The sequence below is a fragment of the Pseudomonas sp. GD04091 genome (genome assembly GCF_029836165.1).
Lineage (GTDB): Bacteria > Pseudomonadota > Gammaproteobacteria > Pseudomonadales > Pseudomonadaceae > Aquipseudomonas.
The window spans coordinates 1-115343 of the sequence record NZ_JAOEBG010000009.1 but is presented as its reverse complement, the minus strand read 5'-3'; the positions used below and the strand labels follow the sequence as shown (position 1 = coordinate 115343).

The 115343-nt window shown below is 64.4% G+C and carries 93 protein-coding genes, 1 tRNA gene and 3 pseudogenes (1 of these 97 running past the window's edge); 66 read left to right on the top strand and 31 right to left on the bottom strand.

Annotated elements, in window-relative coordinates:
* Nucleotides 1–248, top strand: the 3' portion of a protein-coding gene (locus tag N7422_RS13595; protein ID WP_279807020.1) for a hypothetical protein. It extends 1714 nt beyond the left edge of the window; 248 of the gene's 1962 nt are visible here — the last part of the coding sequence; the start codon falls outside the window, past its left edge; its stop codon occupies nucleotides 246–248.
* A 90-nt stretch (nucleotides 249–338) separates the two neighbouring features.
* Complete coding sequence (locus N7422_RS13590; protein WP_279807019.1) at nucleotides 339–686, top strand: hypothetical protein; 348 nt, start codon at nucleotides 339–341, stop codon at nucleotides 684–686.
* Between the two features lie 291 nt (nucleotides 687–977).
* Here N7422_RS13590 and norR read toward each other — a convergent pair whose 3' ends face one another.
* The gene (gene norR / locus N7422_RS13585; protein WP_279807018.1) at nucleotides 978–2528 is read right to left on the bottom strand and encodes a nitric oxide reductase transcriptional regulator NorR; all 1551 of its coding nucleotides are present in this window, start codon (nucleotides 2526–2528) and stop codon (nucleotides 978–980) included.
* Nucleotides 2529–2772: 244 nt separating this feature from the next.
* Here norR and N7422_RS13580 point away from each other — a divergent pair, with 244 nt between their 5' ends.
* Both N7422_RS13580 and hmpA read left to right on the top strand, forming a co-directional pair.
* Nucleotides 2773–4587, top strand: a complete 1815-nt coding sequence (locus tag N7422_RS13580; protein ID WP_279807017.1) for a hypothetical protein — start codon at nucleotides 2773–2775, stop codon at nucleotides 4585–4587.
* Between the two features lie 234 nt (nucleotides 4588–4821).
* A complete protein-coding gene (hmpA, locus tag N7422_RS13575) occupies nucleotides 4822–6000 on the top strand; it encodes an NO-inducible flavohemoprotein (protein ID WP_279807016.1) in 1179 nt (392 codons plus the stop codon).
* Between the two features lie 172 nt (nucleotides 6001–6172).
* Here the strand turns inward: hmpA and N7422_RS13570 are convergent, their stop codons facing one another.
* Nucleotides 6173–6325 carry a hypothetical protein gene (locus tag N7422_RS13570; RefSeq protein WP_279807015.1) on the bottom strand — a complete coding sequence of 51 codons (153 nt, stop codon included), beginning with the start codon at nucleotides 6323–6325 and terminating at the stop codon, nucleotides 6173–6175.
* 469 nt (nucleotides 6326–6794) lie between these two features.
* Between N7422_RS13570 and N7422_RS13565 the strand changes: the two genes are divergently transcribed.
* From N7422_RS13565 to N7422_RS13490, 16 genes and pseudogenes are all read left to right on the top strand, one after another.
* Nucleotides 6795–7301: a disulfide bond formation protein B gene (locus N7422_RS13565; protein ID WP_279807014.1), complete on the top strand. Its 507-nt coding sequence runs from the start codon at nucleotides 6795–6797 to the stop codon at nucleotides 7299–7301.
* Between the two features lie 560 nt (nucleotides 7302–7861).
* Entirely contained in the window at nucleotides 7862–8806 is a 945-nt protein-coding gene (cyoA, locus tag N7422_RS13560) for a ubiquinol oxidase subunit II (protein WP_279807013.1), read from the top strand.
* Nucleotides 8807–8809: 3 nt separating this feature from the next.
* The gene (gene cyoB / locus N7422_RS13555; protein ID WP_279807012.1) at nucleotides 8810–10828 is read left to right on the top strand and encodes a cytochrome o ubiquinol oxidase subunit I; all 2019 of its coding nucleotides are present in this window, start codon (nucleotides 8810–8812) and stop codon (nucleotides 10826–10828) included.
* 3 nt (nucleotides 10829–10831) lie between these two features.
* The gene (cyoC, locus tag N7422_RS13550; RefSeq protein ID WP_279807011.1) at nucleotides 10832–11455 is read left to right on the top strand and encodes a cytochrome o ubiquinol oxidase subunit III; all 624 of its coding nucleotides are present in this window, start codon (nucleotides 10832–10834) and stop codon (nucleotides 11453–11455) included.
* Entirely contained in the window at nucleotides 11455–11787 is a 333-nt protein-coding gene (gene cyoD, locus N7422_RS13545) for a cytochrome o ubiquinol oxidase subunit IV (RefSeq protein WP_279807010.1), read from the top strand. Before cyoC ends, cyoD begins: the two co-directional genes overlap by 1 nt.
* 11 nt (nucleotides 11788–11798) lie before the next feature.
* Complete coding sequence (gene cyoE / locus N7422_RS13540; RefSeq protein WP_279807009.1) at nucleotides 11799–12686, top strand: heme o synthase; 888 nt, start codon at nucleotides 11799–11801, stop codon at nucleotides 12684–12686.
* A gap of 175 nt (nucleotides 12687–12861) precedes the next feature.
* Nucleotides 12862–13854 carry an isocyanide synthase family protein gene (locus N7422_RS13535; protein ID WP_279807008.1) on the top strand — a complete coding sequence of 331 codons (993 nt, stop codon included), beginning with the start codon at nucleotides 12862–12864 and terminating at the stop codon, nucleotides 13852–13854.
* A complete protein-coding gene (locus N7422_RS13530) occupies nucleotides 13854–14567 on the top strand; it encodes an HAD-IA family hydrolase (protein ID WP_279807007.1) in 714 nt (237 codons plus the stop codon). Before N7422_RS13535 ends, N7422_RS13530 begins: the two co-directional genes overlap by 1 nt.
* A 23-nt stretch (nucleotides 14568–14590) precedes the next feature.
* Nucleotides 14591–16351 carry an L-tyrosine/L-tryptophan isonitrile synthase family protein gene (locus tag N7422_RS13525; RefSeq protein ID WP_279807006.1) on the top strand — a complete coding sequence of 587 codons (1761 nt, stop codon included), beginning with the start codon at nucleotides 14591–14593 and terminating at the stop codon, nucleotides 16349–16351.
* A 306-nt stretch (nucleotides 16352–16657) separates the two neighbouring features.
* Nucleotides 16658–17862 (top strand): annotated as a pseudogene (gene alaC / locus N7422_RS13520) (alanine transaminase).
* A 188-nt stretch (nucleotides 17863–18050) separates the two neighbouring features.
* On the top strand, nucleotides 18051–18434 hold the full coding sequence (locus N7422_RS13515) for a YkgJ family cysteine cluster protein (protein ID WP_110736798.1): 384 nt from the start codon (nucleotides 18051–18053) through the stop codon (nucleotides 18432–18434).
* A 403-nt stretch (nucleotides 18435–18837) separates the two neighbouring features.
* Nucleotides 18838–34122, top strand: coding sequence for an autotransporter-associated beta strand repeat-containing protein (locus N7422_RS13510; RefSeq protein WP_279807005.1), 15285 nt, complete (start codon nucleotides 18838–18840; stop codon nucleotides 34120–34122).
* A gap of 417 nt (nucleotides 34123–34539) precedes the next feature.
* Entirely contained in the window at nucleotides 34540–34785 is a 246-nt protein-coding gene (locus tag N7422_RS13505; RefSeq protein ID WP_279807004.1) for a hypothetical protein, read from the top strand.
* Nucleotides 34782–35034: pseudogene (locus tag N7422_RS13500) on the top strand (DUF3077 domain-containing protein). Before N7422_RS13505 ends, N7422_RS13500 begins: the two are co-directional and overlap by 4 nt.
* A 171-nt stretch (nucleotides 35035–35205) precedes the next feature.
* Nucleotides 35206–35769: a GNAT family N-acetyltransferase gene (locus tag N7422_RS13495; protein WP_279807003.1), complete on the top strand. Its 564-nt coding sequence runs from the start codon at nucleotides 35206–35208 to the stop codon at nucleotides 35767–35769.
* A gap of 52 nt (nucleotides 35770–35821) precedes the next feature.
* Complete coding sequence (locus tag N7422_RS13490) at nucleotides 35822–36361, top strand: hypothetical protein (protein WP_279807085.1); 540 nt, start codon at nucleotides 35822–35824, stop codon at nucleotides 36359–36361.
* A gap of 105 nt (nucleotides 36362–36466) precedes the next feature.
* Here the strand turns inward: N7422_RS13490 and N7422_RS13485 are convergent, their stop codons facing one another.
* Nucleotides 36467–36937: a DMT family transporter gene (locus N7422_RS13485; protein ID WP_279807002.1), complete on the bottom strand. Its 471-nt coding sequence runs from the start codon at nucleotides 36935–36937 to the stop codon at nucleotides 36467–36469.
* A 91-nt stretch (nucleotides 36938–37028) separates the two neighbouring features.
* Here N7422_RS13485 and N7422_RS13480 point away from each other — a divergent pair, with 91 nt between their 5' ends.
* Both N7422_RS13480 and N7422_RS13475 read left to right on the top strand, forming a co-directional pair.
* Nucleotides 37029–37931, top strand: a complete 903-nt coding sequence (locus N7422_RS13480) for a LysR family transcriptional regulator (RefSeq protein WP_279807001.1) — start codon at nucleotides 37029–37031, stop codon at nucleotides 37929–37931.
* 34 nt (nucleotides 37932–37965) lie between these two features.
* Nucleotides 37966–38352, top strand: a complete 387-nt coding sequence (locus N7422_RS13475; protein WP_279807000.1) for a lysozyme inhibitor LprI family protein — start codon at nucleotides 37966–37968, stop codon at nucleotides 38350–38352.
* A gap of 187 nt (nucleotides 38353–38539) precedes the next feature.
* Here the strand turns inward: N7422_RS13475 and mnmH are convergent, their stop codons facing one another.
* Nucleotides 38540–39652, bottom strand: coding sequence for a tRNA 2-selenouridine(34) synthase MnmH (gene mnmH, locus N7422_RS13470; protein WP_279806999.1), 1113 nt, complete (start codon nucleotides 39650–39652; stop codon nucleotides 38540–38542).
* Nucleotides 39652–40686, bottom strand: a complete 1035-nt coding sequence (selD, locus tag N7422_RS13465) for a selenide, water dikinase SelD (RefSeq protein WP_279806998.1) — start codon at nucleotides 40684–40686, stop codon at nucleotides 39652–39654. Before selD ends, mnmH begins: the two co-directional genes overlap by 1 nt.
* 144 nt (nucleotides 40687–40830) lie before the next feature.
* Between selD and N7422_RS13460 the strand changes: the two are divergent.
* The 4 genes and pseudogenes from N7422_RS13460 to phnE all read left to right on the top strand — a co-directional run bounded on the left by N7422_RS13460 (nucleotide 40831) and on the right by phnE (nucleotide 44060).
* Nucleotides 40831–41684: pseudogene (locus tag N7422_RS13460) on the top strand (putative selenate ABC transporter substrate-binding protein).
* A complete protein-coding gene (locus N7422_RS13455; protein ID WP_279806997.1) occupies nucleotides 41681–42475 on the top strand; it encodes an ATP-binding cassette domain-containing protein in 795 nt (264 codons plus the stop codon). Before N7422_RS13460 ends, N7422_RS13455 begins: the two are co-directional and overlap by 4 nt.
* Nucleotides 42469–43296 carry an ABC transporter permease subunit gene (locus N7422_RS13450; RefSeq protein ID WP_279806996.1) on the top strand — a complete coding sequence of 276 codons (828 nt, stop codon included), beginning with the start codon at nucleotides 42469–42471 and terminating at the stop codon, nucleotides 43294–43296. Before N7422_RS13455 ends, N7422_RS13450 begins: the two co-directional genes overlap by 7 nt.
* Nucleotides 43293–44060, top strand: coding sequence for a phosphonate ABC transporter, permease protein PhnE (gene phnE, locus N7422_RS13445; protein WP_279806995.1), 768 nt, complete (start codon nucleotides 43293–43295; stop codon nucleotides 44058–44060). The genes N7422_RS13450 and phnE overlap by 4 nt, the downstream gene beginning before the upstream one ends.
* An 88-nt stretch (nucleotides 44061–44148) precedes the next feature.
* Here the strand turns inward: phnE and N7422_RS13440 are convergent, their stop codons facing one another.
* From N7422_RS13440 to N7422_RS13430, 3 genes are all read right to left on the bottom strand, one after another.
* Nucleotides 44149–45045 carry a bestrophin family ion channel gene (locus N7422_RS13440; RefSeq protein WP_279806994.1) on the bottom strand — a complete coding sequence of 299 codons (897 nt, stop codon included), beginning with the start codon at nucleotides 45043–45045 and terminating at the stop codon, nucleotides 44149–44151.
* 160 nt (nucleotides 45046–45205) lie between these two features.
* A complete protein-coding gene (locus N7422_RS13435; protein ID WP_279806993.1) occupies nucleotides 45206–45691 on the bottom strand; it encodes a GNAT family N-acetyltransferase in 486 nt (161 codons plus the stop codon).
* Between the two features lie 166 nt (nucleotides 45692–45857).
* A tRNA-Leu gene (locus N7422_RS13430) sits at nucleotides 45858–45942 on the bottom strand.
* 108 nt (nucleotides 45943–46050) lie between these two features.
* Between N7422_RS13430 and queA the strand changes: the two genes are divergently transcribed.
* From queA to N7422_RS13400, 6 genes are all read left to right on the top strand, one after another.
* Complete coding sequence (queA, locus tag N7422_RS13425; protein WP_279806992.1) at nucleotides 46051–47100, top strand: tRNA preQ1(34) S-adenosylmethionine ribosyltransferase-isomerase QueA; 1050 nt, start codon at nucleotides 46051–46053, stop codon at nucleotides 47098–47100.
* 14 nt (nucleotides 47101–47114) lie between these two features.
* Nucleotides 47115–48230, top strand: coding sequence for a tRNA guanosine(34) transglycosylase Tgt (tgt, locus tag N7422_RS13420; RefSeq protein WP_279807084.1), 1116 nt, complete (start codon nucleotides 47115–47117; stop codon nucleotides 48228–48230).
* Nucleotides 48231–48273: 43 nt separating this feature from the next.
* Nucleotides 48274–48609: a preprotein translocase subunit YajC gene (yajC, locus tag N7422_RS13415; RefSeq protein ID WP_050704350.1), complete on the top strand. Its 336-nt coding sequence runs from the start codon at nucleotides 48274–48276 to the stop codon at nucleotides 48607–48609.
* Nucleotides 48610–48672: 63 nt separating this feature from the next.
* Nucleotides 48673–50535, top strand: a complete 1863-nt coding sequence (gene secD / locus N7422_RS13410) for a protein translocase subunit SecD (protein ID WP_279806991.1) — start codon at nucleotides 48673–48675, stop codon at nucleotides 50533–50535.
* A 10-nt stretch (nucleotides 50536–50545) separates the two neighbouring features.
* Nucleotides 50546–51454 (top strand): protein translocase subunit SecF, encoded by a 909-nt coding sequence (secF, locus tag N7422_RS13405; protein ID WP_279806990.1) that lies wholly within the window; start codon nucleotides 50546–50548, stop codon nucleotides 51452–51454.
* Between the two features lie 134 nt (nucleotides 51455–51588).
* Nucleotides 51589–52125: a glycine zipper 2TM domain-containing protein gene (locus N7422_RS13400; RefSeq protein ID WP_279807083.1), complete on the top strand. Its 537-nt coding sequence runs from the start codon at nucleotides 51589–51591 to the stop codon at nucleotides 52123–52125.
* 74 nt (nucleotides 52126–52199) lie between these two features.
* Here the strand turns inward: N7422_RS13400 and suhB are convergent, their stop codons facing one another.
* Nucleotides 52200–53018 carry an inositol-phosphate phosphatase gene (gene suhB, locus N7422_RS13395; protein ID WP_279806989.1) on the bottom strand — a complete coding sequence of 273 codons (819 nt, stop codon included), beginning with the start codon at nucleotides 53016–53018 and terminating at the stop codon, nucleotides 52200–52202.
* A 151-nt stretch (nucleotides 53019–53169) separates the two neighbouring features.
* Between suhB and trmJ the strand changes: the two genes are divergently transcribed.
* From trmJ to N7422_RS13290, 21 genes are all read left to right on the top strand, one after another.
* Nucleotides 53170–53940 (top strand): tRNA (cytosine(32)/uridine(32)-2'-O)-methyltransferase TrmJ, encoded by a 771-nt coding sequence (trmJ, locus tag N7422_RS13390; protein WP_279806988.1) that lies wholly within the window; start codon nucleotides 53170–53172, stop codon nucleotides 53938–53940.
* Nucleotides 53941–53943: 3 nt separating this feature from the next.
* Nucleotides 53944–54720, top strand: a complete 777-nt coding sequence (gene cysE, locus N7422_RS13385; protein WP_279806987.1) for a serine O-acetyltransferase — start codon at nucleotides 53944–53946, stop codon at nucleotides 54718–54720.
* A gap of 168 nt (nucleotides 54721–54888) precedes the next feature.
* Nucleotides 54889–55380: a Fe-S cluster assembly transcriptional regulator IscR gene (gene iscR / locus N7422_RS13380; protein WP_008092572.1), complete on the top strand. Its 492-nt coding sequence runs from the start codon at nucleotides 54889–54891 to the stop codon at nucleotides 55378–55380.
* Nucleotides 55381–55424: 44 nt separating this feature from the next.
* Nucleotides 55425–56639 carry an IscS subfamily cysteine desulfurase gene (locus N7422_RS13375; RefSeq protein WP_279806986.1) on the top strand — a complete coding sequence of 405 codons (1215 nt, stop codon included), beginning with the start codon at nucleotides 55425–55427 and terminating at the stop codon, nucleotides 56637–56639.
* A 46-nt stretch (nucleotides 56640–56685) separates the two neighbouring features.
* Entirely contained in the window at nucleotides 56686–57072 is a 387-nt protein-coding gene (gene iscU, locus N7422_RS13370) for a Fe-S cluster assembly scaffold IscU (RefSeq protein ID WP_011532337.1), read from the top strand.
* 28 nt (nucleotides 57073–57100) lie between these two features.
* Entirely contained in the window at nucleotides 57101–57424 is a 324-nt protein-coding gene (gene iscA, locus N7422_RS13365) for an iron-sulfur cluster assembly protein IscA (protein WP_023630636.1), read from the top strand.
* Between the two features lie 8 nt (nucleotides 57425–57432).
* Nucleotides 57433–57954: a co-chaperone HscB gene (gene hscB / locus N7422_RS13360; protein WP_279806985.1), complete on the top strand. Its 522-nt coding sequence runs from the start codon at nucleotides 57433–57435 to the stop codon at nucleotides 57952–57954.
* Nucleotides 57955–57997: 43 nt separating this feature from the next.
* A complete protein-coding gene (hscA, locus tag N7422_RS13355; protein WP_279806984.1) occupies nucleotides 57998–59860 on the top strand; it encodes a Fe-S protein assembly chaperone HscA in 1863 nt (620 codons plus the stop codon).
* 3 nt (nucleotides 59861–59863) lie between these two features.
* Nucleotides 59864–60205, top strand: coding sequence for an ISC system 2Fe-2S type ferredoxin (gene fdx, locus N7422_RS13350; protein ID WP_279806983.1), 342 nt, complete (start codon nucleotides 59864–59866; stop codon nucleotides 60203–60205).
* A 10-nt stretch (nucleotides 60206–60215) separates the two neighbouring features.
* Nucleotides 60216–60416 (top strand): Fe-S cluster assembly protein IscX, encoded by a 201-nt coding sequence (gene iscX, locus N7422_RS13345; RefSeq protein WP_028689593.1) that lies wholly within the window; start codon nucleotides 60216–60218, stop codon nucleotides 60414–60416.
* A gap of 89 nt (nucleotides 60417–60505) precedes the next feature.
* Nucleotides 60506–60931 (top strand): nucleoside-diphosphate kinase, encoded by a 426-nt coding sequence (gene ndk, locus N7422_RS13340; RefSeq protein ID WP_011532343.1) that lies wholly within the window; start codon nucleotides 60506–60508, stop codon nucleotides 60929–60931.
* 28 nt (nucleotides 60932–60959) lie between these two features.
* Nucleotides 60960–62102: a 23S rRNA (adenine(2503)-C(2))-methyltransferase RlmN gene (rlmN, locus tag N7422_RS13335; protein ID WP_279806982.1), complete on the top strand. Its 1143-nt coding sequence runs from the start codon at nucleotides 60960–60962 to the stop codon at nucleotides 62100–62102.
* A gap of 14 nt (nucleotides 62103–62116) precedes the next feature.
* Nucleotides 62117–62878 (top strand): type IV pilus biogenesis/stability protein PilW, encoded by a 762-nt coding sequence (gene pilW, locus N7422_RS13330; RefSeq protein WP_279806981.1) that lies wholly within the window; start codon nucleotides 62117–62119, stop codon nucleotides 62876–62878.
* Nucleotides 62875–63900, top strand: coding sequence for a helix-turn-helix domain-containing protein (locus N7422_RS13325; RefSeq protein ID WP_279806980.1), 1026 nt, complete (start codon nucleotides 62875–62877; stop codon nucleotides 63898–63900). The genes pilW and N7422_RS13325 overlap by 4 nt, the downstream gene beginning before the upstream one ends.
* Before the next feature lie 3 nt (nucleotides 63901–63903).
* On the top strand, nucleotides 63904–65013 hold the full coding sequence (gene ispG / locus N7422_RS13320; protein ID WP_279806979.1) for a flavodoxin-dependent (E)-4-hydroxy-3-methylbut-2-enyl-diphosphate synthase: 1110 nt from the start codon (nucleotides 63904–63906) through the stop codon (nucleotides 65011–65013).
* A 24-nt stretch (nucleotides 65014–65037) separates the two neighbouring features.
* Complete coding sequence (gene hisS / locus N7422_RS13315) at nucleotides 65038–66327, top strand: histidine--tRNA ligase (protein WP_279806978.1); 1290 nt, start codon at nucleotides 65038–65040, stop codon at nucleotides 66325–66327.
* A 38-nt stretch (nucleotides 66328–66365) separates the two neighbouring features.
* Nucleotides 66366–67007 (top strand): tetratricopeptide repeat protein, encoded by a 642-nt coding sequence (locus N7422_RS13310; RefSeq protein ID WP_279806977.1) that lies wholly within the window; start codon nucleotides 66366–66368, stop codon nucleotides 67005–67007.
* A gap of 1 nt (nucleotide 67008) precedes the next feature.
* Nucleotides 67009–68151 carry an outer membrane protein assembly factor BamB gene (gene bamB, locus N7422_RS13305; protein WP_279806976.1) on the top strand — a complete coding sequence of 381 codons (1143 nt, stop codon included), beginning with the start codon at nucleotides 67009–67011 and terminating at the stop codon, nucleotides 68149–68151.
* A gap of 117 nt (nucleotides 68152–68268) precedes the next feature.
* The gene (der, locus tag N7422_RS13300; protein ID WP_110735767.1) at nucleotides 68269–69732 is read left to right on the top strand and encodes a ribosome biogenesis GTPase Der; all 1464 of its coding nucleotides are present in this window, start codon (nucleotides 68269–68271) and stop codon (nucleotides 69730–69732) included.
* A gap of 296 nt (nucleotides 69733–70028) precedes the next feature.
* On the top strand, nucleotides 70029–71177 hold the full coding sequence (locus tag N7422_RS13295) for a pyridoxal phosphate-dependent aminotransferase (RefSeq protein ID WP_279806975.1): 1149 nt from the start codon (nucleotides 70029–70031) through the stop codon (nucleotides 71175–71177).
* Entirely contained in the window at nucleotides 71165–71956 is a 792-nt protein-coding gene (locus N7422_RS13290) for an amidohydrolase (RefSeq protein WP_279806974.1), read from the top strand. The genes N7422_RS13295 and N7422_RS13290 overlap by 13 nt, the downstream gene beginning before the upstream one ends.
* A gap of 157 nt (nucleotides 71957–72113) precedes the next feature.
* Here the strand turns inward: N7422_RS13290 and N7422_RS13285 are convergent, their stop codons facing one another.
* Complete coding sequence (locus N7422_RS13285) at nucleotides 72114–74669, bottom strand: sulfite reductase flavoprotein subunit alpha (protein ID WP_279807082.1); 2556 nt, start codon at nucleotides 74667–74669, stop codon at nucleotides 72114–72116.
* 133 nt (nucleotides 74670–74802) lie between these two features.
* On the bottom strand, nucleotides 74803–77106 hold the full coding sequence (locus tag N7422_RS13280) for a TonB-dependent siderophore receptor (RefSeq protein ID WP_279806973.1): 2304 nt from the start codon (nucleotides 77104–77106) through the stop codon (nucleotides 74803–74805).
* 218 nt (nucleotides 77107–77324) lie between these two features.
* Here N7422_RS13280 and N7422_RS13275 point away from each other — a divergent pair, with 218 nt between their 5' ends.
* From N7422_RS13275 to N7422_RS13260, 4 genes are all read left to right on the top strand, one after another.
* Nucleotides 77325–78005, top strand: coding sequence for a Fe2+-dependent dioxygenase (locus tag N7422_RS13275; RefSeq protein WP_279806971.1), 681 nt, complete (start codon nucleotides 77325–77327; stop codon nucleotides 78003–78005).
* 3 nt (nucleotides 78006–78008) lie between these two features.
* Nucleotides 78009–78770: a tetratricopeptide repeat protein gene (locus N7422_RS13270; RefSeq protein ID WP_279806970.1), complete on the top strand. Its 762-nt coding sequence runs from the start codon at nucleotides 78009–78011 to the stop codon at nucleotides 78768–78770.
* A gap of 350 nt (nucleotides 78771–79120) precedes the next feature.
* Nucleotides 79121–79630, top strand: a complete 510-nt coding sequence (locus tag N7422_RS13265; RefSeq protein WP_279806969.1) for a hypothetical protein — start codon at nucleotides 79121–79123, stop codon at nucleotides 79628–79630.
* A gap of 108 nt (nucleotides 79631–79738) precedes the next feature.
* A complete protein-coding gene (locus tag N7422_RS13260; RefSeq protein WP_279806968.1) occupies nucleotides 79739–80284 on the top strand; it encodes a hypothetical protein in 546 nt (181 codons plus the stop codon).
* A gap of 39 nt (nucleotides 80285–80323) precedes the next feature.
* Here the strand turns inward: N7422_RS13260 and N7422_RS13255 are convergent, their stop codons facing one another.
* The gene (locus N7422_RS13255; RefSeq protein WP_015269027.1) at nucleotides 80324–81487 is read right to left on the bottom strand and encodes a type III PLP-dependent enzyme; all 1164 of its coding nucleotides are present in this window, start codon (nucleotides 81485–81487) and stop codon (nucleotides 80324–80326) included.
* A gap of 699 nt (nucleotides 81488–82186) precedes the next feature.
* Between N7422_RS13255 and N7422_RS13250 the strand changes: the two genes are divergently transcribed.
* The 4 genes from N7422_RS13250 (at nucleotide 82187) to N7422_RS13235 (ending at nucleotide 86844) form a co-directional block, all read left to right on the top strand.
* Nucleotides 82187–82717, top strand: a complete 531-nt coding sequence (locus N7422_RS13250) for a hypothetical protein (protein WP_279806967.1) — start codon at nucleotides 82187–82189, stop codon at nucleotides 82715–82717.
* Between the two features lie 132 nt (nucleotides 82718–82849).
* Nucleotides 82850–83338 carry a sigma-70 family RNA polymerase sigma factor gene (locus N7422_RS13245; protein ID WP_279806966.1) on the top strand — a complete coding sequence of 163 codons (489 nt, stop codon included), beginning with the start codon at nucleotides 82850–82852 and terminating at the stop codon, nucleotides 83336–83338.
* 17 nt (nucleotides 83339–83355) lie between these two features.
* Nucleotides 83356–84318 carry a FecR family protein gene (locus N7422_RS13240; protein ID WP_279806965.1) on the top strand — a complete coding sequence of 321 codons (963 nt, stop codon included), beginning with the start codon at nucleotides 83356–83358 and terminating at the stop codon, nucleotides 84316–84318.
* Nucleotides 84319–84426: 108 nt separating this feature from the next.
* Nucleotides 84427–86844 (top strand): TonB-dependent siderophore receptor, encoded by a 2418-nt coding sequence (locus N7422_RS13235; RefSeq protein WP_279806964.1) that lies wholly within the window; start codon nucleotides 84427–84429, stop codon nucleotides 86842–86844.
* A gap of 156 nt (nucleotides 86845–87000) precedes the next feature.
* On the opposite strand, the gene N7422_RS13230 is transcribed toward N7422_RS13235, so the two are convergent.
* Genes N7422_RS13230 through N7422_RS13215 form a run of 4 tightly spaced genes read right to left on the bottom strand, consistent with a single transcriptional unit; the run spans nucleotide 87001 to nucleotide 90419 of the window.
* Nucleotides 87001–88158, bottom strand: coding sequence for an ABC transporter ATP-binding protein (locus tag N7422_RS13230; RefSeq protein WP_279806963.1), 1158 nt, complete (start codon nucleotides 88156–88158; stop codon nucleotides 87001–87003).
* Nucleotides 88155–88808, bottom strand: coding sequence for an ABC transporter permease (locus tag N7422_RS13225; protein WP_279806962.1), 654 nt, complete (start codon nucleotides 88806–88808; stop codon nucleotides 88155–88157). Before N7422_RS13225 ends, N7422_RS13230 begins: the two co-directional genes overlap by 4 nt.
* Complete coding sequence (locus N7422_RS13220; protein WP_279806961.1) at nucleotides 88805–89719, bottom strand: glycine betaine ABC transporter substrate-binding protein; 915 nt, start codon at nucleotides 89717–89719, stop codon at nucleotides 88805–88807. Before N7422_RS13220 ends, N7422_RS13225 begins: the two co-directional genes overlap by 4 nt.
* A gap of 13 nt (nucleotides 89720–89732) precedes the next feature.
* A complete protein-coding gene (locus N7422_RS13215) occupies nucleotides 89733–90419 on the bottom strand; it encodes an ABC transporter permease (RefSeq protein ID WP_279807081.1) in 687 nt (228 codons plus the stop codon).
* Between the two features lie 576 nt (nucleotides 90420–90995).
* On the opposite strand from N7422_RS13215, the gene N7422_RS13210 reads away from it, so the two are divergent.
* Nucleotides 90996–92579 carry a peptide chain release factor 3 gene (locus N7422_RS13210; RefSeq protein ID WP_279806960.1) on the top strand — a complete coding sequence of 528 codons (1584 nt, stop codon included), beginning with the start codon at nucleotides 90996–90998 and terminating at the stop codon, nucleotides 92577–92579.
* A 187-nt stretch (nucleotides 92580–92766) separates the two neighbouring features.
* Here N7422_RS13210 and N7422_RS13205 read toward each other — a convergent pair whose 3' ends face one another.
* The 13 genes from N7422_RS13205 to N7422_RS13145 all read right to left on the bottom strand — a co-directional run bounded on the left by N7422_RS13205 (nucleotide 92767) and on the right by N7422_RS13145 (nucleotide 108565).
* Nucleotides 92767–93846: a polyamine ABC transporter substrate-binding protein gene (locus N7422_RS13205; protein ID WP_279806959.1), complete on the bottom strand. Its 1080-nt coding sequence runs from the start codon at nucleotides 93844–93846 to the stop codon at nucleotides 92767–92769.
* A 52-nt stretch (nucleotides 93847–93898) separates the two neighbouring features.
* Complete coding sequence (locus N7422_RS13200) at nucleotides 93899–94240, bottom strand: cupin domain-containing protein (protein WP_279806958.1); 342 nt, start codon at nucleotides 94238–94240, stop codon at nucleotides 93899–93901.
* A 33-nt stretch (nucleotides 94241–94273) separates the two neighbouring features.
* Nucleotides 94274–95680, bottom strand: a complete 1407-nt coding sequence (locus tag N7422_RS13195) for an FAD-dependent oxidoreductase (protein ID WP_279806957.1) — start codon at nucleotides 95678–95680, stop codon at nucleotides 94274–94276.
* Nucleotides 95681–95745: 65 nt separating this feature from the next.
* Entirely contained in the window at nucleotides 95746–96555 is an 810-nt protein-coding gene (locus tag N7422_RS13190; protein WP_279806956.1) for a nuclear transport factor 2 family protein, read from the bottom strand.
* 361 nt (nucleotides 96556–96916) lie between these two features.
* Nucleotides 96917–97885: an ABC transporter ATP-binding protein gene (locus tag N7422_RS13185; protein ID WP_279806955.1), complete on the bottom strand. Its 969-nt coding sequence runs from the start codon at nucleotides 97883–97885 to the stop codon at nucleotides 96917–96919.
* Nucleotides 97885–98853, bottom strand: a complete 969-nt coding sequence (locus N7422_RS13180) for an ABC transporter ATP-binding protein (RefSeq protein WP_279806954.1) — start codon at nucleotides 98851–98853, stop codon at nucleotides 97885–97887. Before N7422_RS13180 ends, N7422_RS13185 begins: the two co-directional genes overlap by 1 nt.
* Nucleotides 98854–98863: 10 nt before the next feature.
* Nucleotides 98864–99790: an ABC transporter permease subunit gene (locus N7422_RS13175; protein WP_279806953.1), complete on the bottom strand. Its 927-nt coding sequence runs from the start codon at nucleotides 99788–99790 to the stop codon at nucleotides 98864–98866.
* Between the two features lie 10 nt (nucleotides 99791–99800).
* Nucleotides 99801–100811 (bottom strand): ABC transporter permease subunit, encoded by a 1011-nt coding sequence (locus N7422_RS13170; protein ID WP_279806952.1) that lies wholly within the window; start codon nucleotides 100809–100811, stop codon nucleotides 99801–99803.
* Nucleotides 100812–100887: 76 nt separating this feature from the next.
* Nucleotides 100888–102483: an ABC transporter substrate-binding protein gene (locus N7422_RS13165; protein ID WP_279806951.1), complete on the bottom strand. Its 1596-nt coding sequence runs from the start codon at nucleotides 102481–102483 to the stop codon at nucleotides 100888–100890.
* A 72-nt stretch (nucleotides 102484–102555) separates the two neighbouring features.
* Entirely contained in the window at nucleotides 102556–103935 is a 1380-nt protein-coding gene (locus N7422_RS13160; RefSeq protein WP_279806950.1) for an OprD family porin, read from the bottom strand.
* Between the two features lie 163 nt (nucleotides 103936–104098).
* Complete coding sequence (locus N7422_RS13155) at nucleotides 104099–105691, bottom strand: ABC transporter substrate-binding protein (RefSeq protein WP_279806949.1); 1593 nt, start codon at nucleotides 105689–105691, stop codon at nucleotides 104099–104101.
* Nucleotides 105692–105906: 215 nt separating this feature from the next.
* A complete protein-coding gene (locus N7422_RS13150; protein ID WP_279806948.1) occupies nucleotides 105907–107553 on the bottom strand; it encodes an ABC transporter substrate-binding protein in 1647 nt (548 codons plus the stop codon).
* Nucleotides 107554–107845: 292 nt separating this feature from the next.
* Nucleotides 107846–108565 carry an SIMPL domain-containing protein gene (locus N7422_RS13145; RefSeq protein WP_279806947.1) on the bottom strand — a complete coding sequence of 240 codons (720 nt, stop codon included), beginning with the start codon at nucleotides 108563–108565 and terminating at the stop codon, nucleotides 107846–107848.
* Between the two features lie 195 nt (nucleotides 108566–108760).
* Between N7422_RS13145 and N7422_RS13140 the strand changes: the two genes are divergently transcribed.
* Nucleotides 108761–110017, top strand: a complete 1257-nt coding sequence (locus N7422_RS13140; RefSeq protein ID WP_279806946.1) for an ATP-binding protein — start codon at nucleotides 108761–108763, stop codon at nucleotides 110015–110017.
* Nucleotides 110017–110577, top strand: coding sequence for a response regulator transcription factor (locus tag N7422_RS13135; protein WP_194789012.1), 561 nt, complete (start codon nucleotides 110017–110019; stop codon nucleotides 110575–110577). Before N7422_RS13140 ends, N7422_RS13135 begins: the two co-directional genes overlap by 1 nt.
* A 119-nt stretch (nucleotides 110578–110696) precedes the next feature.
* On the opposite strand, the gene N7422_RS13130 is transcribed toward N7422_RS13135, so the two are convergent.
* Both N7422_RS13130 and N7422_RS13125 read right to left on the bottom strand, forming a co-directional pair.
* Nucleotides 110697–110885, bottom strand: coding sequence for a hypothetical protein (locus N7422_RS13130; RefSeq protein WP_279806945.1), 189 nt, complete (start codon nucleotides 110883–110885; stop codon nucleotides 110697–110699).
* A gap of 14 nt (nucleotides 110886–110899) precedes the next feature.
* The gene (locus N7422_RS13125) at nucleotides 110900–112534 is read right to left on the bottom strand and encodes a phospholipase (RefSeq protein WP_279806944.1); all 1635 of its coding nucleotides are present in this window, start codon (nucleotides 112532–112534) and stop codon (nucleotides 110900–110902) included.
* Nucleotides 112535–112723: 189 nt separating this feature from the next.
* On the opposite strand from N7422_RS13125, the gene N7422_RS13120 reads away from it, so the two are divergent.
* Together N7422_RS13120 and N7422_RS13115 are read left to right on the top strand one after the other, a co-directional pair.
* On the top strand, nucleotides 112724–113665 hold the full coding sequence (locus N7422_RS13120; RefSeq protein ID WP_279806943.1) for an AEC family transporter: 942 nt from the start codon (nucleotides 112724–112726) through the stop codon (nucleotides 113663–113665).
* Nucleotides 113666–113713: 48 nt separating this feature from the next.
* Nucleotides 113714–115069, top strand: a complete 1356-nt coding sequence (locus N7422_RS13115) for an amino acid permease (RefSeq protein ID WP_279806942.1) — start codon at nucleotides 113714–113716, stop codon at nucleotides 115067–115069.
* Nucleotides 115070–115343: the final 274 nt, after the last annotated feature.

The window sequence follows — 115343 nt, the reverse complement described above, 5'->3', positions numbered from 1 at the left end:
AGCCGTCGCCGCCGTTTACCACGATCGAAGATTCGCGGCTCAAAATGGATGATGTCGCGTTGACCCAGCAGCACCTGGATGCCGGCTACTTCGAAGTGGACCTGCCTTATGCCCTGACTTACTTCATCTGCCGAAATGGTGCGATTCTGGATTACTCATTGGCCAATGACATCGGTAGAACCCACGCAATCCAGCGCTATGTCTACTTCGCCATGAACCAAGGTGGCGGAGGGTGCTCATTACCGTGAAGGGTTTTGCGCGCCGTACGTTAGGCACGTTTTGAAATTACAGGCAGGCGGCACTTCGCCTGCGTCAACAGATTTCAAGTGAGAAAGAATATGAATCAGATGGTCAGAAAGTTTCCACCACCGCCGATCGCCTTCAGCGATGATCAGCGAAGCGGTATTGCCGATGATGATCTGGAGGGCGGCAAGTTGACGACTTTTGTCAACCCGTACTTCGACAGCGCAGAAGGCGACACCATCACCTTGTGGGTGGGCAGTTCCCAAAGCGAAGGTGAATACCTGCAGCCGGTATTCACGGTGGCGGATCCGGAAGCAAGGACCGAAGTGTCTTTCCCCGTGGAAGAGTTGCGTGTGGTCAACGACCGACGTGCTTACTTCGGTTACAAAGTCAATGAAGGCGAGTTGTCTTTGTTAGTGGGCATCGATGTAGCCGTCAGTTAGGCGAAGCGAGGCTGACGATGCGTTGAAGGAGGGGCCGGCCGCAGCCGCTGTGCGGCCCGGCACCCTTCTGTATCGGCAAGCGCGGCCCTAGCGCTCGCACAGGAACTCCGTGGCCCGGTCAGCGGTTTGATCGCATAGCCGAAACGGGGTTTCTCGCCTGTGCTGATATCCACCGTCGCGATCACTCCGGCTCGCTCGCGAAGCGTTTTCCCGCCTTGTTCTGCAGGCTGTTCAGCGAAATCCCCACCACCTTGGCCGCCTGGTCTGGGCAATCCTTTGCCAGGAGCGCCGCTAGCGCAGGCCCAAGCGGCGCGCCAGGCGGCTGAGGTTGGCGCGGTCCAGGCCCAGTTCGCGGGCGGCGGCGGCCCAGTTGTCCTGATGGCGCTGCAGGCAGGCATCGATCACTTGGCGCTGGTAGCCGTCCACGGCCTCGCGCAGGCCGCCTTCGAGCGATGACGGCTCAGCCAGCGGGGCAGGGAAGGGCGCAACAGCCTCGGTCGTTGCGGCGCGCAGGTCCAGGTCACGGGCTTGCAAGGTGAGGATGCGCGGCCGGTCCGAGTGCTGGCCCATGGCTTTGAGGGCCGAACGGCCGATCAGATGCTCCAGTTCGCGCACATTGCCTGGCCAGTCGTAGGCCAGCAGCGCGGCCTGGGCTTCGCTGCTCAGGCGCAGGCTGTTCAGGCCCAGGCGTGAGCGGTTCTGCTCGAGGAAGTAGCCCGCCAGCAGCAGCACATCGCGGCCACGCTCGCGCAGCGGCGGGACCTGCAGTGGGTATACACTGAGGCGGTGGTAGAAGTCGGCGCGGTAGTTGCCATTGCGCACTTCGGCGGCCAGGTCGCGGTTGGTGGCGGCTATCAGGCGCACGTCCACCCGGTGCTCGCGGTCAGAGCCCAGGCGTTGCAGCTGCCCGCTCTGCAGCACTCGCAGCAGCTTGGCCTGCACGGTCAGCGGCAGTTCGCCGACTTCATCGAGAAACAGCGTGCCGCCGTTGGCCAGCTCGAACTTGCCGCGGCGTTCACCATGGGCGCCGGTGAACGCTCCGCGCACGTGGCCGAACAGTTCGCTTTCGACCAGGGTGTCGGGTAGCGCGGCGCAGTTGAGGCTGATCAGCGGCTTGTCGGCGCGGGTGCTGGCCTGATGCAGGGCTTGGGCCACGAGCTCCTTGCCGACGCCTGTTTCGCCGGTGATCAGCACGGTCAGGTCACTGCCGCCAACCAGGCGGATTTCATCCAGAAGGCGTTTGTGGGGCGGGCTTTGGCCGATCAGTTCCTTGCCCTGGCCGCTGGCCTGGCGGTAGACCTCGGCGCGATGATGTTCGTCCTCGGCGCGCAGGGCCAGGTGCTCGATGCGCTCTGCCACGGTCACGGTGGCGGCGGCCAGGCTGGCGAAGGCCTGCAGGGCATCCAGCTCCAGGCTCTGGAATTGCCCTGGGGTAAGGGCGTCAAGGGTCAACAGTCCCCAGGGGCGTTCGTCGACGATCAGCGGGCAGCCCATGCAGTCGTGCACCTCAAGGTGGGCGTCGGGGGTATTGACCAGGCCGTCGTACGGGTCGGGCAGTTCGGAGTCGCTGGCAAAGCGGGTGGGTTCGGCGCGGCTGAGCAGAATCTGAAAGCGTGGGTGTTCGTTGAGCTTGAAGCGTCGCCCGAGGGTGTCCGGCGACAGCCCGTCGACCGCCAGCGGCACCAGCCATTCGCCGTCCAGGCGCAGTAGCGCGGCGGCATCGCAAGGCAGCAGCCCGCGCATGGCCTGGAGCAGGCGGCGGTAGCGCTCCTGGTCAGGCAGGTCGCGGGACAGGTCGCTGACCAGGGGGAGCAGGGCGGTAAGTAAAGCGTTGGTGGTCATAAGGACAAAACATCGGGAGTGTCATTGCGACTATACCCCCGGCACGCAGTCAAGACGATACGAGGCGTGTGACCGAAACGGTACCAACTCCAAAAAAGTACCTAGTAAAAATGCCAGGTTACGCCGATTCCCCTTCTGGATAGATTTAGGACACGCGATTGGGGCACTGAATGATTTTTTCCCAGGCGTCAATGCCGCACGCATGGGGCGTTCGGTCGTTTCCACCTATAGAAGAACATCAACCATGAGCGCAGAAGAGAAATTCCTTGGTCAACTCAAGCTGACTGCACTGGCGGATGCCTTGAACCCGCTGGTCATTTCCGACATGGACTCACCGGGCAGCGAACGCGACGGCCTGGGCTGGAGCGAGCTTTTCGATCCCCAGCGTGTCGTGCCGATGATGGCGCGCTTGCCTGATGTGGTTCGCCAGGGCGACCATATCAGCCTGTTCTGGACAACCACCAAGCCGTCCACTCAACCCCCCGAGGCAGACCCGGTGGAAGCGGCGATTCAATTCTACGAACTGGATCAGGACACCATCGACAGGGGATGGCTGAGTTTCGCCGCGACGCGTGATCTTATGAATCTCCCAGCAGATGCTGATATCCCTTATCCGTTCTTTGGCTATTTCTACTATTCACTCTTCGATCCGAGTGCCGGTGACACCCGCTATTCGGAATATCGCGAGGTGCTGATCGACCTGCGGGTTCCTGGCGGCCTGGACCCCAGGCCGGAGACGCCGGTCAACGAGTATCTGGTAGCGCCTATTGTGTCCCCATCGCGGATCGATACCTACGATACGCCGGTCACGGTCACCCTTGATGCTTGGGACAATATGCAACCCGACGACCAAGTGACCCTGGTCTGGAACGGAGTCCGCCACGTAGGGCCCCGTCTCGTTGAGGGTGATGTCGGCAAGCGATGGGTCATCAACTTACCAGCAGATGTGATCAGGGAAGGTGGTAGCGGCGAGAACCTGCTGGTGTATTACGAGCTCCGCGACCGGGTGCAGAATTACTCGCGGCCTTCGCCTCCTGCTTATGTAACGGTCGAAGATCCGAATACGCTTGAGGCGCCAGAGGTCGAAGGCGCTGAAGACCCTCCCTACAGGTTGGACCTGGATGAGTTGAATGGACAGGATGTGACCATTTACCTCCCAGACTATGACGGCTACGTGCGGGGTGACACGGTCACCATGCACTGGATAGGGCTGACAGCCGAAGCCGATGGCAAGCAAGTGCCTTATGACTGGGCGCCGAGAGTCATCAATGTTACCCGCGACAAGATATTCGATCTGCCCTATGAGTACGCTGCCCTGGTGGTCAACGGCTCGGCCAATGTCTACTACGAGGCGCAACCCTCAGGCGGCGCGCCAAGGCCATCGAGGAGACGATCCATCTCGATTGTCGGGCGATCCCTTACATTGCTGCCACCTGTATTGGTGGAGGCCGTCGATGACGTCATCGACCTCGCCACCCTGACGGAAGAGGTGGTGCATGTACGTATCCCGTTGTATCCAGGGCAGCGTGCGCAAGATGTCGTCACGTTGTTCTGGACGGGGAACGTGGGCGAGGGCGGAGGCATGACTTGGCAAACGGACTTGGAAGTCCCGGCTGGCGGCGAGAACACCGAGCTTGTGTTCGAGGTCAGCTTGCCCTATCTGGAGCCCCTGGTGAACGGCACGCTTACCTTGAGTTACTCGGTGTTCACCCCTCAGTTCGACCTCAAGCGGGCGTCGGGTGAAGTCATCTACGATGTGGTCGACACCAATGCGGTGGAATACCCTGCGCCAATTTGCGCCGAAGTGCAGGGCAGTGGCGCCGATGCCTTCCTGCCGTCCGATACGGCCACTGCGATTGTCGAAGTGCCCAACAATGCTCCACTTCGTATCGGCGATGTGGTGACGCTGCGTTGGGCAGCAGCATCCGGCAACACGCCGCCTGCCCATGAGCAGATCAAGCCATTCGATCAATTCCCCTTCACCTTTGCCGTGGCCAATGCCGACATCCTGCCTTTTGATGGGCTGGATATGTCGGTGACGTACTCGGTCGGGCGGTAATGGCTGATCTGCGTGCAAGTACAAGATCCGGTGGAGCGCCTCGGGCAATCCCTCATGGCTTGAGGCGCTCCAGGGTCTTTATGACTGTATTTGGTCATAATGACTAATAAATGTTAGGTGTCATTTTGACTCCTAAATTTATAACTATTTGATTTATAATAAATTAAATTCTGGCACGGTTATTGGGTTAGCAAAGGCAACTATTCGAAGCCTCAGGCTCAGGAGTCGTTGCAAATGCTCAATGCCGAACAACGTGCAATCATCAAGGCCACCGTCCCCCTGCTGGAAACCGGTGGTGAAACGTTGACCACTCACTTCTACAGGATGATGCTCAGCGAGTATCCAGAGGTACGCCCGCTGTTCAACCAGGCCCACCAGGCCAGCGGCGACCAGCCACGCGCCCTGGCCAACGGCGTGCTGATGTACGCCCGTCACATCGACCAGCTGGAGCGGCTCGGCGGCCTGGTCGGGCAGATCATCAACAAGCATGTGGCCCTGCAGATTCTCCCCGAGCACTACCCGATCGTCGGCAGTTGCCTGTTGCGTGCCATCGAGGAAGTGCTGGGCAAGGACATCGCCACGCCTGAGGTGATCGCCGCCTGGGCCGCTGCCTATGGCCAGCTGGCTGATATCCTCATCGGCGCCGAAGAGAACCTGTACCAGCAGAAGGAAGAAGCCGTCGGTGGCTGGCGCGGCGCCCGCGAGTTCCGCCTGGCGCGCCGCGAGCAGGAGAGCAGCGAGATCGTCTCGTTCTATTTCGCCCCGGTCGACGGCAAGCCGGTGCTCAAGGCCGAACCGGGCCAGTACATCGGCCTGAAGCTGGACATCGATGGCCAGGAACAGCGCCGCAATTACTCGCTGTCGGCCCTGTGCGATGGCCAGCAGTACCGCATCAGCGTCAAGCGCGAAGCGGGCGGCAAGGTCTCGAACTACCTGCATGATGGCTTGATGGTCGGCGATACCTTGCAGCTGTTCCCGCCGTCCGGCGACTTCACCCTGGCCGCCAGCGACAAGCCGCTGGTGCTGATCAGTGGCGGCGTCGGTATCACCCCGACCTTGGCCATGCTCGAGGCAGCCCTTCAGAGCCAGCGTCCGGTGCACTTCATCCATTGTGCGCGTAACGGTTCGGTGCATGCGTTCCGCGGCTGGATCGATGCGCTGGCCGAGCGTCATCCGCAGCTCAAGCGCTTCTATTGCTACGCCGAGGATGACGGTTCGCGTGCTGCCCATGCGGTGGGGCTGTTGACCCAGGACCTGCTGGGAGAGTGGATGCCGGGCGAGCGTGACGTGGATGCGTACTTCCTTGGGCCCAAGGGCTTCATGGTGGCGATCAAGCGCCATCTCAAAGGCTTGGGCGTGCCGGAGCAGCAGAGCCGTTATGAGTTCTTCGGGCCCGCTGCAGCTTTGCAATGATGTACTGATCGTTCTGGCCTGATCGCCGGCTCGCTGGCAATTAGGCCAGGCCAGAACCTGAAAGTCGCCGTCGGCCTCGTTAACGCATGACGTACGCCAACTTCGATTGACGAGGCTCGATGCGTGGTAGTGCTGCTGCCTTCAAAGACGGGGCCAAGGGGGCGCGCGCAGGTTACCCCGGCTGCGCCTCCAGCACTTCAGGTGCTGGCAGTACCAGCTGGCTTTTTATCTTGAACAGTAACGGCTTGGAAATCGCGCTGGCCTTGGAGGCAGTGGCTTGCGAACGCTGCTTCTTGGTGGGCGGATTGGCAGATTGGGTGCTCATGATCGCTCCTGTTGCGGGGGGAATGTCGCGAGGAGTATGAGGCGTACGAAAAAGGGCCGAAACTGATAGAAATGCTAGGTCTTCGACTCAGCGTACATACCCTCCCTCCACGGGTCTTTTCACTGCCAAGTCCAAGGCGCCACCATCGCGGCGACGAGGTAGGCCCAGGCAACCTATATATAAGGAAAGATGAATCGCACCGGCCATCTTTCACCTTTAATCCTCCTTTAATCACTGTATCCTTCACTCCCCGGTGTCGAGGGGCTCGCCCTTGCCTGGCACCCGGGCAGCCGCTTTTTTACCGGCCAACGTTGAACCGACGTCATTGCAGCCGGTCTGAAGCCCACTCCGGATAGCCCGCGCAGTGTTGTCTCGCCGCTTCCTCGATACGCTGGCGGTCCCCCCCTGCGTGTAGACTAGCGCCAGGCAAGTGGACCACGCTGCCCCCTATCCATCGAAGGAATCGGCAATGAACGAACAAACATCGCGCCTGAATCGGGAACGGCGCTTTCTGGTGCTGCTGGGGGTGATCTGCCTCGCCCTGATCGGCGGTGCGTTGTACATGCAGGTAGTGCTGGGCGAGGCGCCTTGCCCGCTGTGTATCCTGCAACGTTATGCCCTGCTGTTTATCGCCGTATTTGCCTTCCTTGCCGCCGCGATGCCTGGGCGGCGCAGCTTGACCCTGTTCGAAGCACTGGTGGTGCTCAGCGCCATCGGTGGGATCGTTGCAGCCGGCAACCATGTGTATATACTCGCCAACCCGATGGTCAGCTGCGGCATCGACACGCTCCAGCCCATCGTCGACGACCTGCCGTTGGCCAAGGTCTGGCCGCTGGCGTTCCAGGTCGACGGCTTCTGCTCCACGCCGTACCCTCCGATCCTCGGTCTGTCCCTCGCTCAATGGGCCCTGGTGGCGTTCGTGCTGACGGCGATCCTGGTCCCTCTGGGGATCTACCGCAACCGCCGCCGTGCTTAGACCAAAGTCCCTGTTTGACCCAGGTCTGTTGCGCGGCGAGATAAGCCGGAAATCTTTCCCCGCAGTTGATCCAGATCAGTCACCAGCCCTTGCGTGGCGAGGGCTGCGGGGCTATCAAGCGGGGTGCGACAAACTGTCGCGAAGTTGATTTTTAGAGCGGCATTGTTACGCATTCTGTAAAAGACTGTTGCTCAATAAGTCATAGTCATCGTGGGGCGACCTATCTACAATCGCCCCCAATTTCCGTTCGGCACTGCTTGCGAGTCGCAGGATTGATGGGAGCCGCAGCGCTTTCCATTTGCTGACTTCGACAAGTTTCGCCCAACGGCGATACCGGGCGGACACCCCTCCGCGTTTTCCCGCACCAAATGGACTTGGTCTGAAGTACAGGCCTGTTGCCTACGAAACCATAAGCACCGCTAACCCGCTTGGCGCCAAGATCCTGCAGTCGGATCCCTGGCAGGGGCGAGTACGGGCGCGAATTGCCGCACTTGGCAGGACGAAGTGTTGGCTACCAAAACACAAATTGCATTGAAGCAAGCTGATCTAGAGGTCGTGAGATGAGTAAAAAGCGTTACCCCAGACTGTTTGGCATATTGCCCTTTTTAGGCATGCTTTTACTCAGTGGGTGCAACTGGACCCTGCTCGATCCGAAGGGCCAGGTGGGCATTGAGCAGAAGAACCTGATCCTGATCGCCACCGGCCTGATGCTGCTGGTGGTCGTGCCCGTCATCATCATGACCCTGGCGTTCGCCTGGAAGTACCGTGCTTCCAACAAGGCCGCCACCTACACCCCCGACTGGTCGCACTCGACCAAGATCGAGGCCGCGGTGTGGATCATCCCGATCCTGATCATCATCGCCCTGGGCTACTTCACCTACCACTCCACCCACAAGCTGGACCCGTACCGTCCACTGGATTCCGATGTGAAGCCGGTGCAGATCGACGTGGTCGCGCTGGACTGGAAGTGGCTGTTCATCTACCCGGAGCAGGGCATCGCCACGGTCAACAAGATCGTCTTCCCGGCTAACACTCCGGTCAACTTCCGTGTCACCTCCGACGCCGTGATGAACTCTTTCTTCATCCCGGGTCTGGGCGGCCAGATCTACGCCATGGCTGGCATGACCACCAAACTGCACCTGATCGCCAACGAGAACGGTGTGTTCGACGGTATCTCCGCCAACTACAGCGGCGCCGGCTTCACCGGTATGAAATTCAAGGCTGTCGCCACTTCGCAAGCCGACTTCGATGCTTGGGTCGCTGAAGTGAAGGCATCGCCGAAGAAACTGGACAAGGCCGAATACGAAGCCTTGGCCAAACCAAGCGAAAACAACCCGGTCGAGCTGTACAGCGAGGCTCCGGTCGACCAGTTCCAGCGCATCGTCGACAAGTACGAAGGCATGAACCGCGGTCGCCCGAACCACGAAGAAGCAGGCAGCAAAGATCTGGCCACAACCAAGGGTGTGGAATCGAGTATGCAACCAGCTGCCGGTGCAGAGGAGTAAGAGATGTTCGGTAAATTAAGCCTGGAGGCGATACCCTATCACGAGCCGATAGTCATGGTGACGCTTGCCATGATCGCGCTCGGTGGTATCGCCGTCGTTGGTGCCATCACCTATTTCCGCAAGTGGACCTACTTGTGGACCGAGTGGCTGACCACGGTCGACCACAAGAAAATCGGCGTGATGTACATCATCGTCGCTATGATCATGCTGCTGCGCGGCTTCGCCGACGCCATCATGATGCGTACCCAGCTGGCTGCCGCCACCGGTGGCTCCGAAGGCTACCTGCCGCCTGAACACTATGACCAGATCTTCACCGCCCACGGTGTGATCATGATCATCTTCATGGCGATGCCGTTCTTCACCGGCCTGATGAACCTCGCGGTTCCTCTGCAGATCGGTGCACGTGACGTTGCCTTCCCGTTCCTGAACTCCCTGAGCTTCTACCTGCTGCTGGCAGGCGTGCTGCTGGTCAACATCTCGCTGGGCGTTGGTGAATTCGCCAAGACCGGCTGGGTTGCCTATCCGCCGCTCGCGGGCATCCAGTACAGCCCTGGGGTGGGTGTCGACTACTACATCTGGGCGCTACAGCTATCCGGATTGGGTACGACGCTTACCGGCGTGAACTTCCTCGTCACCGTGATGAAGATGCGCGCCCCAGGCATGAAACTGATGGACATGCCGATCTTCACCTGGACCTGCACCTGGGCCAACGTGCTGATCGTCGCTTCCTTCCCGATCCTGACCGCCGCACTCGCCCTGCTGACCGTTGACCGTTATCTGGACTTCCACATCTTCACCAACGAGCTTGGTGGGAACCCGATGATGTACGTCAACCTGTTCTGGGCGTGGGGTCACCCTGAGGTCTACATCCTGATCCTGCCGGCCTTCGGCGTGTTCTCGGAAGTCACCTCGACCTTCGCGGGCAAGCGCCTGTTCGGTCACCACTCGATGATCTACGCATCGGGCGCGATCGCCATCCTGGGCTTCGCGGTCTGGCTGCACCACTTCTTCACCATGGGTGCCGGCGCCAGCGTCAACACCTTCTTCGGCCTGGCGACGATGCTGATCTCCATTCCGACCGGTGTGAAGCTGTTCAACTGGCTGTTCACCATCTATCAGGGCCGTCTGCGCTTCACCGCGCCGATCATGTGGACCCTGGGCTTCATGGTCACCTTCTCCATCGGTGGCATGACCGGCGTTCTGCTGGCTGTTCCAGGTGCCGACTTCGTTCTGCACAACAGCCTGTTCGTGATCGCCCACTTCCACAACGTGATCATCGGTGGCGCGGTATTCGGCTACATCGCCGGCTTCGCCTTCTGGTTCCCGAAAGCCTTCGGTTTCACCCTGAACGAGAAGTGGGGCAAGGCTGCCTTCTGGTTCTGGATCTCCGGCTTCTACGTAGCGTTCATGCCGCTGTACGCCCTGGGCTTCATGGGCATGACCCGTCGTCTGAACCACTCCGACAACCCGCTGTGGGAACCCTACCTGTACGTTGCCGTCGTCGGCGCCGTGCTGATCCTGTTCGGTATCGCCTGCCAGCTGATCCAGATCTACGTGTCGGTTCGCGACCGCAAGGACAACATGGACGTCACCGGCGACCCATGGGGCGGCCGTACCCTGGAATGGTCGACTTCGTCGCCACCGCCGTTCTACAACTTCGCCCACATGCCTGAGCATGTTGGTCTGGACGCCTGGCACGAAGCCAAGCAAGCCGGTGCCGCGTACAAGGCGCCTGCCAAGTACGAAGCGATCCACATGCCGAGCAACACCTCCACCGGTCTGTTCATGGGCCTGTTGCTGACCGTGTTCGGCTTCGCCTTCATCTGGCACATCTGGTGGCTGGTGGGCGCTAGCCTGGTTGCAACCATCGCTGTCTTCGTTCGCCACGCCGCGCGTGACGACCAGGGCTACATGGTTCCGGCCGAAGAAGTGGCGCGCATCGAAGGCGAGCGCATGAAAGCGCTGGCCCAGGCAGGTGCTCTGCCTGCTGGCGCACGTGTCGAATCGTTTGAACGGGTGTAATCAATGTCCAGTCAAGTAATCCACGGTGGCGCGCATGGTCATGACCATGCGCACGATGACCACCACCACGACTCGGGCCAGATGACCGTCCTCGGTTTCTGGCTGTACCTGATGACCGACTGCATTCTGTTTGCGTCGCTCTTCGCCACCTACGCGGTGCTGTCCGGCGGTTTCGCCGGCGGCCCGTCGGGTCATGACATCTTCCAGCTCGACTTCGTGCTGGTTGAAACCGCGTTCCTGCTGCTGTCCTCGATCACCTTCGGCTTCGCCATGCTGAAGATGTTCGACGGCAAGAAAGCCGGTGTACTCGGCTGGCTGGCCGTGACCTTCGTGTTCGGCGCCGCCTTCATCGCGATGGAGATCTACGAGTTCCATCACCTGATCGCCGAGGGCTACGGCCCGCAGCGCAGTGGCTTCCTGTCGGCGTTCTTCGCGCTGGTCGGTACCCACGGCCTGCACGTGACCGCCGGTCTGATCTGGATGGCGATCATGATGTACCAGATCAACAAGCACGGCATCACGCCGACCGCCAAGACCCGCATGAGCTGCCTGAGCCTGTTCTGGCACTTCCTGGACGTGGTCTGGATCTGCGTGTTCACCGTCGTCTACCTGCTGGGAGTTCTGTAATGGCTAGCGCACACGACACTCATCACGAGGGTAATCACGGTAGCGTGAAGTCGTACATGATCGGCTTCATCCTGTCGATCATCCTGACCGCGATCCCGTTCGGCCTGGTGATGTACCCGAGCCTGCCGAAGAACCTGACCGTCCTGATCGTGGTGGCCATGGCCGTCATCCAGGTGGTGGTGCACCTTGTGTACTTCCTGCACATGGACCGCTCGAAAGAGCAGCGTTCCAACGTGTCGACGTTCCTGTTCACCGTGCTGGTCATCGCACTGCTGGTCGGCCTGTCGCTGTGGATCATGTTCAGCATCCACTTCGAAATGATGGCCAAGTGAGGTAAGACTGCATGTCCGTTAAGCACCTTATCCAAATCACCAAACCGGGGATCATTTTCGGTAACGTGCTTTCCGTGGCAGGCGGTTTCTTCCTTGCCTCGAAGGGCCATGTGGATTTCGCCCTGTTCCTGGCGGTGGTGATCGGTACTTCCCTGGTGGTCGCGTCCGGATGCGTGTTCAACAACTGCATCGACCGCGACATCGACCAGAAGATGGAGCGCACCAAGAACCGCGTCATGGTCCAGGGCGGCATGTCGCTGCCCTTCGCGCTGATCTACGCCACCCTGCTCGGGGTGGCGGGCTTCAGCCTGCTGTATGTCCAGGCCAATCCGTTGGCGGCGTTCTGCGCACTGGTCGGCTTCATCGTCTACGTCGGTTTCTACAGCCTCTGGCTGAAGCGCAAATCGGTGCACGGCACCCTGGTCGGCAGCCTGTCCGGTGCCATGCCTCCGGTGATCGGCTACTGCGCCGTGAGCAACAGCTTCGACCTCGCTGCAGTGACCCTGCTGGTGATGTTCAGCCTGTGGCAGATGCCGCACAGCTTCGCGATCGCGATCTTCCGCTTCAAGGACTACAGCGCCGCCAACATTCCGGTTCTGCCGGTGGCGCGCGGTATCCTCGCGGCGAAGAAGCAGATCGTGCTGTACGTGCTGGCCTTCGTCCTCGCGACCCTGATGCTGACCCTCGGCGGCTACGCCGGCCTGGGTTACCTCGCCGTGGCCGCTGCCATGGGCCTGTACTGGCTGTACATGGCCTGGGGTGGCTACAAGGCCGAGGACGACAGCAAGTGGGCACGCAAGGTGTTCGGCTTCTCCATCCTCACCGTCACTGCCCTGAGCGTGATGATGTCGGTGGACAGCCAGACCGCGGCCGATGTGCTGATGACCTACGCACGCTGAGCGAAACCTGCATCACGAAACGCCCCGGCTTGCCGGGGCGTTTTTTTTGCGCGCGGAAAATTCATCGCCAGCCAGTTGACATGGCCATAGGCTTTGCAGGATTTTATCCGCCCCAGGTCAGGACGACCTGACGGCCAAGGGTTGGCCGAGACCCCTTCAGACAAAGGACTGTTCCATGACCGAATCGAGCTTCGCGCTTTCGGCGTGCGGCGCATCGTTGCGCCAACGCCATGCCGCTGCGCACATCGACACCGCGCTCGCCATCCTTCAATGCCTGTTCCGCCGCCGCAGCCTGGCCCCCGGGCAGGACCCTGCGCTGGACGAGGCCGCCCTCGCGCCGCACCTGCCCAAGGTCTTGGCCGCCCTCGAGCAAGGCCTGCCGATCGAAATGGTGCTGCCGGCCTTCCCGGGTAAATCACCCAACCGGCAGAAGACCCTCGGCCCGCTGCCGGACCTGGCCGAGCACCACGCCATCGATGAGCTGCACAGGCTCTGTGAAGAGGTCCGCGCGCTGCACGCACCGGGCGCGGTGATCCACATCTGCTCCGACGGCTATGTGTTCTCCGACCTGGTGCGTGTACCCGACGTCCATGTCGAGGCCTACACCGACGATATCCAGCGTTATGCCGACCAGCACTACCCCGGCAGCTTCACCCTGTTCGACCTCAAGGACGCCTATCCGCAACTGGGCTGCCTGGACTCCATGCGCGAGGAACTGATGATCGAGCACGGGCAGTCGCTGCGCGCGTTGCAGCAACGCTTCGAGTCCGAGGACCACATGATGCTGATGTACTGCGGCATCCACCGGTTCCTGTCGGAGGACTACGCTGGCCTGGCCGACTTTGCCGGCATGAGCATGAACGCGGTGAAGAAAGTGGCCAAGCCCGCATCGCAGCGGGTGATCCAGCGCAGCGAAGCCTGGAGCGCCTTGCTGCAGGCGCGCTACCCGCATTGCCTGCGGCTGTCGATCCACCCGCAGCTGGCCGTGTCGAGCAAGATAGGTATCCGCCTGGTGCCCACCAGCGACCTGTGGCGCACGCCCTGGCACTCGGTGGCCATCAAGCGCCGTGGCGTGGTCACCCTCGAGCGGCGCAGCAACGTCGACGAGCGCTACAGCCGCCTGGTGTTCCGCCGCGGCCGGCCCTGCCACTACGCCAGCGTGCAGTGATGCGGGGCCTTGCCGATGTGCAAGCGGTGCTGTTCGACCTGGACGGCACCCTGGTGGATACCTTGCCCGATATCGCCTGGTGCCTGAACCACGTGCTGGCGCGGCATCGGCTGCCCGGGCTGCCGGTGGACCGGGTGCGCGCCCTGGTCGGCGGCGGCGTGGCCGCGATGATCGAGCAGGTGGCGGCAGAGCAGGGTGGTGCCGATGTCGGGCGCCTGCATGCCGAATACAGCGCCTGCTATCGCCAGCATCTGGTGCGCCTGTCCAGGCCTTACGCCGGCGTCGTGCCTTTGCTCGAGGCTGTCACCGCGCGTGGTCTGCCCATGGCGGTGGTGACCAACAAGGCCCACGCCCTGGCCGTGGAGGTGGTCGAGCACCTGTTGTCGACGAGCGTATTCGGCGCAATGCTGGGCCACCAGCCAGGTCTGCGTCTAAAGCCATCGCCGGATGCCGCCCTGCAAGCCGCCGAGCGGCTGGGCGTGGCGCCCGCACGCTGCCTGTTCGTCGGCGATACGGCCATCGACCTGCTCACTGCGCAGGCCGCCGGTATGCCGGCGGTCGCCGCGGGCTGGGGCTATGGCGCACCCGCCGTTCTGCGTGCCCACAGGCCGCAGCTGTACTGCGAAACACCCCATCAGCTGCAGGCGGCCTTGTGCCCGGCGGCTGTCTCCACCCCGGCGAGCCCACCAACGGAACTGACCGGCTCGCTGTAATACCCACCAAGGACGACACGCAAATGCATGACAAGGACAGCTGGATCGCAGCCGTCAGCCAGGTGCTGGACGGTTATCTGCTCAAGGCCGAGGGCGACCGCTTCGCCGATACCGGCAAGGCGCACCTGGCCCAGGACCTGGCCCGCTGCTTCGACCGCGACGAGCCGGTGCGCATGGTGCTGCCGGGCTTCCCCTGCAAATCGCCGAACGACCGCGACAAGACCTTCGGCGTGCTGCCGGACTACGGCGAGGTGATGGCCATCGAACGTCTCGACCGCCTCGGCCAGGAAATCGCCGCGTTACATGGGCCAGGCTGCGAGATTGCCATCCTCAGCGATGGCACCACCTTCAACGACATCGTCGGCGTGCCCGACGAGGTACGCCGCGCCTACAACCTGGCCCTGCGCAGCCTGTGCGTCACCCACTGCATCCGTTGGGTGAGCATGGAAGACCTGTTCCCCCAGGCCAGCAGCCCGGAGGCGCTGCGTGCGACATTGGTCAAGCAGGCGCGCCTGCCGTGGAAGAACGTCGAGGCGTTGATCGAGCACTGCCAGGTCGACGAAGCCCTGGCCCGCAGCCACGACAAGCTGTGCAGTCACCTGTACAACGACCTGCGCCTGTGTTGCGAGCCAGGCCAGGATCAGGACGAGCACTTACGCCAGCTCTCCCACAAGGCCTACCAGATGATGCTGCGCGGCCAGGCGCTCAATGCCGCGGTCGATCGCTTCTTCCCCGAGCACATCCGCCTGTCGGTGCACCAGTACGACAACGCCGGCCCTAAGTTCACCTTGGCCCTGGCCGAGGGCCTGGACCACGTCGTCAGCCCTTGGCACGCGGTGCCGGTGCGCCAGCTCGATGGGGGCCAGTCGCTGCGCGGCCGTGCCGAGATCGACGGCTCCCGGCATGTGCCGGTGACTTGGCAAGGGCGGCCGTGGCTGCTGCATGAAACCAGCGGCGAGGCCCTGGAAGGCTATCGCTTCGAGCTGCAGAAACTGCCGCTGTTCGGCCTGCTGGTCAGCGCCCCCTCGGGGCAAGGCCCGCAAGGGCTGGCTACCGAGACCTTGCAGGCGCTGGTGCGCAGTTTCGGCTTTGTCTGCCTGAGGGGCTGCGAGTACTCCGACCAGGCCAACTTCGCCGCCGATTGCGCGCGCTTCGGCACCATCTACCGTTGGGCCTTTGGCGAAGTGCACGTGGTCAAGCCGGCCGACCAGCCCCAGGGCGTGGTGCATTCGCTGGAGAAGACGCCGCTGCACTGGGACCTCAACCTGCTGCCCGACAGCGACCCACTGGTGCAGCGCGACCCCAAGTTCTGCGCCCATACCTTCATGCTCTACTGCAAGACGCCGCCGCAGCCCGGGGAAGGGCAGACCACGATCGTCGACAGCCGTAACGCCCTGCGCCAGGTCGGGCTCAAGGTGGCACGGCAATGGCAAGGCGTCGACATCACCTACTACACGCGCATGACTTATTTCGGCGGTTCGCCGCGTACCTACCCGCTGGTGGACCGCGACCCGCGCACGGGCGAGCCGGTGCTGCGTTATCAGGAAGGTTGCGAGTCGACGCTGCAGACCCTCGAGCAGCAGGTGCAAGGGGGCGACGAGGCCTACCAGCGCGGGTTGATCGAGCAGCTCGACGGGCTGGTCTACGACCCGCAGTGCCTGATCGCCCATGAATGGGCGGCGGGCGACCTGGTGTTGATCGACAACTACCAGACCCTGCACGGGCGCCTGCCCATGAGCGCGGCTTCGGCTTCGCGCGAGTTGTGGCGGGTGCAGGTGTACTGACCGGCCAGGCGACTCCGTGGGAGCGGCCTTGCGTCGCGAAAGGGCCGCATCGCGGCCCCAGGCTTCATGCCCTGCCACAAGGTCGCCGGGGCTGCTGCGCAGCCCTTTCGCGGCACAAGGCCGCTCCTGCAGGGATCCTTGGGTTCTGAACTTTATGGTTTTTCATGCGATGCCACTGAAAGGTTTTAGAAAAACAGGAATATTTCCTTTGCGAATTTTAATTGGCAGGATTATCTTCTGATTCGGCCGCCGCAGCGGCCAGCGTCGCTCGGACGGTTCCGGGCGCTTACGTCTCCAGAGGAAATCATGGCCAACCCAGGTTCGCCGCGCCGCTTCGCGCGCATCGATCGTCTGCCCCCTTACGTCTTCAACATCACCGCCGAACTCAAGATGGCCGCGCGCCGCCGTGGCGAGGACATCATCGACCTGAGCATGGGCAACCCCGATGGCGCCACGCCGCCGCACATCGTCGAGAAGCTGGTGCAGGTCGCCCAGCGTGACGATACCCACGGCTACTCCACTTCTCGTGGCATCCCGCGCCTGCGCCGGGCCATCTCGAACTGGTACCAGGAGCGCTACGACGTCGAGATCGACCCGGAAAGCGAAGCCATCGTCACCATCGGCTCGAAAGAGGGCCTCGCGCACCTGATGCTCGGCACCCTCGACCATGGCGACACGGTGCTGGTACCCAACCCCAGCTACCCCATCCACATTTACGGCGCGGTCATCGCCGGAGCGCAGGTCCGCTCCGTGCCGCTGGTGCCGGGCGTGGACTTCTTCACCGAGCTGGAGCGGGCGATTCGCGAGTCGATCCCCAAGCCGAAGATGATGATCCTCGGCTTCCCGTCCAACCCTACCGCCCAGTGCGTCGAGCTGGACTTCTTCGAGCGGGTGGTGGCGCTGGCCAAGCAGTACGACGTGCTGGTGGTGCACGACCTGGCCTACGCCGACATCGTCTACGACGGCTGGAAGGCACCGTCGATCATGCAGGTGCCGGGGGCCAAGGACATCGCGGTGGAATTCTTCACCCTGTCCAAGAGCTACAACATGGCTGGCGCATCGGTTTCATGGTCGGCAACCCCGAACTGGTCAGCGCCCTGGCGCGGATCAAGAGCTACCACGACTACGGTACCTTCACCCCGCTGCAGGTGGCCGCCATCGCCGCGCTGGAAGGGGACCAGCAGTGCGTGCGCGATATCGCCGAGCAGTACCGCCAGCGTCGCAACCTGCTGGTCAAGGGCCTGCACGAACTGGGCTGGATGGTCGAGAACCCCAAGGCGTCGATGTACGTCTGGGCCAAGATCCCCGAGGCCTATGCGCACCTGGGGTCGCTGGAGTTTTCGAAGAAGCTGCTGGCCGAGGCCAAGGTCTGCGTGTCGCCGGGGATCGGCTTTGGCGACTACGGCGATGACCATGTGCGCTTCGCCCTGATCGAGAACCAGGACCGCATTCGCCAGGCCATTCGCGGCATTCGCCAGATGTTCCGGGCCGATGGGCTGACTGGCAAGTAAGCAGGTCCGACCTGATCGCGGGGCAAGCCCGCCCCCATGCAAGGCGTGGGGCTTGCCCCGCGATGCATTTGCGCCGATCAGCGGCGATCTTTTTTTGCTTCACCCCTCTTCTCAGCCGCTCGCGCCTGGATTACAAATAGCGCCGCGGGCGTGCGCCCGGATAACAACAACCTCCCTCCCTGGCCATCATGTCCGAACAGAATCCTTGCCTGACCTGCGGCGCCTGCTGCGGCTACTTTCGTGTGTCTTTCTTCTGGGGTGAGTGCCAGTCCGCCGGTGGCGTGGTGCCCGACGACCTGGTGGTGCAGATCAACCCGACCCGGGTCGCGATGATCGGCACCGACGCCAAGCCGTGCCGTTGCGTCAGCCTGGGCGGTGAGATCGGCACGCAAGTGGCGTGCTCCATCTACGAGAATCGTTCCAGCCCCTGCCGCGAATTCGACGCCTCGTGGGAAAACGGCGTGCACAACCCGAGCTGCGATGACGCCCGGGCGGCCTATGGCCTGCCACCGCTGACGCCACCCGGGGCCAACGAGCCGCACTGGCCGGACGAGGGGGCAGAGGTCGCCTGAAGGGTGACCTGTTAGCCAGACCTTCGAGCTACGCTGTGTCGCGCAGGGCACGCAGTTGCGATACGTCACCCGCGATGCGATGTTCGTGGGGCAGGTGTCATCGCGTGGCGAGCCCGCTCCCACAAACCTGCGCACATTCTGGCCATTCGCCATGACCGTTCGTCGGTTGGATCCAATGGCCAAGCGGCTGAAACCCGCGAAACACGTGCCGCCTCGACAAAGTATTAACACCATTTGACCGGTCCAGACGCCGTACCAGCGGCTCCTGAGCGGCTACACATTCCTGCAAAGGAAACCTGTAGCCATCGATCAGGCGTTTCGGCCGTCGCGTGTTTAGCGCTCGCAACACCCCGCAGTGCACGCATTCAAGGACTGAAGTGCCTGATCCACGAAGGAGCTCTCCGTGGACAGACGTGCCGCCTCCCGTTCGCCCGCCCGTATCTCGCAATTGTCGCTTGCTGTCAGCCTGGCCGTCGGGGCGATGGCTTTTGGTTTGTCCAGTGAACAGGCGCTGGCCGCCTGCAGTGCGGCCGGGGCCACGATCACCTGCAACGGCGCGGCCAACCCGCTGGCGCCGAGCTATACCAATGGCGGCAGTGGCCTCAACGTTACCGTCAATCCGGGCGCGACCTTGGGAACCTTGCTGGGCGTGGGCGGTACTTCGCTGTCGCTGGCCGGTAACAACAACACCCTGAACAACTCCGGCACCATCGATCCGACGTTGCTGGGGTTGTTGAGCATCCAGTCCTCCGCCGTGCTGATCGGCAACACCGGTACCTCCGGCAACCTCACCATCAACAACAATGCCACGGGGGTGATCAAGGGCACGGGTGCCTTGCTCGGCGCCAGCCTGCTGAACCTTACGGGCATGGCGCTGGACGCGCGCAACGGCTCAGCTGGCACTACCAACATCAGCAACGCCGGCAGCATCGGCTCCTCGGCACTGGCCAGCCTGACGCTGGTGAGCGAGGACACCCCGGTCATCGCAGTGACCGGCGGTAGCACGGTGAACTTCACCAACACCGGCACCATCCTGGGGCGGGCGGCGTTCGAGGCCTCCACGGCCGGCAATACCTTCACCAACGCCGGGTCCATCACCGGCAGCCTGTCGATGGGTGCCAACAGCGCCAACCGTTTCAACGCCATCACCGGTTCCAGTGTCAGTGCCGGGCTGGGCGTGGGCGTCGCCTTGCTGGTGACCAGCAACCCCAACCTCGCGTATGCGGCCGCGGGCAGGATCGACGGCGGCGCCGGCGGCACCAACACCCTGGCACTGCGCAACGCCATCGGTGGCGGCAGTGGTACCGGCGGCACCGGCACCATCAATGCCGCCAACTACATCAACTTCAACCGCCTGGTCGTCGACAGCGGCACCTGGAGCCTGATCGGCCAGGTGCTCAACGGCACCACCCAGACCACCCTCAACGATGGCCTGGTCAACTTCGACAATTCCAGTGCCTTCGGTAGCGGTGCCATCACCGTCAATGGCGGTGGCCTGGCGGGCACCGTCGGTGGCCTGAGCCTGGCCAACAACCTCACCCTCAATGCCGGCTTGAGCGTCGGTGGCGCCACCGACATGGCCCTCAATGGCGTGGTCTCCGGTGTCGGCGGCCTGACCAAGACCGGTGCCGGTCTGCTCACCCTCGGCGCCACCAACACCTACGGCGGCGGCACCACCCTGGCCGCCGGCGGCCTCAACCTGACCAGCGCCGCAGCCCTGGGCAGCGGTGGCCTGACCGTCAGCGGCGCCAGCAGCCTGCAAGGCAGCGTGCCGCTGGTGTTGAACACCGCAGTGGCGCTGAACGCGGCGCTGAGCCTGCCCGGCAGCAACGCCCTGACCCTCGGCGGCGTGCTCAGCGGCAGCGGCTCGCTGGTCAAGAGCGGCGGCGGCAACGTGACGCTGAACGGCATCAATACCTTCAGCGGCGGTACCACCCTGGCCGGCGGCACACTGACCATCGGCAACGACAGTGCCCTTGGTACCGGCGCCCTGACCCTCACCGGCAACGGAACCCTGGACAACACCGCCGCGCTCACCCTGGCCAACGCCGTCAGCCTCGGTGGCAGCACCCTCACGCTGCCCGGCAGCAACGCCCTGACCCTGAACGGCGTGATCAGCGGCACCGGCGGCCTGACCAAGAACGGCGCGGCCGACCTTACCCTCAATGGCGTGAACACCTACAGCGGTACAACGACCTTTGCCGGCGGCAAGCTCACAGTCGGCAACAGCGCCGCGTTGGGCACTGGTGCCCTGGCCCTGACCGGCAATGCCAGCCTGGACGCCAGCAGCGCGGTCAGCCTGGGCAACGCGGTCAACCTCGGGGCCAACACCCTCAACCTGCTCGGCACCAGCGCCACCACCCTGGGCGGCGTCATCAGCGGTACCGGCGCCCTGGTCAAGAATGGCGCCGCTGACCTGAACCTGAACGGCAACAACACATTCAGCGGCGGCCTGACCCTCAACACCGGCAAGCTGACCGTCGGCAACAGCAATGCGCTGGGCACGGGAGCCCTGACCCTGGGCGGCAACGCCAGCCTCGACGCCAGCACGGCGGTCAGCCTGGGCAACGCGGTCAACCTCGGGGCCAACACCCTCAACCTGCTGGGCACCAGCGCCACCACCCTGGGCGGTGTCATCAGCGGCACCGGCGCGCTGGTCAAGAACGGTAGCGCCGGCCTGACCCTCAACGGCAGCAACACCTTCAGCGGCGGCACCACCCTCAACGGCGGTGTGCTGACCGTGGGCAACAACAATGCCCTGGGTACCGGCGCGCTGACCCTGGGCGGCAACGCCAGCCTCGATGCCGGCGTTGCGGTCAACCTGGGCAACGCCGTCAACCTGGGCGGCAACACCTTGACCCTGCCGGGCACCAGCGCCACCACCCTGGGTGGTGTGATCAGCGGCAGCGGTGGACTGGTCAAGAACGGTGGCACCAACCTGACCCTGGGTGGCGCCAATACCTTCAGTGGTGGCCTCAATCTCAATGCCGGTACGCTCACCTTGACCAACGCTGCGGCCCTGGGCATGGGGGCGCTGGTGGTAGGCGGCGCCTCGACGCTGGCCAACTCCGCGGCGATGACCCTGAACAACGCTGTCAGCCTCGGCGCCAACCTGACCCTGGCCGGCGCCAACAATCTCAACCTGGGCGGTAATCTCAGCGGCGCCGGCGGCCTGATCAAGAACGGCAGCGCCAGCCTGACCCTGGGCGGCAACAACACCCACAGCGGTGCCACGGCGCTCAATGCCGGCACCCTGGTGCTGGGCAGCAGCACCGCGCTGGGTACGGGCGCGCTCAATGCCGCGGGCAACACCACGCTGGACGCCAGCGTCGCCGGGCTGAACATTGGCAACGGTATGAACCTTGCCGGCAACCTCAACCTGCCCGGCAGCAACGACCTGATCCTGAGCGGCGTCATCGCTGGCGCTGGTGGCCTGACCAAGGCCGGCAGCACGACCTTGACCCTGAACGGTGCCAACACCAACAGCGGCTCCACCTTCCTCAATGGCGGCACCCTGGTCGTCGGCAGCAACACCGCGCTGGGCACTGGCACGCTCAACACCGCCGCTGGCACCCATCTGGACGCCAGCGCCGCGGTCAACCTGGTCAACGACACCATCATCGCAGGCCCCCTGACCATCGACGGCAGCGCCAACCTGGGCTTGAGCGGCGTGCTCAGCGGCATCGGCTCGCTGGTCAAGAATGGCAACGCCAGCCTGACTCTCAGCGGCAACAACGTCTTCACCAACGGTACCCAGCTCAATGCCGGCACGCTGATTCTCGGCAGCAACACGGCACTGGGCATCGGCGGCCTGTCCCTGGGCGGCAACGCCAACCTCGACACCAGTACTGCGGTTGCGGCCACCAACACCATCAGCCTGGGGGGCAACACCCTGACCGTGCTGGGCAGCAACGCCACCACCCTGACCGGGCAGATCAGCGGCACTGGCGCACTGGTCAAGAGCGGTAGCGCCGGGTTGACCCTCAACGGCAACAACACCTTCAGTGGCGGCACCACGCTCAATGCCGGACTGCTGACCCTGGGCAACAGCAATGCCCTGGGCACGGGTGGCCTGACCCTGGGCGGCAATGCCAGCCTCGATGGCAGTGGCACCCTCAACCTGGGGAACGCCATCAACCTCGCCGGCAATACCTTGACCTTGCCGGGCAGCAACACCACCACCTTGAGCGGTGTGATCAGCGGTACGGGAGGGCTGGTCAAGAACGGTGGTACCAACCTGACGCTGTCCGGTGCCAATACCTTCAGTGGCGGCCTCAACCTCAACGCGGGTACCTTGACCCTGGCCAGCGCCGCCGCACTGGGCACTGGCGCCTTGACAGTCGGTGGCGCCTCGACGCTGGCCAACTCGGCGGCGATGACCCTGAACAACACGCTCAATCTGGGCGCCGACCTGACCGTGCCCACCACCAGCAACCTCACCCTGGCCGGCAACATCAGTGGTAGCGGCGGTCTGGTCAAGAACGGCAGCGCCACGCTGACCCTCAGTGGCAACAACAGCCACAGCGGCGTCACCACGCTCAATGCCGGCACCCTGGTGCTCGGCAGCAGCACCGCCCTGGGCACCGGCGCGCTGAATGCCGCCAACAACACCACCCTGGACACCAGCGTCGCCGGGCTGAACATCGGCAACGCGCTGAACCTGGCCGGCAACTTCATCCTGCCGGGCAGCAACGACGTGACCCTGAGCGGCATCATCGCCGGTGCTGGTGGCCTGACCAAGAACGGCAGCACCACCCTGACCCTGACCGGCGCCAACACCAACAGCGGTATCACTCGCCTCAACGCCGGCACTTTGGTGGTTGGCAGCAACACCGCGCTGGGCACCGGCACCTTCAACACCCTGGCTGGCACCCACCTGGATGCCAGTACCGCGGTCAGCCTGGCCAACGACGTCACCATCGCAGGTCCCTTGACCATCGACGGCACTGCCGACCTCGGCCTGGCCGGGGTGGTCAGCGGCATCGGCTCGCTGGTCAAGAACGGCACCGCCAACCTGACCCTGAGCGGCAACAACGTCTACACCAACGGCACCCAACTCAATGCCGGCACGCTCACCCTCGGCAGCAACACCGCGCTGGGGATCGGCGCCCTGACCCTGGGCGGCAACGCCAATCTCGACGCCAGCACCGCAGTGGCGGTGACCAACGGCATCAGCCTGGGCAGCAACACCCTGACCGTGCTGGGCAGCAATGCCACCACCCTCGGTGGCCTGATCAGCGGCAGCGGCGCGCTGGTCAAGAATGGCAGTGCTGGACTGACCCTCAACGGCAACAACACCTACAGCGGCGGCACCACCCTCAACGCCGGGCTGCTGACCCTGGGCAACAACAACGCCATCGGCAGCGGCGCCCTGAGCGTGGGCGGCAATGCCAGCCTCGATGGCAGCGCCGCGCTCAACCTGGGCAACGCCATCAACCTCGGGGCCGGCGCCACCCTGACCTTGCCGGGCAGCAACGCCACCACTCTCGGCGGTGTGATCAGCGGCAGCGGAGCGCTGACCAAGAACGGCAGCACCAACCTGACCCTGTCGGGCGCCAACACCTTCAGCGCAGGCCTCAACCTCAACGCCGGCACCCTGACCCTGGCCAATGCCGCGGCGCTGGGTACCGGCGCGCTGAACGTCAGTGGTGCCGCGACCCTGGCCAACAGCGTGGCGATGACCCTGGGCAACGACGTCAACCTTGGTGCCAACCTGACCCTCGGCGGCAACAACAACCTGACCCTGGGCGGCGTGCTCGCCGGCACCGGCGGGTTGATCAAGACCGGCTCGTCCGACCTCACGCTCACCGGCAACAACACCTTCGGTGGGGCCATCGACCTGCTCGGCGGCAGCATCACCACGGTCGGCAGCACGGCCTTGGGCAATACCTTCGGGGTCACTGTCGGCAGCGGGGCCAGTCTGAACCTCGGCGCCAGTGCCACCGTCGGTGGCCTTGGCGGCGCCGGTACGGTGAACATCGCCAGCGGCAGCAACCTGACCCTGGGCGGCAACAACCTCAACAGTGTGTTCAGCGGCGTCCTGGCCGGCAGCGGCGGGCTGATCAAGAACGGCAGCGGCAGCTTCGAGCTTTCCGGTGTCAACGTGCTCGGCGGCAACACCACGGTCAATGCCGGCCTGCTCAACGTCACCGGCTCGCTGGCCAGCGCCAGCGTGCAGGTCAACAGCGGCGCGAGCCTCGGCGGCACCGGCAGCCTGCTGGGTGCGGTCGATATCGCCAATGGCGCGCACCTGCTGGCCAACAGCGGGGCGACCCTCAACACCGGTGCGCTGACCCTGCACGGCGGCTCGATCCTCGATTTCGGCCTCGGCTCCCCGGCCACCGGGGGCACGGCGCTGGTCAACGTCAACGGCAACCTGACCCTCGACGGCACGCTCAACGTGACGGATATCGGCGGCTTCGGCACCGGTATCTACCGCCTGCTCGACTACACCGGCGCGCTGGTCGACAACGGTCTGGACATCGGCAACGTCCCGGGCAGCGTGCTGCCGGGCGACCTGCAGGTGCAGACCTCAATCGGCAGCCAGGTCAACCTGCTGGTCGGCGGCGCCACCGGCACCGTGCAGTTCTGGGACGGGGCCCAGAGCGTGCCCAATGGCGTGGTCGACGGCGGCACCGGCATCTGGAATGGCAGCAACAGCAACTGGACCGACGTCAACGGCGTCTCCAACAACATCTGGACCAGCGACTTTGCTGTGTTCCAGGGCACCGCCGGCGACGTCACCGTGGTCGGCACCCAGGCCGCCACCGGGCTGCAGTTCGTCACCAACGGCTATCGACTGATCGGTGCCGGGGGCCTGGACCTGGTGAACGGCAGCAACGGCGCCTTTACCGTGCGAGTCGACCCGGGCGCCACGGCCACGCTCAACGTCGGCCTTTCGGGCAGCGGCCAGCTGGCCAAGCTCGATACCGGCACCCTGGTGCTCAATGGCGCCAACAGCTACAGCGGCGGCACGCTGTTCAATGGCGGGCGTATCGTGGTCGGCAGCAACACCGCCCTTGGTAGCGGGGCGGTGAGCGCGGCTGGCGGCGTGAACCTGGACAGCAACACCAGCGTCACCCTCGGCAACGCCCTGGCCCTGAGCGGTACGCTGACCATCGATGGCAGCGCCGACCTCGGACTGGCCGGCATCGTCTCGGGCAATGGCAGCCTGATCAAGGCCGGCGGCGCCAACCTCACGCTCGGCAACGCCAACACCTATAGCGGCGGTACCACCCTTGGCGGCGGTACCCTGACCCTGGGCAACGACCAGGCGCTGGGCACGGGTGGCCTGGCCGTCAACGGCGCCGCCAGCCTGGATACCACCGGCAACCTGGCACTGGGCAATACCATCGCCCTGAACGCCAACCTCAGCCTGCCGAGCAGCAACGATCTCACCCTCAGCGGTGCGCTCAGCGGCACCGGTGGCCTGATCAAGACGGGTTCCGGCACGCTCACCCTCAACGGCAGCAACAGCCAGCAGGGCACTACCAGCCTGAACGGTGGCACCCTGGTGGTGGGCAGCAACACCGCCCTGGGCACAGGTGCCCTGAATGCAGTCGGCGGCACCACCCTGAGCAGCAATGCCAACGTCACCCTGGTCAACCAGCTCAACCTGGCCGGCAACCTGACCATCGCTGGGGCGCAGAACCTGACCCTGGGCGGCAATATCACCGGTGTCGGCGGCCTGACCAAGACCGGCAGCGGCACCCTGACCCTGAACGGTACCAACGCCAACCTGGGCAACACCAACCTCAATGCCGGCGCCCTGGTGCTTGGCAGCGCCAGCGCCCTCGGCCTCGGCCAGCTCAACGCGGCTGCCGGCACCACGCTGGACAGCGCCGCGGCGATCAACATCGGCAACACCGTCAACCTGGGGGGCAACCTCACCATCACCGGCAGCAACGACCTGGGCCTGGGCGGGCTGGTCACGGGGGCCGGCAGCCTGACCAAGAACGGCGCCAGCAACCTCACCCTCAGTGGCGCCAACACCCTGACCGGTGGCGTGACCCTCAATGCCGGCACGCTGACCCTGGGCAACAACCAGGCGCTGGGCACCGGCACCCTGACCGTCGGCGGCGCCAGCAACCTGGCCACCAGCGGTGCCGTGACCCTGGCCAACCAGGTGACACTCAACAATACCCTGAGCCTGACCGGCAACAACAACCTGGCCCTCAATGGCGTGATCAGTGGCACCGGCGGCCTGACCAAGGCCGGCAGCGGCAACCTGACCCTCGGCGCCGCCAACACCTACCAGGGCACCACGACCCTTGGCGGCGGCACCCTGACCCTGGGCAACAACACCGCCCTTGGCACGGGCAACCTGGCGGTGACCGGCGACAGCACCCTGGCCACCACCGGTGTACTGCAGGTGGCCAACGCCATCGGCCTCGGTGCCGGTACCACCCTGGGCGTCAACAACACCCAAGCCCTGACCCTCGACGGTGTCATCAGCGGTGCCGGGGCGCTGAACAAGCTTGGCGCCGGACAACTGGTGCTCAATGGCAACAACACCTACGCCGGCGGTACCTCGCTGCAGGCTGGCAGCCTGTTGCTGGGCAGTGCCGGCGCCCTGGGCAGCGGTACCCTGACCGTCAACGGCGCCGCCAGCCTCGATGCCAGCCAGGCGCTGGCGCTGGTGAATGCCGTCAACCTCGCCGGTGGCAACCTGACCCTCGGTGGCAGCCAGGCGCTGACCCTCAACGGCGTGGTCTCCGGCAGCAACGGCCTGGTCAAGAACGGCGCCGCCACCCTGACCCTCAACGGCAACAACACCTACAGCGGCGGTACCACCCTCAACGCCGGCACCCTGGTGGTCGGCAGCAACACCGCGCTGGGCAGCGGCGCTCTCAGCACGGGTGCCAACGCCAGCCTCGAGGCCGGCGGCGCAGGCGCCACCCTGGCCAACAACGTACACCTGGGCGGCACCCTCAACCTGCCGGGCAGCGCCGACCTGACCCTAACCGGCGTGGTCGATGGCGTCGGTGCCCTGAACAAGGCCGGCGCCAGCACCCTGACTCTCAACGGCGCCAACAACTACCTGGGCGGCACGACCTTGAGTGCCGGCCGGCTGGTGGTCGGCAACGACAATGCGTTGGGGCAGGGCGCCCTGACCGTCGCCGGTGCCTCGACCCTGAGCAGCGCTGCCAGCACCACCCTGGCCAACAACGTCACCCTCAACGCCGGCCTGACCGTCGACGGCGCCAACGACCTCACCCTCAACGGCGTGATCAACGGCACCGCCGGCCTGGCCAAGAACGGCAGCGGCAACCTGACCCTCAATGGCAACAACGGCTACCAGGGCGGCACCCAACTCAACGCCGGCCGCCTGACCCTGGGCAGCAGCGGCGCGCTGGGCACCGGCACCCTCGCCGTTACCGCCGACGCCACGGTCGCCAACAGCGCCCCCATGGCCCTGGGCAACCTCATCGCCCTGAGCAATGGCGCCAACCTGACCCTCGACACCGCCAACGCGCTGATTCTCAGCGGCGACCTGAGCGGCACCGGCAACCTGGTCAAGACCGGCGTCGACGACCTCACCCTGGTCGGCGTCAAGACCTTCACCGGCAATGTCGACATCCAGGCCGGCTCCCTCACCACCCTCGGGAGCGGTGTGCTGGCCAACGTCGACACCCTCAATGTCGGTGCCAGCGGCCTGCTCAACCTCAACGGCGACGCCAGCCTCGGCAGCCTGACCGGCAGTGGCCAGGTCGATGTCGGCATCGGCAGCACCCTGAGCCTGGGCGGCAACAACCTCGACGGCACCTTCGCCGGCGCCCTCAATGGCCTGGGCGGCCTGGCCAAGGTCGGCAGCGGCACCCTGACCCTCACCGGCAACAGCAACCTGGCCGATAATACCCAGGTCAACGCTGGCACCCTCAAGATCGACGGCAGCCTGGGCAGCAACCTGCTGACCGTCGCCAGCGGCGCCACCCTGACCGGTAGCGGCAGTGCCAACGCCACGGTGATCATCAACAACGGCGGCCATCTGGCAGGGCAGAGCGGCAGCACCCTGGGCCTCGGCAGCCTGGTGCTCAACAGTGGTTCGATCGTCGATGTCGGCCTCGGCGCGCCGTCCACCGGCGGCACCGCGCTGTTCAACGTCGGCGGCAACCTGACCCTTGATGGCACGCTCAATGTCGGCAGCATCGGCGGCTTCGGCAACGGCGTGTACCGCATCTTCGACTACACCGGCGCGCTCACCGACAACGGCCTGGACTTCGGCAGCCTGCCGCTGGGCGTGGGCCTGGGCGACGTGACCCTGCAGACCGCCCTGGCCAACCAGGTCAACCTGCTGGTCAGCGCCGCCGGCCTGAACATCCAGTTCTGGGATGGCAGCCAGAGCGCGGCCAATGGCCAGGTCGACGGAGGCACGGGCGTGTGGAACGCCGGCAACACCAACTGGACCGACCTCAACGGCATGCTCAACACCAGCTGGGGCAGCGCCTTCGCGGTGTTCCAGGGCGCGTCGGGCGACGTTACCGTCGAGGGTAGCCAGACCGTCAATGGCCTGCAGTTCGTCAGCGATGGCTATCGCCTGCTGGCGGGCACCGGTGGCGCGCTCGACCTGATCAATGGCAGCGGTGGCGACACCAGCGTGCGGGTCGATCCCGGCGCCACGGCAACCCTCGATGTCGGCCTGAGCGGCGTCGGCAAGCTCAACAAGCTCGACAGCGGCACCCTGGTGCTCAACGGTAACAACAGCTACAGCGGCGGTACCCTGCTCAGCGGCGGTACCCTCATCGTCGGCAGCAACACGGCCTTGGGCAGCGGCGCGCTCGACACCGCCGCCGGCACCACCCTCGACAGCAATGCCTCGGTGATACTGGGCAATGCCGTCACCCTGGCCGGCCCGCTGAACATCGCCGGCAGCAACGACCTGGCGCTAAACGGCAACATCGGCGGCGCCGGTGGCCTGGTCAAGGCCGGTGGTGCACGGTTGGCGCTGGCGGGCAACAACACCTACGCCGGCAACACCGCATTGAACGGCGGCACCTTGGTGCTGGGTTCCAACACCGCCCTGGGCACCGGCAGCCTGAACACCGTGGCCGGCACCAGCCTGGACAGCAGCCAGGCGGTGACCTTGGGCAACAACGTCAATGCCACCGGTGACCTCACGATCCTGGGCAGCAACGACCTGACCCTCGGCGGCTCCGTCGGCGGCAGCGGTCGCCTGCTCAAGGCTGGCCTGGCCCGCTTCGCACTGATGGGCGCCAACACCTACAGCGGTGGCACCGACCTGCAGGCCGGCACCCTGGTGCTCGGCAACGACGCCGCCCTCGGCACGGGTGGGCTTGAGGTCAGCGGCAACGCCAACCTCGACAGCGCGAGCGCCGTCACCCTGGCCAACCCGGTCAATGTCAGCGGTGTGCTCAACGTGCTGGGCAGCAACGACCTGCACCTGGCCGGCGTGCTCAGTGGCGCAGGCGAGCTGAACAAGAGCGGCCTGGCCGACCTGACCCTGTCGGGCAACAACACCTTCAGCGGCATCCTCAATATCCTGTCCGGCAGCCTGAGCACCCTCGGCACCACCGCCCTGGGCACCCAGAGCCAGCTGAACGTCAGCAGCGGCGCCAGCCTCAACCTCGACGGCAACACCAGCCTCGGCGACATCGGCGGTACCGGTGCGATCCAGATCGCCGCCGGCAACAGCCTCACGGTCGAAGGCGGTGTGTTCGACGGCAATATCAGCGGCACCGGCACCCTGAACAAGCTTGGCAACGACACCCTGGCCCTGAACAGCGCCAATAGTCATACCGGCACCACCAACGTGCAGGCTGGCGGCCTGAAAGTGGATGGCTCGCTGGCCAGTGGCACAGTTAACGTGGCCAGCGGCGCGAGCCTCAGTGGTGCCGGCAGCCTCGGCGGCGCGGTGACGGTGGCCAATGGCGGCAATCTCGCCGCGACCAGCGGCAGCACGTTGAACGCTGGCAACCTGGTGCTCGACAGCGGCGCCAACTTCAATGCCTCGCTGGGCGCGCCGTCGACCGGCAGCAACCCGCTGGTCAACGTCGCCAACGACCTGACCCTGGGTGGCACCCTCAACGTTGCCGATATCGGCGGCTTCGGCGCTGGTGTGTACCGCCTGTTCGCCTACGGCGGCAGTCTGGTCAACAACGGCATGAGCTTCGGCAGCACACCGGTGCCGGTCACCGACCTGACCGTGCAGACCGCCGTCGCCAACCAGGTCAACCTGGTGGTCGGTGGCGCCAGCAACGTGCTGTTCTGGGATGGCAGCCAAAGTGTCGCCAACGGCGTGATCGATGGCGGCAGCGGCACCTGGGATGCCACCAACACCAACTGGACCGACGCCAACGGCGTGCTCAACAGCACCTGGAACGACACCTTCGCCGTGTTCCAGAACACCGCGGGCACCGTCACCGTCAACGGCAGCCACAACATCACTGGCCTGCAGTTCGTCACCGACGGCTATGTGCTCGATGCCGGCGCTGGCGGCGAGCTGCTGGGCAACGGCACCACCAACCTGCGGGTCGACAACGGCGTCACCGCCACCCTCAATGTCGCCCTCAACGGCACCGGCAGCCTCGCCAAGCAAGATGCCGGCACCCTGGTGCTCAATGCCGCCAACGGCTACAGCGGCGGCACCGCGCTCAACGGCGGCACCCTGGAGGTCGGCAACGACAGCGCGCTGGGCAGCGGCATCGTGACCGCCGCGGGCGGCACCACGCTGGACAGCAACACCGCCGTCACCCTGGCCAACGACGCCGTGCTCAACGGCGCCCTGGCCATCGCCGGCAGCAACGCCCTGACCCTCGACGGCGTGGTCAGTGGCGCGGGTGGGCTGATCAAGAACGGTAATGGCGTGCTGACCCTGAACGGTAGCAACACCTATAGCGGTGGCACCCAGATCAATGCCGGCGGCGTAGTGGGCAACACCACCAGCCTGCAAGGCGCGATCCTCAACAATGGCGCACTGACCTTCGAGCAGAACGCCAACGGCAGCTACACCGGCAACCTCACCGGCAGCGGTACCCTGGCCAAGAACGGCAGCGGCGAGCTGCTGCTGACCGGCGTCAACACCTTCACTGGCGCCACCAGCGTCAACGCCGGCACCCTGCTGGTCAACGGCCGCCTCGACAGCGCCACCGTGCAGGTCGCCACCGGTGCCCGCCTGGGCGGCAGCGGCACCTACGGCGGCGCCGTGCAGATCGCCAACGGCGCCACCCTGGCCGCCGGCCAGAGCGCCACGCCACTCACCGTCGGCAGCCTCGACCTGAGCGCGGGCAGTGCCCTGGACTTCAGCCTCGGCGCCCCGGCCGCCTCCACCACCGTGGTCAAGGTCAATGGCAACCTGGTGCTCGACGGTACGCTGAACATCACCGACGCCGGCGGTTTCGGCACCGGTGTGTACCAGCTGTTCAACTATGGCGGCACCCTGACCGACAACGGTCTGGTGTTCGGCGCCATTCCTGGCAGCGTGGCCCTGGGCGACCTCAGCCTGCAGACCGCCATCGCCAACCAGATCAACCTGGTGGTGCAGAACGTCGGCGAAGAACTGCAGTTCTGGAACGGCGGCAAGACCAACCCCGATGGCAGCATCGGCGGCGGCAGCGGCACCTGGGGCCCGAGTACCGGCTGGACCAACGCCAGCGGCACCAGCAACGAAGGCTGGAGTGGCGGTTACGCGGTATTCGGAGGCACCTCGGGGACCGTCACCGTGGTGGGCAACCAGTCGTTCGATGGCTTGCAGTTCCTCAGCGATGGCTATCAGGTCGTCCCAGGTAGCGGCGGCAGCCTGACCCCGGTCAACGGCGCCGACGGCAGCCTGGCCGCAGTGCGGGTCAACGCTGGGGCCACTGCCACCGTCAGTGCGCCGCTGGTCGGCACCGGCGGTATCGAGAAGCTCGACGCCGGCACCTTGATCCTCGCGGGCGCCAACACCTACAGCGGCGGTACCACCGTCAGTGGCGGCACATTGGTCGGCAATACCACCAGCCTGCCGGGCAACATCCTCAACAACGCCAGCCTGGTCTTCGCCCAGGGCAGCAACGGCACCTTCAACGGCACCCTCAGCGGCACCGGCACCACCACCAAGCAAGGTGGCGGCACCTTGCTGCTGACCGGCAACCAGCCGTTCAGTGGCGCCTTCAACGTCAACCAGGGCGTGCTCCAGGTGGGCGATGCCGCCAACCCGGGCAGCAACCTCGGCGCCCAGGTGACCGTGGCCAACGGTGCCGCGCTGACCGGCAACGGCACCGTCGCCGGGCTGACCAACAACGGCACCGTGCTGCCAGGGCCTGCCGGCAACCTGAACGTCTCGGGCAACTTCACCAATGGCGCCAGCGGTACGCTGGTCATCGACCTGGGCACCTCGCCGGTGAACTACCTCAACGTCGGCGGCACCGCCAACCTTGGCGGCAGCCTGATGGTGGCCAACCTCGCCAGCGGCAACGGCCAGTACACCGTGGTCAGCGCCGCAGGCGGGGTGAATGGCACCTTCGCCACCACCAACCTGGCCAACTCGGCGTTCCTCAACAGCTCGCTGGACTATGGCGCCAACCAGGTGACCCTGTCGGTCAGCCGCAACGGCAACTCCTTCGCCGACGTCGCCGCCACCGGCAACCAGCGTGGCGTGGCCACCGCCTTGAGCAGTGCCGGCGCACCGGCCGCGCTGGTGGAAAACCTGCTGCCGCTGGATAGCCAGGGTGCCCAGGCCGCGTTCGACAGCCTGTCCGGCGAGATCCACGCCAGCACCGCGACCGTGCTGATCGAGGACTCGCGCTACATCCGCGAAGCGGTCAATGACCGTCTGCGCCAGGCCGACTGCACCGACCCGAACGATCCACGCCGCACCCTGGCGCCGACCGCCAATCAGCAGCTGACCAGCGAAGGTTGCCAGGGCCAGGCCGTCGGCTGGATCCGCGCCATCGGCGGCTGGGGCACCTACGACGGCAGCAGCAGCCATGCCAGCGTTGATCGCGACCTGTCCGGCTTCATGCTCGGCGTCGACCGTGCCCTGGACGACGCGTGGAAGGTCGGCGTCGCCGCCGGCTACACCCGTTCCAGCATCGATGCGCACCGTCGCCGCTCGGACGCCTCGGTGGACAGCTACCACCTGACCACCTACCTGGGCTACCAGCTGGACGCCTTCGCCGCTCGCCTGGGCGTGGCCTACAGCTGGCATGACATCGACAGCAAGCGTGATGTCGAAGTCGGCGGCTACAACGATCGCCTGAAAGCCAAGTACGACGCGCGCAGTGCCCAGGTGTTCGGTGAGGTGGGCTATGCCATCGATGCAGGCGGCATAGCGCTGGAGCCGTTCGCCGGGCTGGCCTATGTCAACTACGACAGCGACACCGCCCGTGAGAAAGGCGGGGCAGGGCGGTTGCAAGGCAGCGTCGATCAGGACGTGACCTTCTCCACCGTCGGCGTGCGGGCTGGCAAGCGCATCAAGCTCGACAACGGCAGCGAGATCACCCCACGGCTGTCGCTGGGCTGGCGCCATGCCTTCGGCGACGACAAGCCCGATGCCGACCTGCGCTTCATCGATGGCGGCGCCGGGTTCAGCACCGAAGGTGTGCCGATCGCCAAGGATGCGGCGGTGGTCGAGGCGGGGCTGGATCTCTCGGTCGGGCAGAGCGGCAAGCTGGGGGTTGGCTACTCCGGGCAGCTGTCCAGCGAGAACCGCGACCATGGTGTGGTGGTGAGCTTCAGCATGGGGTTCTGAGGTAGATTGCCGGGGGCCGCTCTGCGGCCCTTTCGCGACACAAGGCCGCTCCCACATGTGGGAGCGGCCTTGTGTCGCGAAAGGGGCGCAACGCGCCCCCAGCGCCCTTCAGCCGTAAGACAATTCCGAATCTGAAACCAATTCCTTCAGCCTAACAGCCCTTGGGACCTATCCTACGCACCTGCCGGAAGGCTCCGCATTGGCTGGGAAATACCCCGGGGGTAACGTCGCCGGGTCGTCACATTTGGCGACCGGGTGTGAGAAGCCCGTCACCTGTTATGGCAGCCGTGCGCGTGCAGACTTTGGTCTGGCCGTGGTGTCTGGGACACGGCCTTCTCACCTCGCGTACGGCTGCCACCCTTGTCTGTGAGAAGGATGCTGGTGGTCGCTCTAGAATCCATTTCCAGAGTGACAAGCATGAAAAAGATACTTCCAGATTCACCCTTTCCCATCCCCTACATCACCATCATCAACGACCTCGCCCCCGAGGAAGCCATGGCCCAGGCCAACAAGCTGATGGAAACCCTCGCCGACACGGTCCACGCCTACGTGAACTGCCAGCCCGACGACCGTCTCGACGTGATGATGGACAGCGCCGAAATTCTCTCGCAGTTGGTACTGGCCCTGATCCGCCACGCCCGGGCCAAGGGGGCACCGGTATGAGCGACGACCTCAAGCCTGGCCCGACCCAGGGCCAGACCACCTGCCTCGAGATTTTCCGTATCCAGCCCGGCATCCCGTTCGATCGTGCCTTCAGCGACCTCTCCGTATTGCTCGGTTGTGTAGCGCACTTCACCACCGAGGCCGAAATGGAAGGCGAGCTCATGGCCGGCAGCGGCCGCGCGGATTCTCAGCGGCCTGGCCAAGGGGTTGATCGATGACATTGGGCTGGGGCTGAATCGAGAGCGGTGAACGGGGCTGCTGCGCAGCCCTTTCGCCGGCAAGCCGGCTCCCACCGGGTTTTGTGTAATGCCTGTGGGAGCCGGCTTGCCGGCGAAAGGGGCGCAAAGCGCCCCCAGGGATGCCAGACCGAGCCACTGTCGTTAGACTGTCATCTCCCCACCACCGGACAGGAGTCCCGGCGTGCCCGACCCCCGCAGTTTCCCCAGCGACCTGTGCCTCGACAGCCCACGCCTGCAGCTGCGCCCCATGCGCCATGGCGACGCGCAGCAGTGGCTGACCATCATGGCCGACCCCGAGGTGATGCGTTACTGGTACCACGCCCCCTGGCAGACCCTGGCCGAGGCCGAAAGCGCCCTGGCCGCCGACCGTGAAGCCTATGCCGACGGCCAGTTGCTCAAGCTGGGCATGTACCGCCGCGACAACGGCGAGCTGATCGGCATGGTCCAGCTGTTCAACCTCGAAGAGGGCTCGCGCCGTGGCGAGATCGGCTACTGCCTGGCCAAGTCCGCCCAGGGCCGAGGCTACATGGACGAGGCCCTGACCTGCTTCATCGACTACCTCGCCCATACCCTGCACCTGCGTCGCCTGGAGGCGGAAATCGATCCACGCAACCTAGGCTCGGCACGCACCCTCGAGCGCCAGGGCTTCGTCCTGGAAGGCACCTTGCGCGCCCGCTGGTGCGTGGCAGGCGAGCTGTCGGACTCGGGCCTCTACGGCCTGTTGCTCGAACCGCCTGTTGCCTGATGGCCAGCTACGGTATGGTCGGCCTTTGCCGATGAACGACGGAGCCCTGCGGTTGCCAGCTTTCTACCTGACCCTCAGCCTGCTGCTTTACCTTCTGGGCCTGGCCTTCGATGGCGCCCTGATGGGCGCCGGACGCCACATGCCGGCGCTGCAGATGCTGCTGTACGGGCCCTGGGGCATCGCCTTCGGGTTGTACCAGTGGTTCGCCAACCCGCTGCTGGCGCTGGCGATCCTCGCCCATCGCAGGTTCCGCCGCCTGGCGCTGGTCTGCGGGTTGGCAGCGCTGTACCTGGCGGCCAGCAGTTTCGCCATCACCCGGCTGCCGGACAATCAGAGCTACGCCTTCCAGGATGTCAGCGGCTTTGGCGCGGGGTTCTACCTGTGGCTGCTGGCGATCCTGGTGTTCTGCCTGGGGCAGCTCTGGTGGTGCTGGAAGGCGCGCTCGGCCGGCGATATGCCGGGTTGGCGCTGGCTGGATGTGGCGTTGATCGCAGCGCTGGGCGTGACCTTGTATGCGGCGACGCAGATGCCGTCGCTGCGCTTCGAGCCGCACAAGGTGATCGTGCCGCCGGAGCAGCCCCACACCTTGTGACCTGCCGCGCTTGAAGCGGGCTTCTATTTGGCGCCGCCGGGGCCATATACCACGGTGTGCGCTTCGCGGGCTTGGGCGTTTGAGCAGGACAGCTTGAATTTCAGGTCACCTGACGCGGGTCCCCCACTGCACCACGACCATCCCCAGCACGATCATCCCCACCCCGGCCAAGCGCGTCAGGTTCACCGGCCGCTCCGGCAATCCCATCAAGCCGAACTGGTCGATCAACAGCGACGACAGCACCTGCCCGGCCACCACGCAGACGATGAACCCCGCTGCCCCCAGCCGTGGTGTCAGCACCAGCGCGGCGGTGATGTAGAGCACCCCGGCCACGCCCCCGAACCAGGCCCACCACGGCGCCTGCGCCAGCTGCTGGAGCTGCGGCATGGGCGCGCGCATCAGCAGCAGGGCCGGTACCAGCATCAGCAGGCTGACCAGCAGCGACACCCCCGCCGCCCACAGCGGATGGCCCAGCAGGCGCCCGAGCGCGGCGTTGCTGCCGGCCTGGAACGGTACCGCGGCGCCGGCCAGCAGGGCGATGAGCAGGGGAAGGGCGGACAAGAGGTTGGCGGGCATGGTGTCTACTCCTGATCAGAACACTGGCGCCAGTCTCAGCTATGCATTTCAATGATGGAAATTCGAAATTCTGACAGGGTGTATTCGTACTGTGGATGATCTGCGCCGCATCGACCTCAACCTGCTGCTCACCTTGCACGCCCTGCTCAGCGAGCAGCACGTCTCCCGGGCGGCTCTGCGCCTGCACCGCAGCCAGCCGGCCGTGAGCCACGCGCTGGCGCAGCTGCGCGAGATCTTCGCCGATCCGTTGCTGGTGCGTCGCGGCGGTCGGTTGCAACTCAGCGCCCGGGCCGAAGCCTTGCAGGAGCCCTTGCATCAGGCCCTGCAACAACTCGACGGCCTGCTCGGCAGCCCCGGCTTCGAGCCAGGCAAGGCCCGGCGCACCTTCCGCCTGGCCATGTCCGACTACGGCGCCCGGGTGCTGCTGCCGGCCCTGATGCGGCTGCTGCGTCACCAGGCGCCGGGCATCGACCTGGTGGTGTCGCAAGGCAGCCGCGAGGCGATGCTCGGTCAACTGATCGATGGCGAAGCCGACCTGGCGCTGGGCGTGTTTCCCGAGTTACCGGCGGAGATGATGCAACAGGTGTTGTTCGAGGAGTCCTTTGTCTGCCTGGCCGACCGCGCGAGCCTGCCGGCACGCGGCGGTCTCGATCTCGATCAGTGGCTGGCCCGGCCTCATGTGCTGGTGGCCGTGCGACCCGGCATCGACAACGAAATCGACCAGGCCCTCGGCAGCCTGGGCGCGCGCCGACGCATCGCCCTGAGCTTGCCCCATTGGGGCGTGGCCCAGGGCGTGATCGCCGGCACCGATCTGGTGCTCACCGTGGCCCGTCGCAGCCTGGCCGGTGCGCGTCTGGATCCCGCCCTGCGCCAGTTTGCGCCGCCGCTGGCGATCGCGCCTTTCGCCTTCGCCCAGGCCTGGCACACCCGTCGCGAAGGGGACGCCGGGCATCGCTGGCTGCGTGGGCAGATCCAGGCGCTGTGCATGCGCTAGGCTATGTCGCGTTCACCCCAGACAAGGAACCTCCATGTTCAAGCGTTATCTGCTCGGCACCGCCGCCGTGCTGGCCCTGGCCACCGCCCACGCCGAGGACTACTCGCCCACCTACACCCAATGCATGGACAAGGCCTCCAGCACCCTGGCCATGGGCGCTTGCATCCAGGCCGAGACCCAGCTGCAGGACGATCGGCTGAACCGCGTGTACAAGCAGCTGATGGCCAAGCTCGACACCCAGCGGCAGAAGGAGCTGCGTGAGGTGCAGCGCACCTGGATGAAGTACCGCGACGGCAACTGCGCGTTTCACGGCAAGCTCAGCAGTGCCAGCATCTACCGCATCGAAGGGGCGATGTGCGAGATGGACATGAGCAAGGACCGCGCGGCGGAGCTGGAGCGGGTGCTCAGTCCGGGTCAGTGACCTGCTCGGATTCCTCGATCTGGCGCGATCCCCGTGGGAGCGGCAGTTCGCCGCTGCGATTAACCCGCGAAGGATCCGACGCGCTGCCTGGCACCGGCTACGCCGGTGTTCGCGGGTGAACCCGCTCCCACAGGGAGGCGCGGATTACCTGCGAACTCAGGTCCATGACTGAAGTACAGGGGAACAATCAGCCGTTGCGGCGCTGGCGCCCGGCCCGGGCCTTGAGGTACTCGCGTACTTCCACGCCATCCCCGGCGAATTCGATCCGGCCTGACTTGGCCTCGCGCTGGAAGGCGTACATCGGGTCGTAGTATTCCTCGAGCAACCCCTCGATCCAGCCCCGGTGCAGGTTTACATCGCCGCTGCGCAGCTGTTCTTCCAGGGCTTGATCCAGTAGCGCGGACAGCCGCTGGAAGCGTTCGCCGCCCAGGCGCTTGTGGATATTGGCCATGCTCTGGCGCATGCGTTCGGCGAACAGTCGGCGGCCGTCTTCTTCACCCTGTACGGCGATGAATTCAGCACACAGGTTGATCACATAATCACGCAGGATGCGCTCCACGCGGCTGGCGAAACTGTCCTCCAGCCACACCATCGGGTACTGCTGCATGCCCTGGTAGAGCTCCAGCGGCACCGAGCAGCTGCCGACGATGCGCCCTTCGTCTTCCAGCACGAATTGTTCGATTCCACGCGCGCGTTTCTTCAGCACATCGATGGCCAGGCGGTTTTCGAAGTCGATCTGCGCCGGCTGCGCGGTGGCGCGCTTGCCGAAGCTTGAGCCGCGGTGGTTGGCGTGGCCTTCGAGGTCCAGCACGTTGTCCAGCTGGTGCAGCACGTCGGTCTTGCCGGTGCCGGTCAACCCGCCCACCAGCACGAAGTCGCATTCACCGACGGCCTGTTGCGTGGTTTCCAGCAGCAACGTGCGCATGGCCTTGTAGCCGCCGACCACCTTCGGGTACTGGATACCGGCTTCCCGCAGCCAGCCCTGGACGATCTGCGAACGCAGCCCGCCACGGAAGCAGTAGAGGTAGCCGTCTGGATGGGCCTGGGCGAAGGCCGCCCAGGCATCCAGGCGCTGTTGCTTGAGCGCGCCGTTGACCAGTTGGTGGCCCAGGGTGATGGCGGCGGCCTGGCCCTGCTGCTTGAAGCAGGTGCCGACCTTCTGTCGTTCCTGGTCGTTCATCAGCGGCAGGTTGATGGCGCCGGGGAAGGCGCCCTTGGTGAATTCGATCGGCGCACGCATGTCCATCATCGGTACGTCGTCGAGGAACAGCTGTTTCAGCTCGGTGCAGTCGGGGCGCATCAGATCACCTCGACCGCGTGGCTCTGTCGCTCGACCAGCGCGCCGATCGGTGCCAGGTCCAGGCCCAGTTCGCGCGCCACGGCGAGGAATTCGGCCTCGCCCTCGGGCGTGACCGCCACCAGCAGGCCACCGCTGGTCTGCGGGTCGCACAGCAGGTGTTGCTGATCGTCGCTCAGCGCGCCGATCTTGTGGCCATAGCTGTCGAAGTTGCGCAGGGTGCCGCCGGGGATGCAGCCCTCGGCCAGGTAGTAGTCGACGCTGGGCAGGCGCGGCACGGCGTCGAACTGCAGGCGCGCGGTCAGGCCGCTGCCTTCGGCGACCTCGACCAGATGGCCGAGCAGGCCGAAGCCGGTGACGTCGGTCATGGCCTTGACGCCGTCGAGCTTGCCGAAGCGGCTGCCCGGGGTGTTGAGGGTGCACATCCAGTCGCAGGCCAGACCCTGGTCCTGCTCGCGCAGCTTGGCCTTCTTCTCGGCGGTGGTGAGGATGCCGATGCCCAGCGGCTTGGTCAGGTACAGCTTGCAGCCGACGCTGGCGGTGTCGTTGCGCTTGAGGTGGCGCTTGCTCACCACGCCGGTCACGGCCAGGCCGAAGATTGGTTCGGGGGCGTCGATGGAGTGGCCGCCGGCCAGGGGAATGCCGGCCTCGGCGCACACGGCGCGGCCGCCACGGATCACCTCGCGGGCCACTTCCGGCGGCAGCACGTTGACCGGCCAGCCGAGGATGGCGATGGCCATCAGCGGGTCGCCGCCCATGGCGTAGATGTCGCTGATGGCATTGGTGGCGGCGATGCGGCCGAAGTCGTACGGATCGTCGACGATGGGCATGAAGAAGTCGGTGGTCGAGACCACGCCACGCTCGTCGTCCAGGGCGTAGACGGCGGCGTCGTCGCGCGAGGCGTTGCCGACCCACAGTTTCGGGTCCAGGGCCTGGGTGCCACTCTCGGCCAGGATCACATCCAGCACCTTCGGGGAGATCTTGCAGCCACAGCCAGCGCCATGGCTGTACTGGGTCAGGCGAATCGGCTCGCTCATACGCACCTCGGAATTTTCGTGATGCGCGATTGTAGCAAAGCTGGCCTTTGCGCCAGTGGCTCTTATAATTCCCGCACGTGGGAGCGGGCTCGCCCCGCGATGCGACCCCCGAATTCTTCCCCGCTATTGAACCGGAGAACCCCCATGCTCAAACGCCCCCTGGCACTCGCTGCCGGCCTCGCGCTGTCCTGCTGCGCCGTTTTCGCCCAGGCCGCCGAGGTGTTGCGCGTCAGCGCGATCCCCGACGAAGCACCGACCGAACTGCTGCGCAAGTTCAAGCCGCTGGGCGAGTACCTCGAGCAACAGCTGGGCATGAAGGTGCAGTTCGTGCCGGTCGCCGACTACCCGGCGGTGGTCGAGTCGCTGGCCAGCGATCGCCTGGACCTGGCCTGGCTGGGCGGTTTCACCTTCGTCCAGGTGCACCTGAAGGACCCGACCGCGACCCCATTGGTGCAGCGTGAACAGGACGCCCAGTTCACCTCCAAGTTCATCACCGCCAACCCGCAGGTGAAGAGCCTGGCCGACCTGAAGGGCAAGACCTTCGCCTTCGGTTCGATTTCCTCGACCTCCGGCAGCCTGATGCCGCGCTACTTCATGTTGAAGGAAGACAACACAAGCCCGAGAGCTATTTCAGCCGCGTCGCCTATTCCGGCGCCCACGACGCCACTGTGGCCTGGGTGCAGGCCGGCAAGGTCGATGCCGGGGTGCTCAACGCCAGCGTCTGGCAGAAGCTGGTCGACGCCGGCAAGGTCGACACCAGCAAGGTGAAGGTGTTCGCCACCACCCCGACCTACTACGACTACAACTGGACCGTGCGCGGCAGCCTGGACCCGGCGCTGAAAGAGAAGATCAAGCAGGCCTTCCTCGCCCTCGATCCGGCCAAGCCGTCGGACAAGGCGATCCTCGACCTGCAGGCCGCCAGCCGCTTCATCGAGACCAAGCCCGAGAACTATCAGGGCACCGAGCAAGCCGCGCGCGAGGCCGGTCTGCTCAAGTGACTATCCGTCTGCAAGGGGCTGGCCTGCGCCACGGCCAGGTCCAGGCCCTGAACGCGGTCGACCTGCGTATCGACAAAGGCGAACGGGTGGCGATCATCGGCCCATCCGGGGCCGGCAAGTCCAGCCTGCTGCACCTGATGGCCACCGCCGTGCAGCCCAGTGCCGGGCAGCTGACGTTGCTCGATGCCCAGCCCTGGGCGCTGTCGGCGCGTGCTCGCCAGCGCCTGCGGGCGCGGGTCGCCCTGGTGCACCAGGCGCCGCCCCTGCCGCCGCGCCAGCGGGTGGTGACGGCGGTGCTGGCCGGGCGCCTGGGGCAGTGGAGCACCCTGCGGGGGTTGCTCAACCTGGTGCATCCGGGCGATGTGCCGGGGGCGCGCCAGGCGCTCGCCGAGCTGGGGCTGGCGGACAAACTGTTCGTCCAGTGCGGGCAGCTGTCCGGTGGCCAGCTGCAGCGGGTCGGCATCGCTCGCGCGTTGTACCAGTGTCCTGAAGTGTTGCTGGCCGACGAGCCGGTCTCGGCGATGGACCCGGTGCTGGCCGAGCACAGCCTGGCGCTGCTCAACCGCCATGCCCAGGCGCATGGCGTGACGCTGGTGGCCAGCCTGCATGCGGTGGAGCTGGCGCTGGCGCATTTCCCCCGGATCATTGGTATCCGTGAAGGACAGGTGGTGTTCGACTGCCCAGCCCAGGCGGTGAGCGAGGACCTGCTGGATGCCCTCTATGCCAATGAACAACTGGTCTCGCCGGTCGCGCCCGGGCCGACCCTGACGGTGCAGATTCCGCGATGCTGAAAGCCGACGCCCGCGACCCTGCGGCGCTGCCCCGACTGCTGCTGACCTTGTTGTGCCTGGCCCTGCTGTGGCCGGGGTTGCAACTGAGCGAGCTGAATCCCGGCGTGCTGCTGCAGGCAGAGAACCGCCAGCAGATGGCCAGTTTCGTCAGCGCCTTCTGGCCCCCGGCCCATGACCGCGACTTTCTCGGCCTGTTGTGGCAAGCCACCTTGCAGACCTTGGCCGTGGCCACCACCGGCATGGCCCTGGCACTGCTGCTGGCGGTGCCGACCAGCCTGCTGGCCAGTCGCGCCCTGTCGCTGCGCGCCGCCTCGCGCGGTGGACGCCCGGGCTTCTGGTCGCGCGCCCTGCGCCTGCCCGTGCGGGGCCTGCTGGTGTTCCTGCGCAGCGTGCCGGAGATCGTCTGGGCGTTGCTGTTCGTGCGTGCCGTGGGCCTGGGGCCGACCGCCGGGGTGCTGGCCATCGCCATCACCTATAGCGGCATGCTTGGCAAGGTCTACGCGGAAATCTTCGAGTCCGTCGACCAGCGCCCGGCCCATGCCCTGCTGCAGGCCGGCAGCCGCCGCTTGGCGGCGTTCTGCTACGGCATTCTGCCCAACGCGGCGACCGAGCTGGTGTCGTACACCGTCTATCGCTGGGAGTGCGCGGTGCGCGCCTCGGTGGTGATGGGCTTCGTCGGCGCTGGGGGGCTGGGGCAGCAGATCGACCTGTCGATGCGCATGTTCGCCGGCGCCGAGGTGGCGAGCATGCTGCTGGCGTTCCTGGTGCTGGTGGTGCTGGCCGATCTGCTCAGTCGCTTCCTGCGCGGGAGGCTGGCATGAGCCGGGCGATCAACCTGCTGGTGCTGCTCGGCATCGCCGCGGCGGTGGCGGCGTCGTTCGCCTATCTGGAGCTGGACCTGCATGCCGTTGTCGGCAATGGCGGGCTGGGGCAGATGGCCGAGTATGCCGGGCGTTTCCTGCACCCGGACCTGTCGCTCGAGCATCTACGTGCCGTGGGCTGGGGCGCGCTGGAAACCCTGGCGATGTCCGGGCTCGGCACCTTGCTGGCGATGGTCCTCGGCATGCTGCTGGCGCTGCCGGCCGCCGGGCGTTTCGGCTGGCCGCTGCAGGGCGCGGCGCGTCTGCTGCTCAATGCGCTGCGGGCGATTCCCGAACTGGTATGGGCGGCGTTGACCGTGCTCGCCGCCGGGCTCGGGCCCAACGCGGGTACTCTGGCGCTGGCGCTGCATACGGCCGGCGTGCTCGGACGCTTGTTCGCCGAGGCGCTGGAGAATGCGCCCTCGGAACCGGCTGCGGCGATTCGCCTGCAAGGTGGCAGCCAGGTCGCGGCGTTCTGCTTCGGCACCTTGCCCAATCTCTGGCCGCAGTTGCTGGCGTACAGCCTGTACCGCTGGGAGAACAACATCCGCATGGCCAGCGTGCTTGGTTTTGTCGGCGCGGGCGGGCTGGGGCAGATGCTCTACACGACCCTGAGCCTGTTCCAGGAGGCCCAGGCCAGCACGGTGATCATCGCCATGCTGGTGCTGGTGTTGCTGGTGGATGCCTTCAGCGATGCACTGCGCCAGCGCTACGTCAGGGCCTGAAGAGCGCTGTTCGTGGGAGCGAGCTTGCCTTGTGATGGCGATTGCCTGGGTTGACTCTATCGCGGGGCAAGCCCGCTTCCACAGCGCATCACCTGGTGTGCGCCAACTCCCCACACTGCGCTTCCCGTTGCATCGACTCCAGGTTGCGCTCGATGGTTTCGCAGATGGTGTCCATCGGAATCTGATGCTCGCTGAAGCGGAACGGGCTCTGCAGGTCGGTCCCGATGCGCTCGATCGCCAGCAGCATGAACCCCACCACCGTCGATGCCAGCGGCGTGAACCAGCCCAGCGATTCCACCAGCCCCACCGGCACGATCAGGCAGAACAGCGTGATGAACAGCCGTGGAAAGTACACGTAAGGGTACGGCAGAGGCGTATTGGCGATCCGTTCCATGCCGCCCTGGGCATTGGACATGTCCACCAGCGTCGACTCCAGCCGCGCCAGGCGGATGCTGTCCAGGCGTCCGGCCTGGTACTCCCGCGCCAGCAGCGCGGCCGAGCCGCCGAGGATATCGTTGGCGAAGTTGTTGGAGCGGTTGCGCCGCTCGAATTCTCCGGGCGGGATGAAGGCCATCAGCTCATCGGGGCATTTCTCGCCCTTCAGATGCGCCGCCAGGCAGTTCACATAGGCTATGTGCCGCCGCAGCAAGGTCGCTTTCACCGGGTTCGGCCCGTCGGCCGGGTCATCGACCAGCGTCAGCACCTGCCGCGCGAAGCTGCGTGAACTGTTCACCAGCGCGCCCCACAGCGTGCGGGCCTCCCACCAGCGGTTGTAGGCGCTGCTGTTGCGAAAGCTCACCAGCACCACCAGCGCCGAGCCCAGCAGGGTGAGCGGGATCAGCGGCAGGGTGAACTTGCTGTTGAAGAACAGCATGAAGTCGATGGTGACCAGCACGTCCCAGATCAGCAGCCAGAACAGCGACCAGCCGATGTAGCCGAAGGTCTTGACCACCAGGCGGTACTTGCGGGCGAGGAGGGCTTTCACGTGGGGGGAACCTCTAGGCAGTGGATGCAGGTTCCGACGTCAGGGGAGGGGTAAGGTTCGGTGTGTTTCGTCGCGAGGGTGTAACGAAAGTTGGCTCAGGGACGAAGGTTATCGTCCCTGCGGTGGGCTGCAAGGCTGCTTCACTCCAGGGGGAGGTGCGTCAGCTTCCGGTCAGCACCTGCTTCATCTGCACCAGCGCCACCTTGCCGCCATCCGGTGCCTGCCGCTCCTCGATCCCGAACGGCACAAAGCCCAGTTGTGGATAGAGCAGCAACCCGGCGGTGTTGTGGTTGAAGCACGATACCCACAGCTCGCGTGCCGCGAACTGATCGCGGGCCAGAGTCATCATGCGCTGCACCAGGTAACGCGCCACGCCCTGGCCCCGGGCAGCCGGAGCCACCACCACGTTGCCCAGCGCGCAGACGCCGCCGTGTTCGGCCTTGTAGAAATTGGCGAAGCCAACGATCACGCCCTCGGCCTCGACCACCGTCGAGCCGCTGCGCACGGCGATGGCTTCGCTCAATTGCGCGGGTGTCAGTGGGTAGGTGGCCTTGGGGAACATGTAGAACAGTTCGTCCGGGCCTTGGGGGAAGCAGCAGATGGCGGGGATGTCCGCCGCTTCGACGGGACGATCGGTCAACTTCATAAGGTGCCCTGCGTTTACCGAGTTTGAAGTGGGTCTTCATTTGAGCTCAGATGAGCCGCTATCGGCAATTACCTTGGCGTGCCCCAAGCAATCATGAGAGCGCCACTTCTCTGGTCAAATCGCGGGCACAAAAAAACCGACCATTCGGTCGGTTTTTTCTGGATCTTGGTGCCCCGAGGGAGACTCGAACTCCCACTCCTTTCGAAAACGGATTTTGAATCCGCCGCGTCTACCAATTCCGCCATCAGGGCTTGTGGCGCCGCAGTATAGAGAGGTGCCATTGGTCGGTCAATCGGCTTTCATGGTCAATTTTCACGCGTTGGGCTAAACTTTCCGGCCCTGTCGAACCGAACATCATCATGCGCGTCGCCGATTTTTCCTTCGAACTCCCCGATTCCCTGATCGCCCGCCACCCGCTGGCCGAGCGCCATGGCAGCCGCCTGCTGGTGCTCGATGGCCCCAGCGGCGAGCTGGCCCACAAGCAGTTCACCGACCTGCTCGACTACCTGCGCCCAGGCGACCTGATGGTGTTCAACAACACCCGGGTGATTCCGGCGCGGCTGTTCGGCCAGAAAGCCTCCGGCGGCAAGCTGGAAGTGCTGGTCGAGCGCGTGCTCGACAGCCACCGCGTGCTGGCCCATGTGCGTGCCAGCAAGGCGCCGAAAGAGGGCGCGCAAATCCTCATCGACGGCGGTGGCGAGGCCGAGATGGTCGCCCGCCACGAGACGCTGTTCGAGCTGCGCTTCAGCGAAGAAGTGCTGCCGCTGCTGGAGCGGGTCGGGCACATGCCGCTGCCGCCGTACATCGACCGCCCGGACGAGGGCGCCGACCGCGAGCGTTACCAGACTGTCTACGCCGAGCGTGCCGGAGCCGTGGCGGCGCCGACCGCCGGCCTGCACTTCGACGAGGCACTGCTGGCGAAGATCGCCGCCAAGGGCGTCGAGCGGGCGTTCGTCACCCTGCATGTGGGGGCGGGCACCTTCCAGCCGGTGCGGGTCGACAAGATCGAAGACCACACCATGCATAAAGAGTGGCTCGAAGTGAGCCAGGACGTGGTCGATGCCGTTGCGGCGTGCCGTGCCCGTGGTGGCCGGGTGATCGCCGTGGGCACCACCAGCGTGCGTTCGTTGGAAAGCGCCGCCCGCGATGGCGAGCTCAAGGCCTTCAGCGGCGACACCGATATCTTCATTTTCCCTGGCCGGCCGTTCCATGTGGTCGATGCCCTGGTCACCAACTTCCACCTGCCGGAGTCCACGCTGCTGATGCTGGTCTCGGCCTTCGCCGGTTACCCCGAGACCATGGCCGCCTACGCGGCGGCGGTCGAAAATGGTTACCGCTTCTTCAGTTACGGTGATGCCATGTTCATCACCCGCAATCCGGCGCCACGCGGCCCAGAGGATCAAGCATGAGTCGCACCTGTCGAATGTCGTTCGAACTGCTGGCCACCGACGGCAAGGCCCGTCGCGGTCGGCTGACCTTCCCCCGTGGCACCGTCGAGACCCCGGCGTTCATGCCGGTGGGCACCTACGGCACGGTCAAGGGCATGCTGCCGCGCGACATCGAGGCCATCGGCGCCGAGATCATCCTCGGCAACACCTTCCACCTGTGGTTGCGCCCGGGCACCGAGGTCATCAAGAAACACAACGGCCTGCACGATTTCATGCAATGGAAAGGCCCTATCCTCACTGATTCCGGTGGTTTCCAGGTGTTCAGCCTGGGCGCCATGCGCAAGATCAAGGAGGAAGGCGTGACCTTCGCATCGCCAGTGGATGGTTCGAAAGTGTTCATGGGCCCGGAAGAGTCCATGCAGGTCCAGCGCGACCTGGGCTCGGACATCGTGATGATCTTCGACGAGTGCACCCCGTACCCGGCCGAGCACGATGTGGCGCGCACCTCGATGGAGCTGTCGCTGCGCTGGGCCCAGCGTTCGAAGAACGCCCACGGCGACAACACCGCGGCGCTGTTCGGCATCGTCCAGGGCGGCATGTACCAGGACCTGCGCATGCGCTCGCTGGACGCCCTGGAAAACATCGGCTTCGATGGCCTGGCCATCGGTGGCCTGTCGGTGGGCGAGCCCAAGCACGAGATGATCAAGGTGCTGGATTATCTGCCGGGGCAGATGCCGGCTGACAAACCTCGTTACCTTATGGGGGTAGGCAAGCCGGAAGATCTTGTAGAGGGTGTGCGCCGCGGCGTCGACATGTTCGATTGCGTGATGCCCACGCGCAATGCGCGCAACGGCCATCTGTTCGTCGACACCGGGGTGATCAAGATCCGCAACGCGTTCCATCGCCACGATGAATCGCCGCTGGATCCGACCTGCGATTGCTATACCTGCACCAACTTCTCCCGCGCTTACCTGCATCACCTGGACAAGTGCGGCGAAATGTTGAGCAGCATGCTCAATACCATCCACAACTTGCGCCATTACCAGCGCTTGATGGCCGGTTTACGCGAGGCTATTCAACAGGGTAAATTGGCCGCCTTTGTCGACGCCTTCTACGCCAAGCGCGGGCTGCCTGTGCCGCCCTTGGACTGACTGTCCGCATCCATTATTAGAAAAATCCCATTAGGAGTGCCCAATGAGCTTCTTGATTCCCGCCGCATACGCGGACGCTGCAGCCCCAGCCGCCGGTCCAGCCGGTACCGGCTTCGAGTGGATCTTCCTGGTCGGTTTCCTGGTCATCTTCTACCTGATGATCTGGCGCCCGCAGGCCAAGCGCGCCAAAGAGCAGAAAAACCTGCTGAGCAACCTGCAAAAAGGTGACGAAGTGGTCACCACTGGCGGCATCGCCGGCAAGATCGTCAAGGTCGCCGACGACTTCGTGGTCCTGGAAGTGTCGGACAACGTCGAGCTGAAGTTCCAGAAGGGCGCCGTGGCCGCGACCCTGCCGAAAGGTACGCTCAAGGCTATCTGAGTTACCGGTTTTCTTTTCCAGTCGGGGCGCGCAACGCGCCCCGCGTCTTGAACGGGCGGCGTGATGCTGAACAAATACCCTCTGTGGAAATACCTGCTGATCGTGGTGGTTCTGGCGATCGGCTTCATTTATTCCGCACCCAACCTCTACCCGGATGATCCAGCGGTGCAGATCAGCGGCGCCAGCTCCGCCCTGCATGTCAGCCAGGCCGACCTCGACCGCGTGACCAAGGCGCTGGCCGATGCCGGGATCGCCGTCAAAGGCAGCAGCCTGGGTGAAAAGGGCAGTGCGCTGGTGCGCCTGACCAACCAGGAAGCTCAACTGCCGGCCAAGGATGTGGCGCGCAAGACCCTTGGCGATGACTATGTCGTGGCCCTGAACCTGGCCCAGACCACCCCGCAGTGGCTGCGTAGCCTGGGTGCCAGCCCGATGAAGCTGGGCCTGGACCTGTCTGGTGGTGTGCACTTCCTGCTGGAAGTGGACATGGACAAGGCCATGACGGCCCGCATGAAAGTCTATGAAGGCGAGGTCAAGACCTTGCTGCGCAAAGAGCGCGTCCGCTACCGCAGCCTGCCTCAGCAGGATGGCGGCATCATGCTGGGCTTCGCCGACGACGCTACCCGTGAGCAGGCGCGCAGCCTGATCCGCAAGAATTTCAACGATTTCGACCTGACCACCACCGAGCGCAACGAGCTCGCCGTGCTGCGCCTGGCACTGACCCAGGCCAAGGTTGCCGAGATCCGTGAGTACTCCATCAAGCAGAACCTGACCACCGTCCGCAACCGTGTGAACGAGCTGGGCGTGGCCGAGCCGCTGGTTCAGCGCCAGGGCGCCAACCGCATCGTGGTCGAGCTGCCAGGTGTGCAGGACACCGCCGAAGCCAAGCGTATCCTCGGCAAGACCGCCAACCTGGAGTTCCGCTTCGGTGCCGAGCCGGGCGCTTCCAAGGCCACCACCGAGGTGTTCGAGTTCCGTGAAGGCGGCCGCTCCGCCGCGGTCGAGCGCGGCCTGATCATCACCGGTGACCAGGTCACCGATGCCCAGGCCAGCTTCGACGAACATGGTCGCCCGCAGGTGAACATTCGCCTGGATGGCCACGGTGGCGAGCTGATGAGCCGCGCCACCCGCACCAACGTCGGGCGCAGCATGGCGGTGATCTTCATCGAGCAGAAGCCGGTTACCCGCTATCAGAAGCAGGTGGTCGATGGCGTCGAGAAGGAAGTCGCCGTCCAGACCTTCCAGGAAGAGAAGAAGATCATCAGCCTGGCGACCATCCAGTCGCCGCTGGGCAGCCAGTTCCGTATCACCGGCCTGAACGGCCAGGGCGAGTCGTCCGAGCTGGCCCTGCTGCTGCGTGCCGGTGGCCTGGCCGCGCCGATGTACTTCGCCGAAGAACGTACCATCGGTCCAAGCCTGGGTGCCGACAACATCACCAAGGGTATCGACGCGTCCTTGTGGGGCATGCTGTTCGTCTCGCTGTTCATCATCGCCATTTATCGTGCATTCGGCGTACTGGCGACCATCGCCCTGGCCGGCAACATGGTCCTGCTGCTGGCGCTGATGTCGCTGCTGGGTGCCACCCTGACCCTGCCGGGCATCGCCGGTATCGTGCTGACGATGGGTATGGCGGTGGATGCCAACGTGCTGATCTTCTCGCGTATCCGTGAAGAGATCGCCGCCGGCATGTCGGTGCAGCGCGCCATCCACGAAGGCTTCAACCGTGCCTATTCGGCGATCGTCGATGCCAACCTGACCACCCTGTTGGTCGGCGGCATCCTGTTCGCCATGGGTACCGGCCCGGTCAAGGGCTTCGCCGTCACCATGTCCCTCGGGATTTTCACCTCGATGTTCACCGCCGTCATGGTGACCCGCGCACTGGTCAACCTGACCTGTGGCGGGCGTGACATCAAGAAGCTGTGGGTTTGAGGGAGCTGCGATGAAAACCATCAACTTCATGGGCGTGCGCAATGTCGCGTTCGCCATCACCGTGCTCCTTACCGTGCTGGCGTTGTTCAGCTGGTGGCACAAGGGCCTGAACTTCGGTCTGGACTTCACCGGCGGCACGTTGATCGAGCTTACCTACGAGCGCCCGGCAGACCTGGAGAAGGTGCGTACCGAGCTGGTCGGCTCTGGTTTCCACGATGCGGTGGTGCAGAGCTTCGGCGCCACCACCGACCTGCTGGTGCGCATGCCGGGTGACGATCCGCAACTGGGCAACCGCGTAGCGGAGGCATTGCAGAAGATCGGCGGCGACAACCCGGCCACGGTCAAGCGCGTCGAGTTCGTAGGCCCGCAGGTGGGCGAAGAGCTGCGTGACCAGGGCGGCCTCGGCATGCTCCTGGCGCTGGGCGGTATCCTCATCTACCTGGCCTTCCGCTTCCAGTGGAAGTTCGCGGTCGGCGCCATCGTCTCGCTGATCCACGACGTGGTAGTCACCCTGGGTATCCTGTCGTTCTTCCAGATCACCTTCGATCTGACGGTGCTGGCGGCGGTACTGGCGATCATCGGTTACTCGCTCAACGACACCATCGTCGTGTTCGACCGGGTGCGCGAGAACTTCCGAGTAATGCGCAAGGCCTCGCTGATCGAGAACATCAACATCTCGACCACCCAGACCCTGCTGCGTACCGTTGCCACTTCGGTGTCGACCTTGCTGGCCATCGCCGCACTGCTGTTCTTCGGTGGCGACAACCTGTTCGGCTTCTCCCTGGCGCTGTTCATCGGCGTCATGGCAGGTACCTACTCGTCGATCTATATCGCCAACGTGGTGCTGATCTGGCTGAACCTGAGCAGCGAAGACCTGATTCCGCCGGTCAAGAACGAGGGTGTGGACGACCGTCCTTAAGGAATCGTCCTACGCCATTTGGCGTTAAAGAGAGGCGCGAGTATTGAACTCGCGCCTTTTTTTTTGCTCCAAGGCAGGGAGAAGGCGGGCAAAGATCCCGCGGGTACGACTAGGAGGTTCACGTGAACAAATCAATGCTGGTGGGTGCGGTTCTGGGTGCTGTCGGTGTGACTGCCGGAGGTGCTGTGGCGACCTACAGCTTGGTGAACAAGGGGCCTGAGTACGCCCAGGTCACCGACGTGCAGCCGATCAAGCAGCAGGTGAAGACACCGCGCGAGGTCTGCAAGGATGTCACCGTGACGCGTCAGGCGCCAGTGAAGGACCAGCACCAGATCGCCGGTACGGTGGTGGGTGCCTTGGCGGGTGGCTTGCTGGGCAACCAGGTCGGTGGCGGTACCGGCAAGAAGATCGCCACCGTGGCCGGTGCGGTGGGTGGTGGCTATGCGGGCAACAAGGCCCAGGAGTACATGCAGGAACGTGACACCTACACCACCACGCAGACGCGCTGCAACACGGTCAACGACCTGAGCGAGAAGGTGGTGGGGTACAACGTGACCTATTCCATCGGTGACCAGGTGGGCAAGGTGAAGATGGACCACGAGCCGGGCTCGACCATTCCGTTGGACAAGAACGGCAAGTTGATCCTGAGCCAGAATCAGCCAGGGCAGTGAGCGCCCGGCGCCTTTCGCCGAGCATAAAAAAAGCACCCTAGGGGTGCTTTTTTTATGCTCGATACAGTCGGCGGTCAGCGCTTCATGTGTTCCGGCAGGTGCGGCTGGATGGCGGTCAGCACGGCCTTGAAGCACTTGATGTTACCGGCGACGATGTGGCCCTTCTCGAGGAAGTCGTGGCCACCGTTGAAGTCGCTCACCAGCCCACCGGCTTCCTGGATCAGCAGCACGCCCGCGGCCATGTCCCACTCGGACAGGCCCGACTCCCAGAAGGCGTCGAAGCGGCCGGCGGCCACGTAGGCCAGGTCCAGGCTGGCGGAGCCGGCGCGGCGGATGCCGGCGGTCTGGCCGGTCAGCGCGCGGAACATGCCCAGGTAGTTGTCCAGGTCGGCCATCTGGCTGTCACGGAACGGGAAGCCGGTGCCGAGCAGGGCGCCGTCCAGGCTGGTCCGCGAGCTGACGCGGATGCGGCGGCCGTTGAGCTGGGCGCCACGGCCACGGCTGGCGGTGAATTCTTCCTGGCGAACCGGGTCGACGATCACGGCGTGCTCGAGGCGGCCGCGGTATTTGCAGGCGATGCTGACCGCAAAGTGTGGAACGCCACGCAGGAAGTTGGTGGTGCCGTCCAGCGGATCGATGATCCACAGGTAGTCCTTGCCTTCTTCACCGGTGCCGGCGTGCAGGCCGGTCTCTTCACCTTGGATCGAGTGGTTCGGGTAGGCCTTGCGCAGGGCATCGACGATGACCTTCTCGGCGGCGCGGTCGACCTCGGACACGTAGTCCTGGGCGCCTTTCTCGTCGACTTTGATGCTATCCAGGCGTTCGATGGAGCGGAAAATCAGTTCACTGGCGCTGCGAGCGGCGCGCAGGGCGATATTCAGCATAGGCTGCATGGGCGTTTCACCTGGGATGTTAAAGAGGAAAGCCGCATAGTCTATCAGAATTCCACGACGGCAGAAGGGTCAGATGCGCATTCGTGGCGTTACGTCCGTCGCTTCTGTAAGATCGTTTGCCCCTTTATCTCTACTCCGTGAGCTCAACACCTTGTTGCAGAATATTCGTGTTGTTCTGGTCAATACCAGCCACCCCGGCAATATCGGCGGCGCTGCGCGTGCCATGAAAAACATGGGCCTGTCGCGCCTGGTGCTGGTGCAGCCAAAAGAGTTCCCGTCCGCTGACGCCACCGCGCGAGCCTCGGGGGCCGACGACATCCTGGCCAATGCCCAGGTGGTCGAGAGCCTTGAAGACGCGCTGGTGGGCTGCAGCCTGGTCATGGGCACCAGTGCCCGCGAGCGCAGCATCCCCTGGCCGCTGATCGACCCGCGCGAATGCGGCGCCAAGGCCGAGGCGCATGCTCGTGGTGGCGAAGAGATCGCCCTGGTGTTCGGGCGCGAGCACGCCGGGCTGACCAACGAAGAACTGCAGCGATGTCACTTCCATGTGCACATTCCCTCGAACCCCGACTTCAGCTCGCTGAATCTCGCCGCCGCAGTCCAGGTGCTCTCCTATGAGGTGCGCATGGCCTGGCTGGCAGCCGAAGGCGCGCCATCGAAAGTCGAGAAGTTCGATGCCAACTCGCTGCGCAGCAACGAGCTGGCGACCATGGACGAAATGGAGCTGTTCTACGAACACCTGGAGAAAACCCTGGTGGACATCGGCTTCCTCGACCCGGAAAAGCCCAAGCACCTGATGCCGCGCCTGCGCCGGCTCTACGGGCGCAGCGCGGTCAATCGTTCGGAAATGAGCATTTTGCGCGGCATCCTCACCGAGACCCAGAAAGTCGCACGGGGCGAGCCGCATAAACGGAAGGACTGAAAGATGTTCGAGCGTCTGCGTGAAGATATCCAGAGCGTATTCCATCGTGACCCGGCGGCGCGCAACGCCTTTGAAGTGCTGACCTGCTACCCGGGCATGCATGCCATCTGGCTGCATCGCCTCGGGCATGCCCTGTGGGTTCGTGACTTCAAGTGGCTGGCGCGGCTGGTGTCCAACTTCGGGCGCTGGATGACCGGTATCGAGATTCATCCGGGGGCCACGATCGGTCGGCGCTTCTTCATCGACCACGGCATGGGCATCGTCATTGGCGAGACCGCCGAGATCGGTGACGATGTCACGCTCTACCAGGGCGTGACCCTCGGCGGCACCAGCTGGAACAAGGGCAAGCGACACCCGACCCTGGAAAACGGCGTGGTGGTCGGTGCCGGCGCCAAGGTGCTGGGCCCGTTCACCGTCGGCGCCGGGGCCAAGATCGGTTCCAACGCCGTGGTCACCAAGCCCGTGCCGGCCGGTGCGACCGCGGTGGGCATCCCGGGGCGGATCATCGTCAAGATCGAGGACGACGCCGTCGAGGCCAGGCGTAAGGCCATGGCCGAGAAGATCGGCTTCGACGCCTACGGCGTCAGCGGCGACATGCCCGATCCGGTGGCTCGCGCCATCGACCAGATGCTCGATCACCTGCAGGCTGTCGACGAGCGCCTGGAGGGCATGTGTGGCGCGCTGACCAGGATGGGGAGCGATTACTGCGCCAAGGAGCTGCCCGCATTGCCCGCCGATGACTTCGCCGAAGCGAAGCAGGGCGACACTCGGTCGCATTGATTCCGCCGGCCCGATACAAGGGGCGTGTGCTCGCGCCCCTTGTCTGCTACACTCGCGCCCGCCTCCCGCATGCATACCCGACTAAAGCACTAGGTCTAATAGTTGACTTAAATGCTCGGGAATCGCATACTCGCACACATCCTGTAACTCCCGTGGTACCCATACGCCATGCGACTGACTACCAAAGGCCGATACGCCGTGACCGCCATGCTCGACCTGGCGTTGCACGCGCAGCATGGGCCGGTGTCTCTGGCCGATATTTCCGAGCGCCAGGGCATTTCCCTCTCTTATCTGGAGCAGCTGTTCGCCAAGCTGCGCCGCAGCAGCCTGGTTTCCAGCGTTCGCGGCCCGGGCGGCGGCTACCAGCTGTCGCGCGGCATGGAAACCATCCAGGTGGCCCAGGTCATCGATGCGGTCAACGAATCGGTCGATGCGACCCGTTGCCAGGGCCTGGGGGACTGCCATGCCGGTGATACCTGCCTGACTCACCACCTGTGGTGCGACCTGAGCCAGCAGATCCATGAATTCCTCAGCGGCATCAGCCTGGCCGACCTCGTCATGCGCCGTGAAGTGCAGGAAGTCGCCCAGCGTCAGGACCTGCGCCGTGTCGCGGGCCGAACCGCCCAGCTGGACAAGATTGAGACGTCCGCCGTCGACTGAACTAGCAGTGATGAGCGACGCCAACGCCTGATAGGAGATACTCAATGAAGTTGCCGATCTACCTCGATTACTCCGCGACCACCCCGGTCGATCCCCGTGTCGCCCAGAAGATGGCCGAATGCCTGCTGGTCGACGGGAACTTCGGTAACCCGGCCTCGCGTTCCCACGTGTTTGGCTGGAAGGCCGAAGAGGCAGTCGAGAATGGCCGCCGTCAGGTTGCCGAGCTGATCAACGCCGACCCGCGCGAGATCGTCTGGACCAGCGGTGCCACCGAGTCCGACAACCTGGCGCTGAAGGGTGTCGCGCACTTCTATCAGACCAAGGGCAAGCACATCATCACCTCCAAGATCGAGCACAAGGCGGTCCTGGACACCGCTCGCCAGCTTGAGCGTGAAGGTTTCGAAGTGACCTACCTCGAGCCGGGCGAAGACGGTATCGTCACCCCGGCCATGGTCGAGGCCGTTCTGCGCGACGACACCATCCTGGTATCGCTGATGCACGTGAACAACGAAGTCGGCTCGATCAACGACATCGCCGCCATCGGTGAGCTGACCCGTTCGCGCGGCGTGCTGTTCCATGTCGACGCGGCCCAGTCGGCCGGCAAGGTCGAGATCGACGTGCAGAAGCTCAAGGTCGACCTGATGTCGTTCTCCGCGCACAAGGTCTACGGCCCGAAAGGCATCGGTGCGCTGTACGTCAGCCGCAAGCCGCGCGTGCGCCTGGAAGCCATCATCCACGGCGGCGGCCACGAGCGCGGCATGCGTTCGGGCACTCTGCCGACCCACCAGATCGTCGGCATGGGCGAGGCCTTCGCCATCGCCAAGCAGGAAATGGCAGCCGAGAACACTCGCATCAAGGCCCTGAGCGACCGCTTCTTCAAGCAGGTCTCTGGCCTGGAAGAGCTGTACGTCAACGGCAGCCAGACTGCCCGCGTGCCGCACAACCTGAACCTGAGCTTCAACTACGTCGAAGGCGAGTCGCTGCTGATGTCCCTGAAGGACATCGCCGTTTCGTCCGGTTCGGCGTGCACCTCCGCTTCGCTCGAGCCGTCCTACGTCCTGCGCGCCCTGGGCCGCAACGACGAGCTGGCGCACAGCTCGATCCGCTTCTCCTTCGGCCGCTTCACCACCGAAGAAGAAGTCGACTACGCCGCGCAGAAGGTCTGCGAGGCCGTCAACAAGCTGCGTGAACTTTCGCCGCTGTGGGACATGTACAAAGACGGCGTCGACATCTCCAAGATCGAGTGGGCCGCCCACTAAGCAGTCGCCGGCAAGAGCGGCTCCCTGATGAGGAAGGAATTGCACCATGGCATACAGTGAAAAGGTCATCGACCACTACGAAAACCCGCGCAACGTCGGCAAGATGAACGCCGACGATCCGGATGTCGGCACCGGCATGGTCGGCGCCCCGGCCTGCGGCGACGTGATGCGCCTGCAGATCAAGGTCAATGAACAAGGCGTGATCGAAGACGCCAAGTTCAAGACCTACGGCTGCGGTTCGGCCATCGCCTCCAGCTCCCTCGCCACCGAGTGGATGAAGGGCAAGACCCTGGATGAGGCCGAGACCATCAAGAACACCCAGCTGGCTGAGGAGCTGGCGTTGCCGCCGGTCAAGATCCACTGCTCCGTGCTCGCCGAAGATGCCATCAAGGCAGCCGTTCGCGATTACAAGCAGAAGAAAGGCTTGATCTGAGTCGCCTGACGCAAGGTAAGGAGTTCTGATGGCTATCAGCATGACAGAAGCCGCCGCCAACCACATTCGCCGGTCCCTCGACGGGCGCGGCAAGGGTGAGGGCATTCGCCTGGGCGTGCGCACCACCGGCTGCTCGGGCCTGGCCTACGTGCTGGAGTTCGTCGACGAGCTGGCTGCCGAAGACCAGGTGTTCGAGAACCATGGCGTAAAGGTCATCATCGACCCGAAAAGCCTGGTGTACCTCGATGGCACCGAGCTGGACTTCGTCAAGGAAGGGTTGAACGAAGGCTTCAAGTTCAACAACCCCAACGTGCGCGGTGAGTGTGGCTGCGGCGAAAGCTTCAACGTTTGAGGCTGGCCGTGGGTACTCCTTGCCATTTCGCTCTGTTTGACCTGCAGCCTGGCTTCCGCCTGGACCTCGACAAGCTCGCCACGCGTTATCGCGAACTGGCCCGCGAGGTCCATCCTGATCGCTTCGCCGATGCTTCCGAGCGCGAGCAGCGTGTCGCCCTGGAAAAGTCGGCGGCGCTCAACGATGCCTACCAGACCTTGCGCAGCGCGCCGCGTCGCGCCCGCTACCTGCTGGCCATCGGTGGCCACGAGGTGCCCCAGGAAGTCACCGTGCACGACCCGGACTTCCTGCTGCAGCAGATGCAGTGGCGCGAAGAGCTCGAAGAGCTGCAGGACGAGGCCGACCTCGACGGCGTCGCCGTGTTCAAGAAGCGCCTCAAGGTCGCCCAGGACAAGCTCAACGAGGATTTCGCCGCCTGCTGGGATGTTGCTGCGCAGCGTGAACAGGCCGAGCGCCTGATGCGCCGCATGCAATTCCTCGACAAGCTCGCCCAAGAAGTGCGCCAACTCGAAGAGCGCCTCGACGATTAATCCCGGCGTTACCCGTGACGACGCCTAAGGTACTCAGATAAGCATGGCCCTACTGCAGATCGCCGAACCCGGTCAGAGCCCCCAGCCGCATCAGCGCCGTCTGGCGGTGGGCATCGACCTGGGCACCACCAACTCTCTCGTCGCCGCCGTGCGCAGCGGGCGCAGCGAGCCGCTGCCCGATGCCCAGGGCAAGCTGATCCTGCCGTCGGCGGTGCGTTATCTGGAGGGTCGCAACGAAGTGGGGCAGGCTGCCCGCGACGCCGCCTCCAGCGACCCGCTGAACACCATCCTGTCGGTCAAGCGCCTGATGGGGCGTGGCCTGGCCGACGTCAAGCAACTGGGTGAGCAGCTGCCATACCGCTTCGTCGGCGGTGAGTCGCACATGCCGTTCATCGACACCGTCCAGGGGCCGAAGAGCCCGGTGGAAGTGTCCGCCGACATCCTCAAGGTGCTGCGTCAGCGTGCCGAGGAAACGCTCGGTGGCGAGCTGGTCGGTGCGGTGATCACCGTGCCTGCCTACTTTGACGACGCCCAGCGCCAGGCCACCAAGGACGCCGCGCGCCTGGCCGGCCTGAACGTGCTGCGCCTGCTCAACGAGCCGACCGCCGCCGCCGTGGCCTACGGCCTGGACCAGAATGCCGAAGGCCTGGTGGCGATCTACGACCTGGGTGGCGGCACATTCGATATTTCCATCCTGCGCCTGACCGGTGGCGTGTTCGAGGTGCTGGCCACCGGTGGCGACACCGCCCTGGGTGGTGACGACTTCGATCACGCGATTGCCGGCTGGATCATCGAACAGGCCGGTCTCTCCTCGGATCTCGATCCCGCGACTCAGCGCCAGTTGTTGCAGGCCGCCTGCGCCGCCAAGGAAGCCCTGACCGATGCCGATGTGGTCGGCGTCAGCCATGGCGCCTGGCAGGGCCGGCTGAGCCGCGCCGCGTTCGAGGCCATGATCGAGCCATTGGTCGCCCGCAGCCTCAAGGCCTGCCGTCGCGCCGTGCGCGACAGCGGCGTCGAACTGGAAGAGGTTGGCGCGGTGGTGATGGTCGGTGGTTCGACCCGCGTGCCGCGTGTCCGTGAAGCGGTCGGCGCACTGTTCGGGCGTACCCCGCTGACCTCCATCGACCCCGACCAGGTAGTGGCCATCGGCGCCGCGATCCAGGCCGACACCTTGGCCGGCAATCGTCGTGAAGGCGGGGAACTGCTGCTGCTCGATGTCATCCCGCTGTCGCTCGGTCTCGAGACCATGGGCGGGCTGATGGAGAAGGTGATTCCGCGCAATACCACCATCCCGGTGGCCCGCGCCCAGGAGTTCACCACGTATAAAGATGGCCAGTCGGCCATGATGATCCACGTGCTGCAGGGTGAGCGCGAACTGATCAGCGACTGCCGCTCGCTGGCCCGCTTCGAGCTGCGCGGCATTCCCGCGATGGTGGCGGGTGCGGCGAAGATCCGCGTGACCTTCCAGGTCGACGCCGATGGCCTGCTCAGCGTCGCGGCCCGCGAACTGGGCTCGGGCGTCGAGTCGAGCATTCAGGTCAAGCCGTCCTACGGCCTGACCGACGGCGAAATCGCCCGCATGCTCAAGGACTCCTTCGAGCACGCCGGCTCCGACAAGCACGCGCGCCAGCTGCGCGAGCACCAGGTCGACGCCGAGCGCCTGCTCGAAGCGGTACAGGGCGCCCTGGACGCCGATGGCGAGCGCCTGCTCAGCAGTGACGAGCGTGAAGCGATCGAATTCCAGATGCAGGAACTACGTGATTTGCTGACCGGCACCGATGGCGCCGCCATCGAGCAACAGACCAAGCGTCTGTCGCAGGTGACCGATGCATTTGCCGCCCGTCGCCTTGATTCGACGGTCAAAGCCGCACTGGCCGGGCGCAACCTGAATGAGATCGAGGAGTAACCGATGCCGCTGGTGACATTCCTGCCGCATGAGAAGTTCTGTCCTGAGGGGCTGACCGTGGAAGTGCCGTCCGGGACCAATATCCTGGAGCTGGCCCACGACCATCACATCGAGATGGAAAGCGCCTGCGGCGGCGTCAAGGCCTGCACCACTTGCCACTGCATCGTGCGCAAGGGCTTCGACTCCCTTGAAGAAGCGGACGAACTCGAAGAGGACATGCTGGACAAGGCCTGGGGCCTGGAGGCGCAGTCGCGACTGGGCTGCCAGGTGGTCGTCGGCGATGAGGACCTCACCATCGAGATTCCCAAATATTCGCTCAACCACGCCGCCGAAGCGCCGCACTGAGGGCCTGTACATGAGTCTGAAATGGGTTGATGTACTTGAGATCGCCATCCAGCTTGCGGAAAGCAAGCCCGAGGTCGATCCTCATTACGTGAATTTCGTCGATCTGCGCGCGTGGGTCATGGCTCTGCCTGACTTCGATGACGATCCGTCGCGTTGCGGCGAGAAGGTTCTCGAGGCCATCCAGGCGGCCTGGATCGAAGAAGCCGACTGAGCGCACGCTGCAGGTTAGGCAATCCCCTGGAACCCGCGTATAATTCGCGGGTTTAATTTTTCGCAACACTCATATTTCTGGAGTTTTCCATGGCTGTTCAACGTACTTTCTCGATCATCAAGCCTGACGCCGTCGCTAAAAACGTCATCGGCAAGATCACCACCCGCTTCGAAGAAGCCGGCCTGAAAATCGTCGCTTCGAAAATCAAGCAACTGTCCAAGGCCGAGGCCGAAGGCTTCTACGCCGAGCACAGCGCTCGTGGCTTCTTCGGTGACCTGGTTGCCTTCATGACTTCGGGCCCTGTCGTTGTTCAGGTTCTGGAAGGCGAAAACGCCATCGCTCTGAACCGTGAGCTGATGGGCGCCACCAACCCTAAAGAAGCTGCTCCAGGCACCATTCGTGCCGACTTCGCCGAGTCGATCGACGCCAACGCCGTTCACGGTTCGGACTCCGAAGCTGCCGCTGCTCGCGAAATCGCTTACTTCTTCGCTGCTACCGAGGTAACCACTCGCTAAGCGAAAGCTTACGGGTGAGGGTGAATCCATGACGACATCGACTGACAAGATCAACCTGCTGGGGCTGACCCTGGCGGAAATGGAACAGTTCTTCGACTCAATCGGGGAGAAGCGCTTCCGTGCCGGTCAGGTGATGAAATGGATTCACCATTTTGGCGTCGATGATTTCGCCGCCATGACCAATGTCGGCAAGGCCTTGCGCGAAAAGCTCGAGGCCGTTGCCGAGATTCGGGGCCCGGAAGTGGTCAGCGAAGACATTTCCGCTGACGGCACCCGCAAGTGGGTGGTCCGTGTTGCCTCCGGCAGCTGCGTCGAGACCGTCTACATCCCCACCGACGATCGCGGCACCCTGTGCGTGTCGTCGCAAGCCGGCTGTGCCCTGGACTGCAGCTTCTGCTCCACCGGCAAGCAAGGCTTCAACAGCAACCTCACCGCCGCCGAAGTGATCGGCCAGGTGTGGCTTGCCAACAAATCCTTCGGGACCGTCCCGGCCAAGATCGACCGCGCCATCACCAACGTGGTCATGATGGGCATGGGCGAACCCCTGCTGAATTTCGACAATGTCATCGCCGCCATGAAGATCATGATGGAAGATCTGGGCTATGGCATTTCCAAGCGTCGCGTCACCTTGTCCACTTCGGGCGTGGTGCCGATGATCGACGAGCTGGCCAAGCACATCGACGTGTCGTTGGCCCTGTCGCTGCACGCCCCCAACGATGAACTGCGCAACAAGCTGGTGCCGCTGAACAAGAAGTACCCGCTCAAGGTGCTGCTGGAGTCGTGCATGGGCTACATGGCGACCTTGGGCGGCAAGCGCGTGCTCACCATCGAGTACACCCTGCTCAAGGACGTCAACGACCAGCCCGAGCATGCCGCCCAGATGATCGAGCTGCTGCGCGACGTACCCTGCAAGATCAACCTGATCCCGTTCAACCCATTCCCGCATTCGGGCTACGAGCGGCCGAGCAACAACGCCATCCGCCGTTTCCAGGACTTGCTGCACCACGGCGGCTTCAACGTCACCACCCGCACCACCCGTGGTGACGACATCGATGCCGCCTGCGGTCAGTTGGTGGGCCAGGTCAACGACCGCACCCGCCGCAGCGAGCGCTACATCGCCGTGCGTCAGCTGGCCGCCGACGAGCCGCAAGACAGCGCCGCGCGCCCCTGACGAGCACTGTCCCCATGACCCTGCGCGCCGCGCTGTCGATCCTGACGCTTTCGCTGCTGGCCGGCTGCGTATCCGGTGGTGCGGGCGATCCCCTGAGCAATCGCCAGGGGCGCGAGGATGCAGGCAAGGCCTATGTGCAACTGGGGCTGGGGTATTTGCAACAAGGTTTGACCGAGCAGGCCAAGGCCCCCTTGAGCAAGGCCCTGGCCCTCGACGGCCGCGATGCCGATGCCCATGCGGCCCTGGCGCTGGTGTTCCAGGCCGAAGACGAGCCCGCCCTGGCCAGCCAGCACTTCCAGAAGGCGCTGTCCGTACGCCCGGATGACACACGAATCCGCAACAATTACGGCAGTTTCCTATATGCTCAGGGCCGTTTCGGCGAAGCCCAGGCGATGTTCCGCCAGGCCGCCGCCGATACCCTGTATCCTGAGCGGTCCCGGGTCTACGAGAACCTGGGGCTGACCGCCCAGAAGCTGGGGCAGGGCGAGCAGGCGCGCGAATACCTGGAAAAGGCCCTTCGGCTCAACCAGCGGCAACCGAAGGCTTTGCTCGAAATGGCTGAGTTGTCCTACGAAAACAGGCATTATGTGCCGGCCCGGGACTACTACGATCGATTCAGCCAGCTGAGCGACCAGAACGCCCGCAGCCTGCTGCTGGGCACGCGCCTGGCCCGCGCCCTCGACGACCAGGGCAACGCGGCCCGCCTGGGCCAGCAATTACAACGACTTTATCCCGGTACGCCGGAATATCAGCAATACCTGTCGGAGCAACGATGAAAGCCGCGCACACTGAAGTAGCAGCAGCGACTCGCCAGAACCCCGGTGACGTCTTGCGCCAGGCCCGCGAAAAACGCGACTGGAGCCAGGCCGAGGTCGCTCGCAAGCTCAACCTCACGGTATCTTCGCTGAACAACCTGGAAAACGGCGCCTTCGACAAGCTGCCCGGGCACACCTTCGCCCGCGGTTACATCCGTGCCTACGCCAAACTGATGGACATGGACCAGGCGCCCCTGGTCGAGGCGTTCGACCAGATCACCGGCACTCACGCCAAAGGCAGCGAAGTGCACGCGCTGGGGCGCATCGAAGAGCCGGTGCGGCTGTCGCACAACATACTGCGGGTGGTCAGCCTGCTGCTGCTGGTGGCCGTGGTCGGTGGCGGCTTCTTCTGGTGGCAGGACCAGAGCAGCCTGCGAGGCAAGGACCTGGCCAAGATCGCCCTGGAGCACGTCGAGGTCGAGAGCGCCGACGGCACCACCCAGATTCATCCGCTGGACGAGCCGGAAGACCAGGCCGTGAGCGAGGGCCAGCAGCCGCAAGGCGAAGCACTGCCGCTCGAACCTGCCGCGACCGAGCAGGCCCCGGTTGCTGCCGAGCAGACGCCGGCAGCCGCTGCCAGTGCTGGCGCTGCGGTGCCGAACAGCGCTGCGCCTGTTGCGGCTCCCGCTGTTACCACGCCGGTGGCTCCCGCTGCCACCACGCCCGTGGCCCCCGTTGCAGTGGCACCAGCCGCTCCGGTAGCGCCGGCGCCGGTCAGCGAGACCGTTCCGACCGCCGCCGGCAGCGCCAACCTGCACATCCAATTCACCGCCGATTGCTGGACCCAGGTCACCGATGGCAACGGCAAGGTGCTGTTCAGCGCGATCAAGCGCAAGGGCGACAACCTGGAACTGACCGGCAAGCCACCGTTCGCGGTACGCCTGGGCTTCGCCCGTGGCGCCCAGGTGAGCTACAACGGCCAGGCGGTCGATGTCGCCCCGTTCACCAGTGGCGAAACCGCTCGCCTGAAGTTGGGACAGTAAGTCATGCACGGCGAATCTCCGATCAAACGTCGCGAATCCCGCAAAATCTGGGTCGGCAATGTGCCGGTGGGCGGCGATGCGCCCATCGCGGTGCAGAGCATGACCAACACCGACACCAACGACGTCGCCGCCACCGTGGCGCAGATCCAGCGTCTGGTCGACGCCGGCGTGGACATCGTGCGCGTCTCGGTGCCGGACATGGACGCCGCCGAGGCCTTCGGCAAGATCAAGCAGCTGGTCAGCGTGCCGCTGGTCGCCGACATCCACTTCGACTACAAGATCGCCCTGCGCGTGGCCGAGCTGGGCGTCGACTGCCTGCGCATCAATCCGGGCAACATCGGTCGTGAAGACCGTGTGCGCGCCGTGGTCGATGCCGCCCGCGACCGCGGGATCCCGATCCGCATCGGCGTCAACGCCGGCTCGCTGGAGAAGGACCTGCAGAAAAAATACGGCGAGCCGACACCCGCCGCGCTGGTCGAGTCCGCGCTGCGCCACGTCGAGCACCTCGATCGCCTGGACTTCCAGGACTTCAAGGTCAGCGTCAAGGCCTCCGACGTGTTCATGGCCGTCGAGGCCTACCGCCTGCTGGCCAAGCAGATCATCCAGCCGCTGCACCTGGGCATCACCGAAGCCGGTGGCCTGCGCTCGGGGACGGTGAAATCCGCCGTCGGCCTAGGTATGCTGCTGGCCGAAGGCATCGGTGACACCATCCGTATTTCCCTGGCCGCCGATCCGGTCGAGGAAGTGAAGGTCGGCTACGACATCCTCAAGTCGCTGCACCTGCGCTCGCGTGGCATCAACTTCATCGCCTGCCCGAGCTGCTCGCGGCAGAACTTCGATGTGGTCAAGACCATGAACGAGCTGGAAGGGCGCCTGGAAGACCTGCTGGTACCGCTGGACGTGGCGGTGATCGGCTGCGTGGTCAACGGCCCGGGTGAAGCCAAGGAATCGCACGTGGGCCTGACCGGCGGCACGCCGAACCTGGTCTACATCGATGGCAAGCCTTCGCAGAAACTGAACAACGACAACCTGGTCGACGAGCTGGAAAAGCTCATCCGCCAGAAAGCGGCCGAGAAGGCCGAGGCCGACGCGGCGCTGATCGCCCGCGGCTGAGACACAGATTCGTAAGGACTATTCGTGAGCAAATCGCTGCAAGCCATCCGTGGCATGAACGACATCCTGCCCGACCAGTCGCCGCTGTGGCGCTACTTCGAGGGCACCGTGGCCGGCTTGCTGGACGGCTACGGCTACAACCAGATCCGCACGCCGATCGTCGAGTTCACCGAGCTGTTCAAGCGCTCCATCGGTGAAGTCACCGATATCGTCGAAAAAGAGATGTACACCTTCGAGGACCGCAACGGCGATTCGCTCACCTTGCGCCCGGAAGGCACCGCCGCCTGCGTGCGCGCCGTGCTCGAGCATGGCATCACCGGCAACGGCCAGGTGCAGAAGCTCTGGTACGTCGGCCAGATGTTCCGCCACGAGCGTCCGCAGAAGGGCCGTTATCGCCAGTTCCACCAGATCGGCGTGGAGGTGTTCAACCTCGACGGCCCGGACGTCGACGCCGAGCTGATCATGCTGACCTGGCGCCTGTGGGGCCTGCTGGGCATCCAGGACGCGGTCGAACTGCAACTCAACAGCCTGGGTACCAGCGAAGCCCGCGCGCGCTATCGCGACGCCCTGGTCGAGTACCTCTCGGCCCGCCTCGAGCAGTTGGACGAAGACAGCCAGCGCCGCCTGAAGAGCAACCCGCTGCGCATCCTCGACAGCAAGGACCAGAACACCCAGGCGGTGCTGGTCGGCGCGCCGAAGCTGGAAGACTACCTGGACGAAGAATCCCGCGTGCACTTCGAGGGCCTGAAGGCCCGCCTCGACGCCGCCGGCATTCCGTTCGTGATCAACACCAAGCTGGTGCGCGGTCTGGACTACTACAGCAAGACCGTGTTCGAGTGGGTCACCGACAAGCTCGGCGCCCAGGGCACCGTCTGCGCCGGTGGCCGCTATGACGGCCTGGTCGAGCAGATGGGCGGCAAGCCGACCCCCGGCGTCGGTTTCGCCATGGGCATCGAGCGCCTGATCCTGCTGCTGGAGACCTTGGGCAAGGTGCCCGAGTCGATCAGCCGCACCATCGACGTCTACCTGTGCGCCTTCGGCGAGCAGGCGGAGCTGGCCGGCCTGCGCCTGAGCGAAAGCCTGCGCGACCATCTGCCGGGCCTGCGCCTGGCGGTCAATGCCGGGGGTGGCAGCTTCAAGAGCCAGTTCAAGAAGGCCGACAAGAGCGGCGCGCTGTTCGCCCTGATCCTCGGCGACGACGAGCTGGCCAAGCAGGAAATCGGCTTCAAGCCCCTGCGTGGCCAGGGCGAACAACAGAACATTGCCTGGGATGCTCTTGCCGAGCACCTGGAAACCGCGATCGCCCAGGCGTGACGCGGTCCGACAACGAATAGGCGAATAGGAGTATTGGGGTGTCGAGTACCGATGATGAGAGCCTGGCAGCAGCCAAGGACTGGTGGAACCGTAACGGCAAGCCGCTGCTGACCGGCGCCCTGCTGGCCGGCGTGGTGGTGTTGGGCTGGCAGACCTGGCACAAGTACCAGGCCAACCAGTCGCAAGGTGCCTCGGCGCTGTATCAGGCGCTGCTGGAAACTTCGCTGACGCCAGACGGCAAGCCAGACGCGACCAAGGTCGCCGAGCTGTCCGGCAAGCTCAAGAGCGAGTTCGGCGGCACCGCCTACGCCCAGTACGGCAGCCTGTTCGTGGCCAAGGTCGCGGTCGAGAGCGGCAAGCTGGACGATGCGGCCAGCGAGTTGAAGAACGTGATGGACAAGCCGGCCGACGCCACCCTCGGTGAGATCTCGCGCCAGCGCCTGGCCCGTGTGCTCGCGGCCCAGGACAAGGCCGAGGACGCGCTCAAGCTGCTCGACGGCGATACCGACAAGGCCTTCCAGGCCAGCCGCGAAGAACTCAAGGGCGACCTGCTGGTACAGCTGGGCCGCGCCGACGACGCGCACAGCGCCTACGAAAAAGCCAAGGCCGCGCTGTCCGACGACGCCGCGATCGGTGGCTTGCAACTGAAGCTGGATGACCTGGCCAAAGGGGACGCCTGAAGTGAAGGGTTGGAAACAAGCAGCAGTGCTCACCCTCGCCGTGCTGGCGGCGGGTTGCAGCAGCAACAGCAAGAAGGAACTTCCCCCGGCCGAGCTGACCAAGTTCACCGAGGAAGTGGTGCTGAAGAAGCAGTGGAGCCGCTCGATCGGTGACGGCCAGGGCGAGACCTACAACACCCTGGTACCGGCCATCGAGAACGACCGTATCTACGCTGCCGACGTCAATGGCGAGGTCTTCGCGCTGAACCGCATCACCGGCGACGTGGTGTGGAAGAAGGACCTCGAGCTACCGGTTTCCGGTGCCGTGGGCGTGGGTTATGGCCTGGTCATGCTGGGTACCCTCAAGGGCGAGGTGATCGCCCTGGACTCCAGTACCGGTGAGGAGCGCTGGCGCTCCCGCGTCACCAGCGAAGTGCTGGCGCCGCCTGCCAACAACGGCGACGTGGTCGTGGTGCAGACCCAGGATGACCGTCTGATCGGCCTTGACGCCGCCACGGGCGACCGTCGCTGGATCTACGAGAACAGCCCGGCGGTGCTTACCCTGCGTGGCACCGGCGCGCCGGTGGTGACCAACCGCCTGGCGGTGGCCGGCCTGTCCACCGGCAAGGTGGTGGCGGTGGACATCAGCAACGGCGTGCCGGTATGGGAGAGCCGCGTGGCCATCCCACAGGGCCGTTCCGAGCTGGATCGGGTGGTCGACATCGACGGTGGCCTGCTGCTGTCCGGCGGCACCCTGTACGTCAGCACCTACCAGGGGCGCGTCGCCGGCCTGGACCTGGAAAGCGGCCGCGTGCTGTGGCAGCGCGATGCCTCCAGCTACGTGGGTGTCGCCCAGGGCTTTGGCAACGTCTATGTGAGCGAGGCATCGGGCACGGTCGAGAGCGTCGACGAGCGTTCTTCCAGCTCGCTGTGGAGCAACGACTCCATGGCCCGTCGTCAGCTGTCGGCGCCGGAAGTGTTCTCCAGCTATGTGGCTGTCGGTGACTTCGAGGGTTACCTGCACCTGCTCAGCCAGGTCGATGGTCGTTTCGTCGGCCGTGAGCGTATCGACAGCGATGGCCTGCGCGCCCGGCCCCTGGTGGTCGGCGACACCATCTACGTCTTTGGCAACAGCGGCAAGCTCGAGGCACTGACCATCCGCTGAAGCTAAGCTTGGGGCTCTGACCAGCCCCGGGCTGCGGCGCGTGACGCGCCGCCCGAATACCGGCCGCTGCCTTGCAGCGGCCTTTGCATTTTCAAGAATTCAAGAGTGGAGAGCCGCATGGTTCCCGTAATCGCCCTGGTGGGCCGGCCCAATGTCGGCAAATCCACCATGTTCAACCGCTTGACCAAGACCCGCGATGCCATCGTCGGTGACCTGTCGGGCCTGACCCGTGACCGCCAGTATGGTGATGCCAGCTGGCAGGGTCGTTCCTACATCCTCATCGACACCGGCGGTATCACCGGTGACGAGGTGGGCATGGACGAGAAGATGGCCGAGCAGTCGCTGATGGCCATCGAGGAAGCCGACTACGTGCTGTTCCTGGTCGATGCCCGTGCCGGCATGACCGCCGCCGACCAGATGATCGCCGATCACCTGCGCAAGCGGAACAAGGAAGCGGTGTTGGTCGCCAACAAGATCGACAACATCGACCCCGATATCGCCCGCGCCGAGTTCTCGCCGCTGGGCATGGGCAACGCCATTCCGGTGGCGGGCTCCCAGGGCCGTGGTATCAACGCCCTGATGGAGTCGCTGCTCGGCCATATTCCCCGTGACCCAGAGGAAGAAGCCCTCGACGAGGATGTCGCCGAAGGCGAGGAAGCCACGCGTATCCCCGGTCCGAGCGAGAAAGATGGCATCAAGATCGCCATCATCGGCCGCCCCAACGTGGGCAAGTCGACCCTGGTCAACCGCATGCTCGGCGAAGAGCGCGTGGTGGTGTACGATCAGCCAGGCACCACCCGCGACAGTATCTACATCCCGTTCGAGCGTGATGGCGAGAAGTACACCTTCATCGACACCGCCGGCGTGCGCAAGCGCGGCAAGATCCACGAGGAAGTCGAGAAGTTCTCGGTGGTGAAGACCCTGCAGGCGATCAAGGACGCCAACGTGGTGATCTTCGTCATGGACGCCCGCGAAGGGGTGGTCGACCATGACCTCAACCTGCTGGGCTTCGCCCTGGACGCCGGCCGCGCCGTGGTCATCGCCCTGAACAAGTGGGACGGCATGGAGTCGGGTGAGCGCGACTATGTGAAGACCGAACTGGAACGCCGGCTGTTCTTCGTCGACTTCGCCGACATCCACTTCATCTCGGCGCTGCACGGCACCGGCGTGGGCCATCTGTACAAGTCGGTGCAGGCCGCGTTCAAGTCGGCGGTGACCCGCTGGCCGACCAGCCGCCTGACGCAGATTCTGGAAGACGCCATCAGCGTGCACCAGCCGCCGCTGGTCAATGGTCGCCGGATCAAGCTGCGCTATGCCCACCTGGGTGGCGCCAACCCGCCGTTGATCGTGATCCACGGCAACCAGACCGACAAGATCCCCAACTCCTACTCGCGTTACCTGGAGAACACCTACCGCCGGGTGCTCAAGCTGGTCGGCACGCCGATCCGTATCGAGTACAAGGGCGGTGACAACCCGTTCGAGGGCAAGAAGAACACCCTCACCGATCGCCAGGTCAACAAGAAGCGCCGCTTGATGTCGCACCACAAGAAGGCCGAGAAGAAGCGCCGCGACAAGCGCTAGCAACCGCTTGGCGTGCGCCACTCAGGCCATGCGAACCCCCTGTGGGAGCGGCCTTGTGTCGCGAAAGGGCTGCAAAGCAGCCCCGGCTATCTTGCAGTCCTGCTGAACCCTGGGGCTGCTGCGCAGCCCTTTCGCGACGCAAGGCCCGCTCCTGCAGGGAGGTGCGTAAATCCTGATCGCCCCCTACACGTTGACCCACCGCAATCCCCCTATTGTTTCAACCTTTTTCCTGACTGCTCGATCCGCTATGCTCGGACTCCACTCCGTGCCGGACAAACCCCAGGAAAGAGGGCTCCATGATCCGCAGCAAACTGCCGAACGTCGGCACGACCATCTTCACCACCATGTCGCAGCTGGCCGTGCAGACCGGCGCGCTCAACCTCTCGCAAGGCTTTCCTGACTTCAACGGCCCCCAGGCCCTGCTCGACGCGGTGGGCCGGCACGTGGCCGCCGGGCACAACCAGTATTCGCCCATGACCGGCTTGCCGGCGTTGCGCCAGCAGGTGGCGGCGAAGATCGCCCGGTTGTATGGCGTGAGCCTCGACGCTGATCAGGAAGTGACCATCACCCCCGGCGCCACCGAGGCCATCTTCTGCGCCATCCAGGCGGTGATCCACGCAGGTGACGAGGTCATCGTCCTCGATCCCAGCTACGACAGCTACGAGCCTTCGGTGGAACTGGCCGGTGGCCGCTGCGTTCATGTCCCGCTCACCGACGGCCGCTTCAGCATCGACTGGCAGCGCTTCAGCGACGCCCTCAGCCCGCGCACGCGCATGGTCATCCTCAATTCGCCGCACAACCCCAGCGGCGCGCTGATCAGCCGTGACGACCTTGACCAGCTGGCGACGCTGATCGGTGACCGCGACATCTACCTGATCAGCGACGAGGTGTACGAGCACCTGATCTACGACGGCATGCGGCACGCCAGCGTGCTGGCCCACCCGCAACTCTACTCGCGGGCGTTCGTCGTCAGCTCGTTCGGCAAGACCTATCACGTCACCGGCTGGAAGACCGGCTACGTGGTCGCGCCGCCGGCGCTCAGCGCAGAGCTGCGCAAGGTGCACCAGTACGTCAACTTCTGCGGGGTGACGCCGCTGCAGTGCGCGCTGGCCGACTTCATGGCCGAGCATCCCGAGCATATCGACGAACTGCCGGGCTTCTACCAGGCCAAGCGCGACCTGTTCTGCGACCTGCTGCAGGCATCGCGCTTCACCTTCACCCGCACGCCGGGCACCTATTTCCAACTGGTGGACTATTCGCAGATCCGGCCCGACCTGAACGATGTCGACATGGCCCTGTGGCTGACCCGTGAGCATGGCGTGGCCAGCATTCCGGTGTCGGTGTTCTACCAGCAACCCATCCCCGAGCAACGCCTGGTACGCCTGTGCTTTGCCAAACGTGAGGAGACGCTGCGACAGGCAGCGGAAAGACTATGCGCGATCTGAGTGAACTGCCGAACCTGAAAATCGCCCTGGTGCAGACCACCCTGGCCTGGCACGACCGCGAAGCCAACTACGCGCACTTCGAGGAGTTGATCGGGCAGGCCGGCGAAGTGGACCTGGTGATCCTGCCGGAGATGTTCACCACCGGCTTCTCGATGGACTCCGAAAGCCTGGCCGAGCCGGAAAACGGCCCGACCTACAAGTGGCTCAAGGCCCAGGCGAAGAAGGCTGGCGCGGTGATCACCGGCAGCGTGATCATCCAGGCCGCCGATGGCAGCCACCGCAACCGCCTGCTGTGGGCGCGTCCGGACGGCGAGATCCTGCACTACGACAAGCGCCATCTGTTCCGCATGGCCGGCGAGCACAAGCACTACACCCCTGGCGAGCGTCAGGTGCAGTTCGAGCTCAAGGGCTGGCGCATTCGCCCGTTGATCTGCTACGACCTGCGCTTCCCGGTGTGGAGCCGCGATGCCCAGGACACCGACCTGCTGCTGTACACAGCCAACTGGCCGGCGGCGCGGCGCATGCACTGGAACCGCCTGTTGCCGGCGCGGGGGATCGAGAACCTGTGCTTCGTGGCGGCGGTGAACCGGGTCGGCACCGATGGCAAGGGCTTTGCCTATTCTGGTGACAGCCAGGTACTGGACTTCCAGGGCGAGAGCCTGCTGAGCGCGGGGGAAGCCGACGGGGTGTTTACCGTGGTGCTGCGGGCGGCGGAACTGGCGGCGTACCGCGCACGGTTCCCGGCCAACCTGGATGCCGATACCTTCGAATTGCACTAAGACGCCACCGGCTCTCTGTGGGAGCGGCCTTGCGTCGCGATGGGCCGCATAGCGGCCCCAGCAACTTTGAATGTTTTCAATATCCTGGGGCTGCTTCGCAGCCCATCGCGACGCAAGGCCGCTCCCCCAGGGGCTGAGTCGTCAGCTCAGGTGTGATTCAGTACACATCCCGCCGGTACCGCCCATCCTCGACCAGCTGCTGCACGGCGGCTTCGCCGAGGATCCCTTGCAACGCCGCGTCTACCCCGGCCGCCATGCCTTGCAGGCTGCCGCAGACATACACACAGGCGCCATCCTCGATCCAGCGCTTGAGCTCGGCGGCCTGCTGCAGCAGCACATCCTGCACATAGACTTTTTCCGCCTGGTCCCGCGAGAACGCCAGGTCCAGCCGTTGCAGATCGCCCTTGCGCTGCCAGTCTTGCAGTTCGTCGCCACACAGCAGGTCGTGGGCTCGGTTGCGTTCGCCGAACAGCAGCCAGTTGCGCTGCTCACCGGCGACGATGCGTGCCTTGAGCAGGCTGCGCAGGCCCGCCAGGCCGGTGCCGTTGCCGATCAGCACCATGGGGGCCGAGTCCGCTGGCAGATGGAAGCCGCTGTTGCGGCGCAGGCGCCCACTGGCGGTTCCCTGCAATGGCAAGTGCTCGGTTAGCCAACCGGAGCCCAGGCCCAATGTGCCATCGGCGTGGCGCTCCTGGCGCACGATCAGCTCCAGCACGCCATCGCTGGCGATGGAGGCGATCGAGTAGTCGCGAGCGGCCAGCGGGATCAGTGCGTCGACCAGTGCCTGCGCGTGCAGGCCGATCAGATGTTCGCGGCTGGTCGGCAGCTGGCGGCTGGCCAACGCCTGGACCAGGGTCTCCTGCAAACCGTCCAGCTGCACCGGGCTTTGCGGGTCGAGGCCCAGACCTGCGAGCAGGGCATCGACACGTGGCTGGCCGTGGCGCGGCAGGATCTCGATCAGGTCGCCTGCCTCCCATGCGCCAGGCGTCTCGGCCTGCAGGCCAAGCAAGTACACCGGCGCGCCCTGGCTGCCCGGATTGAGCAAATCACGGCGCAGCAGGCGCCAGTTGCCGAAGCTCGGCGGCTGCCAGGCGGCGACCGGGTGCGCACCCGTCAGTTGCGCCAGTTCCTGTTGCCATAGCTGCAAGGCTGCAGGGTCGGCGTTGTCCACTTCCACCGGGCTGAAGGCGCTGGTGGCGCCGCGCTCGGCGAGCCAGGCCTGCAGACGACGGGCGAAGCCGCAGAAGTGCGGGTACTGGCGGTCGCCCAGAGCGAGCACGGCATAGTCCAGATGCTCCAGCGCCCAGGGCTGGCCGAGCACCTTGCGCTCGAAGCCACGGGCACTGTCGGGTGCTTCGCCGTCGCCAAAGGTGCTGACCACGAACAGCGCGCGATTGGCCTGGCGCAGTTCGGGCTCGCCCAGGTCGGCCAGCGGCCGCACCTGCACGGGCACGCCGGCGGCTTGCAGTTGCCCGGCGCTCTGCCAGGCCAACTGTTCGGCGAAACCGCTCTGGCTGGCGAAGCCGATCAACCAGCTGTCGCGGCTGTCGATGGCAGCACCCACTGCGCCGCGGGCGGCGCGAACCTGGCGCTTCTTGCGTCGGCGGTCGAGGTACAGCAGCCAGCCAGTGACGAAGAACAGTGGCATGGTCAGGCTGGCGATGGTGACGATGATCCGCCCCGGCAGGCCGAAGTAGCTGCCCACATGCAGCGCGTAGACGCTCTGCAGCAGCTGGGCCTTGAACGACTTGTCGGTGTAGCGTTCGTGACGCTTGATCTGGCCGTTGGCCGGATCGAGGGTCAGGGTATTCAAGGCGCGCTCATGGTCGGCGCCCTGCAACAGGTAGAACAGGGTCGCCGGTTGTCCGCCCGCTGGTGGCAGACGCAGGTTGTAGGTGGCCAGACCCGGGCCGGCGGCCTCCTTGAGGTTGCTCCAGATGGCGTCATAGTCCACCAGCAGTGGTGGGGCGTTGTTGTCCACCTTGGGTGGACCATGACGGCCGCCACGGCCTTCGCCACGCTTCTGCTCGCCGGCGGCGGGCTGGTCGGCCAGCAGGGCGTTCAGGCCCTGGCGGTACCACTCGTAGGACCAGAACAACCCGGTCAGGGCGAACAGCAGGTAGAACAGCAGGCACCAGGTGCCGAACACCGCGTGCAGGTCCCAGTTGAACGCGCGACCTTTCTTCGCCCAGTCCAGGGTCAGCCAGGTCCGCCAGTTCAGCGCCTTGCGCGGCCAGCGCAGGTACAGGCCGGACAGGCAGAAGAAGATCAGCATCAGGGTGCAGGCGCCGGTGATCTGCCGGCCCGTATCGCCCATGGCCAGGAAGCGGTGCAGATTGAGCACGAAGTTGAAGAAGCCCAGGCCGGCCACCTCGCCCTTGAGCTCGCCGGTATACGGATCGGCATAACGCAGCTCGCCGCGGCGTTCGCCGGGGGCGGGCGTGAAGAAGATCCGCGCGGCGTTGCCTTCACGGGTGTCGACCCAGAGCATGGAGATCTTGTCGCCTTGCGCGGCCTCGACCCGGCGCACCAGTTCGGCCGGCGGCAGCACGCCTTCCTGGCGCACCTCGACCTTGAGCACCTCGGTATTGAATGCGCGCAGCAGTTCCTCCTGGAACGACCAGATGGCACCGGTGATGCCCATCAGCGCCAGCACCAGGCCAGCGGTGATGCCAAAGAACCAGTGCAATTGGAACAGCGTCTTCTTCACCACATCGATCACCTTGTCAAACCGCCGCAGACCGCGCGGCACGCATTATGCCTTGATACGCAAACGCCCCGTTCACGGGAATGAACGGGGCGGGTGTCCTGTGCCCGCGAAGCGGCCGGTGCAGGCGCCGCTTACATCAGAAATGCACGCTGGTGGTCAGCAACGCGGTCCGTCCCGCCGCCTGGTTGGCGAAATGGGTGGAGAACGCCTTGTCGTAGTAGACCTCGTTGGTGAGGTTCTGCACGTTCAGTTGCAGGTCGATGTTCTTGGTCAGCTTGTAGGCGGCCATGGCGTCGTAGCGCACGTAGCTGTCGACCATGGTGGTGTTGGCCACGCTGCCATAGACATCGTCCACGTAGAAGGCGCCGCCACCGACGGTGAACTTCGGCGTGACCTGGTAGGTGGTCCACAGGCTGGCGCTGTTGTTCGGCGTGTTCGGCAACTGGTTGCCGTCGTTGACCTTGCCCAGTGCGCCGCCGTCGATCTGGCGGGCCTGCATGTAGGTGTAGCCGGCGAACACCTGCCATTTCTCGGTGATCTTGCCGCTGGCCGACAGCTCGATGCCCTGCACGCGGGTCTCGCCGACGTTCTCGTAGGTGGTGGTACCGACCTGCACCCGAGCGTTTTCCTTCTCGGTGCGGAACAGCGCGGCGGTCAGGGCCAGGCGCTCGTCGAGCAGGTCCCACTTGGTGCCGATCTCGTAGTTGGTGGTTTCTTCCGGCTCCATGTCGCTGCTGAGCAGGTTGCCGGCGCGGTCGGTGGTGTTCGGCAGCGCGTTGCCTTCCATGCCTTCGCCGAGCAGCGCTCCGGGTGGCGTGGCGGAGGTGGCGTAGGACACGTAGATGCTGCCGTTGTCCGCCGGCTTCCATACCAGGCCCAGCTGGCCGGTGATGAACTCGCTGGTGTCCTTGCCCTTGGCGGCGATGCCCTTGCTGTTCACCGAAGTGCTGCCATCGGCGTTGTAGCCGCGGTACTCGGTGTCGAAGTGGTCATAGCGCAGGCCCATGTTCAGCAGCCACTGGGGCGTCAGCTCCAGGGTGTCGAACACGTACAGGGCGCGAGTGTTGCTCTTGGTGTCGGTGCCGGCGTAGTTGCGCGAGATGGCGCCGTTCCACGGATCGTCCGGGTTCGGGTTGCCGAGCGAGGTGCAGTTGTAGCCGCTGCTGGCGCCGATCATGCCGGGGGTGCAGGTGCTGGAGGTCGCGCCACCGGTGTTGGTGTCGACGTTGTAGCTGGAGCGCTTGCTTTCTTCGCGGCTCAGTTCGATGCCGGTGGAGAAGCTGTTCTTCAGGCCACCCAGGTAGAACTCGCCGAACAGGTCGGTCTGGTTGGTGGTGGTGGCGGTATTGCCGACACGGGTGTTGGCGCGGCGCCAGACGCTGCCGTTGTTGACGTTGCCCTTGCTGTCGTCGGGCTGGGTCAGGATGTAGTCCTGCATGCTGTTGCCGTGACGCAGGGTGTTCTTGACGGTCAGCGAGTCGCTCAGGTCGTGCTCGATGGCGAAGGTGGCGATGTCCACCCGGGTCTTGCGGAAGTCGCGACCGGTCAGGCCGTAGAAGTTGTCGTGATCACCGCCTGCGTATGGCTTGCTCGGGTCGGCGGAGGTGCGGTTGCCGGTGCCGCCGGTCGGCACGGTGTAGGGGATCCCCGCGTCCGGCAGGTCGTCGCTTTCCAGGTGGTAGTAGTCGAGGTTGACGCGGGTCGGCGTGCCCAGGCCGAAGGCCAGGGACGGGGCGATGCCCCAGCGGTCGTAGTTGACCTTGTCGCGACCGGCGACGTTGCTCTCGTGGGTCATCAGGTTGAGGCGCCCGGCCACGGTGTCGCTGAACTGGTAGTTGCCATCGAAGGTGTAGCGCTGGGTCTGGTCGCTGCCCCAGGTCCAGGCGCCATCGAGCGAGTTGCCCAGGTGCGCGCGCTTGCTCACCAGGTTGATGGTGCCGCCCGCCGCGCCGCGGCCACCGATGGCCGAGTTGGGGCCCTTGGCCACTTCGACCGACTCGATGGCGAAGATTTCGCGGGTCTGGGCGCCGGTGTCGCGCACGCCGTCCAGGTAGGTGTCGCCCTGGGCGTCGAAGCCGCGGATGAACGGGCGGTCGCCTTGCGGGTTGCCGCCTTCGCCGGCGCCGAAGGTGATGCCGGGCACGGTGCGCAGGGCATCCTGCAGGTTCAGGGCGTTGGTGTCCTTGATCACCTGCTGCGGGATCACGGTGACCGAGCGCGGGGTGTCCACCAGCGGCGCGGTGTACTTCTGCGAGGCGGCCTTCTCGACCTTGTAGTCGGTGCTGGACTGCTCGGCCTTGCCGTTGACGCTGGTGGCGTCGAGGGTGATGGCAGCACTGGCGGCAGGATCGGCGGCATAGGCGGAAGTGGCGGTGATCGCCATGCCGATGGCGGAGGCGAGCAGACGTGGTGAACTCACAGCAGATGGCACGTGACGCATTGTTATTGACCTTCCCCAAGGTATGAAGGCCGCGGATCATAATGTAAGTGATTGTAACGAACAATTGAGAAGCGTTACCATTCGCCAGAAATTTACATTCTTTACAATTTTACCTTACGGTTTTTCCGGTCTCATTCGTCGTGCTCCACTGATGGGGGGTTGTGGTGAGTAAAAGGGAATCAATATCATTGTCTCCCCACTTCGCACCAGGTGCCGCCATGCTGCTTCATATCCCCGGTCTGTTCGACGCCGATGAAATCTCGCGCATCCGCCAGGCCCTGGAGCAGGCCGACTGGGCCGACGGCAAGATCACGGCCGGGTATCAGTCGGCCAAGGCCAAGCACAACCTGCAGCTACCCGAGGGCCACGCGCTGGCCAAGGAGATCGGCGACGCGTTGATCGAGCGGCTGTGGCGCAACCCGCTGTTCATGTCGGCGGCCCTGCCACACAAGGTGTTTCCACCACTGGTCAACTGCTACCGCGAAGGGGGCAATTTCGATTTCCACATCGACAATGCCTTGCGCCAGCCCAAGGGCAGCCCTGAGCGCATACGCACCGACCTGTCCTCGACCCTGTTTCTCAGCGACCCGGACAGCTACGACGGCGGGGAGCTGGTGATCCAGGACACTTACGGCGTGCAGCAGGTCAAGCTGGCGGCCGGTGACATGGTGCTGTACCCGGGGAGCAGCCTGCACAAGGTCAATCCGGTCACGCGTGGCGCGCGCTACGCGGCGTTCTTCTGGACTCAGAGCCTGGTGCGCGAGGACAGCCAGCGCACCTTGCTGTTCGAGATGGATAATGCCATCCGCCAGCTCACCGCCGATGTGCCGGAGCATCCCTCGCTGCTGCAGCTGACCGGCACCTACCACAACCTGCTGCGCCGCTGGGCCGAGGTCTGAGCCATGTCCTATCAGTTGCGTCGTGAGCAAGCGGTGGATGTGGCCGGGCTGCGGGCGATGCTCGAGCACAGTCCGGGCCAGGCCGCCCAGGCGATCCTGGCGGCCGCGGGGCAGGGTGTGGTCGAAGCGCAGCTGTTGTTGGGGCAGATCCTGTTGGATGGCCGCGGTATCGAAGAAGATGCCACTGTCGCCCGCCGCTGGTTCTCGATCGCCGCGCAGCAGGGCAGCGCCATGGCCCACAACATGCTCGGCCGTTGTCTGGAGCATGGCTGGGGTGGCGACGCGAACCCGACAGAGGCGGCCATTCACTACGCGCGGGCAGCTGACGCGGGTCTCGACTGGGGCATGTACAACCTGGGCAATCTGCTGGCCACCGGGCGCGGGGTGCCAGCCAGCCAGGCGCAGGCCTTGGCGTGCTATGAGAAGGCCGCGCAGTTGGGGCATGCGAAGTCGATGAACCTGTATGGGCGTTACCTGGAGCAAGGGATCGCCACCGCTGCCAGTCCAGTGCGGGCCGTGCGCTGGTATCGCCGTTCGGCGCAAGCGGGGGATTTTCGGGGGATGTTCAGCCTGGCGATGGTGCTGGTGGAGCGTGGCTCGCTGGCGGAGGCCTGCCTTTGGCTGGATAGGGCGCGGGTAGAGGGCAACCTGGCGTTCTTACGTAGCAGCGTGGCCGCGCTGTTGGCTGCCGGGCCGTTGTTGTCGGACCAGGCAGCCAGCTTCATGAAGGAAATTGCCCTACGGGGGAACGCATTGTCTGCTTGAGCGGCTGGCAAGGTATGAAAACCCGAGTGTTCCCTGCGCGTACATGAACAACAGCATGCGCGTGCTCAAACGCCTTCACCTCTTGTAGCGCTGCATCGGCATCGCGGGATGCGGCTATGTGCCGTGCCTGTCAAAAGCGCTCGGAGGCAACGTTCCGTATCGAATCCTTGTATTGGAAGTTGCGCCTTCCTGTTGTGGGAAAAGTGACTGTTGATAGAGGGAAATTATTCGGGATTTTCCAGTGGTACAAGGCTGTTCATACTTCAAATGTCGCCGCGTCTGAAGTCAGAGTCACGTGGATGTGGCTTTGCAAGGCGGCGTTATCAATTTGATGTGTAGGAGTATCCGCCATGGAAACAAACAAATCGCAGATATTCACCGCCGATCTCTATGCCCTGGACAAGTCTGACAGACCTGTTCCAGTGATGGTGATTACTGGCACCCTGAGCCTGCTACCAGACCTGACAGGTTGGTTGGTTTTGCCTGAGAGCGAATATAACTATTTCACCACGAAGATGCAGTTGAGGGTCCATATTATTGATAATTACAGGGAGTACTTGACCGCTCATGTGGTGTGCAACACAGATTACATGGGCTACAAGGATGATTTGCTCTCGATAAACGTGAATGGCTGGGTCAAGCTGTTCAGCGATATGTTCGTGGGTGCAGAAGATTCGCATGAAAATATATGGAAGCTTGTTCATACCGGTGAGGTGTATGAAGGCTTCGGTGTGCGTCAGAGCATATTTCATCTGAAGAGCGAAGTGCGTGATGGTTTTGTGCAGATTGAAAAAAGCGGGGCACTGGAATATTTGCGTCAGGTCACGGACGGAAAACCTACCCGGTTTATCTTGAAGTAACACAGTCATTTGTTCACGGCTTGGGGAAAAGTGTCCTGGTTATACGGCAGCAGCGCCCTCGATAAGGTGGTGCGTAATCATTGGTTGCCGTAATCCAGGAGCATGTGCATGAATGAGGCGATTTATAAAAAACGGCTGCAGGGACGCCTGTCCTGTGAACTGGAGGGTAGGGTATGGCCTGTGTGCTTCAACCAGCGTGGCTACCTCGAGGTGATTCGCAGGCATGTCGAGCCCGAACGGTTTCAGATCGGCATGCTCGCACATCCGCTGATTGGCGGCGGCATCGCCTTCGAGTTCCGCTCTGCGGCGGGTCGTCAACTGGTCGTTGGCAAGCACGATGGCCTGACCGAGGCTGCCGAGCCGAGACCCGTGCCGGGTCCTGCGCTGCGCATTCACAGTTACGGCAATCTGGGGGCGGACTTCCCCAATCAGTATTACGTCAAGCTGCAGTCGCTGGATTCGCGTTGGGTCGCCGTCAGCGGTCGGCGCAAGAAGAGCCGTGACTGGGAGTGGTTCTCCATGAGCCCGCCACGGCAGGTGCCGATCACTATCGCCGAGCGTGAAAGCGGCATCCTGCGCTTGCTGGAACCTGACTTTGCCAAGGCGAGCACATTCACCTTGGAGTTGCTCACGCAGTACTCGGTCGAAGCCTGATGCACGGAAAAAAGAAAGGGGCTTGCGCCCCTTTCTTCGTTACAGGTAGTAGGCCTTCAACGGTGGGAACCCGTTGAACTCCACCGCGCTGTAGCTGGTGGTGTAGGCGCCGGTGGACAGCCAGTACAGACGGTCGCCGATGGCCAGGTTCAGCGGCAGGCCGTACTTGTAGTGCTCGTACATGATGTCGGCGCTGTCGCAGGTCGGGCCGGCGATCACCACTTCCTCGGTCTCGCCTTTCTTCTCGGTCCAGATCGGGAACTTGATCGACTCGTCCATGGTTTCGATCAGGCCGGAGAACTTGCCCACGTCGGTATAGATCCAGCGCTCGACCGCGGTGCGCGACTTGCGCGCCACCAGCACCACTTCGCTGACCAGGATGCCGGCGTTGGCGATCAGCGAACGGCCCGGCTCGAGGATGATTTCCGGCAGGTCGTCGCCGAAGTCTTCCTTGAGGAAGCGAATGATCTCTTCGGCGTAGGTTTCCAGGCTGTTGGTGCGGGTGATGTAGTTGGCCGGGAAGCCGCCGCCCATGTTGATCAGTTTCAGCTCGATGCCGTCTTCTTCCTTCAGGCGCTCGAAGATCACCTTGACCTTGGCGATGGCCGCGTCCCACACGCTGATGTCGCGCTGCTGGGAACCGACGTGGAAGGAGATGCCATAAGGCACCAGGCCCAGGTCGCGGGCGAGGATCAGCAGGTCCATGGCCATGTCGGTCTGGCAGCCGAATTTGCGCGACAGCGGCCAGTCGGCGGTGGTGGAGCCTTCGGTGAGGATGCGCACGTAGACCTTCGAGCCCGGCGCGGCCTTGGCGATGTTGCGCAGGTCGGCTTCGGAGTCGGTGGCGTACAGGCGCACGCCCTTCTCGTAGAAGTAGCGGATGTCCTTGGACTTCTTGATGGTGTTGCCGTAGCTGATGCGGTCGGCGCTGACGCCACGGCCCAGCACCTTGTCCAACTCGTAGATCGAGGCGATGTCGAAGCTCGAGCCCTTCTCTTTCAGCAGGTCGATGATCTCGACCGCCGGGTTGGCCTTGACCGCGTAGTAGACCTTGGCGAACTCGAAACCGGCGCGCAGGTCATCGTAGGCCTGGCTGATCATCTGGGTATCGATGAGTACGAACGGGGTTTCCTGCTTGTCGGCGAACGCCTTCATCTTCTGGAAGGTGTCGCGTGCGAAATAGTCTTCGACCTGGATCGACATGCTCAAGGGCTCCATGGGCAAACTGAAAAGGTAAGTGGCTGCAAACTGAACGTCCTCCGTATCCCCACTTTGGTTCGCCTACTTCCCAAGGCATGTCGCCGAAAGCAAAAAGGTCAACCGGACGTGGAGCGGGTGACCTTGCTGTCTCGTCGTCAGTACTTGAGCCGGATGGATCGTTTCCAGCATGGACGTTCGGCGCGCACTTTAGGGCGTGAAACCGGCAATATCAACAGGCAATCCCGGGGCGTTACGCGGGGTTTGCCGCCCTGTCACCGTAATAACCGACTGATGTGACCGGTGGATGTTCCCTGGCAGCCCGCAAGCGTAAAAAATTGTGGAATAGGTGGCGATCTGGTGGTGATCGGCTGAGAGCTCCGTTCTTTGCATGATGGCTTGAGTTTCACCGCGAAAGGCTTGATCTACGTGGAAGTGACCGCTGGTCGGTTATAGCCGCCTGCACCAGCAAGCGTCGTGAGTGTTCATATTTATGGCCACATCGAAAGCGCAGATTTTCCAGATGAAATAACGATAATTTTTCGTTTGGCGCGATGCATTTTCCGGCCTTGTCGTCATCGGGAGAGGGTCAGGCTATCGGATCCAGGCGCGAAACTGGCGCGACGGTGGAAAGGACTCACGCTGAAAGCGCAGCAGCGAAGCGCGCACAGTGGGCGGATCACCCTATCCACGAGAGCAATCACCATGCGTTATGTACAGGAACGTTCCTTCCTTGCCACGCTGACGTCCGTCACCCCAGGTTATGAAGGACCACTCGATTCGGTCGAAGGGGTTCCACTGGAACGCCGCAACAACTGGCTGACCATCGCGCCGCCCGGCAGTGTCGAAACGCAGCAGCGTTTCTGGTTCGGCTATTTCCAAGGAAGCGACGCCGGGTATCAGATCCGCACTGTCGAGTCCGGGCCAGGTGGATCGCATTACGCGATCTGGGACCTGAATATCGGCAACGCCATCGGTTTCTACCTGAAGAGCAAGAAGCCGATCCTGTGGCGGGTGCGAGTCGACGATGCCAAGTTGCAACGGCCTGAGCTGCGTACCTACGGAAACGTCACGCTGGCCGCGCCGAGCCGGGCCATGGTGGGGGTGGCCAACCGCTCCCCCTGGGACGATCACTATGTGGGCGTGAACAGGCCGAACCTGTTGCACCTGCGCATGGAGGTGCTGCAGGTCGACTGCCAAGTGTTCGATGCTTATGACCAGTTTCGCAGGCGCTGAGCGAGGCGCCGGGTTGGACCTGCGTGCCGGCCGTTGAAGGAAGGGAGCCTTGTCCTTCTCGACGGTCATTGCTGTCGTTGATGAGAAACATTACTATTCGCGACCTCATCCTGCCTCCCTGACGAACCTACCGTGTCCGGACACAAAGGCTTCCTCGACCACTACCATGAGCTGATCGGCACCTGGACGCGCAAGCTGCGCAGTCGTCAGCAGGCCGAGGACCTCACCCACGATGCCTTCGTCCGGGTGCTGGAGAACCCGCGCGAACAGGTCGAGCAGCCGCGTGCCTATCTGCACCAGACGGCTCGCAACATCGCCGTCGATGGCTATCGCCGCGAAGACCGTCGCCAGGCCATCGAGCTGGACGTGTTCGATGAAAGCACGGCGGGCGGCGATGATCCCGAAGCCTATGTGCATGCCCTGGAGCTGGCTGACAGCGTCGAGCGGGCGCTGGCCGAATTGCCGCTCAACTGCCGCCGGGTGTTCATCTGGCAGAAGCTCGAGGGTCTGACCCAGGCCGAGATCGCCGAGCGCATGGGTTTGACCAAGAACATGGTCGAAAAGTATATGATCCGCACGCTCCGACATCTGCGTGAGCACTTGGATGTGTCGGCCAGATGAGTCAGGAGACCCCCTCGATGAAACAGCACGTGCCCGATCCCGTCGGCGAGCAGGCGGCCATGTGGTTCGCCCGGCTCCAGGACGCGCCACAGGACACTGCCTTGCGCGCTTCACTGCAGCAGTGGCTGGCGCAGCATCCACGGCACGGTGAAGAGTACGCGCGGCTGGAGCAGCTGTGGCGCGCCGTGGATTTCGTCCCTCGACAACGGCTCGAGGCCCTGTGCCAACCGGAACCGGTGCGTCAGCTGCCCCGTCGTCGTCTGCTGCGCCAGGCGCTGGCGGCTGGCGTGACCGTCGTCGCACTGGGCCTTGGCTGGACGGGTTGGCAGTATCGGCAGCTCAATTATCAGGACACGCTGAGCACCGTTCTGGGTGAGCGACGCCAGGTCGAGTTGCCGGACGGTTCGCGGCTCGAGCTCAACAGTTCCACCCAGGTTCAGTTGATGTTCTCCCCAGGACAGCGCCATGTGCGCCTGAGCCAGGGCGAGGCGATGTTCATCGTCGCCCATGACAGCGGCCGGCCATTCGTGGTGAGCACTGCCCAAGGCGAGGTCACGGTGACCGGCACCCGCTTCGATGTGCGCCAGGACCCGAACAGCACCCGTGTTTCGGTGGAGCAGGGCTCGGTGCGGGTGCAAGGGGCGGCCGAGTCGCTGGCGCAACTTGGCGCGGGCCAGGGTTCGCATATCGACGCCCAGGGCAAGGTCGCCGCGCCCTATGCCATCGATGCCAACGCCGTGACCGCCTGGCGCCGGGGCAAGCTGGTGTTCGACGACGCCCCGCTCAGCGAGGTGGTGGCCGAGGTTTCGCGCTATCGTGCCCGACCGTTGCACGTGGCGCCGGGTAAAGTGGCCGGCCTGCGTCTGTCCAGCACCTTCAGCACGGACGACCCCGACGCTCTGCTGCGAGCCTTGCCGAGCATCTTGCCGGTAGCGGTGAAGCAGCGTGCGGACGGCTCCAGCGAAATTGTCGCGAAATAGATTCAGGTTTTTTTCCGCCCGTTCGTCTTCCCCGCCAGCTGCAACTGCCAAGCATTTCCATTTGCATGCGGTTGGCGTTTATCCCGACTCTCAGGACCCTTCGAAGACGTGAACAACAATAAGCCCCTTCTCCAGCTGCGCCGTCTGGCGCTGGCCCTGGCGGTCACTGCCGCCGCAGGCAACAGTTACGCCGATGGCATTCAGATCCAGGCCCAGCCGTTGGCGGGCGCCCTCAAGCACCTTGGCCAGCAGACCAACCTGCAGCTGTTCTTCAGCCCCGAGCTGGTAGCCGGCAAGCAGGCCCCGGCGGTGTCCGGCAACCTGGCGCCGGAGCAGGCCCTGCAGCAGTTGCTGCAAGGCAGTGGGCTGACCTTCGAGCAGTCGGCGGACACGGTGGTGGTCAAGCCGGTCCAGGCCGCCGGTACGCTCACCACCGGCAGCCTGGAGCTGGCGCCCACCGACGTGAAGGTGGTCGGTGACTGGCTGGGCGATGCCGAGCAGAGCGTGGTGCAGAATCACCCGGGCGCGCGCACCGTGGTGCGCCGCGAGGCGATGGTGGAGCAGGGCGCGATGAACGTGCGCGACGTGCTGCGTGGCATCCCTGGCGTGCAGGTGCAGGACTCCAATGGCACCGGTGGCAGCGACCTGTCGCTGAACGTCGGCGTGCGTGGCCTGACGTCGCGCCTGTCGCCGCGCTCGACCGTGCTGATCGACGGCATTCCGGCGGCATTCGCGCCCTATGGTCAGCCGCAGCTGTCGATGGCGCCGATCTCTTCGGGCAACCTCGACAGCATCGACGTGGTACGCGGTGCTGGTTCCGTGCGCTATGGCCCGCAGAACGTCGGCGGGGTGATCAACTTCGTCACCCGGGCCATCCCCGAGAAAGCCACCGGCGAGTTGTCCACCACCTTGGAGACCTCGCGCCATGGCGGCTGGAAGCATTCCGAGTCGGCCTTCGTCGGCGGCACCGCCGACAACGGCATGGGCGTCGCGTTGCTGTATACCGGCGTGAACGGCGATGGCTACCGCAGCAGCAACAACGACAACGACATCGACGATGTGATGCTCAAGACCCACTGGGCGCCCACCGATGTCGACGAATTCTGGCTCAACTTCCACTACTACGACGGTCGCGCCGACATGCCCGGTGGCCTGACCCAGGCGCAGTACGACCACGACCCCTTCCAGTCGGTGCGCGACTACGACTACTTCAGTGGCCGGCGCAAGGACGTCTCGTTCAAGTGGCAGCGGCAGATCGACGACGCCACCCAGTTCGAGGTGCTGACCTACTACACCGACAGCTTCCGCGGCAGCGCCATCGCCGCCCGCGACATGAAGACCTTGTCGTCGTATCCGCGCAACTACCACACCTTCGCCATCGAGCCGCGGCTGTCGCGGATCTTCTTCGTCGGCCCGACCACCCAGGAAGTCAGCGTCGGCTACCGCTACCTGAAGGAAGCCATGCGCGAGCAGTCCACGCGCCTGGCCCTGATCGACAATGTGCCGACCGTGACCCCGACTTCCGACGGCCACGTGTTCCAGGACCGCAGCGGTGGTACCGAGGCCAGCGCCTACTACATCGACGACAAGATCGACGTAGGCAACTGGACCATCACCCCGGGCATTCGCTTCGAGCACATCAACACCGACTGGCGCGACCGCCCGGTGATGGACGCCAACTACCGTCCGGTGCCGGAGAAGAACCGCAGCATCACCAGCAACGAGCCGCTGCCGGCGTTGAGCGTGATGTATCACATGTCCGATGCGTGGAAACTGTTCGCCAACTACGAGACCTCGTTCGGCAGCCTGCAGTACTTCCAGCTCGGCCAGGGCGGCGTCGGCGACAGCACCGCCAACGGCCTGGAGCCGGAGAAGGCCAAGACCTACGAGATCGGCACGCGTTATGACAACGGCAACTGGGCCGGCGAGCTGACCGCCTTCTACATCGACTTCGACGACGAGCTGCAGTACATCAGCAACGATGTCGGCTGGACCAACCTCGGCGCGACCAAGCACCAGGGCATCGAGGCTTCGGCGCGCTATGACCTGTCCGGCCTCGATCCGCGCCTGCAGGGGCTGTCGGTGAATGCCGGCTACACCTACACCCGCGCCACCTATGAAGGCGAGATCCCCGGCTTCAAGGGCCGCGACCTGCCGTTCTACTCACGTCAGGTGGCCACCGCCGGGTTGCGCTACGAGATCAACCACTGGACCTGGAATCTGGATGCCTACGCTCAGTCCAAGCAGCGCGCGCCGGGTACCGGGATGAACGCCAACGGCAGCTTCAACGGCAACTACATCACCGAGCCGAGCGCCGACGGGCAATATGGCGACATTCCGGGCTACGTGACCTGGCATGCCCGTGGTGGCTATGCGTTCGGGCCGCAGTTGTCGAACCTGAAGCTGGCGGCGGGGGTGAAGAACCTCTTCGACAAGCAGTACTTCACCCGTTCCAGCGACAACAATGCCGGGATCTATGTGGGTGAGCCGCGTACCTTCTATCTACAGGCCAGCGTAGGGTTCTGATTCGAGATTGCCGGGGGCGCTTTGCGCCCCTTTCCGACCGGTCCGACGCCTCGGCAAGGCCGCTCCCACAGGTACAGCATCAGCCTCCAGGCCGGCGCAGTACCTGTGGGAGCGGCCTTGTGTCGCGATGGGCCGCACAGCGGCCCCGGCGTTCTATCAGGAGGCCACTGCCTCGGCAGGCGACACGATACTGGTCTTCGCCCCCCGCGAGCGCCCGGAACTCAGGTACGCCGCGATCGATTCCTGCGTCACCTCACCCAGGAACACCTGCTCGGCATCCAGCACCGGCAACCACGCCCGGTTGAACTCGTACATCCGCGACAGCAGGATGCGCAGGTGCTCGTCATGCGCCGCGGTGGCATTGAACGGCCGCAGGAAATCCCCGCACGTCCCCTGCTGGCGGTGCATGTCGCGCCGACGCACATAGCCCAGCGCCTTGTTCTGCCCATCGGTGACCACCACGTAGCGGCGGTCATGCTCGTCCAGCAGTTCCAGCGCGTCGCTCACCGCCGTTTCCGGGCTCACCGACGGTGCGTTGTCCGCCGCATCCTCGGCGCGTACCAGCAGCAGGCGCTTGAGCGTGCTGTCCTGGCCGACGAAGTTGCTGACGAAGTCATCCACCGGATGGGCCAGCAGGGTGTCCGGGTGATCGAGCTGCAGCAGCTTGCCGGCGCGGAAGATGGCGATCTTGTCGCCCAGCTTGATCGCTTCGTCGATGTCGTGGCTGACCATGATCACGGTCTTGTTCAGCGCGCGCTGCATCTCGAAGAACTCGTTCTGGATCATCTCGCGGTTGATCGGGTCGACCGCGCCGAACGGCTCGTCCATCAGCAGCACCGGCGCCTCGGCGGCCAGGGCGCGGATCACGCCGATACGCTGCTGCTGGCCGCCCGACAGTTCGCGCGGGTAGCGCTGCAGGTACTGCTTGGGTTCGAGCTTGATCATGCTCATCAGCTCGCGGGCCCGGTCGTGGCAACGCTGCTTGTTCCAGCCAAGCAGGCGCGGGACCACGGTGATGTTCTCTTCGATGGTCATGTTGGGGAACAGGCCGATCTGCTGGATCACGTAGCCGATGTGGCGGCGCAGGGTGACCTCGTCGAGGCCCGTGGTGTCTTCGCCGTTGATGAACACCTGGCCGGAGGTCGGGGTGATCAGGCGGTTGATCATCTTCAGCGTGGTGCTCTTGCCGCAGCCCGAGGGGCCGAGGAACACGCAGATTTCGCCTTCGTTGACGGTGAGGCTGACCGAGTCGACGGCTTTGACGTCCTTGCCGTTGACGTTGAAGGTCTTGCTGAGGTTCTTGAGTTCGATCATGAGCGCAGTCCTTCTGGAGTCAGGGCACGTTGCAGGGTTTGCAGCAGCAGGTCGGCGATGATCGCCAGCAGGCTGACCAGCATGGCGCCGACCAGCAGCATCGACATGTCGCTGCGGCTGATGGAGGTGAGGATGAGCACGCCCAGGCCGCCGGCGCCGATGGTGGCGGCGATGGTCATCACGCCGATGTTCATCACCACGGCGGTGCGCACGCCGGCGAGGATCACCGGCACGGCGATGGGCAGTTCGACCATGCGCAGGCGCTGGCCGAAGGTCATGCCGATGCCGCGCGCGGCTTCACGGATGCCGGGCTCGACGTTGGTCAGTGCCAGGTAGGTGTTGCGCAGGATCGGCAGCAATGAATAGAGGAACACGGCGGTGATCGCCGGCAGCGGGCCGAGGCCCTGGCCGAATTTCGAGTAGAACGGCAGCAGCAGGCCGAACAGGGCGATCGAGGGGATGGTCAGCAGTACGGTGGCGCTCGCTTGCAGGGGGCCGGCGAATACCGGGAAGCGGGTCATCAGGATCCCCAGCGGCACGCCGACGATGATCGCCAGGCCCACGGCGATGCCGACCAGGGTGATGTGCTGCCAGGTCAGCTGCAGGACCTGGGCCCAGTCCAGGTGGGCGAAGGTGTCGAGCAGGCTCATGGCTGTACCTCGCTGTGCAGTGGATGGTCACGCAGGAAGGCCGCGGCGACCACGGTCGGGCTCTGGTGCTCGACGTCGACCTTGGCGTTGAGCTGGCGCATGGTCTCGTCGTCGAGCTGCTCGGCCAGCGGCTTGAGCAGGGCGGCCAGTTGCGGGTTGGCGTCGAGCACCGCCTTGCGCAGCACGGGGGCGGCGGTGTAGTCGGGGAAGTAGTGCTTGTCGTCTTCCAGCAGCTTGAGGTCGAAGGCGCTCAGGCGGCCATCGGTGGTGTAGACCAGGCCGGCGAACACCTGGTTGTTGCGCATGGCGGTGTAGACCAGGCCGCCATCCATCTGGCGGATGTTGCGCCGGTCCAGTGGCAGGTCGTACATCTCGCGCAGGCCCACCAGGCCGTCGGGGCGGTTGGCGAACTCGGTGTCCAGGGCCACCAGGTGATTGCGGGTAGGTTCGGCGCGCAGCACCTGGTTGAGATCGCTGATGGTGTTGACCTGTGGGTAGGCCTCGGCGACCTGCTTGGGCAGGCCCAGGGCATAGGTGTTGCTGAACTTCGACGGGCTCAGCCAGACCAGGCCTTTTTTCGCGTCGAGAGCTTTGACCCGGGCGTAGGTGGCTGCGGCGTCGGGCATGCGCTCGTCGATATGGTTGTAGGACACCAGCGAGACGCCGGTGTATTCCCACATCAGGTCGAGCTGGCCGGTCTCTTGCGCCTGACGGGCGATATTGCTGCCCAGGCCGGTGGTCACACGTACGTCGAAGCCATTGGCGCGCAGGTGCTGGGCGGTGATTTCGGCGAGCACGGTCTGTTCGGTGAACACCCGGGCGCCGATGCGGATCAGCGGTTTCTCCGCCGCCTGGGCAAATCCTGCGAACAGCAGGGCCACGCCCAGGAACAAGGCGATTCTCTTCTTCATGGTTTCCCTCTTCTTATTGGGCCAGGCCACGTTCCAGCCAGCGCTTGCTGGAGAAACTCACCAGCGCGTCGAGCGCCAGGGCCAGCAGCGCCGTGCACGCGGCGCCCAGCAGCAGCTGCGGCTGGTTGTTCAGGGCGATCCCAGGGAAGATCAGGCTGCCCAGGCTGTTGGCGCCGATCAGGAACGCCAGCGGCGCGGTGCCCACGTTCAGCGCCAGGGCCACGCGCACACCGCCGACGATGATCGGCACGGCATTGGGCAGTTCCACTTGCCAGAGTTGCTGGCGCGGGGTCATGCCGATGCCGGTGGCGGCTTCCTTGAGCGAGGCGGGGACGTTTTTCAGGCCCTCGTAGGTGTTGCGCACGATGGGCAGGAGGGAGGCGAGGAACAGCGCGAAGATCGCGGGACCGGCGCCGATGCCCAGGATACTCAGGGCGATGGCCAGAACGGCCAGGGGGGGAATGGTGTTGCCAACGTTGAAGAACTGCATGAAGCGCTCGGCTTTGTCGACCCTGTGCGGTCGACTCAAGGCAATGCCGGCGGGGATGCCCACGGCCAGCGCCGCCGCCATCGAAGCCAGCACCAGGACCAGGTGCGCTTGCAGGTAGAACCCAAGATCGTCGCGATAACGCGCGATCGTGTCGATGCCGATCCAGTGGACCAGCAGGGCCAGGATGACGAGCACGGCGGCCCATCCCATCAGCCCTTTTCCGTAGCGTGCAGCCACAGGCGGACTCCTTTTTTTGTAGTCGGCGCTCGCACTCCCGTGTGGCCGGCCATTCCTGGCGGCGGGCAGTGTGGTCGCGAGTAGCAGCCCGATGCGAGGCATCAGGCCATGAGCCGAACCCCGTCAGGTTCGTGAAGCGGGTGAAACCAGCCCTGAACCGAAGCGGGTTGCAGGGGAGTGGACGTCTCCGTGGGCGTAAAGGTTCCCATCTGAGGCGGCATTTGGCCAGTGCTAATCACTGGTCGTTCATGAATTTGACGAGAAAAAACGGCGGGTTTAAGTGCTGCAGGCGTTGAAATAACTGCCCTGTGGCCATTTGTTGTGAAAGCGATTCTGCGCTGGATTGGTTGTGCTTGTTCTGGCCCTTTCGCGGGCAAGCCCGCTCCCACAGGTACTGCACAGGTTTCGGATGTGGTGCGTTACCTGGTGGGAGCGGGCTTGCCCGCGAAAGGGCCGGAACAGATGCCACTGGTTCAGCAGATTTTGGTCCAGGCCCAACTTCGGGTATGATACGGCCCCTTTTTTAATCCCCCAGTCAGGCGATTTCCCATGACCAACCAGGCCGCCGAAGTCGCGAAGCGCCGCACTTTCGCCATCATTTCCCACCCCGACGCCGGTAAGACCACCATCACCGAGAAGCTCCTGCTGATGGGCAAGGCGATCTCCGTCGCGGGTACCGTGAAGTCGCGCAAGTCCGACCGCCACGCCACCTCCGACTGGATGGAAATGGAGAAGCAGCGCGGTATCTCCATCACCACCTCGGTGATGCAGTTCCCCTACCGCGAGCACATGATCAACCTGCTCGACACCCCCGGCCACGAAGACTTCTCGGAAGATACCTACCGCACCCTGACCGCGGTGGACTCGGCGCTGATGGTGCTCGACGGCGGTAAAGGTGTAGAGCCGCGCACCATCGCCCTGATGGACGTGTGCCGCCTGCGCGACACGCCCATCGTCAGCTTCATCAACAAACTCGACCGCGATATCCGCGACCCGATCGAGCTGCTCGACGAAATCGAGGCGGTATTGAAGATCAAGGCCGCGCCGATCACCTGGCCGATCGGCTGCTACCGCGACTTCAAGGGCGTGTACCACCTCACCGGCGACTACATCATCGTCTACACCCCAGGCCACGGCCACGAGCGCACCGAAGCCAAGATCATCCAGAACCTGGACTCCGACGAGGCCCGTGCGCACCTGGGCGACCAGTACGACTCGTTCGTCGAGCAACTGGAGCTGGTGCAGGGTGCCTGCCACGAGTTCAACCAGGACGAGTTCATCAACGGCCAACTGACCCCGGTGTTCTTCGGTACCGCGCTTGGCAACTTCGGTGTCGACCACGTGCTCGACGCGGTCGTCGACTGGGCGCCGCGCCCGCTGGGCCGCGTGGCCCACGAGCGGACCGTCGAGCCCGTGGAAGAGAAGTTCACCGGCTTCGTGTTCAAGATCCAGGCGAACATGGACCCGAAACACCGCGACCGCATCGCCTTCATGCGCATCTGCTCGGGCAAGTACGAAAAAGGCATGAAGATGCGCCATGTGCGCCTGAACAAGGACCTGCGCATCGGCGATGCGCTGACCTTCTTCTCCTCCGAGCGCGAGCAGCTGGAAGAGGCCTACGCCGGCGACATCATCGGCCTGCACAACCATGGCACCATCCAGATCGGTGACACCTTCACCGAAGGCGAGGCGCTGGGCTTCACCGGTATTCCGCACTTCGCCCCGGAACTGTTCCGCCGCGTGCGCCTGAAGGACCCGCTGAAATCCAAGCAGCTGCGCCAGGGCCTGCAGCAGCTGGCCGAGGAGGGCGCCACCCAGGTGTTCTTCCCCGAGCGCAGCAACGACATCATCCTCGGCGCGGTCGGTGTGCTGCAGTTCGACGTGGTCGCCAGCCGCCTGAAGGAAGAGTACAAGGTCGAGTGCGCCTACGAGCCGATCACCGTATGGTCGGCGCGCTGGATCAGCTGCGACGACAAGAAGAAGCTCGAGGAATTCCAGAACAAGGCCATGGAGAACCTGGCCATCGACGGCGGCGGTCACCTGACCTACCTGGCCCCGACCCGGGTCAACCTGTCGCTGATGGAAGAGCGCTGGCCAGACATCAAGTTCCGCGCGACTCGCGAGCACCACTGATTCTGAAGGCCTGCACTTGACCCTGTAGGAGCGGCCTTGCCGAGGCGTCGGACCGGTCGGAAAGGGCCGCAAAGCGGCCCCAGCGATCTTTGATTAACATTGAATCCTGGGGCCGCTACGCAGCCCTTTCCGACCGGTCCGACGCCTCGGCAAGGCCGCTCCTACAGGGATCGCGTAATGCCCGCAATCAATTCCCTGCTTTTATGCTGGTCCAGATCCGCGTCCTGATCCGGTCGATCTTCGCCGGCATCGCCTCCAGGGCATACAGCTTGCCCATCACATCCGCGCTCGGGTAGATCATCGTGTTGCCCTTCATCGCCGGGTCCACCAGCGCATCGGCCTGCTGGTTGCCGTTGGCGTACTGCACGAAGTTGCTGATCCCCGCCATCACCTCAGGCTGCAGCAGGTAGTTCATGTAGGCGTACCCCGCCTTCTCGTTCGGCGCATCGGCCGGCATGGCGACCATGTCGAACCACATCGGCGCGCCTTCCTTCGGGATCGAGTAACCCACCTTCACCCCGTTCTTCGCTTCGTCGGCGCGGTTCTTCGCCTGCAGCACGTCGCCCGAGAACCCCACCACCATGCACACGTCGCCGTTGGCCAGGTCACCGGTGTACTTCGACGAGTGGAAGTAGCTGATGTATGGACGCACCTTCATCAGCAGCGCCTTGGCCTTGTCGTAGTCGGCCGGGTCCTGGCTGTGATGCGGCAAGCCCAGGTAGTGCAGGGCGATCGGCAGCAGCTCGGGACCGTTGTCGAGCACCGCCACGCCGCAGCTCTTGAGCTTGCCGATGTACTCGGGCTTGAAGAACAAGTCCCACGAATCGATGGGCGCGTTGTCGCCGAGCACCGCCTTGACCTTGTCGATGTTGTAGCCGATCCCGGTGCTGCCCCACAGGTAGGGGAAACCGTACTGGTTGCCCGGATCGTTCACCTCCAGCGCCTTGAGCAGCACCGGGTTGAGGTTCTTCCAGTTGGGCAGTTGCGCCTTGTCCAGCTTCTTCAGGGCCTTGCCCTGGATCTGTCGGGCCATGAAGTGGTTGGAAGGGAACACCACGTCGTAGCCGGAGTTGCCGGTCATCAGCTTGCCGTCGAGGGTTTCGTTGCTGTCGAAGACGTCATAGGTGGGGTTGATGCCGGTGGCCTGCTGAAAGTTCTTCAGGGTGTCCGGCGCGATGTAGCTCGACCAGTTGTAGATCTTTACCGAGTCGGCGGCACCGGCCACGCTGGCGGCCAGCATCAGGGGAGCGAGAAGGAGGGTACGCATGTCGGGGTTACCTTGCTTTGTCTGTTGTTATCGAAGGCAGGCGATCAGCGGATCAGAAAATCAGTACGTAGGTCTTGCGCACGGTCTCCTGGATATCCCAGGTGCCGAGGCTGTTGGCCGGTAGCATCAGTGCGTCTCCGGCTTCTATGACAAGTGGCTCGCCACCGTCGGGGGTGAAGGTGCAGCGGCCCTTGATGAAATGGCAGAACTCCTGTTGCACGATCTGCCGTCGCCAGCGCCCCGGGGTGCATTCCCAGATGCCGGTCTCGACGCCGTCGCTGCGTTCGACGCAGGTGACCGAGGTGACCGCGACCGGCTCGCCGAGGGGCACGGCGACCGGGTTGGAACTGTCCAGGATGGCGCTGTCGGTGTGCTTGAACTGGGTGATGCTCATGACCGGTGGATCCTGTGTGGTGATGAAGACGAATCAGTGCATGAAGCCTTCCATGAAGTCGGCCACGCCGCTGGCCAGGCGCCGCTGCCATGGGGCGCTGGCCGGGTTGGCGAGGGTCTGGTCCTCGTGGACGAAGCTCTGGATGATCGCGTTGTAGCCCAGCCAGCGGCACGGCTCGGGTGGCCAGCTGGCCAGGCTCGACAAGGGGCGGTTGTCGTGGACCCAGGGCTGGGCGGTCAGTTCGTTGTGCTGGCCGAGGATCAGCGCTGCCAGGGTGCGCCCGCCCAGGTTGGTGGCACCGACGCCTTCGCCGCCGTAGCCACCCGAGAGCGCGATGCCGCGCTGGCGATCGCAGAGCATGTGCGGGCGGAAGCGTCGAGCCATGCCCAGGTTGCCGCCCCAGGAATGGGTGATGCGTACGTGCCTGAGCTGCGGGAACAGCTCGCCGAACAGGTAGCGGCGCAGTTCGACCTCATTGTCGGTGAGGCTGAAGTCCTCACGCAGCCGACCACCGAAGCGGTAGCCGCCACGGGCGCCGAACACCAGGCGGTTGTCGGCGCTGCGTTGGCCATAGGTGACCTGGCGGCTGCTTTCGCTGAAGGCCTGGCCCTGGCTCAGGCCGATCGCTTCCCAGGTCGACTCCGGCAGCGGCTCGGTGGCCACCAGCAGGCTCTGTACCGGCAGCTGGTGACGGTCGAGCGGGGGCAGGCTGGCGGCGTAGCCTTCGACGGCAGGCACCACCCAGTGGCTGCGGATGCGCGCCAGCGGGGTGCGCACCTCGCCGGTCTGCCAGTCGATGGCCGGGGTGTTCTCGTAGATCGGCACGCCCATGGCCTCGACCGTCCGCGCCAGGCCACGCACCAGTCTGGCCGGCTGGATGGTGGCGACATGCGGGCTGTAGATGGCGCCGTAGGGGTTGCTCACCTTCAGCTGGGCATCGAGCTGTTCGGGCCGCAGCCAGCGGTAGTCGTCCTCGTTCATGCCCTGGCGGTAGAGATCGTCCAGCCAGGCGCGCAGGCTGCGCTCCTGTTCCGGGTAGCGCGCGGCGCAGTAAAGCACCCCGCCCTTGCGGTAGTCGCAGGCGATGCCTTCGCGCAGGAGCACGTCGTGGACTTCGTCCGGGATGCCGTGCAGCAGGTCGACGCTGGCCCGGCGCTGTTGCGGCGAGAGGGTGGCGAGCAGGCGGTCCTCGCCCAGCAGGTTGCCCATCAGCCAGCCGCCGTTGCGTCCGGAAGCGCCGAAACCGGCGATATTGGCCTCGATCACCGCGATGTTCAGCTGTGGCGCCTGGCGTTTTAGGTAGTAGGCGGTCCACAGGCCGGTGTAGCCGGCGCCGATGATGCACACATCGATGTCCAGGTCCTGGCGCAGGGCCGGGCGCGCGCACAAGGGTTCTTCGAGCTGGTCCATCCACAGGCTGATCGTGCGCAGGGGTTGCATCGGGGTGGGCTCCACATCCGGTCAAGGTCTGTGGGCGATCCTAGTGAAGCGCGGGGAGGGCTGTCTTACGTGCGTGCACGCAGGGAAATTTGCCTGAGGTAGGCCTTGGGCGACACACCGGTGTGCTCGCGAAAGCACTTGTAGAAGGCCGACAGGGAATTGAAACCTGCGTTGAATGCCAACTGGTCGATCGGCGCCAGGGCGCTGTCATTGTCGAGGCTGGCCATCAGGTGCTGCAGGCGCGCCTGGTTGACGTAGCGGTAGAAGCTCTGGCCGAGCACCTGATTGAGCAGGTAGGAGATCTGGTTGCGGCTGTAGCCGCTTTCGTCGGCCACCTGTTGCAGGTCCAGTTCCGGGTCCAGGTACGGACGCTGGGCCTGGAAGTAGTGCTCCAGGTCCTGGGCCATGGTCGACAACTGGCGCGGTGACAGGCCCAGGCGACTGGTGGCCGGGCGCGGACCGCCCGGGTGCCTGGCGGTGCCGCCCTGGCGGACCAGGGTGGCGTATTCGTTGACCCGCCAGATCAGCCCGTCCTTGACCGTGATCGCCTCGCTCGACTGGAACGCCACCAGCCCGTCGCCGCCCTGGACCGTGACCTGGTACTGGATGAACGCAGTGCAGCCGTCGACGCGGATGCGGTCGTTGTGGACGATGTCCTCGCCGGCCTCATGGGGCAGGCAGGCGCGCACGTAGTCGCGCAGTTCGGCGAAGCCGAGCACGCGGTTCTGGAAGAAGTCGTGGTACTGGATATCCGGGTGGTAGAGCGCCATCACACCGTCAAGGTCGCGATGCTTCCAGCACAGGTGGTAGCGCAGGACGGTGTCGGCGGTGAGCGGGGTCTGCCCGGGGCCGTCGGGGAGGGGAGTGGCGGTCATGGGCTTGATAGTGCATTGCAGAAAACCCAGGCGCAAGGCCACGGATCCGGCATTTTGCACGGTTTTGGCAAGCGGCTTGCCGGTCAACCCGTTGATTCACATAGGTGTAATTTTTTGACACATCTGGCATGGGCGCTGCACTGACTTTGTTTACATCGAACAAGGAGAAAGGCCATGCGCTCGATACTGCTGTGGATGATCGGGGTTCCGATTCCGGTGATCATCCTGATCTGGTTCTTTATGCATTGAGACCTCCGGGGCCGCTTTGCGGCCCTTTCGCGACATACAGGGTTACGCGATCCCCTGTAGGAGCGGCCTTGTGTCGCGAAAGGGCTGCGAAGCAGCCCCAGCCTTCTAAAAGCTAAAGAAATTGCTCGGCATAGTGGCAAGCCACCTGCCGCGTACTCACCTGCCGCAACGCCGGTACTTCCTTGGCACAACGCTCGGTGGCATACGGGCAACGCTTGTGGAACGCGCAGCCATCCGGTGGGTTCAACGGATTGGGCAACTCACCGGCAATGCGGATCTTCGGCTTCAGCGGATCCGGGTGGATCGCCGGGGTCGCCGACAACAGCGCCTGGGTATACGGATGCAGCGGCTTTTCGTAGATGTCTTCCTTCGGCCCCATTTCCGCCGGACGCCCCAGGTACATCACCAGCACCTGGTCGGCCACATGGCGTACCACCGCGAGGTTGTGGGAGATGAACACATAGGCGGTGTTGAACTCCTTCTGCAGGTCCATGAACAGGTTCAGCACCTGGGCCTGGATCGACACGTCGAGGGCCGAGGTGGGTTCGTCGGCCACCAGCACCTTCGGTTGCAGCATCATCGCCCGGGCCAGGGCGATACGCTGGCGCTGGCCGCCGGAGAACATGTGCGGATAGCGCTGGTAATGCTCGGGGCGCAGGCCCACCTGCTCCATCATCTTCTGCACTTTCTCGCGGCGTTCGGTCTTGCTCAGCGAAGTGTTGATCAGCAGTGGCTCGGCCAGCTGGTCACCGATCTTCTGGCGCGGGTTGAGCGAGGCGTAGGGGCTCTGGAACACCATCTGCACATCGCGGCGTAGCTGCTTGCGCTGGTCCTTGCTGGCGCCCTTGACCTCATGGCCGGCGATCTGCAGCGAGCCGGAGGACGGCTCCTCGATCAGGGTCAGGGCCCGGGCCAGGGTGGACTTGCCACAACCGGACTCGCCGACCACGGCCAGGGTCTTGCCGGCCTCCAGTTCGAACGACACGCCATTGAGCGCCCGCACCAGGGCGTGGCCCTTGAACAGGCCACGGGAAACTTCGTAGTGGCGGGTCAGTTCACGAGCGGAAAGTACGACGGCCATCACGCCACCTCCTGGTTCAGCGGATAGAAGCAACGCACCAGGCTGTGCGCCTGGGGATCGAGGGCCGGGCGCTGTCGGCGGCAGTTCTCCTGCACATAAGGACAACGTGGCGACAGCAGGCAACCCTGTGGCCGGTCATAGCGGCCGGGGACGATGCCGGGCAGGGTAGCCAGGCGCTCGGCGCCGATGCTGTGCTCGGGGATGGCCGCCAGCAGCGCTTCGCTGTACGGGTGGGCGGGGATGTCGAACAACTCCGGCACCTGGCCGACCTCGACGGCCTGGCCGGCGTACATCACGCACACGCGCCTGGCGGTCTCGGCGACCACGGCCAGGTCGTGGGTGATGAGAATCAGCGCCATGTTGCGCTCTTTCTGCAGGTTGACCAGCAGTTCCATGATCTGCGCCTGGATGGTCACGTCCAGGGCGGTGGTCGGTTCGTCGGCGATCAGCAGTTTCGGCTCGCCGGCGATGGCCATGGCGATCGCCACCCGTTGGCTCATGCCACCGGACAACTGGTGCGGATAGGCGTCCAGGCGGCTTTCGGCTGCCGGAATTTCCACTTTCTTCAGCAGTTCCAGGGCCCGCTGGCGCGCGGCCTTGCCCTTGAGACCGAGGTGCTGGCGCAGCACTTCCTCGATCTGGTAGCCCACGGTGTAGCTGGGGTTGAGCGCGGTCATCGGGTCCTGGAAGACCATGGCGATGTCCTTGCCCACCACCTTGCGTCGCTGGCGGCCGCTGAGCTTGAGCATGTCGGTGCCGTCGAAGTTGAGCACATCGGCGGTGATGCGCCCGGGGGCGTCGATCAGGCCCATCAGGGCCATCATGGTCACCGACTTGCCCGAGCCGGACTCGCCGACGATGGCGAGGATCTCGCCGGCGTCTACATTCAGGTCGAGGCCGTCCACCACGGGCACGGCATTGGCGTCGCCGAAGCGCACGTTCAGGTTGTTGATCTGCAACAGTGACATGGCGGTCTCCTCAGGCGGCGTTCTTGAGTTTCGGGTCCAGCGCGTCGCGCAGGCCGTCGCCCATCAGGTTGATTGCCAGCACACTGAGCAAGATGGTCAGGCCGGGCAGGCTCACCACCCACCAGGCGCGCTCGATGTAGTCGCGGGCCGAGGCCAGCATGGTGCCCCACTCGGGGGTCGGCGGCTGGACGCCAAGGCCGAGGAAGCCCAGGGCGGCGGCGTCGAGGATGGCCGAGGAGAAGCTCAAGGTGGCCTGCACGATCAGCGGCGCCATGCAGTTGGGCAGCACGGTGACGAACATCAGCCGCGGCAGGCCGGCGCCGGCCAGGCGGGCGGCGGTGACGTAGTCACGGTTCAGCTCGCCCATCACCGCGGCGCGGGTCAGGCGTACGTAGGACGGCAGCGAGACGATGGCGATGGCGATCACCGTGTTGATCAGGCCGGGGCCGAGGATGGCGACGATGGCCACGGCCAGCAGCAGCGAGGGCAGGGCCAGCATCACGTCCATCAGGCGCATGATCGAAGGGCCGAGGATCTGCGGGAAGAACCCGGCCAGCAGGCCCATCAGGATGCCCGGGATCAGCGACATCACCACCGACGACAGGCCGATCAGCAGCGACAGGCGGGCGCCCTGGATCAGTCGCGAGAGCAGGTCGCGGCCCAGTTCGTCGGTGCCGAGGATGAACTGCCAGGTACCGCCTTCGAGCCATACCGGTGGCGTGAGCAGGAAGTCGCGGTACTGCTCGCTGGGGTTGTGCGGCGCGACCCAGGGAGCGAACAGGGCGCAGAACACCACCAGGCACATGAAGGCCAGGCCGGCCACCGCGCCCTTGTTGCGCGAGAAGGCGTGCCAGAATTCTTTGTACGGCGAGGGATAGAGCAAGCTTTGGTCGACCGCGCTGGACGGGGTGACGGATTTCGGAATCGGGCTGGTCATGGCGAGGTCCTCAGCGCTGATGACGGATGCGTGGGTTGGCCAGGCCGTAGAGGATGTCCACGACGAAGTTGACCAGGATCACCAGGCAGGCGATCAACAGGATGCCGTTCTGGACCACGGGGTAGTCACGGGCGCCGATGGCTTCGATCAGCCATTTGCCGATGCCCGGCCAGGAGAAGATGGTTTCGGTGAGCACAGCGCCGGCCAGCAGCGTGCCGACCTGCAGGCCGAACACGGTGAGCACCGGGATCAGCGCGTTGCGCAGGCCATGGATGAACACCACGCGGGCGGGCGACAGGCCCTTGGCGCGGGCGGTGCGGATGTAGTCCTCGCGCAGGACTTCGAGCATCGACGAGCGGGTCATTCGGGCGATCACCGCCAGCGGGATGGTACCCAGCACGATGGCCGGCAGGATCAGGTGCATCACCGCGTCCTTGAACGCGCCTTCCTCGTCGCTGAGCAGGGTGTCGATGAGCATGAAGCCGGTCTTCGGCTCGATGTCGTAGAGCAGGTCGATGCGTCCGGAGACCGGCGTCCAGCCGAGGCTCACGGAGAAGAACATGATCAGGATCAGGCCCCACCAGAAGATCGGCATCGAGTAGCCGGCCAGCGAGATGCCCATCACCCCGTGGTCGAACAGCGAGCCGCGCTTGAGCGCGGCGATCACCCCGGCCAGCAGGCCGATCACCCCGGCGAACAGCAGGGCGGCCATGGCCAGTTCGAGGGTGGCGGGGAACAGGGTGAGGAATTCGTTCCACACGCTTTCGCGGGTGCGCAGGGATTCGCCCAGGTCACCTTGGGCGAGCTTGCCGACATAGTCCAGGTACTGGACTGGCAGCGGTTTGTTCAGGCCCAGGCGCTCCATGGCCTGGGCGTGCATCTCGGGGTCGACCCGGCGTTCGCCCATCATCACTTCCACCGGGTCGCCGGGGATCAGGCGTATGAGCGCGAAGGTCAGCAGGGTGATGCCGAAGAAGGTCGGGATCAACAGACCCAGGCGTCGGGCAATAAAACTCAACATTGTCAGGGGTACCTCATCAGCCGGTAACGGCGTGCCGCCGGGGCCTCTTGCAGAAGGTCCGGCGGCTGTTGTTGTTCTACTTCACCTTGGTGGTGGCGAAGTTGTTGTTGGTCAGTGGGTTGATCACATAGCCTTCGACGTTCTCGCGCATGGCGGTGAACATTTTCGGGTGGGCCATGCTGATCCACGGCTGGTCCTCATCGTACACCTTCAATGCCTTGCGATAGAGCTCGGCGCGTTCGCTCTCGACGGTCTTTTGCCGAGCCTCGGTTATCAATGCCTGGAATGTCTCGTTGCACCAGCGTGCATAGTTCTCGCCGCTCTTGACGGCGTCGCAGCTGAGCATCGGGGTCAGGAAGTTGTCCGGGTCGCCGTTGTCGCCGGCCCAGCCCGCCGACACCAGGTCGGCCTCGCCTTTCTTGGCGCGACGCAGCATTTCGGCCCATTCCAGCACGCGGATGTCGAGCTTGATGCCGATCTTGGCCAGGTCCGATTGCAGCATTTCGGCGGACAGGCGCGGGTTGGGATTGGTCGGGCCACCGCCGTTGCGGGTGAACAGGGTGATCACGGTGCCTTCAGGCACGCCGGCTTCCTTGAGCAAGGCACGTGCCTTGTCGAGGTCATGGGGCGGGTTCTTGTTGTCGGTGTTGTAGCCGATCATGGTCGGCGGGTACGGGTTGACCCCGACCAGCGCGTTGCCCTTGCCGAACAGCTGGTCGACGTGGGTCTGGCGGTCGAAGGCCATGTCGATCGCCTTGCGCACGCGCACGTCGCTCAGGTACTTGTGCTCGGTGTTCATGGAGATGTAGCCGGTGACCAGCGCCTCGATCTCGGCGACCTTGAGTTTCGGATCGTTCTTGATGCCCGGCACGTCGTCAGGCTTGGGATAGAGCGCGATCTGGCATTCGTTGGCGCGCAGCTTCTGCAGGCGTACGTTGCTGTCGGTGGCGATGGCGAAGATCAGCGCGTCGGCTGGCGGCTTGCCGCGGAAGTAGTCCGGGTTTGGCTTGTAGCGGACCTGCGCGTCCTTGTTGTAGCGCTGGAAGATGAACGGTCCGGTGCCGATCGGCTTGCTGTTCAGGTCGCCAGTCTTGCCGGCCTTGAGCAGTTGGTCGCCGTACTCGGCGGAGTAGATCGAGGTGAAGGCCATGGCCATGTCGCGCAGGAACGGTGCTTCTGGGCGGGTCAGGGTGATCACCACGGTATTGTCGTCGGTCTTCTCGACCGACTTGAGCAGTTCCTTGAAGGCCATGCTCTCGAAATAGGGGTAGCCGACGCTGGTCTTGTCGTGCCACGGATGGTCTTTTCTCAGCTGCCGGTTAAGGCTCCACAGCACGTCATCGGCGTTGAAGTCGCGAGTGGGCTTGAAGTAGTCGGTGGTGTGGAACTTGACGCCTTTGCGCAGGTGGAAGGTATAGGTCAGCCCGTCATCGCTGATGTCCCAGCGCTCGGCCAGGGCCGGCTGGATGTCGGTGGTGCCAGGCTTGAAGTCGACCAGGCGGTTGAAGATGGCCTCGGCCGTGGCATCGGCGGTGACGGCGGTGGTGTACTGGACGATGTCGAAGCCTTCCGGGCTGGCCTCGGTGCACACCACCAGCGGCTTGGCCGCCAGGTTCGATGCGGCGCCCAGGATGACCGCTGCCAGGGCAGCGCGTAGCGGTAGCGATTTCATGGAACCTCCCTGCAGTGCTAGTTCCAGCGTAGCCGCCACGGCCCGTGGGGTGTCGGGCCGTGGCGCCAACGGTCAGAGGATGTTGAACGGAATGGTGGTGACGATACGCAGCTCGTCCAGGCTGCCGTCGGCCTGGGCCTTGCTGGCGCGGTGCGCGGTGTAGGTGGCGCGGATGCTGGTGTCCTTGAGCATGCCGCTCTGTACCGCGTAGCTGGTGCCGATGCCCCACTCGTAATGGGTTTCGCCGTCCATGCCCCTCACGTCATAGGCGCTGCCCTTGTAGTGGGTGCCGTCGATGCCCCAGCCGCGAGCGTTGTACAGGTTGAACTTCAGGCCCGGCACGCCATAGGCGGCCATGTTCAGCACGTAGCTGATCTGCAGGGATTTCTCGTTCGGGCCGTTGAAGTCCGAGAGCAGGGAGTTGGCCAGGTAGATGCCGTTGGTTTCATGCAGGTAGTCGAAGTACTCGTTGCCGTTGACCTGCTGCCAGGAGGCGGTGAGCGTGTGGGCCTGGTGGGTCAGGCCGAACGACAGGCTGTAGGTGTCGTTGTCGATCTCGCCCATCTTCTTGCTGCCTTCGTCCACGGTCTTGTAGTAGTTCAGACCGGTGGTCAGGCTCAGCACCGCGCTGTCGCCCAGTACATGGTTGGCGCCGAAGTAGTACTGGTTCCAGAAGTCGTCGACCTTGGTGGCGTAGAGGCTGGTGGTCAGGCTCTTGAGCGGCTGGTAATTGATACCGGCGGTGCTGGCGCGGTCGGTCTCGACGCCGGCGGCGCCGTATTCGCTGCGGAACTTGCTCAGGCTCTGTTCGCTACGCGGCGAGACGCGGTCGAAGGTGCCGAGGTCGAACGACAGGTTGTCGAATTCGGCGCTGTGCAGGAACGCGCCCTGGAAGCTCGACGGCAGCGCACGGTTGCCGATGTAGGCGATCATCGGGGTATCGACCGACTGGCGGCCGACGGTGAGCGTGGTGTTGGAGACGCGGGCCTTGACGTTGCCCAGGCCCATCTTGCTCCACTGGCCGATCGGGTCGCCGTCGCTGTGGGTCAGCGTGCGGTTGTTCGGACCGGCGACGGCCGCGCGCCCCTGCTCGAGGGCGATGGCGTTGTAGGCCGCGGCCTCGACCGCGAAGCCCACGGTGCCCTCGGTGAAGCCCGAGCTGTAGTTGAGAATGGTGCCTTGCACCCAGTTGTCACGGCTGTGGGTGTCGTGGCGGGTGCCGTCGCTCTTGTAGTACTTCCACAATGGCGCACGGGTGGCGCGCTCGCGGGCATACCAGTTGCGGGTGGTGCCGGACAGGCTCTGGCCGTCGATGAAGCCTTTGGCCTCGGCCTGTTCGCTGCTGGATTTGAGGGTGACGGGGACGAAGTCCTGGCTCACGGGCTCGGCCTGGGCGAGGGCGCTGAATGCGCCGACGGACAAAGCCAGTGCGGTGGTTTTCAAACGTCTCAAGATAAAAGCTCCCTTTCTATTTTTTTAGTTATCACCCGGGCCTCGTGGGCCGGGCTTGTGACGGTGACGCGGTACTGCAAGTGTTTGCCTTGGGGTCGCCAGGCAAATCCGGGCTGCACGGGAGCGCGGGAGTGGGTCGCACTCCCGGCCGCGCGGTGCAGGGTCAATCGATGCTGACGTCGGAGAAAACGTTGCGTCCGAAGGGGCTGACCTTGAAGTCCTTCACCTTGATGCTGAGGGGCTGGTTCACCGTGGAGTGGGCCACCGGTGTGATGGGAACCTGTTGCTTGAGGCGTTGCTGGGCCTGCTGGTAGAGCGCGGTGCGCTGGTTTCGATCAGTGATCTGCTTGGCTTGCTTGACCAGGCCGTCGTACTGGGTGTCGCACCACAGCGAGTAGTTGTTGCTGCCGATGGCGTCGCAGCTGAACAGGGTGCCCAGCCAGTTGTCCGGGTCGCCGTTGTCGCCGGTCCAGCCGATCAGGGCGATATCGTGTTCGCCGTTCTTCATGCGCTTGAGGTATTCGCCCCACTCGTAGCTGACGATGCGCACCTTGAATCCGAGCTTGCTCCAGTCGGACTGGAGCATTTCGGCCATGAGCTTGGCATTGGGGTTGTAGGGACGCTGGACCGGCATGGCCCACAGGGTGATCTCGGTGCCGTCCTTGACGCCGGCCTGCTTGAGCAGTTGCTTGGCTTTTTCCGGGTCGAAGGGCGCGTCCTTGATCGACTCGTCGTAGGACCACTGGGTCGGCGGCATGGCGTTCGACGCGGACTGGCCGGCGTCCTGGTAGACCGCCTGGATGATCGCCTGCTTGTTCACCGCCATGTCCATGGCCTGGCGCACTTCCAGACGGTCGAACGGCGGGTGCTGCGTGTTGTAGGCGATGTAGCCGAGGTTGAAGCCGGGCTGCGTCATCACCTGCAGCTGCTTGTCGGCCTTGAGCGCAGGCAGGTCGGCGGGGCGTGGGTGCAGGGTGACCTGGCATTCGTTCTTGCGCAGCTTCTGGATACGTACCGAGGGGTCGACGTTGATGGAGAAGATCAGGTTGTCGATCTTCACCCGGTCAGGGGCCCAGTAGTCCTTGTTGCCCTTGAAGCGGATCTGCGAGTCCTTCTGATAGCGCTGGAACACGAACGGACCGGTGCCGATCGGCTTCTGGTTGATGTCGCTGGGCTTGCCGCTGGCCAGCAGGTGATCGGCGTATTCGGCGGAGAGGATCGAGGCGAAGGCCATGGCGATGTTCTGGATGAATGCGGCATCGACCGTGTTCAGGCTGAACTTCACGGAGTGGTCATCGACCTTCTCGACCTTGGCGATGTTCTTGTCCAGCCCCATGCTGACGAAGTACGGGAACTCGGTGGGGTAGGCCTTGCGGAAGGGATGGTCCTTGTCGAGCATGCGGTTGAAGGTGAACAGCACGTCGTCGGCGTTGAACTCACGGCTCGGCTTGAAATAGCTGGTGGTATGGAACTTCACGCCTTCGCGCAGGTGGAAGGTGTAGGTCTTGCCGTCTTCGGAAACGTCCCACTTGGTGGCCAGGCCCGGCTGCACGGCGGTGCCGCCGCGCTCGAACTCGACCAGCCGGTTGTAGATTGGTTCGGCGGCGTCGTTGTCGGTAGCCGCAGTGTACTGGGCGGTGTCGAAGCCCGCCGGGCTGCCCTCGGAGCAGAACACGAGGTTGTTGGCGAGGCTCAGCGGAGCTTGGCTCAGCAGGCCGAGGGCAAGCAGGGTGGAACACAGCGTGGTAAGGCGCATGGCAGGTCCTTTGTCCATATATTCAGGCCGCGACAGGCAAAACGCGGCTGCGGCATCCCGGCCCTGACGATAGAAGCGCCAGGATGCGGGAGCCAAGGTTCAGCTACTGGTATGGGTGCGAGAGCATTCTGGCGAGCGTGAAGGAATTGCCTTACGTATCGCCCGGTCGTGTCACCGTCCCGCCGAAAGTCGCTCCGGCAGGACGATCACGGCCGTTACTTGTCCACGCTGACCCCGTAGAAGGAGTTCAGGCCGAAGGGGCTGATCTTGAAGTCCTTCACTTTCGTGCTCATAGGCTGATACACGGTGGAGTGGGCGATGGGGGTCATCGGCACCTGCTCCTTGAGGATATGTTGCGCCTGCTTGTACAGCTCGGTGCGCTTGGCCTGGTCGGAAGTCGCCTTGGCTTGCTTGATCAGGTCGTCGTAGGGCTTGTAGCACCATTTGGAGAAGTTGTTGCCGTCCATTGCGTCGCAGCCGAACAGGGTGCCCAGCCAGTTGTCCGGGTCACCGTTGTCGCCGCTCCAGCCGATCAGCATGGCACCTTGTTCGCCGCCCTTGGAGCGCTTGATGTACTCACCCCATTCGTAGCTGACGATCTTGGCGTTGATGCCGATCTTCTTCCAGTCGGACTGGAGCATCTCGGCCATCAGCTTGGCGTTGGGGTTGTAGGGGCGCTGTACCGGCATGGCCCACAAGGTGATCTCGGTGCCTTCCTTGATGCCGGCCTCCTTGAGCAGCTGCTTGGCTTTCTCCGGATCGTACTTGGCGTCCTTGACGGTGGTGTCGTAGGACCACTGGGTCGGCGGCATGGCATTGACGGCCAGCTGCCCCGCGCCCTGGTACACCGACTCGATGATCTGCGGCTTGTTGACGGCCATGTCCAGCGCCTGGCGAACCTTGAGCTGGCTCAACGGGTTGGGCTCGTTGCTGCCCTTGAGTTTGTCCATCACGTTGTAGGCGATGTAGCCGAGGTTGAAACCGGCCTGGTCCGGCATCTTCAGCTTCGGATCCTGCTTGAGCGGCGCGATGTCGGCCGGGCGCGGGAACAGGGTGACCTGGCACTCGTCCTTCTTGAGCTTCTGCATGCGCACCGAGGCGTCGGTGCTGATGGCGAAGATCAGGGTGTCGATTTTCACGTCCTCGGGCTTCCAGTAGTCCTTGTTGCCGGTGTAGCGGATGTTCGAGTCTTTCTGGTAGCTCTTGAACACGAACGGGCCGGTGCCGATCGGCTTCTGGTTGATGTCGGCGGCCTTGCCCTGCTTGAGCAGCTGGTCGGCGTATTCGGCCGACTGGATCGAGGCGAAGCTCATGGCCAGGTTCTGGATGAACGCGGCATCGACCTCGTTGAGGGTGAACTTCACGGTGTGGTCATCGACCTTTTCGACCTGGGCGATGTTCTTGTCCATGCCCATGTCGGTGAAGTACGGGAACTCGGTGGGGTAGGCCTTGCGGAAGGGGTGGTTCTTGTCGAGCATGCGGTTGAAGGTGAACAGCACGTCGTCGGCGTTGAATTCACGGCTCGGCTTGAAATAGCTGGTGGTATGGAACTTCACGCCTTCGCGCAGGTGGAAGGTGTAGGTCTTGCCGTCGTCGGAAACGTCCCAGCGGGTAGCCAGGCCTGGCGTCACCGCGGTACCGCCGCGCTCGAACTGGCTCAGGCGGTTGAACATGGTTTCGGCGGAGGCGTCGAAGTCGGTTCCGGTGGTGTACTGGCCCGGGTCGAAACCGGCTGGGCTGCCTTCGGAGCAGAACACCAGACTGGTCGCGGCGTGGGTGAGCGGTGCGCCAGCCAGCAAGCCTGCGCTTACCAGGAACGGAATGACTGCGTGTTTGAGCATGGTGGCCTCATTTTTTGTCATTTTTCGAATTGAGGCGGCCTCGTGAGCCGACCTGCGGATACTTATGCAGGGGGTGTTCCCAATGCAACACTCAGCAGGATGGTTGGCGCCAAAAATGTGGTACGGACGTACATGGATGTCGCATCCGTATAACTTTGGCGAATGTTGATCGTTTGCGGGGGCGATTAGCGCGAAATTTTCAAGATATTTCGAACTTTATGTGACAAGTGGATGCACCCATTTGGTGCGTAGGAAAGGGCTGAAACTGCTGTCCGAGACGGTTTTGACCGCCTCGGACATCCAGTTGGAGGTGTCAGGGAACCTGGACCTCGATCAGGCCATCGGCACTCATGCTGACTTCGCTGGTGCCGGCCTCGATATCTGGTGCCGGCGCCGCTTCGTCGGCGGCCTTGGCCATCATCGCCATGGGGGCGCCGCGCAGGTACGGGCGAGGGTAGCCGCTGCTGTTGAGGTTCAGGCTCACCACCTTGTAGCCCTTGCCGCCGAGGGCCTCGGTAGCCAGCTGGGCGCGGGCCTTGAACGCGGCGACGGCGTCCTTGAGCAGTTCGTCCTCGTTGGACTTGCGGGTGGCCGGGGCGATGGAGAAGTCCATGCCGCCCATCTTCAAGTCCTGCAGCAGTTCGCCGGTGAGCTTGGACAGGGCCGGGAAATCGGCGCTTTCCAGGCGCAGCTCGGCGCGCTCGCGCCAGCCGGTGATCTTCTGGCCTTTGGTGTCGTAGATGGGGTAGCTGTTACGGCTGCCCTGGCTGATCTTCACGTCCTTGACCTGGCGCGCCTGCTGCACGGCCTTGTTCATGGTCTCGGTGATCTCTTTGGCGAGCTTGCCCGGGTCGCTGTTCTGGGCTTCGCTGTACAGGGTCACGACCATCAGGTCGCGAGCCACTTCCTTGCTGACTTCGGCGCGCAGCGAAACCTGGTTGTAGCGCGGCTCGTCGGCCGCCAGGGCAGGCAGGCTGGCGAGCATGCCGCAGGACAGGGCAACGGCGGCGGCACCGCGACGGGGAATGTGCATGGTGGAGCTCCTTGGCAGTGAATGGCGTGGCGTCGAGCCCACGCATGGCCGATCAGACCGGGAACAGTGTAGTGGGTTCAAGAGTGCCATCATGAATCTGTGACAAAGTGTGGCGCTTTGCCGCAGCGCTGCAGCGAAGCGCCTGGCTTCGGTATACTCCAGCCGATTTTCCTGGAGCACTCATTGGGAGAGCTCATGCTCGCCGCCGTACATCCGTTGTCCGCCACACGCCAGAACCTCTGGCGCCTGACCTTCATCCGTATCCTCGTCCTGGCGGCCCAGGCCGGCTCCGTGGGCGTGGCCTACTGGACCGAGCTGCTGCCGCTGCCGTGGTTCTCGCTGGCGGTGACCCTGGCCCTGTCGTCGCTGCTGTGCGCGTTCACCGCCTTGCGCCTGCGCCTGTCGTTGCCGGTCACCGAGCTCGAGTACGCCCTGCAGCTGGCCTGCGACCTGCTGATTCACAGTGCCCTGCTTTATTACTCGGGCGGCTCGACCAACCCCTTCGTGTCTTATTACCTGGTGCCGCTGGCGATCGCCGCGGTCACGCTGCCTTGGCTCTATTCCCTGGTGCTCTCGGGGATCGCCCTGGTGGCCTACAGCCTGTTGCTGGTGCAGTACTACCCGTTGGAAACGCTGCCACTGGCGCGCGATACCATGCAGGTCTACGGCATGTGGCTGAGCATCGCCCTGGCCGCTGCGGTGATCACCTTCTTCGCCGCGCGCATGGCCGAGGAGTTACGCCGTCAGGAGAACCTGCGCGCCGAACGCCGTGAAGAAAGCCTGCGCGACGAGCAACTGCTGGCCGTGGCCACCCAGGCCGCTGGCGCCGCCCATGAGCTGGGCACGCCGCTGGCGACCATGAGCGTGCTGCTCAACGAGATGCGCCAGGATCATGCCGATCCTCTGTTGCAGGAGGACCTGCAGATCCTCCAGGACCAGGTCAAGCTGTGCAAGGAGACCTTGCAGCAACTGGTGCGCGCCGCCGAGGCCAATCGGCGCCTGGCGATCGTCGAGCAGGATGTCACCGCCTGGCTCGACGAAGCGCTCAACCGCTGGCACCTGATGCGCCCGGAAGCCAGCTACCGTTTCCAGCGCCTGCGCGACGGCGTGGTGCCGCGCCTGACGCCGCCACCGGACCTGACCCAGGCCCTTTTGAACCTGTTGAACAACGCCGCCGATGCCTGCCCGGACGACCTGGAGGTGCGCCTGGACTGGGACGCCCAGGATATCGTCATCAGCATCCGCGACCATGGCCCGGGCGTGCCGCCGGCCATCGCCGAGGCAATCGGCAAACCTTTCATTACCACCAAGGGCAAAGGCTTCGGCCTGGGCCTGTTCTTGAGCAAGGCCAGCGTGACGCGTGCGGGCGGTTCGGTGAAACTCTATAGTCATGAGCAGGGTGGCACCCTGACCGAATTGCGCCTGCCCCATGGCAAGCGAGGAGATGCATGATGAGCGAAGAAAACCAGGTCGAAGGCGAAGAACTGCCGCACCTGCTGCTGGTGGATGACGACGCCACCTTTACCCGGGTGATGGCGCGGGCCATGGCCCGTCGCGGGTTTCGGGTCAGCACGGCGGGTTCGGCCGAGGAAGGTTTGAAACTGGCGGAGCAGGACCTGCCGGACTACGCCACGCTGGACCTGAAGATGGAAGGCGACTCGGGCCTGGTGCTGCTGCCCAAGCTGCTGGAACTGGACCCGGAGATGCGCGTGGTGATCCTGACCGGCTACTCGAGCATCGCCACCGCGGTCGAAGCGGTCAAGCGCGGGGCCTGCAACTACCTGTGCAAGCCGGCGGACGCCGATGACGTGCTGGCGGCGCTGCTCTCGGAGCACACCGACCTGGATACCCTGGTGCCGGAAAACCCGATGTCGGTGGATCGCCTGCAGTGGGAACATATCCAGCGGGTACTGGGTGAGCACGAGGGCAACATCTCCGCGACGGCGCGGGCGTTGGGCATGCACCGACGCACGCTGCAGCGCAAGCTGCAGAAGCGCCCGGTGCGGCGCTGACGTCCACTGGGGTCGCTGCGCGCCCCCATCGCCGGCAAGCCGGCTCCCACAAGGATCACCGATGCCCTGTGGGAGCCGGCTTGCCGGCGAAAGGGCCACGCAGTGGCCCCAGCGTTCTATCAGGCTTTCCCTCCCGAGCGGTCAACGCGCACCGCCAGCTGTCCTGCCCCCGATGGTGCCTCGAACGCCACCTGCCCCCCTGCCGGCACTTTCGCCCGGCCAATCACCTTGCCGGCCCGCAGCAATTCCAGCGGCATGCCTTCCATCGACTGGCCCGAAGCCAGCTCCAGCTTGATCCTGATAGTCATCTGTGACCTCCTTGTCACGCGTTGCGATCGATATAAGTGCTTGCCAGGCCATCCAGGCTGGCGATCAGTTCCGGCGAACCACCGCGGAACTGGCGGAACAGGTTGCGTCCACGCTGGTTGCCGTCCACTGGCACCTGCACGCTCGGGTGGAACTGGTCGGTCAGTTCGGCGTAGGCGCTCCATGGGCCGATGTACGACTCGTTGAGCTGTTCGGCAACACTGAAGGCGTAGCGCACGGCGTTGCCGCGCTGCCAGTTGAGCCCATCGGGTTCGTGGCTGTGCCAACCGCCGATCGTCGGCGACACCGACGGCGCCTCGATGAAACCGGTGGGCTTGTTCGGCTTGTAGTCCTTGAGCAGCAGGTAGGTGCTCCAGCCCCACCAGTCGCTGGTGCGCTGACGGTCGTTGAGGTCGTTGACATCCTTGCGTCGCAACACCGTCTTGCCGTCCTGGAAATACAGCGGGGCGAAGTTGCCCGGCAGCAGATCCTGTTCGGCGGCACGCAGATCCGGTGCCAGGCGCAGGGCTGCATAGTCCTTGGCCTGGGGCACGCGACCTTCGGCGAAGGCCTGGAACACCTCGTCGGCAGAACGTTGCACGGCTCGGCCCACCTGACGACGGTTGGCCACGTCGACACTGTCGAAATAGCGCTTGTCGCCATAGGCGCGCCATTGTTCACCCTCGGCATTGCGCACGGCGAGGCCGTACTTGCTGTCCTCGTCATGCATGAAGCGCGAGATCAGCGAGCCGACATCGCTCGGCGTGACGGTGTCGGCCAGCGCTTTGCGCGGCACCCGCAGATGTCCGGCGGAGAACAGGTCGGTGAGGAAGTGGTCGGCGAAGGCATTCATCGCATAGGCCAGTTGCAGGTCGCGTTCCTCGCCGCTGGCGCGGGCCTTCAGCGCCTGCTGCAGGGCCGCGGCGTGGCCGGCCTGGTAGGCCAGCAGCGCCCAGGGGCCGAAGTGGTCCCAGTTGCTGGCGGCCAGTTTCAGGTAGCGGCCCAGGGGGAACAGGTCGGATGCGAAGCTGCCGCCGCCGGTGATACGGTTCCAGCGCGCCGACAGGCTGTCACCCAGCGCGTCGTAGGCCTCGTGTGGCTGGCGGCCATCCTTGATGGCCTGGTTGGCGGCCGCGATTTCTTCCTGCATCACCGCCAGGATCTGCTCGGCTTCGGACTTGGCTGCCGGCAGGCGGGCAAGGGAGTCGAACGCCTGGCCGAAGCGCGCGATCCGCTCGGCATCGTTGGCGCCATCGGCGATGGGGCGGTCCGGCAGGCCGTAGAAATCACCTCCCAGGGCGATCACCTGGCCGTAGGTCAGGTTCAGGCCGTTGGGCAGCGGCAGTGGCGCCTGGTGGGCCAGGACACCCGGCTGGCCCGGTTCGAAGCGCAGCAGGGTGTTGTCACCGATGGCGGTGTGTTCACCGCCTTCGAAGAACAGCTCCGGGGCGTGGCTTGTCGGTTTGCCGCCGGTTGGCGGCACGGAGAAGCGATGGTACTTGAGGGTGTGGTGGCCGTGCATGACCAGCACCAGGTGGCTGTCGGGGCCGGGCAGGGCGACGCCCTGAGCTTCGAACAGCTGATCGAGGTCGGCGACCACCAGCGTGGCCTGGGCCGTGGAGGCCGCAGGCGCAGTTTGCATTCCTGACATGATTTGCTCCTTGCAATGTCGGGATAATCCATTTTCATACTGTATGTATATACAGTAATCGTCATCATAATCAGGAAATTTCCTACGTCAAGGTCTCTTTGTGCTGGCAACTGGCACCTGTGGCGGGCGCAAGCCCCCGGCAGTCACGTATGATTGCCCCCCTAACGGCAATTCTCAGGATCGCGTTGCATGCTCGCCCTTCTCATCCAGACACTGAACATCACGGCCCCTGTGTTCGCCATGCTGTTCATGGGCGTGCTGCTCAAGCGCATCCGCTTGACCGACGACAACTTCAACCGGGTCGCCTCCAAGCTGGTATTCAACGTATGCATGCCGGCGCTGCTGTTCCTCGGCATCTATCACGCCGACCTGGCGACGGCGGTGCAGCCCGGCGTCATCCTCTACTTCGTGTTCGCCACCCTGGCGTGCTTCGGCCTTGCCTGGGGCCTGGCGATCTGGCGCTGCCCACGGGCGGACCGGGGCATCTACACCCAGGGCGCGTTTCGCGGCAACAACGGCGTGATCGGCCTGGCCCTGGCGGCCAGCCTCTATGGTGACTACGGTATCTCCCTCGGCGCGGTGCTGGCCGGGCTGGTGATCCTCATGTACAACTCGCTGTCGGCGGTGGTGCTGGCGGTGTACAGCCCGGACCTGAAGTCCGATCCGTGGAGCATCTGCAAGAGCATCTTCAGCAACCCGTTGATCATCAGCGTGCTGGTGGCCACGCCCATGGCCTATGGCCAGGTGCCGCTGCCCAACTGGCTGCTGACGTCCGGCGACTACCTGGCGCAGATGACCCTGCCGCTGGCGCTGATCTGCATCGGTGGCACCTTGTCGCTGGCGGCGCTGCGCGACAGCGGTCGGCTGGCTGTCGACGTCAGCCTGGTGAAGATGGTCTGGTTACCGCTGCTGGGCACGCTGGGCGCCTGGCTGTGCGGCTTTCGCGGCGCCGAGCTGGGCATCCTGTTCCTTTACATCGCCAGCCCCACTGCGGCGGCCAGCTATGTGATGGCGCGGGAGGCCAACGGCAACCACGAGCTGGCGGCATCGATCATCGTGATCACTACACTGATGGCGGCGATCACCACCAACGTCGGGATTTTCTTCTTGCAATGGGGTGGCTGGATCTAGCCCATTGCGAGCAAAACCAATAACACTGCCACACCTAAAGGACACTTCATGCAAGACCAGAGCACGCCCGAGCGCTTGCAGCGCGGGCTGAAGAATCGCCATATCCAGCTGATCGCGCTGGGCGGTGCCATCGGCACCGGGCTGTTCCTGGGCATCGCCCAGACCATCCAGCTGGCCGGCCCCTCGGTGCTGCTGGGGTACGCCATCGCCGGCCTGATGGCCTTCCTGATCATGCGTCAGCTCGGCGAGATGGTGGTCGAGGAACCGGTCGCCGGCAGTTTCAGTCACTTCGCCCACCAGTACTGGAGCGAGTTCGCCGGTTTCGTCTCGGGCTGGAACTACTGGGTGGTGTACGTGCTGGTCGGCATGGCCGAGCTCACCGCGGTGGGCATCTATGTGCAGTACTGGTGGCCGGACTTCCCGACCTGGGCCACGGCGGCGATCTTCTTCGTGGTCATCAACGCCATCAACCTGACCCAGGTGAAGGTGTATGGCGAAATGGAGTTCTGGTTCGCCCTGGTCAAGGTGGTGGCGATCGTCAGCATGATCGGCTTCGGCGCCTGGCTGCTGACCAGCGGCCACGGCGGGCCGGATGCCAGCGTCGCCAACCTCTGGCAGTACGGCGGTTTCTTCCCCAATGGCGTGACCGGGCTGATCATGGCCCTGGCGGTGATCATGTTCTCCTTCGGCGGCCTGGAGCTGGTGGGCATCACTGCCGCCGAAGCCGCCAACCCGCGCGAGAGCATCCCCAAGGCGACCAACCAGGTGGTCTATCGCATCCTGATCTTCTACATCGGCGCGCTGGCCGTGCTGCTGTCGCTGTACCCGTGGCAGAAGGTGGTGCAGGGCGGCAGCCCGTTCGTGATGATCTTCCACGAGCTCGATAGCGACCTGGTGGCCACCATCCTCAACGTCGTGGTGCTGACCGCCGCGTTGTCGGTCTACAACAGCTGCGTGTATGCCAACAGCCGCATGCTGTTCGGCCTGGCCACGCAGGGCGATGCGCCGCGCCAGCTGCTCAAGGTCAGCCGTCGTGGCGTGCCGCTCACCGCACTGGGCGTGTCGGCCTTCGCCACCGGCCTGTGCGTGTTGATCAACTACCTGATGCCGGGCGAGGCCTTCGGTCTGCTGATGGCCCTGGCCGTGTCGGCGCTGGTGATCAACTGGGCGAGCATCAGCATCACCCACCTGAAGTTCCGCAAGGCCAAGCTGGCGGCCGGCATCCAGCCGTTCTACCGCAGCCTCGGGCATCCGCTGACCAACTACCTGTGCCTGGCGTTCATCGTGCTGATCCTGGTGGTGATGTACCTGACCCCGCCGATCCGCATCTCGGTGATGCTGATTCCGGCGTGGATTGCTGTGTTGTGGGTGGCGTTCCGGATGAAGAAGGCGCGGCAGGCCTGATTTGATCCAGTTCGGTTTCGGGATGTTCATGGCGTCCTGAAACCGAGCAGGCTTGGATGGCGTATTGATGGTCATTCAAGTCTGTTTTCAATCTCTCGGTTGTCATCGCAGGCAGTCAATATATTGCCAGCTGTCTAATCTCCAACTTCGCATCTATTGATCTTGATCTTGATCTTGCTTCTAAGTGCGCGATAGTTCAGGCAACGCCAATTGCGACTTCAGGAGGCCGAGCGGAGTTCTTGCGAAGGGAGGTGACGGGCATGGATGCCCGTCA

What these genes read in the sequence shown, in the direction of transcription:
- N7422_RS13590 (WP_279807019.1), top strand. Translation starts at nt 339, where the DNA reads ATGAATCAGATGGTCAGAAAGTTTCCACCACCGCCGATCGCCTTCAGC.
- norR (WP_279807018.1), bottom strand. Translation starts at nt 2,528, where the DNA reads ATGACCACCAACGCTTTACTTACCGCCCTGCTCCCCCTGGTCAGCGAC.
- N7422_RS13580 (WP_279807017.1), top strand. Translation starts at nt 2,773, where the DNA reads ATGAGCGCAGAAGAGAAATTCCTTGGTCAACTCAAGCTGACTGCACTG.
- hmpA (WP_279807016.1), top strand. Translation starts at nt 4,822, where the DNA reads ATGCTCAATGCCGAACAACGTGCAATCATCAAGGCCACCGTCCCCCTG.
- N7422_RS13570 (WP_279807015.1), bottom strand. Translation starts at nt 6,325, where the DNA reads ATGAGCACCCAATCTGCCAATCCGCCCACCAAGAAGCAGCGTTCGCAA.
- N7422_RS13565 (WP_279807014.1), top strand. Translation starts at nt 6,795, where the DNA reads ATGAACGAACAAACATCGCGCCTGAATCGGGAACGGCGCTTTCTGGTG.
- cyoA (WP_279807013.1), top strand. Translation starts at nt 7,862, where the DNA reads ATGAGTAAAAAGCGTTACCCCAGACTGTTTGGCATATTGCCCTTTTTA.
- cyoB (WP_279807012.1), top strand. Translation starts at nt 8,810, where the DNA reads ATGTTCGGTAAATTAAGCCTGGAGGCGATACCCTATCACGAGCCGATA.
- cyoC (WP_279807011.1), top strand. Translation starts at nt 10,832, where the DNA reads ATGTCCAGTCAAGTAATCCACGGTGGCGCGCATGGTCATGACCATGCG.
- cyoD (WP_279807010.1), top strand. Translation starts at nt 11,455, where the DNA reads ATGGCTAGCGCACACGACACTCATCACGAGGGTAATCACGGTAGCGTG.
- cyoE (WP_279807009.1), top strand. Translation starts at nt 11,799, where the DNA reads ATGTCCGTTAAGCACCTTATCCAAATCACCAAACCGGGGATCATTTTC.
- N7422_RS13535 (WP_279807008.1), top strand. Translation starts at nt 12,862, where the DNA reads ATGACCGAATCGAGCTTCGCGCTTTCGGCGTGCGGCGCATCGTTGCGC.
- N7422_RS13530 (WP_279807007.1), top strand. Translation starts at nt 13,854, where the DNA reads ATGCGGGGCCTTGCCGATGTGCAAGCGGTGCTGTTCGACCTGGACGGC.
- N7422_RS13525 (WP_279807006.1), top strand. Translation starts at nt 14,591, where the DNA reads ATGCATGACAAGGACAGCTGGATCGCAGCCGTCAGCCAGGTGCTGGAC.
- N7422_RS13515 (WP_110736798.1), top strand. Translation starts at nt 18,051, where the DNA reads ATGTCCGAACAGAATCCTTGCCTGACCTGCGGCGCCTGCTGCGGCTAC.
- N7422_RS13505 (WP_279807004.1), top strand. Translation starts at nt 34,540, where the DNA reads ATGAAAAAGATACTTCCAGATTCACCCTTTCCCATCCCCTACATCACC.
- N7422_RS13485 (WP_279807002.1), bottom strand. Translation starts at nt 36,937, where the DNA reads ATGCCCGCCAACCTCTTGTCCGCCCTTCCCCTGCTCATCGCCCTGCTG.
- N7422_RS13475 (WP_279807000.1), top strand. Translation starts at nt 37,966, where the DNA reads ATGTTCAAGCGTTATCTGCTCGGCACCGCCGCCGTGCTGGCCCTGGCC.
- mnmH (WP_279806999.1), bottom strand. Translation starts at nt 39,652, where the DNA reads ATGCGCCCCGACTGCACCGAGCTGAAACAGCTGTTCCTCGACGACGTA.
- selD (WP_279806998.1), bottom strand. Translation starts at nt 40,686, where the DNA reads ATGAGCGAGCCGATTCGCCTGACCCAGTACAGCCATGGCGCTGGCTGT.
- N7422_RS13450 (WP_279806996.1), top strand. Translation starts at nt 42,469, where the DNA reads ATGCTGAAAGCCGACGCCCGCGACCCTGCGGCGCTGCCCCGACTGCTG.
- phnE (WP_279806995.1), top strand. Translation starts at nt 43,293, where the DNA reads ATGAGCCGGGCGATCAACCTGCTGGTGCTGCTCGGCATCGCCGCGGCG.
- N7422_RS13435 (WP_279806993.1), bottom strand. Translation starts at nt 45,691, where the DNA reads ATGAAGTTGACCGATCGTCCCGTCGAAGCGGCGGACATCCCCGCCATC.
- queA (WP_279806992.1), top strand. Translation starts at nt 46,051, where the DNA reads ATGCGCGTCGCCGATTTTTCCTTCGAACTCCCCGATTCCCTGATCGCC.
- tgt (WP_279807084.1), top strand. Translation starts at nt 47,115, where the DNA reads ATGTCGTTCGAACTGCTGGCCACCGACGGCAAGGCCCGTCGCGGTCGG.
- yajC (WP_050704350.1), top strand. Translation starts at nt 48,274, where the DNA reads ATGAGCTTCTTGATTCCCGCCGCATACGCGGACGCTGCAGCCCCAGCC.
- secD (WP_279806991.1), top strand. Translation starts at nt 48,673, where the DNA reads ATGCTGAACAAATACCCTCTGTGGAAATACCTGCTGATCGTGGTGGTT.
- secF (WP_279806990.1), top strand. Translation starts at nt 50,546, where the DNA reads ATGAAAACCATCAACTTCATGGGCGTGCGCAATGTCGCGTTCGCCATC.
- N7422_RS13400 (WP_279807083.1), top strand. Translation starts at nt 51,589, where the DNA reads ATGCTGGTGGGTGCGGTTCTGGGTGCTGTCGGTGTGACTGCCGGAGGT.
- suhB (WP_279806989.1), bottom strand. Translation starts at nt 53,018, where the DNA reads ATGCAGCCTATGCTGAATATCGCCCTGCGCGCCGCTCGCAGCGCCAGT.
- cysE (WP_279806987.1), top strand. Translation starts at nt 53,944, where the DNA reads ATGTTCGAGCGTCTGCGTGAAGATATCCAGAGCGTATTCCATCGTGAC.
- iscR (WP_008092572.1), top strand. Translation starts at nt 54,889, where the DNA reads ATGCGACTGACTACCAAAGGCCGATACGCCGTGACCGCCATGCTCGAC.
- N7422_RS13375 (WP_279806986.1), top strand. Translation starts at nt 55,425, where the DNA reads ATGAAGTTGCCGATCTACCTCGATTACTCCGCGACCACCCCGGTCGAT.
- iscU (WP_011532337.1), top strand. Translation starts at nt 56,686, where the DNA reads ATGGCATACAGTGAAAAGGTCATCGACCACTACGAAAACCCGCGCAAC.
- iscA (WP_023630636.1), top strand. Translation starts at nt 57,101, where the DNA reads ATGGCTATCAGCATGACAGAAGCCGCCGCCAACCACATTCGCCGGTCC.
- hscA (WP_279806984.1), top strand. Translation starts at nt 57,998, where the DNA reads ATGGCCCTACTGCAGATCGCCGAACCCGGTCAGAGCCCCCAGCCGCAT.
- fdx (WP_279806983.1), top strand. Translation starts at nt 59,864, where the DNA reads ATGCCGCTGGTGACATTCCTGCCGCATGAGAAGTTCTGTCCTGAGGGG.
- iscX (WP_028689593.1), top strand. Translation starts at nt 60,216, where the DNA reads ATGAGTCTGAAATGGGTTGATGTACTTGAGATCGCCATCCAGCTTGCG.
- ndk (WP_011532343.1), top strand. Translation starts at nt 60,506, where the DNA reads ATGGCTGTTCAACGTACTTTCTCGATCATCAAGCCTGACGCCGTCGCT.
- rlmN (WP_279806982.1), top strand. Translation starts at nt 60,960, where the DNA reads ATGACGACATCGACTGACAAGATCAACCTGCTGGGGCTGACCCTGGCG.
- pilW (WP_279806981.1), top strand. Translation starts at nt 62,117, where the DNA reads ATGACCCTGCGCGCCGCGCTGTCGATCCTGACGCTTTCGCTGCTGGCC.
- N7422_RS13325 (WP_279806980.1), top strand. Translation starts at nt 62,875, where the DNA reads ATGAAAGCCGCGCACACTGAAGTAGCAGCAGCGACTCGCCAGAACCCC.
- ispG (WP_279806979.1), top strand. Translation starts at nt 63,904, where the DNA reads ATGCACGGCGAATCTCCGATCAAACGTCGCGAATCCCGCAAAATCTGG.
- der (WP_110735767.1), top strand. Translation starts at nt 68,269, where the DNA reads ATGGTTCCCGTAATCGCCCTGGTGGGCCGGCCCAATGTCGGCAAATCC.
- N7422_RS13295 (WP_279806975.1), top strand. Translation starts at nt 70,029, where the DNA reads ATGATCCGCAGCAAACTGCCGAACGTCGGCACGACCATCTTCACCACC.
- N7422_RS13290 (WP_279806974.1), top strand. Translation starts at nt 71,165, where the DNA reads ATGCGCGATCTGAGTGAACTGCCGAACCTGAAAATCGCCCTGGTGCAG.
- N7422_RS13280 (WP_279806973.1), bottom strand. Translation starts at nt 77,106, where the DNA reads ATGCGTCACGTGCCATCTGCTGTGAGTTCACCACGTCTGCTCGCCTCC.
- N7422_RS13275 (WP_279806971.1), top strand. Translation starts at nt 77,325, where the DNA reads ATGCTGCTTCATATCCCCGGTCTGTTCGACGCCGATGAAATCTCGCGC.
- N7422_RS13270 (WP_279806970.1), top strand. Translation starts at nt 78,009, where the DNA reads ATGTCCTATCAGTTGCGTCGTGAGCAAGCGGTGGATGTGGCCGGGCTG.
- N7422_RS13265 (WP_279806969.1), top strand. Translation starts at nt 79,121, where the DNA reads ATGGAAACAAACAAATCGCAGATATTCACCGCCGATCTCTATGCCCTG.
- N7422_RS13260 (WP_279806968.1), top strand. Translation starts at nt 79,739, where the DNA reads ATGAATGAGGCGATTTATAAAAAACGGCTGCAGGGACGCCTGTCCTGT.
- N7422_RS13255 (WP_015269027.1), bottom strand. Translation starts at nt 81,487, where the DNA reads ATGTCGATCCAGGTCGAAGACTATTTCGCACGCGACACCTTCCAGAAG.
- N7422_RS13250 (WP_279806967.1), top strand. Translation starts at nt 82,187, where the DNA reads ATGCGTTATGTACAGGAACGTTCCTTCCTTGCCACGCTGACGTCCGTC.
- N7422_RS13240 (WP_279806965.1), top strand. Translation starts at nt 83,356, where the DNA reads ATGAAACAGCACGTGCCCGATCCCGTCGGCGAGCAGGCGGCCATGTGG.
- N7422_RS13230 (WP_279806963.1), bottom strand. Translation starts at nt 88,158, where the DNA reads ATGATCGAACTCAAGAACCTCAGCAAGACCTTCAACGTCAACGGCAAG.
- N7422_RS13225 (WP_279806962.1), bottom strand. Translation starts at nt 88,808, where the DNA reads ATGAGCCTGCTCGACACCTTCGCCCACCTGGACTGGGCCCAGGTCCTG.
- N7422_RS13220 (WP_279806961.1), bottom strand. Translation starts at nt 89,719, where the DNA reads ATGAAGAAGAGAATCGCCTTGTTCCTGGGCGTGGCCCTGCTGTTCGCA.
- N7422_RS13215 (WP_279807081.1), bottom strand. Translation starts at nt 90,419, where the DNA reads ATGGGATGGGCCGCCGTGCTCGTCATCCTGGCCCTGCTGGTCCACTGG.
- N7422_RS13210 (WP_279806960.1), top strand. Translation starts at nt 90,996, where the DNA reads ATGACCAACCAGGCCGCCGAAGTCGCGAAGCGCCGCACTTTCGCCATC.
- N7422_RS13205 (WP_279806959.1), bottom strand. Translation starts at nt 93,846, where the DNA reads ATGCGTACCCTCCTTCTCGCTCCCCTGATGCTGGCCGCCAGCGTGGCC.
- N7422_RS13200 (WP_279806958.1), bottom strand. Translation starts at nt 94,240, where the DNA reads ATGAGCATCACCCAGTTCAAGCACACCGACAGCGCCATCCTGGACAGT.
- N7422_RS13195 (WP_279806957.1), bottom strand. Translation starts at nt 95,680, where the DNA reads ATGCAACCCCTGCGCACGATCAGCCTGTGGATGGACCAGCTCGAAGAA.
- N7422_RS13190 (WP_279806956.1), bottom strand. Translation starts at nt 96,555, where the DNA reads ATGACCGCCACTCCCCTCCCCGACGGCCCCGGGCAGACCCCGCTCACC.
- N7422_RS13185 (WP_279806955.1), bottom strand. Translation starts at nt 97,885, where the DNA reads ATGGCCGTCGTACTTTCCGCTCGTGAACTGACCCGCCACTACGAAGTT.
- N7422_RS13180 (WP_279806954.1), bottom strand. Translation starts at nt 98,853, where the DNA reads ATGTCACTGTTGCAGATCAACAACCTGAACGTGCGCTTCGGCGACGCC.
- N7422_RS13175 (WP_279806953.1), bottom strand. Translation starts at nt 99,790, where the DNA reads ATGACCAGCCCGATTCCGAAATCCGTCACCCCGTCCAGCGCGGTCGAC.
- N7422_RS13170 (WP_279806952.1), bottom strand. Translation starts at nt 100,811, where the DNA reads ATGTTGAGTTTTATTGCCCGACGCCTGGGTCTGTTGATCCCGACCTTC.
- N7422_RS13165 (WP_279806951.1), bottom strand. Translation starts at nt 102,483, where the DNA reads ATGAAATCGCTACCGCTACGCGCTGCCCTGGCAGCGGTCATCCTGGGC.
- N7422_RS13155 (WP_279806949.1), bottom strand. Translation starts at nt 105,691, where the DNA reads ATGCGCCTTACCACGCTGTGTTCCACCCTGCTTGCCCTCGGCCTGCTG.
- N7422_RS13150 (WP_279806948.1), bottom strand. Translation starts at nt 107,553, where the DNA reads ATGACAAAAAATGAGGCCACCATGCTCAAACACGCAGTCATTCCGTTC.
- N7422_RS13145 (WP_279806947.1), bottom strand. Translation starts at nt 108,565, where the DNA reads ATGCACATTCCCCGTCGCGGTGCCGCCGCCGTTGCCCTGTCCTGCGGC.
- N7422_RS13140 (WP_279806946.1), top strand. Translation starts at nt 108,761, where the DNA reads ATGCTCGCCGCCGTACATCCGTTGTCCGCCACACGCCAGAACCTCTGG.
- N7422_RS13135 (WP_194789012.1), top strand. Translation starts at nt 110,017, where the DNA reads ATGAGCGAAGAAAACCAGGTCGAAGGCGAAGAACTGCCGCACCTGCTG.
- N7422_RS13130 (WP_279806945.1), bottom strand. Translation starts at nt 110,885, where the DNA reads ATGACTATCAGGATCAAGCTGGAGCTGGCTTCGGGCCAGTCGATGGAA.
- N7422_RS13125 (WP_279806944.1), bottom strand. Translation starts at nt 112,534, where the DNA reads ATGTCAGGAATGCAAACTGCGCCTGCGGCCTCCACGGCCCAGGCCACG.
- N7422_RS13120 (WP_279806943.1), top strand. Translation starts at nt 112,724, where the DNA reads ATGCTCGCCCTTCTCATCCAGACACTGAACATCACGGCCCCTGTGTTC.
- N7422_RS13115 (WP_279806942.1), top strand. Translation starts at nt 113,714, where the DNA reads ATGCAAGACCAGAGCACGCCCGAGCGCTTGCAGCGCGGGCTGAAGAAT.